Annotated in this window: 111 protein-coding genes, 2 tRNA genes and 1 riboswitch (2 of these 114 only partly in view); of the genes, 35 read left to right on the forward strand and 78 right to left on the reverse strand. The window is 61.2% G+C overall.

Translation table 11 applies throughout. The annotated features are described in order from the left end of the window. From JOE27_RS13690 to JOE27_RS13725, 8 genes are all read left to right on the forward strand, one after another. On the forward strand, positions 1 to 1296 hold the 3' portion of the coding sequence (locus JOE27_RS13690; RefSeq protein WP_204918986.1) for a PepSY domain-containing protein. The gene continues 69 nt to the left of window position 1, outside the view; the window shows 1296 of its 1365 coding nt (coding positions 70–1365); its start codon lies beyond the left edge, outside the window; its stop codon occupies positions 1294 to 1296. A 198-nt stretch (positions 1297 to 1494) separates the two neighbouring features. Continuing rightward, on the forward strand, positions 1495 to 2901 hold the full coding sequence (gene cycA, locus JOE27_RS13695) for a D-serine/D-alanine/glycine transporter (protein ID WP_012316431.1): 1407 nt from the start codon (positions 1495 to 1497) through the stop codon (positions 2899 to 2901). A gap of 186 nt (positions 2902 to 3087) precedes the next feature. Continuing rightward, positions 3088 to 4353 (forward strand): urea ABC transporter substrate-binding protein, encoded by a 1266-nt coding sequence (gene urtA / locus JOE27_RS13700; protein WP_012316432.1) that lies wholly within the window; start codon positions 3088 to 3090, stop codon positions 4351 to 4353. Between the two features lie 128 nt (positions 4354 to 4481). Beyond that, on the forward strand, positions 4482 to 5969 hold the full coding sequence (gene urtB / locus JOE27_RS13705) for an urea ABC transporter permease subunit UrtB (protein ID WP_204918988.1): 1488 nt from the start codon (positions 4482 to 4484) through the stop codon (positions 5967 to 5969). Then, positions 5969 to 7048 (forward strand): urea ABC transporter permease subunit UrtC, encoded by a 1080-nt coding sequence (gene urtC / locus JOE27_RS13710; protein WP_115273785.1) that lies wholly within the window; start codon positions 5969 to 5971, stop codon positions 7046 to 7048. The genes urtB and urtC overlap by 1 nt, the downstream gene beginning before the upstream one ends. Continuing rightward, complete coding sequence (gene urtD, locus JOE27_RS13715) at positions 7045 to 7902, forward strand: urea ABC transporter ATP-binding protein UrtD (RefSeq protein ID WP_069974045.1); 858 nt, start codon at positions 7045 to 7047, stop codon at positions 7900 to 7902. The genes urtC and urtD overlap by 4 nt, the downstream gene beginning before the upstream one ends. 102 nt (positions 7903 to 8004) lie before the next feature. Then, entirely contained in the window at positions 8005 to 8703 is a 699-nt protein-coding gene (urtE, locus tag JOE27_RS13720) for an urea ABC transporter ATP-binding subunit UrtE (RefSeq protein WP_115275485.1), read from the forward strand. Between the two features lie 31 nt (positions 8704 to 8734). Continuing rightward, complete coding sequence (locus tag JOE27_RS13725; protein ID WP_125924584.1) at positions 8735 to 9250, forward strand: GNAT family N-acetyltransferase; 516 nt, start codon at positions 8735 to 8737, stop codon at positions 9248 to 9250. A 64-nt stretch (positions 9251 to 9314) separates the two neighbouring features. Here JOE27_RS13725 and JOE27_RS13730 read toward each other — a convergent pair whose 3' ends face one another. Then, positions 9315 to 9620: a chaperone modulator CbpM gene (locus JOE27_RS13730; RefSeq protein ID WP_012316438.1), complete on the reverse strand. Its 306-nt coding sequence runs from the start codon at positions 9618 to 9620 to the stop codon at positions 9315 to 9317. 2 nt (positions 9621 to 9622) lie between these two features. Continuing rightward, positions 9623 to 10576 (reverse strand): curved DNA-binding protein, encoded by a 954-nt coding sequence (gene cbpA, locus JOE27_RS13735; RefSeq protein ID WP_012316439.1) that lies wholly within the window; start codon positions 10574 to 10576, stop codon positions 9623 to 9625. 164 nt (positions 10577 to 10740) lie between these two features. On the opposite strand from cbpA, the gene JOE27_RS13740 reads away from it, so the two are divergent. Further along, positions 10741 to 12006, forward strand: a complete 1266-nt coding sequence (locus JOE27_RS13740) for an Hsp70 family protein (RefSeq protein ID WP_204918991.1) — start codon at positions 10741 to 10743, stop codon at positions 12004 to 12006. Positions 12007 to 12090: 84 nt separating this feature from the next. Here JOE27_RS13740 and JOE27_RS13745 read toward each other — a convergent pair whose 3' ends face one another. The 3 genes from JOE27_RS13745 to JOE27_RS13755 form a co-directional block, all read right to left on the reverse strand. Then, positions 12091 to 13098, reverse strand: coding sequence for a membrane protein (locus JOE27_RS13745; protein WP_012316441.1), 1008 nt, complete (start codon positions 13096 to 13098; stop codon positions 12091 to 12093). Positions 13099 to 13169: 71 nt separating this feature from the next. After that, positions 13170 to 13454: a PsiF family protein gene (locus JOE27_RS13750; protein ID WP_012316442.1), complete on the reverse strand. Its 285-nt coding sequence runs from the start codon at positions 13452 to 13454 to the stop codon at positions 13170 to 13172. 64 nt (positions 13455 to 13518) lie between these two features. Continuing rightward, complete coding sequence (locus tag JOE27_RS13755) at positions 13519 to 14307, reverse strand: helix-turn-helix transcriptional regulator (RefSeq protein WP_119687835.1); 789 nt, start codon at positions 14305 to 14307, stop codon at positions 13519 to 13521. A 143-nt stretch (positions 14308 to 14450) separates the two neighbouring features. On the opposite strand from JOE27_RS13755, the gene JOE27_RS13760 reads away from it, so the two are divergent. Further along, on the forward strand, positions 14451 to 15344 hold the full coding sequence (locus JOE27_RS13760) for a DMT family transporter (protein ID WP_204918993.1): 894 nt from the start codon (positions 14451 to 14453) through the stop codon (positions 15342 to 15344). On the opposite strand, the gene JOE27_RS13765 is transcribed toward JOE27_RS13760, so the two are convergent. Continuing rightward, a complete protein-coding gene (locus tag JOE27_RS13765) occupies positions 15325 to 16215 on the reverse strand; it encodes a triacylglycerol lipase (protein WP_204918995.1) in 891 nt (296 codons plus the stop codon). The two genes, JOE27_RS13760 and JOE27_RS13765, sit on opposite strands and share 20 nt — an antisense overlap. 125 nt (positions 16216 to 16340) lie before the next feature. On the opposite strand from JOE27_RS13765, the gene osmE reads away from it, so the two are divergent. Together osmE and JOE27_RS13775 are read left to right on the forward strand one after the other, a co-directional pair. After that, positions 16341 to 16682: an osmotically-inducible lipoprotein OsmE gene (gene osmE, locus JOE27_RS13770; RefSeq protein WP_039603804.1), complete on the forward strand. Its 342-nt coding sequence runs from the start codon at positions 16341 to 16343 to the stop codon at positions 16680 to 16682. Between the two features lie 48 nt (positions 16683 to 16730). Further along, complete coding sequence (locus JOE27_RS13775; RefSeq protein ID WP_012316447.1) at positions 16731 to 17261, forward strand: ferritin-like domain-containing protein; 531 nt, start codon at positions 16731 to 16733, stop codon at positions 17259 to 17261. Between the two features lie 32 nt (positions 17262 to 17293). Here the strand turns inward: JOE27_RS13775 and JOE27_RS13780 are convergent, their stop codons facing one another. Beyond that, positions 17294 to 19360 carry an AsmA family protein gene (locus JOE27_RS13780; protein WP_204918998.1) on the reverse strand — a complete coding sequence of 689 codons (2067 nt, stop codon included), beginning with the start codon at positions 19358 to 19360 and terminating at the stop codon, positions 17294 to 17296. 295 nt (positions 19361 to 19655) lie between these two features. On the opposite strand from JOE27_RS13780, the gene JOE27_RS13785 reads away from it, so the two are divergent. From JOE27_RS13785 to JOE27_RS13800, 4 genes are all read left to right on the forward strand, one after another. Continuing rightward, entirely contained in the window at positions 19656 to 20063 is a 408-nt protein-coding gene (locus JOE27_RS13785) for a phage infection protein (RefSeq protein WP_115273779.1), read from the forward strand. A gap of 175 nt (positions 20064 to 20238) precedes the next feature. Continuing rightward, a complete protein-coding gene (locus JOE27_RS13790; protein WP_115273778.1) occupies positions 20239 to 21936 on the forward strand; it encodes a hypothetical protein in 1698 nt (565 codons plus the stop codon). A 67-nt stretch (positions 21937 to 22003) separates the two neighbouring features. Continuing rightward, complete coding sequence (locus JOE27_RS13795) at positions 22004 to 22636, forward strand: TetR family transcriptional regulator (RefSeq protein WP_115273777.1); 633 nt, start codon at positions 22004 to 22006, stop codon at positions 22634 to 22636. A 49-nt stretch (positions 22637 to 22685) separates the two neighbouring features. Continuing rightward, positions 22686 to 23783 carry an AGE family epimerase/isomerase gene (locus JOE27_RS13800; protein WP_204919000.1) on the forward strand — a complete coding sequence of 366 codons (1098 nt, stop codon included), beginning with the start codon at positions 22686 to 22688 and terminating at the stop codon, positions 23781 to 23783. A gap of 101 nt (positions 23784 to 23884) precedes the next feature. On the opposite strand, the gene JOE27_RS13805 is transcribed toward JOE27_RS13800, so the two are convergent. The 6 genes from JOE27_RS13805 to JOE27_RS13830 all read right to left on the reverse strand — a co-directional run bounded on the left by JOE27_RS13805 (position 23885) and on the right by JOE27_RS13830 (position 30354). Further along, the gene (locus JOE27_RS13805) at positions 23885 to 24652 is read right to left on the reverse strand and encodes an SDR family oxidoreductase (protein WP_204919002.1); all 768 of its coding nucleotides are present in this window, start codon (positions 24650 to 24652) and stop codon (positions 23885 to 23887) included. A gap of 607 nt (positions 24653 to 25259) precedes the next feature. Then, entirely contained in the window at positions 25260 to 25976 is a 717-nt protein-coding gene (locus JOE27_RS13810) for an ABC transporter ATP-binding protein (protein WP_012316454.1), read from the reverse strand. Further along, positions 25973 to 26848 carry an ATP-binding cassette domain-containing protein gene (locus JOE27_RS13815; RefSeq protein WP_012316455.1) on the reverse strand — a complete coding sequence of 292 codons (876 nt, stop codon included), beginning with the start codon at positions 26846 to 26848 and terminating at the stop codon, positions 25973 to 25975. Before JOE27_RS13815 ends, JOE27_RS13810 begins: the two co-directional genes overlap by 4 nt. Beyond that, a complete protein-coding gene (gene livM / locus JOE27_RS13820; RefSeq protein WP_046787813.1) occupies positions 26845 to 28146 on the reverse strand; it encodes a high-affinity branched-chain amino acid ABC transporter permease LivM in 1302 nt (433 codons plus the stop codon). Before livM ends, JOE27_RS13815 begins: the two co-directional genes overlap by 4 nt. 2 nt (positions 28147 to 28148) lie before the next feature. Then, positions 28149 to 29063: a branched-chain amino acid ABC transporter permease gene (locus JOE27_RS13825; RefSeq protein WP_012316457.1), complete on the reverse strand. Its 915-nt coding sequence runs from the start codon at positions 29061 to 29063 to the stop codon at positions 28149 to 28151. 154 nt (positions 29064 to 29217) lie between these two features. Continuing rightward, entirely contained in the window at positions 29218 to 30354 is a 1137-nt protein-coding gene (locus JOE27_RS13830; RefSeq protein WP_012316458.1) for a branched-chain amino acid ABC transporter substrate-binding protein, read from the reverse strand. 468 nt (positions 30355 to 30822) lie between these two features. Here JOE27_RS13830 and pncB point away from each other — a divergent pair, with 468 nt between their 5' ends. Continuing rightward, entirely contained in the window at positions 30823 to 32028 is a 1206-nt protein-coding gene (pncB, locus tag JOE27_RS13835; protein WP_046787811.1) for a nicotinate phosphoribosyltransferase, read from the forward strand. A 3-nt stretch (positions 32029 to 32031) separates the two neighbouring features. Further along, positions 32032 to 32859 carry an ammonia-dependent NAD(+) synthetase gene (gene nadE / locus JOE27_RS13840; protein WP_012316460.1) on the forward strand — a complete coding sequence of 276 codons (828 nt, stop codon included), beginning with the start codon at positions 32032 to 32034 and terminating at the stop codon, positions 32857 to 32859. Between the two features lie 114 nt (positions 32860 to 32973). On the opposite strand, the gene azu is transcribed toward nadE, so the two are convergent. Together azu and JOE27_RS13850 are read right to left on the reverse strand one after the other, a co-directional pair. Continuing rightward, positions 32974 to 33417: an azurin gene (gene azu, locus JOE27_RS13845; RefSeq protein WP_204920637.1), complete on the reverse strand. Its 444-nt coding sequence runs from the start codon at positions 33415 to 33417 to the stop codon at positions 32974 to 32976. Between the two features lie 544 nt (positions 33418 to 33961). After that, a complete protein-coding gene (locus JOE27_RS13850) occupies positions 33962 to 36265 on the reverse strand; it encodes a YgiQ family radical SAM protein (protein WP_042111780.1) in 2304 nt (767 codons plus the stop codon). A 534-nt stretch (positions 36266 to 36799) separates the two neighbouring features. On the opposite strand from JOE27_RS13850, the gene JOE27_RS13855 reads away from it, so the two are divergent. Genes JOE27_RS13855 through JOE27_RS13865 form a run of 3 tightly spaced genes read left to right on the forward strand, consistent with a single transcriptional unit; the run spans position 36800 to position 39772 of the window. Then, positions 36800 to 36898: an alginate O-acetyltransferase gene (locus JOE27_RS13855; protein WP_115273771.1), complete on the forward strand. Its 99-nt coding sequence runs from the start codon at positions 36800 to 36802 to the stop codon at positions 36896 to 36898. A 50-nt stretch (positions 36899 to 36948) separates the two neighbouring features. Continuing rightward, positions 36949 to 38103, forward strand: a complete 1155-nt coding sequence (locus JOE27_RS13860) for a YcaO-like family protein (protein WP_115273770.1) — start codon at positions 36949 to 36951, stop codon at positions 38101 to 38103. Position 38104: 1 nt separating this feature from the next. Next, a complete protein-coding gene (locus JOE27_RS13865) occupies positions 38105 to 39772 on the forward strand; it encodes an ATP-binding cassette domain-containing protein (protein ID WP_115273769.1) in 1668 nt (555 codons plus the stop codon). Positions 39773 to 39887: 115 nt separating this feature from the next. On the opposite strand, the gene dnaB is transcribed toward JOE27_RS13865, so the two are convergent. The 7 genes from dnaB to rnr form a co-directional block, all read right to left on the reverse strand. Continuing rightward, positions 39888 to 41285: a replicative DNA helicase gene (gene dnaB / locus JOE27_RS13870; protein WP_046787808.1), complete on the reverse strand. Its 1398-nt coding sequence runs from the start codon at positions 41283 to 41285 to the stop codon at positions 39888 to 39890. A 113-nt stretch (positions 41286 to 41398) separates the two neighbouring features. After that, complete coding sequence (gene rplI, locus JOE27_RS13875; protein ID WP_012316464.1) at positions 41399 to 41845, reverse strand: 50S ribosomal protein L9; 447 nt, start codon at positions 41843 to 41845, stop codon at positions 41399 to 41401. Between the two features lie 20 nt (positions 41846 to 41865). Continuing rightward, positions 41866 to 42729 (reverse strand): hypothetical protein, encoded by an 864-nt coding sequence (locus JOE27_RS13880; protein WP_115273768.1) that lies wholly within the window; start codon positions 42727 to 42729, stop codon positions 41866 to 41868. Positions 42730 to 42762: 33 nt separating this feature from the next. Then, positions 42763 to 42993 carry a 30S ribosomal protein S18 gene (rpsR, locus tag JOE27_RS13885; protein WP_003249563.1) on the reverse strand — a complete coding sequence of 77 codons (231 nt, stop codon included), beginning with the start codon at positions 42991 to 42993 and terminating at the stop codon, positions 42763 to 42765. 28 nt (positions 42994 to 43021) lie between these two features. Next, positions 43022 to 43447 carry a 30S ribosomal protein S6 gene (gene rpsF, locus JOE27_RS13890; protein WP_003249557.1) on the reverse strand — a complete coding sequence of 142 codons (426 nt, stop codon included), beginning with the start codon at positions 43445 to 43447 and terminating at the stop codon, positions 43022 to 43024. A gap of 308 nt (positions 43448 to 43755) precedes the next feature. Continuing rightward, on the reverse strand, positions 43756 to 44502 hold the full coding sequence (rlmB, locus tag JOE27_RS13895; protein WP_012316466.1) for a 23S rRNA (guanosine(2251)-2'-O)-methyltransferase RlmB: 747 nt from the start codon (positions 44500 to 44502) through the stop codon (positions 43756 to 43758). Continuing rightward, positions 44499 to 47078: a ribonuclease R gene (gene rnr, locus JOE27_RS13900; protein ID WP_115273767.1), complete on the reverse strand. Its 2580-nt coding sequence runs from the start codon at positions 47076 to 47078 to the stop codon at positions 44499 to 44501. The genes rlmB and rnr overlap by 4 nt, the downstream gene beginning before the upstream one ends. Positions 47079 to 47349: 271 nt before the next feature. Here rnr and JOE27_RS13905 point away from each other — a divergent pair. The 4 genes from JOE27_RS13905 (at position 47350) to JOE27_RS13920 (ending at position 50373) form a co-directional block, all read left to right on the forward strand. Further along, positions 47350 to 47436: transfer RNA gene (locus JOE27_RS13905), tRNA-Leu, on the forward strand. An 87-nt stretch (positions 47437 to 47523) separates the two neighbouring features. Continuing rightward, positions 47524 to 47610 (forward strand) — tRNA-Leu (locus tag JOE27_RS13910). A 184-nt stretch (positions 47611 to 47794) separates the two neighbouring features. After that, positions 47795 to 48808, forward strand: a complete 1014-nt coding sequence (locus JOE27_RS13915; protein WP_012316468.1) for an extracellular solute-binding protein — start codon at positions 47795 to 47797, stop codon at positions 48806 to 48808. Further along, entirely contained in the window at positions 48808 to 50373 is a 1566-nt protein-coding gene (locus JOE27_RS13920; protein ID WP_119687843.1) for an iron ABC transporter permease, read from the forward strand. The genes JOE27_RS13915 and JOE27_RS13920 overlap by 1 nt, the downstream gene beginning before the upstream one ends. Positions 50374 to 50568: 195 nt before the next feature. Here JOE27_RS13920 and JOE27_RS13925 read toward each other — a convergent pair whose 3' ends face one another. The 12 genes from JOE27_RS13925 to JOE27_RS13980 all read right to left on the reverse strand — a co-directional run bounded on the left by JOE27_RS13925 (position 50569) and on the right by JOE27_RS13980 (position 64973). Beyond that, on the reverse strand, positions 50569 to 52503 hold the full coding sequence (locus tag JOE27_RS13925) for a methyl-accepting chemotaxis protein (protein ID WP_204919004.1): 1935 nt from the start codon (positions 52501 to 52503) through the stop codon (positions 50569 to 50571). 189 nt (positions 52504 to 52692) lie between these two features. Continuing rightward, complete coding sequence (locus JOE27_RS13930; RefSeq protein WP_012316474.1) at positions 52693 to 53985, reverse strand: adenylosuccinate synthase; 1293 nt, start codon at positions 53983 to 53985, stop codon at positions 52693 to 52695. Between the two features lie 56 nt (positions 53986 to 54041). Next, a complete protein-coding gene (locus JOE27_RS13935; RefSeq protein WP_012316475.1) occupies positions 54042 to 55229 on the reverse strand; it encodes an ATP phosphoribosyltransferase regulatory subunit in 1188 nt (395 codons plus the stop codon). 290 nt (positions 55230 to 55519) lie between these two features. Next, the gene (hflC, locus tag JOE27_RS13940; RefSeq protein ID WP_046788095.1) at positions 55520 to 56389 is read right to left on the reverse strand and encodes a protease modulator HflC; all 870 of its coding nucleotides are present in this window, start codon (positions 56387 to 56389) and stop codon (positions 55520 to 55522) included. Next, a complete protein-coding gene (gene hflK / locus JOE27_RS13945) occupies positions 56389 to 57570 on the reverse strand; it encodes an FtsH protease activity modulator HflK (RefSeq protein ID WP_046788096.1) in 1182 nt (393 codons plus the stop codon). The genes hflC and hflK overlap by 1 nt, the downstream gene beginning before the upstream one ends. Positions 57571 to 57666: 96 nt before the next feature. Next, positions 57667 to 58968 (reverse strand): ribosome rescue GTPase HflX, encoded by a 1302-nt coding sequence (hflX, locus tag JOE27_RS13950; protein WP_012316478.1) that lies wholly within the window; start codon positions 58966 to 58968, stop codon positions 57667 to 57669. A gap of 12 nt (positions 58969 to 58980) precedes the next feature. Then, positions 58981 to 59241 carry an RNA chaperone Hfq gene (hfq, locus tag JOE27_RS13955; protein ID WP_003258160.1) on the reverse strand — a complete coding sequence of 87 codons (261 nt, stop codon included), beginning with the start codon at positions 59239 to 59241 and terminating at the stop codon, positions 58981 to 58983. A 94-nt stretch (positions 59242 to 59335) separates the two neighbouring features. After that, positions 59336 to 60307, reverse strand: a complete 972-nt coding sequence (miaA, locus tag JOE27_RS13960; protein ID WP_115273763.1) for a tRNA (adenosine(37)-N6)-dimethylallyltransferase MiaA — start codon at positions 60305 to 60307, stop codon at positions 59336 to 59338. 1 nt (position 60308) lies between these two features. Continuing rightward, the gene (gene mutL / locus JOE27_RS13965) at positions 60309 to 62210 is read right to left on the reverse strand and encodes a DNA mismatch repair endonuclease MutL (protein WP_115273762.1); all 1902 of its coding nucleotides are present in this window, start codon (positions 62208 to 62210) and stop codon (positions 60309 to 60311) included. Further along, complete coding sequence (locus tag JOE27_RS13970) at positions 62207 to 63640, reverse strand: N-acetylmuramoyl-L-alanine amidase (RefSeq protein WP_046788099.1); 1434 nt, start codon at positions 63638 to 63640, stop codon at positions 62207 to 62209. The genes mutL and JOE27_RS13970 overlap by 4 nt, the downstream gene beginning before the upstream one ends. Positions 63641 to 63651: 11 nt before the next feature. Next, positions 63652 to 64125 carry a tRNA (adenosine(37)-N6)-threonylcarbamoyltransferase complex ATPase subunit type 1 TsaE gene (gene tsaE / locus JOE27_RS13975; RefSeq protein WP_046788100.1) on the reverse strand — a complete coding sequence of 158 codons (474 nt, stop codon included), beginning with the start codon at positions 64123 to 64125 and terminating at the stop codon, positions 63652 to 63654. After that, a complete protein-coding gene (locus JOE27_RS13980; protein WP_204919006.1) occupies positions 64113 to 64973 on the reverse strand; it encodes an NAD(P)H-hydrate dehydratase in 861 nt (286 codons plus the stop codon). Before JOE27_RS13980 ends, tsaE begins: the two co-directional genes overlap by 13 nt. Positions 64974 to 65038: 65 nt before the next feature. Here JOE27_RS13980 and queG point away from each other — a divergent pair, with 65 nt between their 5' ends. Then, on the forward strand, positions 65039 to 66103 hold the full coding sequence (gene queG / locus JOE27_RS13985) for a tRNA epoxyqueuosine(34) reductase QueG (protein WP_115273761.1): 1065 nt from the start codon (positions 65039 to 65041) through the stop codon (positions 66101 to 66103). Positions 66104 to 66131: 28 nt separating this feature from the next. Here the strand turns inward: queG and JOE27_RS13990 are convergent, their stop codons facing one another. Then, positions 66132 to 66743 carry a trimeric intracellular cation channel family protein gene (locus JOE27_RS13990; protein ID WP_003249516.1) on the reverse strand — a complete coding sequence of 204 codons (612 nt, stop codon included), beginning with the start codon at positions 66741 to 66743 and terminating at the stop codon, positions 66132 to 66134. Positions 66744 to 66836: 93 nt separating this feature from the next. After that, entirely contained in the window at positions 66837 to 67379 is a 543-nt protein-coding gene (gene orn, locus JOE27_RS13995) for an oligoribonuclease (RefSeq protein WP_046788103.1), read from the reverse strand. A 160-nt stretch (positions 67380 to 67539) separates the two neighbouring features. On the opposite strand from orn, the gene rsgA reads away from it, so the two are divergent. Continuing rightward, positions 67540 to 68571, forward strand: a complete 1032-nt coding sequence (gene rsgA / locus JOE27_RS14000) for a small ribosomal subunit biogenesis GTPase RsgA (RefSeq protein ID WP_046788104.1) — start codon at positions 67540 to 67542, stop codon at positions 68569 to 68571. Between the two features lie 114 nt (positions 68572 to 68685). Beyond that, the gene (locus tag JOE27_RS14005) at positions 68686 to 69165 is read left to right on the forward strand and encodes a molecular chaperone Tir (RefSeq protein ID WP_115273760.1); all 480 of its coding nucleotides are present in this window, start codon (positions 68686 to 68688) and stop codon (positions 69163 to 69165) included. Between the two features lie 29 nt (positions 69166 to 69194). On the opposite strand, the gene motB is transcribed toward JOE27_RS14005, so the two are convergent. Then, positions 69195 to 70214 carry a flagellar motor protein MotB gene (gene motB, locus JOE27_RS14010; protein ID WP_115273759.1) on the reverse strand — a complete coding sequence of 340 codons (1020 nt, stop codon included), beginning with the start codon at positions 70212 to 70214 and terminating at the stop codon, positions 69195 to 69197. A 3-nt stretch (positions 70215 to 70217) separates the two neighbouring features. Further along, the gene (motA, locus tag JOE27_RS14015; RefSeq protein ID WP_046788106.1) at positions 70218 to 71069 is read right to left on the reverse strand and encodes a flagellar motor stator protein MotA; all 852 of its coding nucleotides are present in this window, start codon (positions 71067 to 71069) and stop codon (positions 70218 to 70220) included. Positions 71070 to 71199: 130 nt separating this feature from the next. Here motA and JOE27_RS14020 point away from each other — a divergent pair, with 130 nt between their 5' ends. The 3 genes from JOE27_RS14020 to asd are packed head-to-tail and all read left to right on the forward strand — an operon-like array spanning position 71200 to position 74462. After that, entirely contained in the window at positions 71200 to 72735 is a 1536-nt protein-coding gene (locus JOE27_RS14020; RefSeq protein ID WP_119687848.1) for an HDOD domain-containing protein, read from the forward strand. A gap of 44 nt (positions 72736 to 72779) precedes the next feature. Next, entirely contained in the window at positions 72780 to 73589 is an 810-nt protein-coding gene (locus JOE27_RS14025) for a rhodanese-like domain-containing protein (protein ID WP_046788108.1), read from the forward strand. Positions 73590 to 73598: 9 nt separating this feature from the next. Further along, positions 73599 to 74462 carry an archaetidylserine decarboxylase gene (gene asd, locus JOE27_RS14030; RefSeq protein ID WP_046788109.1) on the forward strand — a complete coding sequence of 288 codons (864 nt, stop codon included), beginning with the start codon at positions 73599 to 73601 and terminating at the stop codon, positions 74460 to 74462. 70 nt (positions 74463 to 74532) lie between these two features. Here the strand turns inward: asd and serB are convergent, their stop codons facing one another. Then, complete coding sequence (gene serB / locus JOE27_RS14035; RefSeq protein WP_046788110.1) at positions 74533 to 75747, reverse strand: phosphoserine phosphatase SerB; 1215 nt, start codon at positions 75745 to 75747, stop codon at positions 74533 to 74535. Positions 75748 to 75881: 134 nt separating this feature from the next. Between serB and JOE27_RS14040 the strand changes: the two genes are divergently transcribed. Further along, positions 75882 to 77348 (forward strand): AhpA/YtjB family protein, encoded by a 1467-nt coding sequence (locus tag JOE27_RS14040; protein WP_115273757.1) that lies wholly within the window; start codon positions 75882 to 75884, stop codon positions 77346 to 77348. Between the two features lie 73 nt (positions 77349 to 77421). On the opposite strand, the gene JOE27_RS14045 is transcribed toward JOE27_RS14040, so the two are convergent. From JOE27_RS14045 to JOE27_RS14085, 9 genes are all read right to left on the reverse strand, one after another. Then, positions 77422 to 78132, reverse strand: coding sequence for an ABC-type transport auxiliary lipoprotein family protein (locus JOE27_RS14045; RefSeq protein WP_046788112.1), 711 nt, complete (start codon positions 78130 to 78132; stop codon positions 77422 to 77424). A gap of 175 nt (positions 78133 to 78307) precedes the next feature. Then, entirely contained in the window at positions 78308 to 80566 is a 2259-nt protein-coding gene (gene parC / locus JOE27_RS14050) for a DNA topoisomerase IV subunit A (protein WP_046788113.1), read from the reverse strand. A gap of 10 nt (positions 80567 to 80576) precedes the next feature. Next, positions 80577 to 81095 (reverse strand): TIGR02281 family clan AA aspartic protease, encoded by a 519-nt coding sequence (locus tag JOE27_RS14055; RefSeq protein WP_115273756.1) that lies wholly within the window; start codon positions 81093 to 81095, stop codon positions 80577 to 80579. Next, positions 81092 to 82078: an esterase-like activity of phytase family protein gene (locus JOE27_RS14060; protein ID WP_115273755.1), complete on the reverse strand. Its 987-nt coding sequence runs from the start codon at positions 82076 to 82078 to the stop codon at positions 81092 to 81094. The genes JOE27_RS14055 and JOE27_RS14060 overlap by 4 nt, the downstream gene beginning before the upstream one ends. Beyond that, complete coding sequence (gene parE / locus JOE27_RS14065; protein ID WP_012316499.1) at positions 82075 to 83979, reverse strand: DNA topoisomerase IV subunit B; 1905 nt, start codon at positions 83977 to 83979, stop codon at positions 82075 to 82077. The genes JOE27_RS14060 and parE overlap by 4 nt, the downstream gene beginning before the upstream one ends. Before the next feature lie 35 nt (positions 83980 to 84014). Beyond that, positions 84015 to 84623 carry a YqiA/YcfP family alpha/beta fold hydrolase gene (locus JOE27_RS14070; RefSeq protein ID WP_196997108.1) on the reverse strand — a complete coding sequence of 203 codons (609 nt, stop codon included), beginning with the start codon at positions 84621 to 84623 and terminating at the stop codon, positions 84015 to 84017. Between the two features lie 133 nt (positions 84624 to 84756). Beyond that, entirely contained in the window at positions 84757 to 85560 is an 804-nt protein-coding gene (cpdA, locus tag JOE27_RS14075) for a 3',5'-cyclic-AMP phosphodiesterase (protein ID WP_196997109.1), read from the reverse strand. Between the two features lie 84 nt (positions 85561 to 85644). Next, the gene (locus JOE27_RS14080) at positions 85645 to 86097 is read right to left on the reverse strand and encodes a DUF1249 domain-containing protein (RefSeq protein WP_042111790.1); all 453 of its coding nucleotides are present in this window, start codon (positions 86095 to 86097) and stop codon (positions 85645 to 85647) included. After that, positions 86088 to 86705: an NUDIX domain-containing protein gene (locus JOE27_RS14085; protein WP_012316503.1), complete on the reverse strand. Its 618-nt coding sequence runs from the start codon at positions 86703 to 86705 to the stop codon at positions 86088 to 86090. The genes JOE27_RS14080 and JOE27_RS14085 overlap by 10 nt, the downstream gene beginning before the upstream one ends. 185 nt (positions 86706 to 86890) lie before the next feature. Between JOE27_RS14085 and JOE27_RS14090 the strand changes: the two genes are divergently transcribed. Beyond that, the gene (locus tag JOE27_RS14090) at positions 86891 to 87637 is read left to right on the forward strand and encodes an RsiV family protein (protein ID WP_115273752.1); all 747 of its coding nucleotides are present in this window, start codon (positions 86891 to 86893) and stop codon (positions 87635 to 87637) included. Here the strand turns inward: JOE27_RS14090 and cytX are convergent. After that, positions 87606 to 88889: a putative hydroxymethylpyrimidine transporter CytX gene (gene cytX, locus JOE27_RS14095; protein ID WP_046788120.1), complete on the reverse strand. Its 1284-nt coding sequence runs from the start codon at positions 88887 to 88889 to the stop codon at positions 87606 to 87608. The two genes, JOE27_RS14090 and cytX, sit on opposite strands and share 32 nt — an antisense overlap. A gap of 93 nt (positions 88890 to 88982) precedes the next feature. Then, entirely contained in the window at positions 88983 to 90869 is a 1887-nt protein-coding gene (gene thiC, locus JOE27_RS14100) for a phosphomethylpyrimidine synthase ThiC (protein WP_046788121.1), read from the reverse strand. Between the two features lie 156 nt (positions 90870 to 91025). Next, positions 91026 to 91132, reverse strand: a riboswitch (TPP riboswitch). Positions 91133 to 91293: 161 nt separating this feature from the next. Here thiC and JOE27_RS14105 point away from each other — a divergent pair. Next, positions 91294 to 92727, forward strand: coding sequence for a TolC family outer membrane protein (locus tag JOE27_RS14105; RefSeq protein WP_115273751.1), 1434 nt, complete (start codon positions 91294 to 91296; stop codon positions 92725 to 92727). 343 nt (positions 92728 to 93070) lie between these two features. Here the strand turns inward: JOE27_RS14105 and JOE27_RS14110 are convergent, their stop codons facing one another. Together JOE27_RS14110 and JOE27_RS14115 are read right to left on the reverse strand one after the other, a co-directional pair. After that, the gene (locus JOE27_RS14110) at positions 93071 to 93622 is read right to left on the reverse strand and encodes a single-stranded DNA-binding protein (protein ID WP_012316509.1); all 552 of its coding nucleotides are present in this window, start codon (positions 93620 to 93622) and stop codon (positions 93071 to 93073) included. 9 nt (positions 93623 to 93631) lie between these two features. Continuing rightward, a complete protein-coding gene (locus JOE27_RS14115; protein ID WP_046788131.1) occupies positions 93632 to 95026 on the reverse strand; it encodes an MFS transporter in 1395 nt (464 codons plus the stop codon). Between the two features lie 129 nt (positions 95027 to 95155). Between JOE27_RS14115 and uvrA the strand changes: the two genes are divergently transcribed. Then, entirely contained in the window at positions 95156 to 97990 is a 2835-nt protein-coding gene (gene uvrA, locus JOE27_RS14120) for an excinuclease ABC subunit UvrA (RefSeq protein WP_177433171.1), read from the forward strand. A gap of 70 nt (positions 97991 to 98060) precedes the next feature. Here the strand turns inward: uvrA and bfr are convergent, their stop codons facing one another. From bfr to rplB, 26 genes are all read right to left on the reverse strand, one after another. Beyond that, entirely contained in the window at positions 98061 to 98525 is a 465-nt protein-coding gene (bfr, locus tag JOE27_RS14125; protein ID WP_012316512.1) for a bacterioferritin, read from the reverse strand. A 164-nt stretch (positions 98526 to 98689) separates the two neighbouring features. Further along, complete coding sequence (locus tag JOE27_RS14130) at positions 98690 to 100129, reverse strand: catalase (RefSeq protein WP_204919008.1); 1440 nt, start codon at positions 100127 to 100129, stop codon at positions 98690 to 98692. A 172-nt stretch (positions 100130 to 100301) separates the two neighbouring features. Continuing rightward, a complete protein-coding gene (gene rplQ, locus JOE27_RS14135; RefSeq protein WP_003255451.1) occupies positions 100302 to 100688 on the reverse strand; it encodes a 50S ribosomal protein L17 in 387 nt (128 codons plus the stop codon). 42 nt (positions 100689 to 100730) lie between these two features. Beyond that, positions 100731 to 101732 (reverse strand): DNA-directed RNA polymerase subunit alpha, encoded by a 1002-nt coding sequence (gene rpoA, locus JOE27_RS14140; RefSeq protein ID WP_003255452.1) that lies wholly within the window; start codon positions 101730 to 101732, stop codon positions 100731 to 100733. A gap of 22 nt (positions 101733 to 101754) precedes the next feature. Next, positions 101755 to 102375, reverse strand: coding sequence for a 30S ribosomal protein S4 (gene rpsD / locus JOE27_RS14145; RefSeq protein WP_012316514.1), 621 nt, complete (start codon positions 102373 to 102375; stop codon positions 101755 to 101757). Positions 102376 to 102390: 15 nt separating this feature from the next. Next, positions 102391 to 102780, reverse strand: coding sequence for a 30S ribosomal protein S11 (gene rpsK / locus JOE27_RS14150; protein ID WP_003255454.1), 390 nt, complete (start codon positions 102778 to 102780; stop codon positions 102391 to 102393). An 18-nt stretch (positions 102781 to 102798) separates the two neighbouring features. Then, the gene (gene rpsM / locus JOE27_RS14155; protein ID WP_012316515.1) at positions 102799 to 103155 is read right to left on the reverse strand and encodes a 30S ribosomal protein S13; all 357 of its coding nucleotides are present in this window, start codon (positions 103153 to 103155) and stop codon (positions 102799 to 102801) included. Between the two features lie 131 nt (positions 103156 to 103286). After that, positions 103287 to 103403, reverse strand: coding sequence for a 50S ribosomal protein L36 (gene rpmJ, locus JOE27_RS14160; RefSeq protein WP_046788135.1), 117 nt, complete (start codon positions 103401 to 103403; stop codon positions 103287 to 103289). A gap of 28 nt (positions 103404 to 103431) precedes the next feature. After that, on the reverse strand, positions 103432 to 104763 hold the full coding sequence (gene secY / locus JOE27_RS14165; protein ID WP_003255459.1) for a preprotein translocase subunit SecY: 1332 nt from the start codon (positions 104761 to 104763) through the stop codon (positions 103432 to 103434). Beyond that, positions 104764 to 105198: a 50S ribosomal protein L15 gene (gene rplO / locus JOE27_RS14170; protein WP_003255461.1), complete on the reverse strand. Its 435-nt coding sequence runs from the start codon at positions 105196 to 105198 to the stop codon at positions 104764 to 104766. Between the two features lie 3 nt (positions 105199 to 105201). Beyond that, complete coding sequence (rpmD, locus tag JOE27_RS14175) at positions 105202 to 105378, reverse strand: 50S ribosomal protein L30 (RefSeq protein ID WP_008089798.1); 177 nt, start codon at positions 105376 to 105378, stop codon at positions 105202 to 105204. A gap of 2 nt (positions 105379 to 105380) precedes the next feature. After that, complete coding sequence (rpsE, locus tag JOE27_RS14180) at positions 105381 to 105881, reverse strand: 30S ribosomal protein S5 (RefSeq protein ID WP_003255465.1); 501 nt, start codon at positions 105879 to 105881, stop codon at positions 105381 to 105383. 3 nt (positions 105882 to 105884) lie between these two features. Continuing rightward, the gene (gene rplR / locus JOE27_RS14185; protein ID WP_008089801.1) at positions 105885 to 106235 is read right to left on the reverse strand and encodes a 50S ribosomal protein L18; all 351 of its coding nucleotides are present in this window, start codon (positions 106233 to 106235) and stop codon (positions 105885 to 105887) included. A gap of 10 nt (positions 106236 to 106245) precedes the next feature. Further along, the gene (gene rplF, locus JOE27_RS14190) at positions 106246 to 106779 is read right to left on the reverse strand and encodes a 50S ribosomal protein L6 (RefSeq protein WP_009681972.1); all 534 of its coding nucleotides are present in this window, start codon (positions 106777 to 106779) and stop codon (positions 106246 to 106248) included. Positions 106780 to 106791: 12 nt separating this feature from the next. After that, positions 106792 to 107184, reverse strand: coding sequence for a 30S ribosomal protein S8 (rpsH, locus tag JOE27_RS14195; RefSeq protein ID WP_008089805.1), 393 nt, complete (start codon positions 107182 to 107184; stop codon positions 106792 to 106794). 208 nt (positions 107185 to 107392) lie between these two features. Further along, positions 107393 to 107698 (reverse strand): 30S ribosomal protein S14, encoded by a 306-nt coding sequence (rpsN, locus tag JOE27_RS14200; RefSeq protein WP_012316516.1) that lies wholly within the window; start codon positions 107696 to 107698, stop codon positions 107393 to 107395. Between the two features lie 13 nt (positions 107699 to 107711). Then, a complete protein-coding gene (gene rplE / locus JOE27_RS14205; protein ID WP_012316517.1) occupies positions 107712 to 108251 on the reverse strand; it encodes a 50S ribosomal protein L5 in 540 nt (179 codons plus the stop codon). A 20-nt stretch (positions 108252 to 108271) separates the two neighbouring features. After that, positions 108272 to 108586 carry a 50S ribosomal protein L24 gene (rplX, locus tag JOE27_RS14210; RefSeq protein WP_003255476.1) on the reverse strand — a complete coding sequence of 105 codons (315 nt, stop codon included), beginning with the start codon at positions 108584 to 108586 and terminating at the stop codon, positions 108272 to 108274. An 11-nt stretch (positions 108587 to 108597) separates the two neighbouring features. Further along, positions 108598 to 108966 (reverse strand): 50S ribosomal protein L14, encoded by a 369-nt coding sequence (gene rplN / locus JOE27_RS14215; RefSeq protein WP_008089810.1) that lies wholly within the window; start codon positions 108964 to 108966, stop codon positions 108598 to 108600. Between the two features lie 23 nt (positions 108967 to 108989). Next, positions 108990 to 109256 carry a 30S ribosomal protein S17 gene (rpsQ, locus tag JOE27_RS14220; RefSeq protein ID WP_008089812.1) on the reverse strand — a complete coding sequence of 89 codons (267 nt, stop codon included), beginning with the start codon at positions 109254 to 109256 and terminating at the stop codon, positions 108990 to 108992. A gap of 2 nt (positions 109257 to 109258) precedes the next feature. After that, on the reverse strand, positions 109259 to 109450 hold the full coding sequence (gene rpmC / locus JOE27_RS14225) for a 50S ribosomal protein L29 (RefSeq protein WP_002555481.1): 192 nt from the start codon (positions 109448 to 109450) through the stop codon (positions 109259 to 109261). Continuing rightward, positions 109450 to 109863: a 50S ribosomal protein L16 gene (rplP, locus tag JOE27_RS14230; RefSeq protein ID WP_003255479.1), complete on the reverse strand. Its 414-nt coding sequence runs from the start codon at positions 109861 to 109863 to the stop codon at positions 109450 to 109452. The genes rpmC and rplP overlap by 1 nt, the downstream gene beginning before the upstream one ends. 12 nt (positions 109864 to 109875) lie before the next feature. After that, the gene (gene rpsC, locus JOE27_RS14235) at positions 109876 to 110562 is read right to left on the reverse strand and encodes a 30S ribosomal protein S3 (protein ID WP_003255481.1); all 687 of its coding nucleotides are present in this window, start codon (positions 110560 to 110562) and stop codon (positions 109876 to 109878) included. A gap of 13 nt (positions 110563 to 110575) precedes the next feature. Then, positions 110576 to 110908 carry a 50S ribosomal protein L22 gene (rplV, locus tag JOE27_RS14240; RefSeq protein ID WP_003103908.1) on the reverse strand — a complete coding sequence of 111 codons (333 nt, stop codon included), beginning with the start codon at positions 110906 to 110908 and terminating at the stop codon, positions 110576 to 110578. Between the two features lie 11 nt (positions 110909 to 110919). Next, a complete protein-coding gene (rpsS, locus tag JOE27_RS14245) occupies positions 110920 to 111195 on the reverse strand; it encodes a 30S ribosomal protein S19 (RefSeq protein WP_003255482.1) in 276 nt (91 codons plus the stop codon). A 16-nt stretch (positions 111196 to 111211) separates the two neighbouring features. Then, positions 111212 to 112006, reverse strand: the 3' portion of a protein-coding gene (rplB, locus tag JOE27_RS14250) for a 50S ribosomal protein L2 (RefSeq protein WP_012316518.1). Its footprint extends 30 nt past the window's final position; the window shows 795 of its 825 coding nt (coding positions 31–825); its start codon lies off the right edge, out of view; it ends in the stop codon at positions 111212 to 111214.

Genomic DNA, 112006 nt, shown 5'->3' on the forward strand with positions numbered 1-112006 from the left:
GCCCCGTTCATGATCCTGCTGGCGATTACCGGGATCATCTACCTGTTCAAACCGCAGCTGGACCCACTGCTGTACCGTGACCTGATGGTGGTCGAGGCCAGCCATCACCGCCAGGGCGCCGACGTGATGCTGGCCGAAGTGCGCCAGGCCTACCCCAAAGGCCATGTGGGCCAATATCTGCCACCCATCGATGCCGAGCGCAGCGCGCAGTTCGTGGTGCATGACGGTGGGCGCGAACTGAATGTGTTCGTCAACCCGTATAGCGGCAAGATCCTGGGCGAACAGGATGCCAAGCAGAACCTGCAGGCGGTCGCCCGCGCCCTGCATGGCGAGCTGATGGTCGGTACGCTTGGTGACCGACTGGTGGAACTGGCAGCCGGCTGGGGCATCGTGCTGGTGGTGTCCGGCCTGTACCTGTGGTGGCCGCGCGGGCGCGCCGGCAGTGGCGTGCTGTGGCCACGGCTGTCGGCGCGTGGCCGGCTGCTCTGGCGCGACCTGCACGCGGTCAGCGGCTTCTGGGGCTCGGCCCTGCTGCTGCTGATGCTGCTCAGCGGCATGACCTGGACCGGCCTGTGGGGCAAACAGTACGCCGACCTGTGGAACCGCTTCCCGGCGGCCATGTGGAATGACGTGCCCAAGTCCGATCAACAGGCCGGTGAACTGAACAGCGCCCACCGCCAGACGGTGCCCTGGGCCATGGAAAACACGCCGATGCCGCAGTCCGGTGCGCATGCCGAACATGCCGGGCACCACATGATGTCGAACAGGCCAGCGGCCCCTCAGGTGAGCCTGCAGCAGGTACAGGACCTCGCCACCGCGCGCGAGGTGGAACCCGGCTACAGCATCACCGTGCCGACCACTGCCGATGGCGTATTCACCATCGCCGTGTTCGCCGACGACCCGCGCAACGATGCCACCCTGCATGTCGATCAGTACACCGGCAAGGTGCTGGCCGACGTGCGCTGGCAGGACTACAGCCCGGTGGCCCGGGCGACCGAGCTGGGCGTCATGCTGCACGAGGGCAAGATGTTCGGCGTGCTGAACCAGATCATCATTCTGCTGGTGTGCCTGATGATTTTGCTGGGTTCGGTGAGCGGGCTGGTGATGTGGTGGAAACGCCGGCCGGCCGGTGGCCTTGGGGTACCGGCACTGCGCCATGACCTGCCGCGCTGGAAGGCGGCGGTGGGGGTGATGCTGGTGCTAGGGGTGATCTTCCCGCTGGTGGGGGTGTCGATGGTGGTGATGTGGGTGGTGGACAGCCTGGTGGTAAGGCGCAGGGTGTTGGCCAGCATTTGAGGCCACTGGGGCTGCTGTGCAGCCCTTTCGCGACACAAGGCCGCTCCTACAGCCGCGTTGGCCTTGTGTCGCGAAAGGGCCGCACAGCGGCCATCTGCTACTGAAAAGTCGAGTCGATCTGTCGCGCCCCGATTTGGGACGCGCGTGTTAGCCTACGCGGCTTTCACAAAAAGACTGACCCTCAATGGAATGCAGCCAATGACCCGGACCTCTTCCCCTCCTGCTCAAGCGCAGCACCTGCAGCGTAACCTGACCAACCGCCACATCCAGCTGATCGCCATCGGTGGCGCCATCGGCACCGGCCTGTTCATGGGCTCGGGCAAGACCATCAGCCTGGCGGGGCCGTCGATCATCTTCGTCTACATGATCATCGGCTTCATGCTGTTCTTCGTCATGCGCGCCATGGGCGAACTACTGCTGTCGAACCTCAACTACAAGTCGTTCATCGATTTCTCGGCCGACCTGCTCGGCCCCTGGGCCGGCTACTTCACCGGCTGGACCTACTGGTTCTGCTGGGTGGTCACCGGCATTGCCGACGTGGTTGCCATTGCCGCCTACACGCAGTTCTGGTTCCCGGACCTGCCACAGTGGATACCCGCCCTGACCTGCGTTGCAGTACTGCTGTCGCTTAACCTGGTTACCGTGAAGATGTTCGGCGAGATGGAGTTCTGGTTCGCCCTGATCAAGATCGTCGCCATCCTCGGCCTGGTCGCCACCGGCCTGTACATGGTCATCACCGGTTTCGAGTCGCCGAGCGGGCGCACCGCGCAGCTGGCCAACCTGTGGAACGACGGCGGCATGTTCCCCAACGGCCTGATGGGCTTTTTCGCCGGCTTCCAGATTGCCGTGTTCGCCTTCGTCGGCATCGAGCTGGTCGGCACCACCGCCGCCGAAGCCAAGAACCCTGAACGCACCCTGCCAAGGGCGATCAACTCGATCCCGATCCGTATCATCGTGTTCTACGTGCTGGCACTGATCGCGATCATGGCTGTGACCCCATGGCGCGATGTGGTGCCGGGCAAGAGCCCGTTCGTCGAGCTGTTCGTGCTGGCCGGCCTGCCAGCGGCGGCGAGCATCATCAACTTCGTGGTGCTGACCTCGGCGGCCTCGTCGGCCAACAGCGGCGTGTTTTCCACCAGCCGCATGCTCTTCGGCCTGGCCCAGGAAGGCGACGCACCGCGCGCATTCGAAAAACTGTCGAGCCGCGCCGTACCGGCCAACGGCCTGTACTTCTCGTGCACCTGCCTGCTGCTTGGCGCGGTGCTGATCTACATGGTGCCGAACGTGATCGAAGCATTCACCCTGGTCACCACGGTTTCGGCAGTGCTGTTCATGTTTGTCTGGACGCTGATCCTGCTGTCGTACCTGAAGTACCGCAAAACCCGTGCGGCGCTGCACCAGGCATCGACCTACAAGATGCCGGGCGGGCGCTTCATGTGCTACGTGTGCCTGGCGTTCTTCGCCTTTATCCTGGTGCTGCTGAGCCTGGAAGCGGACACCCGCTCTGCGCTGATCGTCACGCCGATCTGGTTCGTGTTGCTGGCCGTCACCTACCAGGGTGTGCGTAGCAAGCGCCATCCGCGGACAGCTGTACGCAACAGCTGATGCACTCCGGGGCTGCCTTGCAGCCCCAATCCTGTGCACACAAACATCTCAGGCACCAACCTGGACCTTGCAAACGCCCCAACACCTCGCACAGCCCTTCTATTACGCACCTTTTGCCGTTCGGCACACCCCTTGCAACAGCCCCCTCCGCTTGGCCAACACAAAAAAACTCAGCGGAGAGAGCACATGAAGCGTCGCAGTCTGATCAAGGCCTTTACCCTCAGCGCATCGATTGCGGCGATGGGCCTTAGCTGGAGCATCCAGGCCGCCGAGACCATCAAGGTCGGCATCCTGCATTCGCTGTCCGGGACCATGGCGATTTCCGAAACATCGCTCAAGGACATGGCGCTGATGACCATCGACGAGATCAACGCCAAGGGCGGGGTCAACGGCAAGATGCTCGAACCGGTGGTGGTCGACCCTGCATCCAACTGGCCACTGTTCGCCGAAAAGAGCCGCCAGTTGCTGACCCAGGACAAGGTCGCGGTGGTGTTCGGCTGCTGGACCTCGGTGTCACGCAAGTCGGTGCTGCCCGTGTTCGAAGAGCTCAACGGCTTGCTGTTCTACCCGGTGCAGTACGAAGGTGAAGAGATGTCGCCGAACGTCTTCTACACCGGCGCCGCGCCCAACCAGCAAGCGATCCCGGCCGTGGAATACCTGATGAGCGAAGACGGCGGCAGCGCCAAGCGTTTCTTCCTGCTCGGCACCGACTACGTCTACCCGCGCACCACCAACAAGATCCTGCGCGCCTTCCTGCACAGCAAAGGCGTGGCCGACAAGGATATCGAAGAGGTCTACACGCCGTTCGGCCACGCCGATTACCAGACCATCGTCGCCAACATCAAGAAGTTCTCGGCAGGCGGCAAAACCGCCGTTATCTCCACCGTCAATGGCGACTCCAACGTACCGTTCTACAAGGAGCTGGCCAACCAGGGCCTGAAAGCCACCGACGTACCGGTGGTGGCGTTCTCGGTGGGTGAAGAGGAACTGCGCGGCATCGACACCAAGCCGCTGGTAGGCCACCTCGCCGCCTGGAACTACTTCGAATCGGTGGATAACCCGGTCAACCAGAAGTTCGTCGCCGACTGGAAGGCCTACGCCAAAGCCAAGAACCTGCCGGGTGCCGACAAGGCCGTGACCAACGACCCGATGGAAGCCACTTACGTGGGCATCCACATGTGGGCGCAAGCGGCGGAAAAAGCCAAGTCCACCGATGTCGACAAGGTACGCGAAGCCCTGGGTGGGCAAACCTTCAAGGCACCGTCCGGCTTCACCCTGACCATGGACAAGACCAACCACCACCTGCACAAGCCGGTGATGATCGGCGAAATCCAGGATGACGGGCAGTTCAGCGTGGTCTGGGAAACCGAACAGCCGCTGCGCGCGCAGCCGTGGAGCCCGTTCATTCCGGGCAACGACAAGCGCCCTGACTATGCAGTGAAAGGCAACTGAGTGCACTGGGGCTGCGCTGCAGCCCCTTCGTTGGCAAGCCAGCTTCCACAGGGCCCTGAGAACAGCACCACCCTGTGGGAGCCGGCTTGCCGGCGATGAATCCACCGCCGATTTCCAGGATTGCCCGCATGCTCAGACTCCTCCTCACCCTGCTGCTCCTGCTGCCCCTGGCAACCCAGGCCAGCGAGGGCGAATTCTTCCTCACCGCCAAGCCCGCCGAGCAGGCTCGCCTGCTCGAAGGCTGGGCGGCGCAACCCGACGCCGCGCGCCTGCCGCTGCTGGAAAACCTGCGCCAGGGCCGCATCGCAGCCGATGACACCCGCAAAGTGCGCCTTAACAACCGCCTGCGCGGCCTGATCGATAACGCCCTGGCCAGCCACCAGTTGCTCAGCGACAACAGCGACACTCGCCTGGCCGCCGCCCAGCAACTGCAAAAAAGTGCACAACCGGCGCAAATGGCATTCCTCGACCGGCGCTTTGCCAGCGAACCCGACACTACCGTGCACGCAGCGCTTGGCCTGGCACTGGCCAACCTGCAACTGGGCGCCAGCGAGCCAGCCGTGCGCCTGGCGGCGGTACGCCTGCTCGGCGAAACCGGCGACCCGCTGGCCCGCGCCCGCCTGGAGGCCTTGCTGCAACCCGATGTGGAAACCGACGCAGGCGTGCGCACTGCCGCTGAAACAAGCCTGGCGCAGGTCAAACGCAAGCTGCTGTTCGGTGAGCTGCTCGGCCAGGCTTTCAGCGGCCTGTCGCTGGGTTCGATCCTGCTGCTGGCGGCCCTTGGCCTGGCGATCACCTTCGGGCTGCTGGGCGTGATCAACATGGCCCACGGTGAGATGCTCATGCTCGGTGCTTACAGCACCTACATGGTCCAGGTGCTGCTGCAGCGCTACGCGCCAGGCGCAATCGAGTTCTACCCGCTGATTGCCCTGCCAGTGGCCTTCGCCGTCAGCGCCGGGGTGGGCATGGCCCTGGAGCGCACGGTGATCCGCCACCTCTACGGCCGCCCGCTGGAAACCCTGCTGGCGACCTGGGGCATCAGCCTGATGCTGATCCAGGCCATCCGCCTGCTGTTCGGCGCGCAGAACGTCGAGGTCAGCAACCCGGCCTGGCTGTCTGGTGGCATCCAGCTGTTGCCTAACCTGGTGCTGCCCTACAACCGCCTGGTGATCATTGCCTTCGCCCTGGCGGTGGTACTGCTGACCTGGCTGCTGCTCAACCGCACGCGGCTGGGCCTGAACGTACGTGCGGTCACCCAGAATCGCAACATGGCTGCCTGCTGTGGTGTGTCCACCGGGCGGGTGGACATGCTCGCCTTCGGCCTGGGCTCGGGCATCGCCGGGCTTGGTGGTGTAGCGCTGAGCCAGGTCGGCAACGTCGGCCCGGACCTTGGCCAGAGCTACATCATCGACTCGTTCCTGGTAGTGGTGCTCGGCGGTGTCGGGCAACTGGCCGGTAGCCTCTGGGCCGCCTTCGGCCTAGGGATAGCCAACAAGCTGCTGGAGCCGCAAATCGGCGCGGTGCTTGGCAAGATCCTCATCCTTGCGTTGATCATTCTGTTCATCCAGAAGCGCCCGCAAGGCCTGTTCGCCCTCAAGGGACGGGTAATCGACTGATGAACCAGCCACTGCTTGTCACCGCTTCGCAAAAAGCCGGGCCGCGCCTGTCGCTGGCCATCGGTACTGTCGTCGTCCTGCTGTTGCTGGCCATGGCGCTGCTGTCGTTGCTGCCGCCCGACCATGCCTTGCAGGTCTCGGCCTACACACTCACCCTGGTCGGCAAGATCCTCTGCTACGCCATCGTCGCCCTTGCCCTGGACCTGGTCTGGGGCTACGCAGGGCTGCTGTCGCTCGGCCACGGGCTGTTCTTCGCCCTCGGTGGCTACGCCATGGGCATGTACCTGATGCGCCAGGCCGCCGGTGACGGCCTGCCGGGGTTCATGACATTCCTGTCGTGGAGCGAACTGCCGTGGTACTGGGCCGGTACCCAGCACTTTGCCTGGGCGCTGTGCCTGGTGGTGCTGGCACCGGGCCTGCTGGCACTGGTGTTTGGCTTCTTCGCCTTCCGCTCGCGGATCAAGGGCGTGTATTTCTCGATCATGACCCAGGCCCTGACCTTCGCCGGCATGCTGCTGTTCTTCCGCAACGAGACAGGGTTTGGCGGCAACAACGGTTTCACCAGTTTCCGCACGATTCTGGGCTTCGACATTGCCTCCCAAGGCACCCGCGCCGTGCTGTTCCTGCTGACCGTAGGTTTGCTGCTGGCAAGCCTGTACCTGTGCTGGCGCCTGACCCAGAGCAAGTTCGGCCGCCTGCTCACCGCCGTACGCGATGCAGAAAACCGCATGATGTTCTGTGGCTATGACCCACGGGGCTTCAAGCTGCTGGTGTGGGTACTGAGCGCCGTGCTGTGCGGCCTGGCGGGTGCGCTGTATGTGCCACAGGTGGGCATCATCAACCCCAGCGAGATGTCGCCGACCAACTCCATCGAGGCTGCTGTCTGGGTAGCCTTGGGCGGGCGCGGCACACTGATCGGCCCGCTGCTGGGCGCGGGCCTGGTCAACGGCATGAAAAGCTGGTTCACCGTGGCCTTCCCCGAGTTCTGGCTGTTCTTCCTCGGCGCATTGTTCATCCTCGTCACCCTGTACCTGCCCAAGGGCGTGGTCGGCCTGCTGAAGAAAAGGAGCCAGCCATGAAAGGCGTGCCCCCAGTGCATCCGGAATTCATGCTCGAACCGGTATTCGACAACCTTGGCAGCGGCCGTGACGCCATCGGCCTGGGCAGCCGCCGTGAAGCGGGGCTGGATACCCGTCACGGCACGGTGCTGAGCCTGGAAGGCATCAGCGTCAGCTTCGATGGTTTCAAGGCACTCAATGCCCTGAACCTGTACATCGGTGTGGGGGAGTTGCGCTGCATCATCGGCCCCAACGGTGCCGGCAAGACCACCATGATGGACGTGATTACCGGCAAGACGCGCCCCGACACCGGCAGTGCCTTCTTCGGCGATACCCTGGACCTGACCCGCATGAGCGAATACCAGATCGCCCAGGCCGGCATTGGCCGCAAGTTCCAGAAGCCCACGGTGTTCGAAGCACTGACCGTGTTCGAGAACCTTGAGCTGGCACTGAAAACCGATAAGTCAGTCTGGGCCTGCCTGACGGCACGCTTGAGCGGTGAGCAACAGCAACGCATCGAAGAGGTGCTGACCACCTTGCGCCTGCTACCCCTGGCCCAGCGCCAGGCAGGCCTGCTGTCACATGGGCAGAAACAGTTCCTCGAGATCGGCATGTTGCTGGTACAGGAGCCGCAACTGCTACTGCTCGACGAGCCGGTGGCCGGCATGACCGATGCCGAAACCGAGTTCACCGCTGAGCTGTTCAAAGGCCTGGCCGGCAAGCATTCGCTGATGGTGGTGGAGCACGACATGGGGTTTGTCGGCAGCATTGCCGACCATGTGACCGTGCTGCACCAGGGCAGCGTACTGGCAGAGGGGTCGCTGGAGCAGGTGCAAGCGGATGAGCGGGTGGTCGAGGTTTATCTAGGGCGCTGACGCGCCTCAAGTGGCATGCCTCAAGCCGCAAGCAGTAGCCGTGCGCTCCATCTTGCCGCTTGAAGCTTGAAGCTTGTAGCTGACAAGAACGAGGAATTGAAAGTGCTTGAAGTCAGTGAATTGCACCAGTACTACGGCGGCAGCCACATCCTGCGCGGCCTGTCCTTCGAAGCCAAGGTCGGGGAAGTCACCTGCCTGCTCGGGCGCAACGGCGTGGGCAAGACCACCCTGCTGCGCTGCCTGATGGGCCTGGTGCCGCCACGCGAAGGCCGCGTCGATTGGGAAGGCAAGCCGATCACCACGCTCAAGCCACAGCAACGGGTACACGCAGGCATCGCCTATGTGCCCCAGGGGCGTGAGATATTCGCGCGGCTCAGCGTCGAGGAAAACCTGCTGATGGGCCTGTCGCGCTTCCCGGCGCGCGAGGCCCGTGAGGTGCCTGCGTTCATCTACGAACTGTTCCCGGTGCTGGAACAGATGAAGCAACGCCGCGGCGGTGACCTGTCCGGCGGCCAGCAGCAACAGCTGGCCATCGGCCGCGCCCTGGCCAGCCGGCCACGCCTGCTGATCCTCGACGAACCCACCGAAGGCATTCAGCCATCGGTCATCAAGGAGATCGGTGCGGTCATCCGCCGCCTGGCAGAGCGTGGCGACATGGCCATCCTGCTGGTGGAGCAGTTCTATGACTTTGCCGAGGAGCTGGCCGACCAGTATCTGGTCATGGCCCGTGGCGAAATCATCCAGCGCGGGCGCGGTGAAAACATGCAGGCCGAAGGTGTGCGTGGGCTGGTAACCATTTAATCTGCAGCCCTAGACCTTGTGAGACGCAGCAATGAGCCACGAAATTCGCGATGCCCTGCCCGCCGACGTGCCGGGCATCCTCGACATTTATAACGACGCGGTGCGCAACACCACGGCGATCTGGAACGATACGCCGGTGGACCTGGGCAACCGAGAGGCCTGGTTCGAGGCCCGGGCACAGCAGGGCTATCCGATTCTGGTGGCAGTGGATCACAGCGGTGTGCTGGGCTATGCGTCTTTTGGCGATTGGCGGCCGTTCGAGGGTTTTCGCAATACCGTGGAGCATTCGGTGTATATCCGTGGCGATCAGCGCGGCAAGGGCCTGGGGCCGCAATTGATGGCAGCACTGATCGCGCGCGCGCGGGGGTGTGGCAAGCATGTGATGGTCGCGGCCATCGAGAGTGGCAATGCCGCGTCGGTCCGCCTGCATGAGCGTCTGGGCTTCGTGGTGACAGGGCAGATGCCCCAGGTGGGGGTGAAGTTCGGGCGGTGGCTGGATTTGACTTTCATGCAGCTGGTGCTCGACCCGGGGGCAGAGCCAGCCTGAGTTTTTTGCTGATTGCAGTGGCCCCATCGCCAGCAAGCCGGCGCTGGGGCCACTGCAATCGACATCACATCTGGGTAAACCTGCCCAGCCGCTGTTTCAGCATGCTGTTCTCGCTGCGCAACTGCTGCACTTCCTGCAACAGCTCCAGCGCCAGCGCCACCCCTTCCCACTCCAGTTCCAGCTCCTGGTGCAGCTTTGCCGCACGCCTGGCCAGCAGCGGCGCCTGATCATCGAACAACCATTCCTCCGGCGTTCGCCCCGAAGGTTCAACGATGCCGTGCTCGACGATCTCGACCACGTAGTCGGCCGTGATATCGGCCTCCTGGCAAAGCGTGCGCATGTCCAGTTGAACGATCAGGGTGCTGCTCATGATCACTTACTCCATTGTGTCCTCGGATTGAACGCCGCCTTCTCGGAAAGCTGGGTCCACAATTGGCGGGTAGAGGCGTCGGATGCCGGCGGCATGACTACCTTGAGCTGGGCGTAGAGGTTGCCGCGCTCACCCTGCTTGTTCGCCAGGCCTTTGCCAGGCACACGCAGGCGCTGGCCACTCTGGCTGTCGGGGCGGATGGTCAGGTTGATCTTGCCGTCCAGGGTCGGCACCGCCACCTTGGTGCCCAATGCCGCCTCCCACGGTGCCAGTGGCACAGTGATGATCAGGTCCTGGCCCTCGACATCGAACAGCGGGTGCGGTGCCATGCGGATGGTCAGGAACAGGTCGCCGTTGGCGCCGCCAGCGCTGCCCGGCGCTCCTTGGCCCTTGAGGCGGATGCGCTCACCGTCGCTCACGCCGGCCGGGATCTTCACGTTCAGGGTCTTGGTCGTGAACCCGGTACGCTGGCCGGCGGCGTTGGTCTGCGGCACCTGGAAGCTGATCTGCTTGGACTCCTTGCTCAGGGTTTCCTCAAGGAAGATCGCCAGTTCCAGTTCCACATCCTGCCCTCGCCTGCCGGCACTGCGTTGTTGCCGAGCGCCGCCAAAGGGGTTGCCGCCCCGTGCGCCGAAGATCGAGCTGAAGAAGTCGGAGAAATCACCGCCCTCGAAACCACCGCCCGCACCGCCACGGTTCTCCCAGCCCGGTGGGGCCTGGAATGGACGACCATGCTGGCCGCCGTACTTGCGGATCTCGTCGAACTCGGCGCGTTTCTGGGCGTCGCCAAGCACCTCGTAGGCCTCATTGGCCTCCTTGAATTTCTCCTCGGCGTCGCGCTCCTTGCTGACGTCAGGGTGATACTTGCGCGCCAGCTTGCGGTACGCGGCCTTGATCGCCTTCTCGTCCGCCGTGGGCTCTACGCCGAGTATCTTGTAGTAGTCTTTGAAGTCCATCTATGGATCACCAATGTGAATTTTCGTGTTGCATCTGAAGATAAGGGTCAAGCATAGCCTTTCAAGGTGCGCTTGGCTTTGCTTCAAGGCAGACGACCGGTCTTGATTCTCTGGCCAAGTGGCATAAACTGCGCGGCCGTTTTGCCTCCGGAAGCCCTTTTCCCATGTCTGACGTATCCCCGGCCCGTGCCCTTGGCATCGACTTCGGCACCTCCAACTCCACGGTCGGCTGGCACCGCCCCGGGGTCGAGTCGCTGATAGCCCTGGAAGACGGCAAGATCACCCTGCCCTCGGTGGTTTTCTTCAATATCGAAGAGCGCCGCCCTGTGTATGGCCGGCTGGCACTGCACGAGTACCTGGAAGGCTACGAAGGCCGCCTGATGCGCTCGCTCAAGAGCCTGCTGGGCTCCAAGCTGATCAAGCACGACACCAGCGTGCTGGGCAGCGCCTTGCCATTCAAGGACCTGCTGGGCATGTTCATCGGCGAACTGAAAAAGCGTGCCGAAACCGCCGCCGACCGCAGCTTCGATCAGGTGGTACTGGGCCGCCCGGTGTTTTTCGTCGACGAGGACCCGGCTGCCGACCAGGAGGCCGAAGATACCCTGGCCGAGGTGGCCCGCAAGATCGGCTTCAAGGACGTGTCGTTCCAGTACGAACCGATTGCCGCCGCGTTCGACTACGAGTCAGGTATCAGCCGTGAAGAGCTGGTACTGATCGTGGATATCGGCGGGGGTACCTCGGACTTTACCCTGATACGCCTGTCACCCGAGCGTCACCAAGTGGCCGAGCGCCAGAGCGACATCCTCGCCACTGGCGGCGTGCACATCGGCGGTACCGACTTCGACAAGCAGTTGAGCCTGCAGGGCGTGATGCCGCTGTTCGGTTACGGCAGCCGGATGAAGAGCGGTGCGCTGATGCCTACCAGCTACCACCTCAACCTGGCCACCTGGCACACCATCAACGCCCTGTACTCGCAGAAGTCGCAACTGGCGTTGGGCAGCATGCGCTATGACATCGAGGACACCCTGGGCATCGACCGTCTGTTCAAGCTGATCGAGCAACGGGCCGGGCACTGGCTGGCGATGGAGGTCGAGGCCAGCAAGATTGAGCTGACCGACCACGAAAGCCGCCGTATCGACCTCGGCCGCGTGGAGCGCGAATTGGGCGTGGACCTGACCCGTGCGGTGTTCGAAGGCGCGATCGAAGGGCTGCTGGAGCGGGTGCGTGGCAGCGTCACCGAGCTGCTGGCCAAGGCCGGTGTAAGCGAAGGTCAGGTGGACACGGTGTTCTTCACCGGTGGTTCCAGCGGCATTCCGGCGCTGCGCAACAGTGTGGCGGCGATGCTGCCGAATGCGCGGCATGTGGAGGGCAATATCTTCGGCAGCATCGGCAGCGGGCTGGCAATCGAGGCGCGCAAGCGTTACGGGTGAGCTGCGAGCTACAAGCTGCGAGCTACAAGCCGATTGGCGATGGAAGGCCCACCGCGTTCGGCTTTATCTTGCAGCTTGCAGCTCTCAAACCAGCTCAGCCCGCTTCAGCTCGCTCTTCATGTACGCATAGTACACCGGCCCCGCTACCACTCCCGGCAACCCGAACGCCGCCTCGAACACCAGCATCGCCAGCAAAAGCTCCCAGGCCTTGGCACTGATCTGCCCCCCCACGATCCGCGCGTTGAGGAAGTACTCGACCTTGTGGATAACGATCAGATACCCCAGCGCGGCCGCAGCCACCCAGATCGACAGCGACATGCCAACAATCGTGATCAGCGTGTTGGACATCAGGTTGCCGATCACCGGCAACAGCCCGAGCAGGAAGGTCAGCACGATCAGCGTCTTGGTCAGCGGCAGGTGCACACCGAACAGTGGCAGCACCACGGCAAGGAAAATACCGGTGAACACGGTGTTGAGCAGCGAGATCTTGATCTGCGCGAAGACGATGTTGCGAAACGCCTGCACCAGCAGGCTCAGGCGCTCGAACAAGGCGGCAGCCAGCGGTTTGCGCCGCGAGATGTCGGGGATGCGCTGCAGGGCAATGATAGCGCCGAGTATCATGCCGATCAGCAGCGTCACGAACATGTGCGCCATGCCCTTGCCTACAAGCTGCAGGTCGCTGAGGTGGCTCTTGATCCACTCACCGATGGCCACTTTGAACTCCGCGGCACTGGCCGGCAGGTAGCCCTCGATGAACGGCGGCAACTGGCCACGGGCACGCTCGAACAGGGCCATGAACTTGTCCAGCGATGCGCCGGGGTTCTCTGCCTCGTGCAGCAGGAAGCTGAACGCGCCGGCGATCAGCAAGGTCAGGGTACTGACCACCAAGGTACCCAGCAGCGCCACCGCCAGCCAGCGTGCGCGTTGCCCGGCAATGATCGGCTGCAGGCGTGGCGTGAGCATGTTGACCAGCTCGAACACCAGCAGCCCGGCCAGCAGGCTGGGTAACAATTTCAGGGGGAGCGCCAGCAGCAGGCCGGCAAATACGATGATCCAGCTGGCCAGGGTGACCTGGCGGGGGGTGAAAGTCATACAGCCTCAACGGCAGACAACGGAAAAGAACCGCAGTCTGCCAGCCTTCGTCCTACAGGCATAGGCGCAGGTCATTTCTTCTTCAGGCAGTCACTCATGTAGGCCTTGCGCTCGTCGCCCTTGAGGGCCTGGGCGCTGGCGTCAGCGTTGCAGATCTTCATCTTTTCCTGCTGGGTCGGCGGTACGCTTTTCTTCAGGCAGTTGCTCATGAAGGCTTTGCGCTCATCGCCCTTGAGCGCCTTGGCAGAAGCGTCGGCATTGCACGAGGTCATCTTTTCCTGTTGCGCGGTGGCAGCGAATCCCTGCGCACTGAACATAACGGCCAACGCCAGCAATGGCATGTGCAGCATCTTCATGGAGTGGTCTCCTTGTCTCCCGCGCCCGATGCACGGTGTCGCAGGTGAGTGTAGACAACAAATTTTACACACCCGTCCGCGCTTGCCGCCGGTACTGCTCCGGCGTGCAATGGGCCTGACGCTGGAACATGGCGATGAATGCCGAGGCGCTGCTGTAGCCCAGGTCGAAGGCGATGGCCTGTATCGGCAAGCCGGCCTCCAGCGCCTCGATGGCCCGCAAGAACCTCAGGCGCAGGCGCCACTCACCAAAGCTGATGCCCAGTTCGCGCAGAAATTGCCGCGCCAGGGTGCGCTCGCTGACATGCACCTGCGCCGCCCAGTCCGCCAGCGGGCGGTTGTCACCAGGTTCAGCGCCGAGGGCATCGAGCACCTGGCGCAGGCCCTCGCTCTGAGCAAAGGGCAGGTAGCAGGTCTGGGTGGGTGCCAGCAGCAACTGATCGAGCAGCACCTGCACCAGACGCTGGTCGCGTTCGTCCTTGGCCACCTTGACGTCCCGGCGGGCGAAGTCGCCGAGGATGGCCTTGAGGATATCGCTGATCACCAGGCTGCACGGCTGCTGCGGCAGGCCGGCGCACAGGCTGCGGTCGAGATAGACCGAGCGGTAAACGATGGCCTGAGGGTTGTAGCAACCATGTTCGGTATCCGGCGGCACCCAGACCGCGTAATGCGGGGGTGACAGAAAACGCTGGCCATTGACATCCAGGTGCATGACGCCGTGGGCGGTGTAGTTGAGCTGGCCCCAGGTGTGGCGATGGGGCGGGCTGTGAGTGTCGGCGCCAAATTCGTCGTGGCGCAGGTAGACGGGCGCGGGAAGCTGGTCGAACTGCGGGATATCGAGGTATTTGCGGCGCATGCTGTCTGCTTCAAGGGGCAGGTTGTCTGGATAGGAGTATAGGCTTGCTGACAGACAAACGATAATACGGGGCCATCATACAACCTCTGTGAAAGCGGGCACGCTCCCACGGAGGCTTATGAGCATCCAAGAGCCTTTGCGTCATGAATTATCTGTACCCCCTCACCGCCATCCTCATTTGGGCCGGCAACACTGTAGTCACCAAGCTGTCCGCAGGTGCCATTCACCCTGCCGAGATCGGCTTCTACCGCTGGCTGCTCGCAGGGCTGCTGTTCACCCCGTTCCTGCTGCCGGCCGTGTGGCGCAACCGCCTGGCCATCCGTCCGCACCTGCCCAGAATCTTCGTCCTTGGCGTGCTCGGCATGGCCCTGTACCAAAGCCTCGCCTACTTCGCGGCCAGCATCACCAGCGCTACCAACATGGGCATCATTCTCTCGCTGATGCCCTTGATGTCGCTGGCCCTGTCCATCGCATGGCTCGGCCAGCGGCTGAGCTACGGTGCCCTGACGGGCGCGGCGGTGTCCTTCATCGGTGTGCTGGAAGTCGTCTCCGCCGGCCATCCCAGTATCCTGCTGGAGCAAGGCCTGAACCGCGGTGACCTGCTGATGCTGGTGGCCACCCTGGCCTACGCGCTGTACAGCTTCCTGCTGAAGAAATGGCAGCTGCGCCTGCCGCCCTTGCAGCTGCTGTACCTGCAGGTGCTGGTGGCAATCATTGTCTTGCTGCCACTGTTCCTGCTTTCGGACAAGACCGGCCTGAACGTGCATAACGTGGGCCTGGTGCTGTACGCCTGTGTGCTGGCCTCGATGGTCGCGCCGCTGGTGTGGATGCAGGCCGTGCACCGCCTGGGGCCAAGCCGCACCACGCTGTTCTTCAACCTGCTGCCGCTGGTGACCGCGCTGATCGCAGCCGCAGTGCTCGACGAGCAACTGGCCAGCTACCACCTGATCGGCGGCTTGCTGACCCTGGCCGGGGTGGTCCTCGCCGAACGCTGGACCACCCCCGTGCGCCGCAGCGCTACAGCCCCGCAGCCTTGAGGCGGGCGGCGTGCTCGGTGAACAGCCGCACCGGCTCGGCGCCCTTGCCCACGGCGCCGAGCGACTGGTTGACGATGTCCAGGTGATCGAGCGGGTAGTCATCACCGATCACCTGCCCCAAGTGTGAACTGAAGCGCCCGACCATACCGTCACACTGGCCCTTTTCCTTGACGAAACTGCGGGCGAACAGGCGGCAGAAGCGGTTGCTGCCGTCAAAGCGGTTACGCCCCTGGTCGGTGATACCCGGCTGCAAGGTGCCTGACCACGAATAGTAAAGCACGCCGTTGACCTCTCCCGCGCCCTCACCGCCCCAGGTGTCGGGCAGGCCCTGTGGATAAGCCTGGTTGAACAGCGCTACGCCGGCGCTGGTCAGCGATTGGTGCGAGGCATGCACGTCGATAGGCAATGAGTCGCGGCGCCAGCCGGTTTCCAACCACCCCAGCAGCACCGCCAGGCCATGCAAAACAGCCCTGAGGATGCGCCCTTGGGGTGAATCGCCCGGCGCTGTGCGAGCCAAGTGGTCGGCCAGTTCCGAGCCGTGGTTAGGCCCGGCCACCGAAGTCACTGATGCCACCCGGTCAGGCCGCTTGGCTGCGGCATAACGCGCGCTCAGGGCGCCTTGGCTATGGCCGATCAGGTTGACCTTGTCAGCGCCGGTACGCTGGCAGATGTCTTCGATGATTGCCAGCAACTGCTCACCGCGCACTTCGCTGGAGTGCAAGGGCGATACCTGCACGGGGAACACCTGCGCCCCGCCCTTGCGCAAGGCCGGCACGATGCCGAACCAATAGGGATAGAGCAATGCCCTGACAAAGCCGAGCATGCCCGGTACCAGCACCAACGGGTAGCGCGTAGCCAATTCCTGCTGCATGGGCCCAACCCCTTTGCGTGGACGACCGGCCAACACTACAGCGGCCTGAATGACCATCGCAATCGAACTCCTGACGCGCCGCGCGGTTCCAAACCAGAACAGACCCTTGAGCAAGGAGCGGGACCATGTACAAACAGACCCTGGCAATCCTTCTGGCAAGCGCGACCCTGGCCGCCTGTGGCAGCCGCCCGGAAAACCCGGTGGACTACGTCACCTACCGCGACGAGCCGCTGGTCAAGCAAGTCGAAAACGGCATGACCATGCAGAAAGTCATCGCCATCGGCGGCAGCCCATCGAATGCGACCGACCTGCCGCACGGAGGCACTTGCAACGACTACATCCTCAACCGCGATGGCCATCAACAGCCTTACTACGTGCGCTTCGATGCCACCGGCCATGTCGATGCCAAGGGTTTCAAGACTTGCAAACAACGAGAGGAGGACAGCGAAGCCGTACACGGCGCCTGAGCCTGCGCAACATCCTGACCACCCGTCCTGATTTGTCTGGAGATAACCATGAGCAACGTTGAACTGACCGATGTGCAAACCCTGCGCAAGCGTGCCCGTGAGCACGTCGAGCAAGGTGCGGTGACCGAGGGTTACCACGCCGACCGCCAGGAAATCCTGCGCCTGCTCAATGAGTCGCTGGCCACCGAGCTTGTCTGCGTACTGCGCTACAAGCGTCATTACTTCATGGCCAGCGGGATCAAGGCGAGCGTGGCTGCCGAGGAGTTTCTCGAGCATGCCAACCAGGAAGCCGAGCACGCCGACAAACTGGCCGAGCGCATCGTGCAGCTGGGCGGCGAGCCGGACTTCAATCCGGACAACCTGACCAAGAATTCCCATGCCCAATACGTAGCAGGCAATTCGTTGAAGGAGATGGTGCTGGAGGACTTGGTGGCCGAACGCATCGCGATCGACAGCTACCGCGAGATCATTCAGTACATTGGCGACAAAGACCCGACTACGCGTCGCATCTTCGAGGACATCCTGGCTCAGGAAGAAGAACACGCAGACGACATGTCCGATCTGCTGCAAGGCTTGTAATCGCCAGGGGCCGCTTTGCGGCCCCGGTTCACTTATTGCTTGCCCTTCACCTCAGCCGGCGCCTTGCCGGCTTTCATCTGCTGCAGCAACGGCGTGCACTGGTTGGGCTCATCGCCACTGCTTGGCGCCACCAGCGCCAGCAGCCCCGCCGCAGGCCCTGCAACTACCCCCAGTGCCACCATGCCCACGCCGCGCAATGCCAGCGGCACCGCCTGCACGCCCGCACCGGGCTTGGCGAACGGCCCGCGGACATACAGCGGCGAACGCAGCGAGAACAGCCGCAAGCCTTTCGATTCAGGAGTGATCTCAAGGTCCAGCTGCTCGCTGGCGAAGTTGGCCGTGCCGTTGACGTAGATGATCGCGTTCTCGGTATCGAATATGAACAGGCGCGTGCTCGCCAGCCCGTCCTTGATACCAACATCAGCTGCTGCGCAGTTGATCTGCACATCCTCATCGCCAAACAGCTTGCCGATCACGTAGTTGCCCACGTTCAACCCTGCAATCTCCATCAGGCTGCGGCTGATCGCACCATCGTTGATCAGCATGCGCAGGTCACCATTGGCCGTGCCCAGCAGGGCTGCCACCGAGTTGCCGCGGCCGCTGATATCGGCATCGCCGTTGAGCTCACCGAAGCTGGTCTGCATCGGCGCAAAGGTGGGGAACAGCTGCTTGAGCTTGAAGCCACGTGCGGTCAGCCGAGCGCGCCCCTGCAGCGGTACGCTGCGGCCATCCAGGCGTATCCTGGAGGCCAGGTTGCCACCGGCCACCCCAAAGCGCAGCGGCTCCAGGCGCAGCAGGCCGTCCTCGAGGATTACATGGGCAGAGAGGTCTTTGAACGGCAATTGCTCACTGTGGACGATTCGTTTGCCGGCAAACTCGACGTCGGCGTCCATGGTGCGCCAGCGATCAGTGCGGAACTCCTCCACCGGCAGCACCTTGCCGGCAGGCTGCTTGCTGGCGCCCCCGCGGGCTTTCTGCTCGGCGTTGGAGTCGGCACCGATCAGCGGTGCCAAGTCTTTGAACAACAACTGGTTGGAGACCAGCTTGCCAGATAGCTTAGGCCGCGGCTGGCTGGCGACGAACGCCAGGTCGCCGTGGATGTCACTGTTGCCGATCTTGCCGTTGAATCCTTCGTAGTTGAACGTCGCACCTTCGGCCGCCTGCAGGTTGGCCTTCAGGTGACCATCGGTTTCGTAGGCTGGTGTGTCTGGCAGGGTCACCCCCGTCAGCGGATAAAGGTTACCCAAACTGGCGCCAGACAAGCGCAGGCGAAGATCCAGCGCCCCCAGGTTGCGTGGGTCGGTCAGGGTGCCTGCGAGCACTACGTGGGTATCGGCAACGCGCACGTCGGCCTGCAACGGAAATGGCTGGCTGGCGTCCTGCAGCGCCAGCAGGCCACCAATCTTGCCAGTACCGGAGACTGGCTGCCCCTTGTAACGGCCCTGGGCCTTGAGCCCGAAGGCATAGTCCTGAGCGCCGCCGGCCTTGTCGGCACTTGCCTTACCCACGATCTCGCTGAACGGTATGGGTTTGCCCAGCGGATCTATCTGTACCTTCATGCTGGTTTTCAGGGTCTGGTCGTCGAAGCTGACATTACCTTGGTCAAAACCGATGGCACCGATATCCAGCTGCCACTTGGAGGGCTGCGCATTCTCATCCTTGGGGCCGAAGTCGAAGGTCCAGTTGGCGCGGCCATCGGCCAGGCGAGTAAGGCTGGCGGTGGGTTTGACCAGGTCGATGCGCGGGATGACGATCTGCTGGAATACCAGCGGCAGCGGCGCCAGTCGAAATTCCACACGCTCCAGGCCGACCATCTTCGGCTCCTTCAGCCACTCGGGATTGCCTAGGGCCAGGTCCTCGGCAATGAAGTGCGGCCACGGTACCCAGGCGCGCCACCCGCCTTCTTCCGACTCAGTGCGCCAGTGCACCGCCAGGTTACCGTTGATCGCGAACGGCCGGTGCAACGCTTCGGAGACTTTCTCGTTAAGCAATGGCTTGACCCGGTTCCAGTCGAAGGTGGCGATCACCACCACCAGTATCGCCAGCAAGGTCAGCAGGCTGGTAAGGGTCCAGACGAGGATTCTGGCGGGACGCGTCATTGCGTTATTCTCCTGACGGCTTGGGGCAAAACGGGCGCAACGATCGCACTCAATATCTCCGACTGATGAAAGCCCCCAGGGTTTTATCCATGAAGCCCATGACGGTGAAGTTTTCTTGCCTACCTGCTCAGCTTTTTATCACATGATGCCTTGAAACACCTGCGTTAGAGCCTTGACACCGCGCTATCAATACCATCGATTGTTACCATTACCCGTATGAACTTCTCTCTGGCGTTGCCGAGCGTAGCATTGGCTTCGTACCCACTTTCCAGCCCCCGAGAGGAGCACCGAAATCATGAAACGCCAATTGCTGACCCTGACGCTGTCCATCCTTGCTGCCAACGCCTTCGCCGTTCCAGCTGCCGATCAGCACCTGACCGCCGAATCGCGCTCCAGCGCTGTTGAAATGGCCCAACCGCTGAAAACCGTTGCCGAAGGTGGTGCCGAGCGTCTGATCGAACGCAGTGGCCGTGTTGCCGAAGGCGGTTCGGATCGCCTGATCGAGCGCACTGGCCGTGTTGCCGAAGGCGGTTCGGATCGCCTGATCGAGCGCACTGGCCGTGTTGCCGAGGGTGGTTCGGATCGTCTGATCGAGCGCACCGGCCGCGTTGCCGAGGGTGGTTCGGATCGTCTGATCGAGCGCACCGGCCGCGTTGCCGAAGGCGGTTCGGATCGCCTGATCGAAATCAGCCGTGTGAGCTGATCTCCATGGCCGAAAACAACAACCTGCATCAAAGTGCCTACCCACCTCCCAGCCCGGTCAATTGACCGGGCTTTGTTTTCAGGTAACACCGCCCCGCGCAACTGGTAATTCTGCTAGTTCCACATCGCCCATCGCCATTGCTAGGTTACTGAAGGTATGGCTACGGAGCGTTCAAATGAGAAACCCGGCAACCGATCTGATAGCACTCAGGCCTGACTGGCTGGACGAAAGACTGCTGGCGCTCATCGCCCGGCCGATCGAGAACAGCGAAGAGGCCAAACGAACCTTCATTGAACTGTTGGCGCAGCCAAGCCTGCAGGGCGATGCATTGCTTGCCGATCTGCCTAAGTTGCTTCGGTTTCATACAACCTGTGCCATGCATGACGGTGCTCTGGCATCGATGATCTCGATTCACTACAACTTGTGCATGGGCTCGATCAAATCGATGGGCAATGACAGTGACTATGTGCGCAGCCTGTACAAACAGTTGAACGAAGGCACGGCAATCGGTGTATACCTCGCCACGGAACTGGGGTATGGCAGCAATCTTTTCTCACTGGAAACAGAAGCACGCTATTGCCCCGAGCGACAGATATTCGTGCTTGATTCGCCCAGCCGCCAATCCTACAAGTTCATGCCAAACAGCACGCATAGCCCCTTGCCCAAGATTGCAGTGGTGATGGCGCGCCTGATGGTCAATGACAAGTTCATCGGTATCTTGCCGTTTCTTGTGCCACTGCATGCGGGCGACACGGCCTTCCCCGGTGTTCGTATTACTGCACTGGGCCACAAACCAGGGATGCACCTGGACAATGCCATGACCTCGTTCGAAAACGTTGAACTCCCTTACGAGGCGCTCTTGCAGCGAGGCACCATCGAACTGGACCGCGATGGGCAACTGCGCACGCTGGCCACTACACGCAGCCAACGCTTCATGCGCTCCATCGAACGTGTCCAGTCCGGCAAGCTGTGCATGGCCAGTTGCGCCCTGGCGGTGGCGATGGCCGGCTTGCATATCAATTACACCTACGCGCAGAAACGTCAGACTTTCAGCCCGGGCGGTCCGGTCAATTTGCTTGCCCATCCCACCTATCGCCACCCACTGGCCATTGATGTCGTGACCAACCTAATTCATGCCGCGTGGCTTGAACAGATCGTCGCCGGGCACGGCAAAGATGCGCTCAAGCCTTTAGCGCCTGACGTACTCAACGAAGTGGCAATTCTCAAGGCAGTTTCAACCTGGGCCAGCCAGGACATTCTGGTGCGCTGCCGTGAACGTTGTGGCGCACAAGGCATGTTCGCTGCGAACAAGATCATCGGTTACCTGTTGAACAATAACGGCGCGATCACTGCCGAAGGCGAAAATCTGGTGATCATGCTCAAGGCCGCTGCCTACTTCATGAAACACGCGGCCCCAGCCAGCGCGCACGCAGTGAAGGGCAAAAAGCGCCAGCGTCTGCTCGAACACCTCGACACCTGTATCGACCTCATCCGCTCAGGCATTGCCGACAAGCGTGACCGGTTCTTGCAAAGCGAGGACATGCTGCTGCTGGCCAAGCTGCTGGGGGTACGCATGGCCAGTGTGCGCTACCTGGCCCATATCGATGAAAGCCCACTGGATGGCGTTATCCTCGATGTGTTTCTGCTCAGCCAGTTAGAGCAACACGCTGTGGCGCTGGTACGGACCCAGGCAGCATCCTCCAGGCAGATCAGGAGCTGGGCAAACCGCAAACAGGCACTGCTGGTGCAGCATGCACCCTTGATTCTGGAGCGGTTGAAACGCATGGACATGAGAATGTTGGAGGTGCCGATCAGCAGCGACAGCTACATCGAGCATTACGCGTCCCGCCACCACGACGGGCAGGCAGCGTGAAACCTTTTTTTGACTTTTGTCCATGAGCCAATAAAGTGCAGGTTTCCTTCGCGATCAATGGCCTGACATGCTGCCGCGCGCCGAACAGAAGCTACAGACTCGCCAGGCCCTGCTCGACGCGGCCTGCCAGCTCATGGAAAGTGGCCGTGGTTTCGGCAGCATCAGCCTGCGCGAAGTGGCCAAGGCCGCCGGCATCGTGCCCACCGGGTTCTATCGGCACTTCACCGACATGGACGCCCTGGGCCTGGCCCTGGTGGCCGAGGTCGATGACACCTTCCGCCAGACCATCCGCCTGGTGCGGCAGAACGAGTTCGAACTGGGCGGTATCACCGACGCCTCGGTACGCATCTTCCTCGACGTGGTAGCCGCCCACCGGGCCCAGTTCCTGTTCCTGGCCCGCGAGCAGTACGGCGGCTCGCAGGCAGTGCGCCATGCCATCGGCCGCTTGCGCCAAGGTATCAGCAACGACCTGGCCACCGACCTTGCGCGAATGAAACGCTGGCAGCACCTGAACGGAGCAGCGCTGGCGGTGATTGCCGACCTGGTGGTGAAGACCGTGTTCGCCACCCTGCCGGAACTGATCGACAACCCTGAACAAGGTTATCCACAGGCGCTGAGTGCACGGGACAAGATCACCCAGCAGTTGCGCTTCATCTTCGTCGGTGCGCGGCATTGGCAGGGTTTGGGTAATCCGGGCTGAAGCGCACTTCTGCTACCATGGCGCACTGCCGATTGTGACGAGCGCATTCATGTCCGACCCCCGCCCCACTCCAGCCGAACTGGCCCGCTTCAACCAGCACTTCGCCGAACGCATCGTGCCAGTGTGGCTGGGCTCCGGCTGGAATCCCGAAATGGCCCTGCCCTACGAGGCCCTGGATGCTACGCACCGCCCGCTGCCAGTGCAGCGCTACCGGGCGATGGCCTGCGCGCGTCAGTTGTACCTGTTCAGCAGCCGTATCGAGCAACCGGGAGCGGCAGAGCGGGCCGCAGCCCTGTTTCGCTCGCTGCAGCGGCATTTCCACGACGCCGAACATGGTGGCTGGTTCTACAGCATCGATGCCCAAGGCAAGCCGCTGGACCGGCGCAAAGACCTCTACACCCACGCATTCATCGTGTTTGCCTGCGCTCATTACTGGGGAAAAGTCCGCGAAAGCCTGGTGGAATCGGCGCTCAATGCTGCCCTCGAGATCGTCAGCGAGCAGTTTGCCCGCGATGACGGCCTTTACGAAGCGAGCCTCGGTGAAGACTGGTCCGACCTCGGCAGCGGCCCGCTGCAAAACCCACAGATGCACCTGGCCGAAGCCTTCCTGCAGGTTCTCGCCGTGCGTGCAGATCAAGGTGTGCAACAGGCACTGCTGCAACTGTGCCAAGCCCTGCAGACGCACTTCATCGAACCGCAACATGGCCTGATGCTGGAAAAACCCCGCGGTGCTGTGGATAACTGGTTCGAGCCGGGGCACCAGTTCGAGTGGTTCTACCTGCTGCATACCTCGGCACTGCTGCGCGGTACGCCGCTGCATGCGTCCATCGACCGCGCATTCGCTTACGCCGAGCAGTGCGGAGTGAAGGATGCTGCCGTGCTGGCGATGCTGGCTGTGGATGGCCAGGTGATCGATGCGACCCAGCGGATCTGGGCACAGGCTGAGTATCTGCGGGCGCTTGCACTGCGGCCAGGGAGTGGAGTGAAGCTGGCTGAGCAGTTGCAGGCAATGCACCAGCGCTTCCTGCACGATGGAGGCTGGTATGAGTGCCGCGATGGTGAAGGTGCGGTCAGCAGGCATGACATGCCTTCGACTACGCCCTATCACCTGGCGACTTGCCTGGAAGGCTTGCAGCGCCTGAACTGACGCAATTGCCGGCAAGCTGGTTTTTCCACAGGGCAAGCGGGGCCGCAACACCTGTGGCAGCCGGCCTGCCGGCGATTGGGCAGCGAAGCAACCCTACTGCATCAGCCCTTCACCGAACGATCAATCGATAACCCAGCCCAGTCCTGGCTCACTGGCATAAGCTCCAGGCTGTTGATGTTGATGTGGGCCGGCTGGTTGAGGATCCAGAAGATGGTCTCGGCGATATCCTGCGGCTGAATAGGCTCGGCACCGGCGTAGGTGGCATCATACTTGGCCTGGTCCCCACCGAACCGCACCAGCGAAAACTCACTTTCACACAGCCCTGGCTCAAGGTTGCTGACACGCACACCCGTGCCACGCAGGTCACAACGCAAGCTGAGCGAGAACTGGCCGACGAACGCCTTGGTACCGCCATAGACGTTGCTGCCAGGGTACGGATAGTTGCCCGCCACCGACCCCACGTTGAGGATCGACGCCCCCCGGCCGTGGGCGATCAGGCGTGGCAGCAGCAAGCGGGTGGTGTACATCAGGCCCTTGATGTTGGTATCGACCATGGTTTCCCAGTCGTCCAGGCTGCAGTTCTGCGCCGCATCGACGCCCAGCGCAAGGCCTGCGTTATTGACCAGCCCGCGCAGCTTGTCAAAGCCCGCTGGCAGGTTGGCTATGGCGTGTTCCATGGCCTTGCGGTCACGTACATCGAGCACCAGGCCGTGCACTTCGGTCTTGGCCGACAGTTCGGCGCACAGGGCATCCAGGCGATCCTTGCGCCGGCCGGTGAGGATCAGCTTCCAGCCGGCGTCGGCGAAGAGGCGAGCCGTGGCCTCGCCAAAACCGGAAGTCGCGCCAGTGATGAATACGGTGGACGTCATGCTCTGTTCCTCGCTGTGGATTATTTTCGGCAAGCTTTGCAGCATGCCCGCGACGGGTGTCGGCAGCAAGCCATAGAAGCACTTGGTCATTTTTTGTACATTACCCGCAAAGCCTCATGATAGAGGGTCCAGCGCGAGCTATGCGCATGTTATCCACAAGGCTTTCCCCATGGATTGGGGGCAACTTGATCATCAGGCGGAACCCTTTCAGCGAACTATGGTCACCCTCAACGTTGCGGGGATGGCGCAACGCTTTCAAACATGCCGCTTACAGCACTCTGTCCAAGGGTTTCGCACAGAGTTATCCACAGCGCATCGCGTATGGCTGCGCACTTCATTGCGCTAGTGGAAACACGCACCGAATCATCCACAAACGCCGACTGATCAAAATATGAACAGAACCGCGCAAGCCTTGATTTCAAAGGCTTGCAGCTAGATGCCACCATGTTTTCCACAGGCGGTTCCACATTATCCGTGGACAACAATGAGCCTGTGGAAACAAAGGCTTGCGCAGGGATTGTGGCGTGGCTCAAGAAAGATATGCGACAAGTTGTCCACATTCGCCAGGTGATGCCGATCGGGGCCGCACAGCAGCCCCGGATTCAGCTTAGTGCCCGCCAAGATAGGCGCTGCGAACCTCTTCGTTGACCAACAACTCCTGACCGGTGCCGGTCATGCGAATCTCGCCGTTCACCATGACATAGGCCCGGTCGGACAACTTCAAGGCATGGTTGGCGTTCTGCTCCACCAGAAAGATGGTCATCCCGGTCTTGGCCAGTTCGCGCAGGGTCGAAAAGATCTGCTTGACCACGATCGGCGCCAGCCCCAGCGACGGCTCGTCGAGCAACAGCAATTTGGGCCGACTCATCAGCGCACGGGCAATGGCCAGCATCTGCTGCTCTCCACCGGACATGGTCATCGCACGCTGGTTGCGCCGCTCCTTCAACCGAGGGAACAGCTCGAACATGCGTTGCATGTCCTCACTGGCATATTTGTCACCGATAGGGATGGTACCCATCATCAGGTTTTCCTCGACGCTCATGTCGGGGAACACCCGGCGCCCTTCCGGCGACTGGGCGATGCCATTGGATGCGATGTAGTGCGACGACTTGCGGGTAATGTCGGTGCCACGGTAGACAATCTGCCCCGAGGCTGCGCGCGGCTGGCCGAAGATGGACATCAGCAGGGTCGACTTGCCGGCACCGTTGGCGCCGATCAGGCTCACGGTCTCACCTTCATCGATGTGCATCGAGACCTTTTTCAACGCCTGGATCGGCCCGTAGAACACGTCCAGGTCCTTCAGTTCCAGAATGGGTGCACTCATACCAGCTCCTCTTCGTCGGCACCCAGGTAGGCGGCGATCACCGTCGGGTTGTGGCGGATATCCTGCGGCGCGCCTTCGGCGATCACGTTGCCGTGGTCGAGCACGACGATATGGTCGGAAATGCTCATGACCATGCCCATGTCGTGTTCGATCAGCACCACGGTGATGTCGTGCTCGTCACGCAGCACGCGGATCATACGGCTAAGTGCTTCGGTCTCCTGCGGGTTGAGGCCGGCCGCCGGTTCGTCCAGGCAGATGATCTTCGGCCGCGTGCACATGGCCCGGGCGATTTCCAGGCGGCGTTGCTGGCCATACGACAGCTCCCCGGCCAGGCGGTTGGCACAGTCGACCAGATCGACTACCTCCAGCCAGTAGAATGCGTGGTCCAGGGCATCACTCTCGGCCTTGCGGTAGGCCTTGGTGTTGAGCACGCCGGCCAGCAGGTTGCGGTTGACCCACATGTGCTGGGCGACCAGCAGGTTTTCCACCACCGACATTTCCTTGAACAGGCGAATGTTCTGGAAGGTGCGCGCCAGCCCCGCGCGGTTGACCAGGTGGGTGCCACCGAACATCTTGTAGTACAGGCGCGAACCAAAACGTGCCGGCGAAACGAAGTCCGCCGCCTGGAAGCGCTCACCAAGCAACTGGATGACGTTGGTATGGCTGCCGCGCACGTTCAGCTCGATGCGCCCGCCGCTGGCCTTGTAAAAACCGGTCAGGCAGTTGAACACCGTGGTCTTGCCGGCGCCGTTGGGGCCGATCAGGGCGAAGATCTGGTTACGCTTGACCTTGAGGCTGACGTCGCTGAGCGCCTTGATGCCACCGAACTGCATCATCAGGTTGTCGACCGAGAGAATGATTTCGTCGCTCATGGCGCCACTCCTTTACGCGGGACCACACCGGCGCGGCTGATGCGGATCAGCCCACGCGGTCGCCAGATCATCATCAGCACCATCAGCACACCGAACAGCAGCACCCGGTATTCGGAGAAGCTGCGCAGCAGCTCCGGCGCTACGGTCAGTACGAACGCAGCGATCACCACGCCCACGGTCGAGCCCATGCCGCCCAGTACGACAATGGCCAGAATCAGCGCCGACTCGAAGAAGGTGAACGAGGACGGGTTGACGAAGCCTTGGTAGGTGGCGAAGAACACCCCGGCGAGGCCCGCAGTGGAGGCCCCCAGGGTGAAGGCCGAAAGCTTGACCAGCACATGGTTCAGGCCCATCGAGCGGCAGGCGATTTCGTCCTCACGCAGCGCTTCCCAAGCGCGGCCAACCGGCATGCGGGTCAGCCGATGCTTGATGTACAGCACCGCCAGCACGACCAGGAACAGCACGGCATAGATGAACACGAACTTCAGATTGGCGTTGTAATCGAAGCCGAAGTACTCGTGGATCGGCACCCCGCCATCCTTGGCTCGACGGCCGAACTCCAGGCCAAAGAAAGTCGGCGCCGGGGCCGGCATGCCGTTCGGGCCACCGGTGAACGACAGCCAGTTGTTCAGCACCAGGCGGATGATCTCGCCAAAGCCCAGGGTCACGATCGCCAGGTAGTCACCGTGCATGCGCAACACCGGAAAGCCCAGTATGCACCCTGCCAACGCCGCGGCGATGGCCGCCAGTGGCAGCACACTCCAGAACCCCAGCCCCAGGTACTGATAGCCCAGCGCCAGGCCATAGGCGCCAATGGCGTAGAACGCCACGTAGCCCAGGTCGAGCAGGCCCGCCAGGCCTACCACGATGTTCAGGCCAAGGCCCAGCAGCACGTAGATCAGGCCCAGGATGACCACGGTCAGCAGGTACTTGTTGGCGAAGATGGGGAAGACGATGGCGATCACGATCAGCGCCGGAATGATGTAACGCAGACGCGACTTGTAGTTCGGTGCATTGACGTGCACCCCCGAGCCGCCGCTGTCGAAGCCTTGCAACATGCGTTTGCCTGCGGCGGTCTGCAGGTACAGGCTGAGCAGGAAGCGCCCGGCCATCACGCCACCGACCAGCCAGGCCACGCGGCGGGGTTCGGCATTGAAGCTATAGCCGTCGAGCACCACGCCGACGACCGGACCAAAGACAATGAGCGCGAGCAGGCCGGCGACGATGGTCTCGAGCAAGCTGCGTTTGAGATCGAAACCTTGGGTTTCGGAAACGGAGGCAGTTTTGGCAGTGGACATGTTCACACCTTAGCCACGAGCGGGCGACCCAACAGGCCTTGTGGGCGGAAGATAAGGATCAGCACCAGCAGCGAGAAGCTGAACACGTCCTTGTAGTCGGAGTTGATCAGGCCAGAGAACAACGACTCGGAAATACCCAGGATAATCCCGCCCAACATGGCGCCGGGCAGCGAGCCGATGCCGCCGAGCACCGCAGCGGTGAATGCCTTGATGCCGATGATGAAGCCGGCGTAGAAGTCGAAGGTGCCGTAGTTCATGGTGATCAGCACACCGGCAAGCGCAGCCATCACCGCGCCGATGACGAACACATAGGAGATCACCCGGTCGGTGTTGATGCCAAGGATCGAGGCCATCTTGCGGTCTTGCTGGGTAGCGCGGCACATGCGGCCGAGCTTGGTGTACTTGATCACATAGGTGAGCAGCCCCATGCCGACGAATGCGGCAATCAGGATGAAGATCTTGGTGTAGGTCAGTTGCACGAAGCCAGTGCCCACTTCGACGCGCCAGGCGCCTTCGAGCAGGGTCGGCACGCCTTGCTGGCGGGCGCCCTGGCTGATCTGCGCATAGTTTTGCAGGATCAGCGAGATGCCGATGGCACTGATCAGCGGTGCCAGGCGGGTAGAGTTGCGCAGGGGTTTGTAGGCGATGCGTTCAATGGTGAAGCCATACACACCCGTGACGACGATGGTGAACAACAAGGTGCCCAACATCAGCAGGGGGAACGACTCGATACCGAAATAAGCCAGCAATGCCAGGCTGATTGCCGCGAGGTACGCGGAAATCATATACACCTCGCCGTGCGCGAAGTTGATCATGCCGATGATGCCATAGACCATTGTGTAGCCGATGGCGATCAGGCCATAGACCGACCCGAGGGTCAGGCCGTTGACCAGTTGCTGCAGGAAAATACCATCCATAACGCAATCTCACCTGAGCGAGACTGCACAAGCGCCGAGCACGCCAGGCCACGGATAAAGCGGCCCTCGCAGCGCAGAACCGTGCAGGTCTCCGAATAAAGACAGGTACCGCAGGGGCATCGGCCCGGGCGCAGGCCCGGGCTGGCTGCCGTTGTTATTTTTGTTTTTCCAGCTGGTGGTACTTGCCGTCCTTGTCCCACTGGTAGACCACGTAGTCAGAGACAGTCAGGTCGCCTTTGCTGTCCCACTTCTTCTCGCCCATGACGGTCTGCACCGGGTTGGCCTTGAGCCACTTGGCAGCGTCTTCGCCCTTGTTCGACTTGGCGCCGTTGAAGGCAGCGGCCAGGGCTTGCAGCGAAGCGTAGGCGTAGAGGGTGTAGCCTTCAGGCTCGGTGCCGGCTTTGCGGAATTCTTCCACCACCGCCTTGCTGTCTGGCAGCATGCGCGGGTCGGCACCGAAGGTCATGTACACGCCGTCCACGTACTGGGCGCCGCCCGCGGTTGCGACCAGTTCGTCGGTGACGATACCGTCATCGGACATGAACTTGACGTCCTTCAGGCCTTGCTCGCGCAGCTGACGCACCAGCGGACCGGCTTCGGGGTGAAGGCCGCCAAAGTAGACCACATCGGCACCGGTGGAACGGATCTTGGTCACCACGGCGCTGAAGTCTTTCTCGCCACGGGTCAGGCCTTCATACAGCACCGGCTTGACGCCACGCTTCTCCAGCTGCGCCTTGGTTGCATCGGCCAGGCCCTGGCCGTAGGTGTCCTTGTCGTGCAGCACCGCCACCTTCTTGCCCTTGAGCACATCGACGATGTAGTCACCGGCAACGATGCCCTGCTGGTCGTCACGGCCGCACATGCGGAACATGGCGCTCAGCCCGCGCTCGGTGACTTGTGGGTTGGTAGAGCCAGGGGTGATGGCGATCACGCCTGCTTCGTCATACACCTCGGAAGCTGGAATGGTGTTGGAGGAGCAGAAGTGGCCCACCACACCGATTACCTTGTCCTGATCGACCAGACGGTTGGCAACCGATACAGCCTGTTTCGGCTCACAGGCGTCATCGCCTTTGACCAGGATGATTTTTTCGCCGTTGACGCCACCGGCAGCGTTGATCTTGTCAGCTGCCGCCTGGGCACCTTTCATGTATTGCTCGCCAAACGCTGCGTTAGCCCCGGTCATCGGGCCCGCGACACCGATCTTGACGTCGGCCTGAACATACGAAGAAACACCCAGTGCCGTAGCCACGGCCAGTGCCAGGAAACCTTTCTTGTAAAACGTCTGCGACATGAGGTGGTGCTCCTAGAGTTTTTTTTGGTTGGCACTACAACTTCTCAGCCCTGTGCTCAGAGCAAGGGCCGTGCCATCGGTTTTGTCTTCCGGGAAATCACACTGTTGGGGCCGCGTCGAGGCGACCGACGGCCTTTTCTTTACTGAGTGTGCAACCGTCTGCCACGCGACAAGCGCCACCATGCGCGCAAACAAGGAGCAACCACCGAGTGCCATCATTGCAACCCTGACAAGTGTTTACGTGCAACCACCCTGTAACAGCAGACGTCACCGAACTGCACACCACTGGTGCGCAACTGCTACAGGCGGCACCGTTTCAAGGCTAGCTGGTGCACGGAAAAACACCTGATTTGTCTGTTTCGGCCTCTTCACACACGCACCCGCTCCCGCCGGTAACGCGTTGCCGGCAAGTTCGGCGCGTTTCCTGTGGCACAATGACCGCCATTCGCCGCTTTGGAGCCCACCCTGATGAGCGAGAGCGCATTCGCTGAGCGCATCGTGCACAACCTGCTCGACACCGACTTCTACAAGCTCACCATGATGCAGGGCGTGCTGCACAACTACCCGGATGCCGACGTGGAGTGGGAATTCCGCTGCCGCAATGGCGAAGACTTGCGCCCCTATCTGGGCGAGATCCGCAACCAGCTCGAACGGCTGAGCGAACTTACCCTCGATGATGGCCAGCTGGCCTTCCTCGAACGCATCAGCTTCCTCAAGCCCGATTTCCTGCGCTTTCTGCGCCTGTTCCGTTTCAACCTGCGCTATGTGCAGGTTGGTATCGAGGGCGACCAGCTGTACCTGCGCCTCAAAGGGCCCTGGCTGCATGTGATCCTCTTCGAAGTCCCGCTGCTGGCCATCATCAGCGAAGTGCGCAACCGCCACCTGCACCCACGCATGCGCCTGGCCGAGGCCCGTGACCAACTTTACCGCAAGTTCGACTGGCTACAGGCGCATGCCAGCGCCGACGAACTGGCCGAACTGCAAGTGGCCGACTTCGGCACCCGCCGGCGTTTTTCCAGCCGCGTGCAGGAGGAGGTGGTGCGGGTACTGCGCGATGACTTCCCGGCCCGCTTCGTCGGTACCAGCAACGTCGATTTGGCATGGAAACTGGATATCAAGCCGCTGGGCACCATGGCCCACGAATGGATCATGGCCCACCAGCAGCTCGGCCCGCGGCTGATCGACAGCCAGATCGCCGCCCTGGACTGCTGGGTCCGGGAGTACCGCGGCCTGCTCGGCATCGCCCTGACCGACTGCATCACCATGGATGCCTTCCTCAGCGATTTCGACCTGTACTTCGCCAAGCTGTTCGACGGCCTGCGCCACGACTCGGGTGAGCCGGTGGCCTGGGCGGAAAAGGCCATCGCCCATTACCAGAGGTTGGGGATCGACCCGATGACCAAGACCCTGGTGTTCTCCGACGGCCTCAACCTGACCCGCGCGCTGCAGATCTTCCGTGCCCTGCGCGGGCGCATCAACGTCAGTTTCGGCATCGGCACCAACCTGACCTGCGACATCCCCGGCGTGGCGCCGATGAATATCGTGCTTAAAATGACCGACTGCAACGGCTCGCCGGTGGCGAAGATCTCTGACGAGGCCGCCAAGACCCAGTGCCGCGACGAGAACTTCGTCGCCTACATGCGTCACGTGTTCAAAATCCCCAGCAAGGAGTAACCCATGCAAGCCGTTCAGCAAGAGATTGCCCAGGCGCTCAACGTGCAGCCGCCGTTCGCAGACGCCGCTGCGCTCGAGGCCGAAGTCGCCCGGCGCGTGGCGTTCATCAAGGATTGCCTGGCCAACGCCCGCCTCAAGACCCTGGTACTGGGCATCAGCGGGGGCGTCGATTCGCTGACTGCCGCCCTGCTCGCCCAACGCGCCATCAACGAGTTGCGCGCCGAAAGCAGCGACCCGGCCTACCGCTTCATTGCCGTGCGCCTGCCGTACCAGGTACAGCATGACGAGCACGACGCCCAGGCGTGCCTGGAAGTGATCAACGCCGATGAAGTGCACACCGTTGATATTGCACCTGCCGTGCGTGCACTGGCCGCAGAGGTGCAAGCATTGAAAGACGGCTCGCCGTCACTGGTGGACTTCGTCGTGGGCAACGTCAAGGCGCGTACGCGCATGGTCGCGCAGTACACCATCGCTGGCGCCCGCGCTGGCCTGGTGATCGGCACCGACCACGCCGCCGAGGCAGTGATGGGCTTCTTTACCAAGTTTGGTGACGGTGCCTGCGACCTGGCCCCGTTGAGCGGCCTGGTTAAGAACCAGGTGCGGGCCATTGCGCGCAGCTTTGGGGCGCCGGAATCGCTGGTGGAGAAGGTGCCTACTGCGGACCTGGAAGACCTGGAACCAGGCAAGCCTGACGAGGCGTCGCATGGCGTGACCTACCAACAGATCGATGCCTTCCTGCATGGGCTGCCGGTTGAGCAGGAAGCGTTCGACATCATCGTCGCCACCTACCGCAAGACCCAGCACAAGCGCGAACTGCCGTTCGCACCGTGAGACCTCTGGGGCCGCTTTGCGGCCCTTTCGCGACACAAGGCCGCTCCTACAGGACTGTAGGAGCGGCCTTGTGTCGCGAAGGAGGGCAAAGCCCTCCCCTGCTTCAAAGTGTCATTACTTGACGACTACCGTGCCTTTCATCATCGAGATATGGCCTGGGAATGAGCAGAAGAAGCCGTAGTCTGTACCAACCAGCTTGGACACATCAAAGGTCACCGCGTCTTTTTCGCCCGCCCCAATGATCTTGGTGTGAGCGATGACACGCTCATCACCTTCTTTCAGATAGGACTTCTCGATACCGGCGCTCAGACCATCGGTCGCGATCGGCTGCATGTCAGCTGCCTTACTGATGACAATGTTGTGACCCATGACATTCTTTGGCAATTTGCCCGAATGTTCCAGGTTCACGGTGAATTGCTTGCAGCTCTTGTCGATGACGATTTCCTTGGTATTGAAGGACATCTGGTCAGTCGAGTCGACAGTTACCGAGCACTCGGCGGCGAAGACGGAGGCGCTGGCGAGGGTCAGCAGGGATACCGCTACAGCTTTCGCAAACATCATGAATCTCCTTGGCAGGGTTTTATCAATTGCGAGACTGCCTGAAACCGTTCAGCCCCTTGCTGACATGCATCAAAGGGTGTCAAGTGGCCAGCCAGTTGAATTGTTCAATGGATTGTATACAACCAATCTAAGGGCACATCATGCCCTTTTAATGGACGATGGGACAACCTCTCATTCAGGAGCAACTGCAATGGCCCTCTCAAGTTTCATGAACAGCCTGCTCGCCGCCTACGCCCACGGGGCCAGCGGTGCGATCTGTGAATTCTCCCGCCCGGAGTGACAACTGCCTTCGAACATTAAGGCCAGGCTTGTTTGATGCGGATGGACTCAACGAGAAGTCGCGTGGTTTTCTCGGCCTTGGCGGCGAAGTGGGTCGACAAGAAGCCTGATTGACCCAGAGGCTTTGGGGACCGCTTTGCGGTCCTTTCGCGGCACAAGGCCGCTCCAACATCGACCGCGCTGCCAAATGAATTGTGCTTGCGCGGACATTGCAGGAGCGGCCTTGTGTCGTGATGGGCTGCAAAGCAGCCCCAAGAATCAATCAGCGCGGAATGACAGGCTGGCGCGGCTTCTTGTTGCCTTTGCCACCACCTTTTGCCGCTTCCTTGCGCTCCTTGGCCGCCTGCTGATTGCGGGCGAACGCTTCAGCCTTGGCCTTCTCACGCTTGTCCCACGGCTTGCTGCCGTCACTGCCACGCGGCGGCAAACCGGTGTGCTGGGTGAGGATCTTCTGATCCTTGCCCACCTTGTGGCTGCCGGCCGGCGTCGAGTTCTTGCGCCGTGCACTCTGGTAGGTGTCGGTCTGCGGCTGGTGCAGCGGGATCAACTGATGCTTGCCCGGGCCAATGAGGTCGGCACGGCCCATACGCTCCAGGGCCTCACGCAGCATCGGCCAGCCCTTCGGGTCGTGATAACGCAGGAACGCCTTGTGCAAGCGGCGCTGCTCGTCGCTCTTGACGATCTCCACGCCTTCACTCTTGTAAGTGACCTTGCGCAGCGGGTTCTTGCCCGAGTGGTACATGGCTGTGGCCGAGGCCATGGGCGACGGGTAGAACGCCTGCACCTGGTCGGCGCGGAAGCCGTTGCCCTTGAGCCACAGGGCGAGGTTCATCATGTCTTCGTCGGTGGTGCCTGGGTGCGCAGCGATGAAGTACGGGATCAGGTACTGCTCTTTGCCCGCCTCTTTCGAGTACTTCTCGAACATGCGCTTGAAGCGGTCGTAGGAGCCGATGCCCGGCTTCATCATCTTGTCCAGCGGGCCACGCTCGGTGTGCTCCGGGGCAATCTTCAGGTAACCGCCCACGTGGTGGGTGACCAGCTCCTTGACGTACTCCGGCGATTCCACTGCCAGGTCATAGCGCAGGCCCGACGCAATCAGGATCTTCTTCACACCCGGCAGGGCGCGTGCCTTGCGATACAGCTCGATCAGCGAGCTGTGGTCGGTGTTGAGGTTTTCGCAGATGCCCGGGAACACGCACGACGGCTTGCGGCAGTGCTTCTCGATCTCCGGGCTCTTGCAGGCGATGCGGTACATGTTGGCCGTCGGCCCGCCAAGGTCGGAGACCACGCCGGTGAAGCCAGGCACCTTGTCACGCATCTCCTCGATTTCATGCAGGATCGACTCGTGGGAGCGGTTCTGGATGATCCGGCCTTCGTGCTCGGTGATCGAGCAGAAGGTACAGCCGCCGAAGCAGCCACGCATGATGTTCACCGAGAAGCGGATCATCTCGTAGGCCGGGATGCGCTCCTTGCCGTAGGCCGGGTGCGGAATACGGGCATAGGGCATGCCGAACACGTAGTCCATTTCCTCGGTGGTCATTGGAATGGGTGGCGGGTTGAACCACACATCCACTTCGCCGTGCTTCTGCACCAGCGCACGAGCGTTGCCCGGGTTGGTCTCCAGGTGCAACACACGGTTGGCGTGGGCGTAGAGCACCGGGTCGTTACGCACCTTCTCGAACGATGGCAGGCGGATCACCGACTTGTCGCGGGTCATGCGCGGGCTGTCGAGGATCTGCACGACCTTGGCTTCGTTCGGGTCTTCCTGGTCGCCCTTGGCCTGCTCGATGGCGCAGGCCTGGGTGTCCTGGGTATTGACGTACGGGTTGATGATCTTGTCGACGCGGCCAGGGCGGTCGATGCGGGTCGAGTCGATCTCGTACCAGCCCTCGGGCGTGTCACGACGCACGAATGCGGTACCGCGCACATCGGTGATGCTTTCGATGCTCTGGCCACTGGACAGGCGCTGGGCGACCTCGACGATCGCCCGCTCGGCGTTGCCGTACAGCAGGATATCCGCGCTGGCGTCGATCAGGATCGAATGGCGAACCTTGTCCTGCCAGTAGTCATAGTGGGCGATGCGGCGCAGCGATGCCTCGATGCCACCGAGCACGATCGGCACGTGCTTGTAGGCTTCCTTGCAGCGCTGGCTGTACACCAGGCTGGCGCGGTCAGGGCGCTTGCCGGCCATGCCGCCCGGGGTATAGGCATCGTCAGAGCGGATTTTCTTGTCTGCGGTGTAGCGGTTGATCATCGAGTCCATGTTGCCCGCCGCGACGCCGAAGAACAGGTTCGGCTCACCAAGCTTCATGAAGTCGTCTTTGGACTGCCAGTTCGGCTGGGCAATGATGCCCACGCGAAAGCCCTGGGCTTCTAGCAGGCGGCCGATGATGGCCATGCCGAATGACGGATGATCGACGTAGGCATCACCGGTCACGATGATGATGTCGCAGGAATCCCAGCCGAGCAGATCCATCTCCTCCCTGCTCATCGGCAGGAAAGGTGCTGGCCCGAAGCATTCGGCCCAGTACTTGGGATAGTCGTAGAGTGGTTTGGCTGCTTGCATGTCAGTGACCGGTTCTGTTGTGCAGGGAAATCGCGGGCGCGGAATATAGCACAAAATTTGACCAAATCCGACTGCCTTCGTGGGGATTGGCGGGTGGGGCGACGGTTGGGGCGGGAAGCGCCACGTGGCTGGCTTGGGGGTTTGTGGTTGGGTCGCCAGTATTTACCAAAACAGTTTCGGCGCCGATGAGATCGGGACGGGCCCAAGGATCAGAGCGACTGCCCGCAGGAAACCCGTACCCGCTCAGCTCTATGATGATCGCACCTCCTCTTTGAGGAGCGACCGTAATCCTTCCAGATTTTTTACAGAATATTTAGCCCCTCTAACCCTCAGCAAACGCTAACTTGTTAATTGTTAGAACGTTTTCTTTGCCTCTTAAAAAATTGTAGGAATCGAACTTCAAACACCGGGAAGAAATCCTACGATAACTTTCCGCCACGAATCCCGACCAGTTCTTGAACCCGCAAAAAAATAAGTGATACAACACTCATGCGCGGAAAGCGCACTCAAACCAACTCTGAAGGAGTACTAACCATGGGACGTCGTCGTTCTGAAATCAACACGCTGCAGATCCCTCGCGTGATGAACTACACATTCATCGAATCCGAGATTGACTTCCTCAACCTCCTGTAAGCGATAAGCCAGAAGGGGCTACCCCTTCTGGCACTACCAAGGAGTCATAGATGATTACCGAGCGCGAGCTGAACATAGACGAAGCCTACGATCGCCTGACCAGGCTGCATCAGCACTTGGGACTTAATTCAAGAACAACATTAGCAAGAACCAACAAACTGGTCGCCACCTGCCACTTGTACGACAGCGCCTACAAAGAGGTCTCTTGCGGAGCAGGAAAGGGCGAGTACTGCGAACTTGGAGCGCTTGCCGAAAGCCTGGAGCATTACTTCGTCGACGATATAACTTCTACCATCATCGACAGCGACCAAATATTGAAGTCGATAGAACCATTTGACGACTGGTTGCTCAACTCACTACCGCCTGGTTGCCAGGTACCTTATCTCAGACTTCAAGGCCTGGACAGCTACGACGAAATAAAAATACCTGCAATAATAATAGCACCATCAACCAGAAACATTGATGACATAGAAAAAACGGCAGCGGGCTTTCTTTCCAAATATGCCACCAACTCTGGCACAGCTCTTGGTTGCACAGAGAACGAGGCTCTGCTACACGCCATTAATGAAGCGATCGAACGCCACGCCCTCTCGGTTTACTACCTGTCACTCTGCGGACTGGCCTCACCGCCAGAACTCTACCGCCCCTCTACTTCATTCTTGGAAGAGACCTTCGCTCATGATGCCGAGCTTCTTCGTCACGCAAAGAAACTGAAAATATTCTTGACCCACGATTTCTATGAGGTGCCATTTTGCATCGCTGTTTCTCCCGATAAAACAGAAGGCTCACTCAGTAGCGTAGGCTCCGGTAGTTCACTCGACCCATACACTGCAATGTATCGTGCCGTAACCGAGCACCTTCAGTGCAAACAACTTTATGGCCCAAGAGAAAAACAAGAAGACCTCTCTGCTGAAAAAATGCTTGCCCACTCAGCCCGGCTGGCTTCACTTATAAATCCCTGCCCCACGTACGCCGTGCCCACGCTTCACCCTCCGCACACCGAGCTCAGCGTGCGCGGGCAAATCAAGCGCATACACATCAATCTGAAAAAACAAAATAAGGCCGTATTTTATCGCACACTTTATGAACACCCGAATCTCGCCACGGTTCTGCAGGTTTTCATACCCGGACTGGAGCGATTCCACCTGATCAGATCAGGTATTCCAGTCGCGCCGCAGAGCGCATTCAAAGGCATTAGGGAATGACATGCATATCTATCGAGGAATCATCGCCGCCTTGAGCGCGACATTGGTCCTGAAAGTCGCGACCGTCGTACCCGCCCTGATACTGGCCGACATCATTGACAACATATCCAGCTCAGCCGCGCCTACCCAGCTTCTACTCGGAGCCTTCATATGCCTTATCGCATTACAAGCCTCAATGACCCCTTTGCAAGCCTGGTGTCTTGCACGGCTCTGCCAGGATCGCGTGAAACAGCTCTCCATCCGCTGGTGCCGAGCGTTGTTGGACAAACGCTTCGAGGCCTATGGACAACTCCATGGCGGAACACTGGTAAAGGTGCTGGATAGGGGAATTACGGCACAGGAGCGCTGGCTAGGCTTTCTGATTGGTTCAGCTTGGCCGGTACTAGCTGAAGCTACAGTGCTGATAACGCTCTTCGCATATCTGGGGGCTACCTCGGTATTGATCGGTCTCATCCCCTTGAGTCTGGCGTATCTATGGGCAAATGATCGACTGGTGCGCTGGCGCCGACCACATATAGAGGCAGTGAACTCGCGAGAGGATGAACTGGCGGAACAATGGGTGGATACCTTCGCGAGCGCGGCGACGGTCAAACTGGAAAAGGCGGAGCATGCGGCGATGCTCCCGGTCAACCATACACTCTCGGCCTATGCCGACTCAGCGGTGAGGGTAGCCCACAGCGGGGGCTGGGTTCAGGGCTTGCGCACTTTGTTCATTGGCCTGGGCAGTGGCGGTCTGCTCATGTGGGGCATCCAGGATCAGGCTCTGACAACACCGCAATTGAGCTTGGGCGAACTCGTTGCTCTTTTCACCTTGGTGAGCGGATTGCTGGCAGGGGTTGCGCAACTGGCTGAGGCCTGGCGACTACTAGACCAGTTCAGGCTCGACAAACAAAAACTTGAACACTGGCTCCGACTCCCGCCGTTCGGTCCGACATGCTCTGCTGAGTCGAAATCACATGATAATAACGCAGGGCTGCGCATCGCCCCGTGCCTGCTAAGCGCTCGGAACAGTGTGCAACTGGAAATCGAAGAACCCTTGGTGCTGCACAAAGGAGAACGGGTCGCGCTGATAGGGTCCAGCGGGTGTGGCAAATCGACGCTTCTGCATGCGCTGGCTGGAACGGTATTCCAGTTGCGCGAGCATGTTCAATTGTACGGCAGGTGCCTGGCTGAGCTCGATGCTTGCGCGCAGTTCAGTCGCTTAAGACTCTGCCCTCAGGATGCGCACTTTCTACCCGGCCCACTGCCCCGTGCAGTACTGTTCGAGCATGATCATGATCGCGCTCAAATCGAACGATGGCTTGAGCGGCTGGGCTTGGATAAAGACTGGTACGAACTTGACCTGGATGCACGCGCAGAATCCATTTCGGGCGGCGAAGCACGAAGGCTGACGCTGCTACGCGTTCTCAATCAGCCAGGCGAATTCAATTTCTTTGACGAACCCACAGCTGGGCTCGATGCCGGATCGGCCGAGCGTACCTGGGATCTGTTGTTCGAAGCGTTCCAAGGGAGAGGGCTGATTTGCGTGACGCATGATCAAAGCGCGCTGTCACGATTTGACCGAGTGATCACACTGAGCGAGGGGCGGATAGTTAGCCAGGTGCAAGCGAAAATTGCTCAGAACCCTGAGCTAGCCGGCGCGTCGCACACCTTGCGGGACCGGCTTTAGCCCCGAACAACGGCGCAGCCGGTGCGACCCGCCGCACTGAATTCTTCACGGCTGAAGCCGCTTCGAACGGGCCTTGCAAACTCAGTGAGTTATGCGCAACTGCATGAAAGCAGATTTATTCGTCGTCGTCGAAGTTGTACATGCCCGGTGCGAGGTTCTCGAAGCGGGTGTACTTACCGATGAACGCCAGGCGGACGAAGCCGATGGGGCCGTTACGCTGTTTGCCGATGATGATTTCGGCAACGCCTTTGTGCTCTGTCTCCGGGTGGTACACCTCATCCCGGTACACGAACATGATCACGTCGGCGTCCTGCTCGATTGCACCCGATTCACGCAAGTCGGAGTTCACTGGGCGTTTGTTCGGGCGCTGTTCCAGGGAGCGGTTGAGCTGCGAAAGGGCGATGACCGGGCAGTTGAATTCCTTGGCCAAGGCCTTTAGCGAGCGGGAAATCTCGGAAATTTCGTTGGTCCGGTTGTCACCGGCCGAGCCCGGGATCTGCATCAGCTGCAGGTAGTCGACCATGATCATGGCGATCTCGCCGTGCTCACGCGCCAGGCGGCGGGTACGCGCCCGCATCTCCGAGGGGCTGATGCCGGCGGTATCGTCGATGAACAGCTTGCGGTCGTTGAGCAGGTTGACCGCCGACGTCAGGCGCGGCCAGTCGTCATCGTCCAACTGACCGGAACGCACCTTGGTCTGGTCGATGCGGCCAAGGGACGAGAGCATACGCATGATCAGCGATTCACCTGGCATCTCGAGGGAGAACACCAACACCGCCTTGTCGGTACGCAACACGGCATTTTCCACAAGGTTCATGGCGAAGGTGGTCTTACCCATCGACGGACGGCCGGCCACGATGACCAGGTCGGCAGCCTGCAGGCCGCTGGTTTTCGCGTCCAGGTCGGTGAAGCCGGTGGAAACGCCGGTGATGTCGCTGTCGGAGTTGAACAGCGTGTCGATCCGGTCGATAGCCAGGGTCAACAGTTCGTTGACGCCCACCGGGCCGCCGGTCTTGGGCCGTGCCTCGGCGATCTGGAAGATCTGCCGTTCGGCATCATCGAGGATTTCTGCGGCATTGCGCCCTTGCGGGTTGAAGGCGTTGTCGGCGATGTCGGTACTAATGCTGATCAGTTGGCGCAACGTTGCCCGCTCGCGAATGATCGCGGCGTAGGCCTTGATGTTGGCAACCGACGGGGTGTTCTTGGCAAGTTCTGCCAGGTACGCCAGGCCGCCAACCTGGGTCGACAAGCCTTCCTTGTCCAGTTGCTCGTGCAGGGTGACGACGTCGAATGGCTGGTTGGCGTCGGCCAGCTTGTGCACGGCACGGAAGATCAGGCGGTGGTCATGCCGATAGAAATCGCCATCCGAAACCTGATCCAGCACCCGCTCCCAGGCGTTGTTGTCCAGCATCAGGCCACCGAGCACGGCCTGTTCGGCCTCGATGGAATGCGGCGGCACCTTGAGGGCAGCGGTTTGCAGGTCTAGCTGTTCGGGATTGGTGATCTCGTTCATGGCCACGAAAGAATTCTGGAGGATGAAAAAGACAAAGGGCACGGCCTGTTCAGAGACAGGACGTGCCCGATGTTAACCGGGCAGCCCGCGAGGAGCTACCCAGTCAGCGCAGCTTAGGCAGCTACGACGACCACACGTACGGTGGCTTCAACGTCGCTGTGCAGGTGCACGGCTACGTCGTATTCGCCAACCTGACGGATGGTGCCGTTCGGCAGACGAACTTCAGCCTTGGCCACTTCAACGCCGGAGGCGGTCAGGGCGTCAGCGATGTCGTGGGTGCCGATCGAACCGAACAGCTTGCCTTCGTCGCCAGCGGTGGCAGTGATGGTCACTTCCAGCTCGGCCAGTTGGGCAGCGCGGCTTTCAGCCGACGATTTACGGTCAGCAGCTGCTTTTTCCAGCTCGGCGCGACGCTCTTCGAACGCAGCCAGGTTGGCGGCGTTGGCAACGGTGGCCTTGCCGAATGGCAGCAGGAAGTTACGGCCGTAACCAGCCTTAACCTTAACTTTGTCGCCCAGGTTGCCCAGGTTAGCGACTTTTTCCAGCAGGATCAGTTCCATTTGGTAAAACCTCTTAACTTTTAACCTTCACCGTTCGCGGAGTCATTCCCCTCAGGGGACTTGCGACCGCGAAAATCAATCAGGCTGTCGACAATGGCCAGAACCACGAGCAACGGATAAATCAGCTGCATTATCAGCGGCAGTGTCACGTACATGCCGACCAGCCAGAAACCGGCCAGCCGACCCTGTGCCACCAGCCCATGCATCAAGGCGATGCCGGCCAGGACGAGCACCAGGCTGGACGCGGAAGCCAGGACGATGAACTGCGGGCCGATGAACGGACCCAACACCATCGCGGCAACCAGAGCCAGCATGACTGCCCGCGGCAACTTCAGGGCGCGAAACTCGCGACCGAAGCCTCCAGGGTTGTACAACGCTGCTTGCCAATAACGCGCCAGCATCAAAGCCAGCACGCTGAACAACTGCAGCATCACCGCTGTGGAAGCGACCAGCACAGGGCCGATCAGCTCACCGGGAATGACTGGCTTGCCTTCGATTTGCGGCAACGCTTCGGAAAGCGCCTTGGCCAACACTTCGAAGGTTTCGCGCAGTACCGCGTCCAGGATGAGGCTGTAGACCAACCCCAACACAACACTGGACAACAACACCCGGCTCCAGGAATGCCCGGCACGCAACAAGGCGGCCAGCCCCAGTGTTCCCAACAGCACCAGCAAGGTGCTTGGATCACCGAAGGCCCAAATGGCCACCGCCGGCAAAAGGCCGAAAGCGATGACCGTTGAAGCGTCCTTGAACCCGCGCCGCAGCAGCACAAGGCTCCCGGCAGCGGCACTCAACCAGAACAGCAGCGGTAATACCGCACTCACGACCACCACCAAGGTGGCCTGCACACGACCGCGCATGATGAAATCAGCCAACGCTCGCATGCTTATCCCTTACTACTTGTCGACAACCCGGTCTCAGCGGCCGTGGCTGTCGGTGTAGGGCAGCAGGGCCAGGAAGCGGGCGCGCTTGATAGCGGTAGCCAGCTGACGCTGATAACGAGCTTTGGTACCGGTGATACGGCTTGGAACGATTTTGCCGGTTTCGGATACGTAAGCTTTCAGGGTGTTGAGATCTTTGAAGTCGATCTCTTTCACGTCTTCAGCAGTGAAGCGGCAGAATTTACGACGACGGAAGAAACGTGCCATGTAATAGGCTCCTCAAAAGGTCCGTGGATTACTCGTCAGCGTTATCGCTGGAGTCGCTGTCATTGCTGTCGTCGCCTTCGGCGGAGTCAGCATGCTCAGGACGCTCACGACGCTCACGGCGCTCGCTGCGGTTCTCTTCGGCCTTCAGCATCTCGGACTGACCGGTTACGGCTTCGTCGCGACGGATGACGAGGTTACGGATCACGGCATCGTTGTAGCGGAAGTTGTCTTCCAGCTCGGCCAGGGCCTTGCCGGTGCACTCAACGTTCAGCATCACGTAGTGAGCCTTGTGAACATTGTTGATTGCGTAGGCCAGTTGACGACGGCCCCAGTCTTCCAGGCGGTGGATCTTGCCACCATCTTCTTCGATCAGCTTGGTGTAACGCTCAACCATGCCGCCGACTTGCTCGCTCTGGTCCGGGTGAACCAGGAAGATGATTTCGTAATGACGCATGAATGCTCCTTACGGGTTAGTAGTCTGCCAGCGTATCTGGTCAGACAAGGAGTGAATGACACTGTATGTCTTGCCATGGAGGGGAGGCACATGCGCGCCTGCCAGCTCGGCAAGGGGCGCAATTGTAGAGAAGGCGGTGCGCACAAGCAAGGTGATTGGCGATTATTTGAACAGCCGGAAACACTTTACCTTGGGCGAGCCCTACCGCCAGCTCGCCGGCTTGCAGCGAAGCACCACAGCCATTGAACCTGGCGTGGTGCTTTTGGGAGCCGGCTTACCGGCGATAGGGCCGCTACAGTGTCGACAGATCAGCGCTTGGCCTGGCGCTGGCGCACTGCCTCGAACAGGCAGACGCCCGTAGCCACTGAAACGTTCAGACTGCTCACGCTGCCCGACATTGGCAACTTGACCAGGAAATCGCAGTGTTCACGGGTCAGCCGGCGCATGCCCTTGCCTTCCGCGCCCATGATCATCACCAATGGGCCGGTCAGGTCCTGCTGATAGATCTCCTGCTCGGCCTCACCGGCTGTACCCACCACCCACAGGCCACGCTGCTGAAGCTTCTCCAGGGTACGCGCCAGGTTGGTCACCGCCACCAGCGGAATCACTTCCGCTGCGCCGCAGGCCACCTTGCGCACCACCGGTGTCAGCGTCGCCGATTTATCCTTGGGCACCACCACTGCCGTAGCCCCGGCAGCATCGGCGGTGCGCAGGCAGGCGCCGAGGTTGTGCGGGTCAGTGACGCCGTCCAGTACCAGGATCAGCGGTGGCGTTTCGGTGCGCTCGAGCAACTCCTCGAGCATCAATTCGCCCCACACCTGGCTTGGGCTGACCTCGGCAACAACGCCCTGGTGCACGCCCTCGACCCAGGCATCGAGCTCACGGCGCTCGGCCTGGCCAACCTGCACACGGTTTTCTGCGGCCAGCGCCAGCAACGCCTGGATGCGTGGCTCGCTGCGCCCTTCCGACAGCCAGATCTGCTTGACCCGCTTCGGATGGTGCTGCAGCAGCGCCTGCACGGCATGCACACCGTAGATTTTTTCCAGCTGACTCATGACTTGTTCTTGCTCTTGCGTGGCGCGCCGGATTTCGGCGGGCCTTTACGGTGCTTGGTGGGCTTGCCGGAGGGCTTGCCGCCTTTGTCCGACTTGCTGCCGGCGTTGCCACCAGTGCGCGCGTCGGTCATCAGCGCCTTCTTCATTTCGCGACTTTTGCGCACTTCAGCATTACGCTGCACGGCATCTTTCGGGAAGTAAGCCTCGGCGGTCTCGCTCTTGCGGCTGCGCGGTTTCGGTGTGGCCTTGGCCTCCACCACTGGCTGCTGCTCGGCCTTTTCTGCAGCCGGTGCGGCGCCACGGCCCTTGCGCCCTATCGGCGCAGCGAGCTGCTGATCGGACACTTCGAAGTCGATCTTGCGCTCGTCTAGGTCAACGCGCATGACCTTGACCTCGATGGTGTCGCCCAGACGGAAGCTACGCCCGGTGCGCTCACCCGACAAGCGGTGATGCACGGGGTCGAAGTGGTAGTAGTCACCCGGCAGCGCACTGACGTGCACCAGGCCTTCGACGTAGATATCGGTAAGCTCGACAAACAGCCCAAAACCGGTGACCGCAGTGATCACACCCGGGAAGGTCTCGCCCACACGGTCCTTCATGAACTCGCACTTGAGCCAGTTGACCACGTCACGGGTGGCTTCGTCGGCGCGGCGCTCGGTCATGGAGCACTGCTCGCCGAGCTGGTCGAGGGTGTTCACGTCGTACGGATAGATACGCGCTTTGGGAATGCTCATGGCGCCGGCACGCTTGACGTGCGGAGTATCGACCTTGGAACGGATGATGCTGCGGATGGCGCGGTGCACCAGCAGGTCCGGGTAACGACGGATCGGCGAGGTAAAGTGCGTGTACGCCTCGTAGTTCAAACCGAAGTGGCCGTTGTTGTCGGTGCTGTATACCGCCTGGCTCAGCGAACGCAGCATCACCGTCTGGATCAGGTGGAAGTCCGGGCGCCCGGCAATGCTTGCAAGCAGTGCCTGGTAGTCCTTGGGCGAAGGGTCCTTGCCTTTGTGCAAGCTAAGGCCCAGCTCGCCGAGGAAGGCACGCAGCTTTTCAAGGCGCTCCGGTGGCGGGCCATCGTGCACGCGGTACAGCGCCGGCACGCCATGCTTGTTGAGGAACTCGGCCGTGGCGACGTTGGCCGCCAGCATGCATTCCTCGATCAGCTTGTGGGCATCGTTGCGCACGGTCGGGCGGATTTCCGCGATCTTGCGCTCTTCACCGAAGATGATGCGGGTTTCCTGGGTTTCGAAGTCGATGGCGCCGCGGGCGTGACGGGCATCGAGCAGCACCTTGTACAGGTTGTACAGGTTCTTCAGGTCCGGCAGGACCTCCTGGTACTCCTCGCGCAGCGCCTTGCCCTCGCGGGTACGGGCATGCTCGAGCATGCTGCTGACCTTGTTGTAGGTCAGGCGGGCATGAGAATGGATCACACCTTCGTAGAACTGGTAGTCGACCATCTGGCCGGCCTTGTTCATGGTCATTTCGCAGACCATGGCCAGGCGATCGACGTGCGGGTTCAGCGAGCACAGGCCGTTGGACAGCTCCTCGGGGAGCATCGGGACAACACGCTCGGGGAAGTACACCGAGTTGCCACGCTGCTGCGCCTCGACATCCAGGGCTGAGCCCAGACGCACGTAGCTGGACACGTCAGCGATGGCCACATAGAGGCGCCAGCCACCAGAGAACAGCCGCAGCTTGCCAAGCGGCTCACAATAAACAGCGTCGTCGAAGTCGCGGGCATCTTCGCCGTCGATGGTGACGAAGGGCAAGTGGCGCAGGTCGATACGCTTTTCCTTGTCCTTCTCTTCGACATCGGAGCGGAACTTGCGCGCTTCCTTGATCACGTCCTGGGGCCAGACGTGCGGGATGTCATAGCTGCGCAGGGCAACATCGATTTCCATGCCCGGCGCCATGTAGTTGCCGATCACTTCGACCACATCGCCTTGTGGCTGGAACCGCGGGGTTGGCCAGTGGGTGATCTTGATCTCGACGAACTGGCCGATCTTGGCGCCACCGTTACGACCCGCGGTCACCAGCACTTCCTGCTGGATCTTCGGGTTGTCCGGCGTCACGTAACCGATGCCGCCTTCTTCGAAGTAGCGGCCGACCACACTTTCGTGGCCGCGGGAAATGACTTCTACCAGCACACCTTCACGGCGGCCACGGCGGTCGAGCCCCGAGACACGCGCCAAGGCACGGTCGCCATCGAATACCAGGCGCATTTGCGACGGGCTGAGGAACAGGTCGTCGCTGCCATCGTCAGGGATAAGGAAGCCGAAACCGTCGCGGTGGCCGGAGATACGGCCGCAGATCAGGTCCAGTTTGTCTACCGGGGCATAGGTGCCGCGCCGGGTATAGATAAGCTGGCCGTCACGCTCCATGGCGCGCAGACGACGGCGCAAAGCTTCGATCTGGTCTTCTTCGTAAAGACCGAACTCGGCCGCCAGCTCCTCGCGCGCGGCCGGTTCGCCACGGTCGGCAAGGCGCTGCAGGATCAGCTCACGGCTGGGGATAGGGTTGTCGTATTTTTCCGCTTCGCGAGCGGCCTCGGGATCGAGGGATTGCCAATCGGCCATCAGAAGGGGTTCACCTTGGGGTATATAGATATGAATTCTGGCATAGGCCTATTGAAACCGGAAATGTCGGGCTTGGACAGCCCCAGCAGCATGTCCGCAGTGCGGCAATAGGCGTGTGGAATCAACAAGTTGAATTTTTTGAAATTTTTTTTGATCAAGGGCTTTACAGCCCCTGGGAGCGTCCGTATAGTGCGCACCACAACGACGGACAACCCCGAAGTTGTAGTAGAGATGAACGGCGCTGTAAAGCATCTTTTTATCTCGAATGTGTGCCCAGGTGGCGGAATTGGTAGACGCGCTGGTTTCAGGTATCAGTGACCGCAAGGTCGTGGAAGTTCGAGTCTTCTCCTGGGCACCAAGTATTTCAAGTAACAGATGACCAAGGATCTGTTACTACTGTGTGAAAGCGAACGATAGTCGCCTTCATCAGACGATGTAAAGCTTTGCCCAGGTGGCGGAATTGGTAGACGCGCTGGTTTCAGGTATCAGTGACTTAACGGTCGTGGAAGTTCGAGTCTTCTCCTGGGCACCATTCAAAAAACCCACTAGCTTGCTAGTGGGTTTTTTCTTGCCTGCGATTTTTGTGTCACCCTCCCCTGCATGGCCAGCCATCCGACGATGGGCTAACCATGAATTTCTCGTCACACGGCCACTTGAGAAACGATTTCGTTTACCATTGTTTCCAAATATGTAGCCGTAAGCGAGGAAGTACCCGCATGACGATCCGTCCGCAACCGCTGATGCGCACCCTGGCCGCCGCTGTCCTTAGCCTGGTGATGGGCGCTCCGGCCGCCATGGCAGACGACCCGGTCACTCTGACCATGTACAACGGTCAACACAAGGAAATCGGCGAAGCCATCGCCAAGGCCTACGAGGCCAAGACCGGCATCCATATCAATATCCGCAAAGGCAGCAGCAATCAGCTGGCCAGCCAGATCATCGAGGAAGGCGACCGCTCGCCGGCCGACATCATCTACACCGAAGAATCGCCACCACTGAACAACCTGGGCGAACTGGGCTTGCTGGCGAAGATCGATGACGCCACGCTGAACATGCTGCCCAAGGAATACGTTGCCGCCAACGGCTCCTGGATGGGCGTGACCGCCCGCACCCGCGTGGTGGTGTTCAACCCGAAGAAGATCGACGAGAAAGACTTGCCGCAATCGGTAATGGATTTCGCCAACCCCGAGTGGGACGGCAAGGTCGGTTTCGTACCGACCAGCGGTGCATTCCAGGAACAGGCCGTGGCCATCCTCAAGATGCACGGGCGTGACGCTGCCGAAGAGTGGCTGACCGGCCTGAAAGCCTTCGGCAAGACCTACACCAACAACATGGTCGCACTCAAGGCCGTGGAAAAAGGCGAAGTCGCCGCCGTGCTGGTGAACAACTACTACTGGTACGCCCTGGAGCGCGAGCGCGGCAAGCTCGATTCGAAGCTGTATTACCTGGCCGACGGCGATGCCGGTGGCCTGGTGACCATCTCCGGCGCCGCAGCGGTCAAGGCCAGCAAGCACCCGAAAGAAGCGCAGGCCCTGCTCAACTGGATGGCCAGCGAAGAAGGTCAGCGTGTGATCACCCAGACCACCGCTGAATACCCGCTGCACAAAGGCATGGTCTCCGACCGTGGCCTGAAGCCGTTCGAAGACCTGCGCCCGCCGAAAATCTCGCCGGCCGACCTGGGCAATGCCGAGGAAGCGCTGGAGCTTGAACGCGAGGTCGGCCTGCTCTGATGACCGCCGCCCTGTCCGAGCCGGTGCCGGTACGCTTCGTACCGCGCCGCAAGCGCCCCTCCATCTGGGTGGTGCTGCCTGTACTGTTTCTGGTGGCGATGAGCTTGCTGCCATTGCTGTACGTCGCGATGAAAGCCTGGGAAGCCGGCTGGCGAGAAGCCTTGCACCTGCTCTGGCGCCCGTTCGTCTGGGGCCTGATGCGCAACACCCTGATGCTGATGGTCGGGGTGACGCTGGCGTGCATGGTGGTTGGCCTGGCGCTGGCGTGGCTGCTCGAACGCAGCAACCTGCCGGGCCGTCGGCTGTGGGGCGTAGTGCTATGCCTGCCATTCGCCGTACCTTCGTTCGTCAGCAGCTTTACCTGGGTGTCGCTGAGCTCGGACTTCGAGGGGCTGGGCGGAGCTATCCTGGTCATGGCCCTGTCCAAGTACCCGCTGATATTCCTGCCGGTGGCCGCCACCCTGCGCAACCTCGACACTTCGCTTGAGGAGTCGGCGCGTACGCTGGGCTGCAGCCGCTGGGGCGTTTTCACCAAGGTCACCCTGCCGCTGCTGTGGCCGTCGATGCTCGGCGGCGCATTGCTGATCGCCCTGCACATGCTGGTGGAGTTTGGCGCGTTGTCGATCCTGGGCCTGCAGACCTTCACCACGGCGATCTACCAACAGTTCGAGCTGGAGTTCAGCAACGCCAACGCCGCCATGCTCTCGGCGGTACTGCTGGCACTGTGCCTGGTGATGCTCTGGCTGGAACTGAAGGTGCGCGGCAAGGCCCGCCACGTACGCATCGGTCAGGGCGTGGCACGCCGCGCGCAGCCGGTACGCCTGGGTAGCTGGGCGCCGCTGGCGCAGCTGTTCTGCCTGGGCCTGGCGATACTGGGCAGCGGTATTCCACTGGCCATGCTCGGTTACTGGCTGAGCGTGGGGTCTTCGGCGGCGTTCCCGGTGGCGGAGATTTCTAAGGCGCTGCTGACCTCCCTGTCGGTGTCACTGGGCGGCGCCGGCTTCTGCGTGCTGCTGGCGTTGCCGGTAAGCTTCCTGGTGGTGCGCTACAAAGGCCGCCTGGCGCTCTGGGCCGAGCGTCTGCCCTACCTGCTGCATGCCCTGCCCGGCCTGGTGATCGCCCTGACGCTGGTAGTGTTTTCCCTGCACTACGTGCCGGCGCTGTACCAGACCACTGCGTTGCTGTTGCTGGCCTATGCGCTGTTGTTCCTGCCTTTGGCGCAGGCCCCGGTGCGCACTGCGTTGAACAAGGCATCGCCAACCCTGGAAGAAGCGGCCCGCACCCTGGGTGCCAGCAGTTTCGCGGCGTTCTGCCGGGTAACCCTGCCGATCATTTTCCCGGCGCTGGCAGCTGCGTTCGCCTTGGTGTTCCTTGATGCCATGAAGGAGCTGACCGCTACCCTGCTACTCAGCCCGACCGGCATGACTACCCTGGCCACTGAGGTCTGGGCGCATACTGCAAACGTCGAGTTCGCGGCAGCGGCCCCTTATGCGGCGTTGTTGATTGTGGTTTCGGGGTTGCCGGTGTATTTGCTGACTACGCGGATGTATCTGAACAAGGCGTGAGAACCTGTCAAATTTGACGATAAGGGCGCTTGATCGGGGTGGAAGATGTTTAGTGAGTCATGTGGAGAGCGTATCAGGGCGAGCAGGTGCTCGCCTCGACATCTCTAGCGCCTAGCAGACCGAGCGCCGCGCGGGCGACGTTCGGTCCCACAGGCGCAGAAAACCCAAAGGCGAACAACCCGAGCCCACCTCGACTCAAGCCCTGAACTGCCCCAGGCTCGCCCGCAGCTGCGCCGCCAAGTCATCCAGCACCTTGCTGCTTGCTGTGGTCTGCATCACCACTTCTGCCGAACGCTCTGCCTGGGCATGAATATTCTCAACCCGTCCACGCACCGCCTGGGCGCCATGTGCCTGCTGTTCTGCCGCCCGAGTCGCCAGGCCGATCGCCGCATGCACCTGCTCCACCGCCGCCTGCACCGACTGCTGCCGGCGCTCGTTATCGCGCAGCACTCGCAGGCCTTCGCTGGCCTTCAAGCCGGCCTGGCCGATGGTTGTCACGGCCTCCTTGGCGCCCTTCTGCAGCGCCGCGATATGCGCCTGGATGTCGCCGGTAGAGCTTTGCGTCTTGCTCGCCAATGCCCTCACCTCATCGGCCACCACCGCAAACCCGCGCCCGGTCTCACCGGCTCTTGCGGCTTCAATGGCTGCGTTGAGCGCCAGCAGGTTGGTCTGCTCGGCGATACCGTGGATCACGGTCAGCACCACTTCGATCTGCTCGCTCTGCTTGGCCAGCCGCTCGATTACCTGCGAGCCGGTTTCGACCTGACCTGCCAGGTTCTCGATCATGCCGGCAAGTTGCGTCGAAGCGCGGCTGTTCTCATCGGTCGCCTGGCGGATATCAACCACCTGCTGCAGCGCCGCCTGCATGGCCTGGCTTTCAGCCTGAGCCTCATCAGCCATGCTCGACAGATCGCGCAAGCTGGCGGCCACTTCGTCGCGTTGCAGCGCTGCGGCAGCATCGGCGCCTGCGTTGCGCTGCGTCATGCTGCCGATCTCGATCCCTGTACGCTGTGCCACCTCGCCCGCCTCGCGGACAATGGGCTGCAACTTGTCGACGAAGCGATTGACCGCCGAGGCCATGTCGCCTATCTCGTCGCGACTGTCGAGGTTGACGCGCTTGGTCAGGTCACCTTCGCCTGCAGCCAAATCGTTGAGCGCAGTAATCAGCAGGCGCAGCTTGCTGAGCACGCGGCGACCTAGCACCAGGGCCACTACCAGCAACACGCCAACCCCCACCACCACAAGGCCCAGCCCGATGCGCCAACGCAGCTCTGCCGCAGCGTCGCGCACGGTTTGTGCGGTATTGGCCTGCATCGCTGTAGCACTGCCCTGTGCGGTTTCCAGGCGCTCGCGCAAGGCCTTGCCACTGTCAGCTGCGGCAGCACCGAGGCTGTCGCCCACCAGTTGTTCACCGCTGGTGATCAAGGCAGCGAAGCGCTGGTCCAGGGCTTTGAGTTCCTGATCGACACCGGCAGTCGATACCCCCATCAGCACCTTGCCGATTTCCGCGCCGTTGGGGCTGATCGAGGCCTCGACGAAGTACACCGAAGGGTCGCGGCGAGCGGCATCCAGTACCTTGTCCAATGCCCGTTCACCCTGGCCCTTTTCCATCAAGGCCTGGTTGATCGGGTTCTGCCGGTTCAGGTAGCGGGTCAGGTGCTGACCCTGGGCGTCGTCATAGATCACGAACAGTACGTTGGGGTTGCGCTGGGCCCGACGTGCGAAATCGGACAGCACTGGCACATCGTTGTCCCAGATAGCCCGCGGCGCGACCGATGCCAGCAGTTGGGCCATGTCGTTGGCCGAGTCCTTGAGGTTCTTTTCCAGCGTAGTGCGCAGTTGCTGCTGCTCGCTTTGCAGGCGCTCGGACAGCCCGGCGCTAAGGCGCTGTCGTGTACTGCTGGAGAGGCTGTCCAGACCGGCGCGTACGTCCTGCCCAGCTTGTTCAAGTTCGCTGGCGAGCTTACGGCTATCGCTGCCCAGGCGCTCGCCCAGGTCGGCTTCAAGGGCGGTGACAGTGCTTCGGGTCAGCGCAACGGCAACCACTACCTGCACCAAAAGAGCGATACCAAGGGCAACAAACACAGGCCGCAAGAGGCGGCTTCGTAACAGTGAGAGGATGGCAGACACGGTGAAACCCTCGTGCTTTCTGGCGCCACTATTTTGATGGCATCTACAGAAACTTCTTACAGCAAGGGTTGTGCCGGACACAGCAGGGATAAACGCCAACGTTAAGCAGTGCCATTGTCAGCACCGAGCAGATGCAAAAACGCCGCGCTCCCTTTCAAGAGCGCGGCGTCAGATCAGCCAGGTGGCAGATCAGGCGAACGGATGACGCAGCACGATGGTCTCGTTGCGGTCCGGGCCGGTGGAGATGATATCGATCGGCGCGCCGGTCAGCTCCTCGATGCGCTTGATGTAAGCGCGGGCAGCCGCTGGCAGCTCTTCCAGAGTCTTGGCACCCAGAGTCGACTCGCTCCAGCCTGGCATCTCTTCATACACCGGCTCCAGGCCGATGTAGCTGTCAGCGTCGGACGGTGCGTCGATGACCGCGCCGTTCTCGTTCTTGTAGCCGACACAGATGTTGATGGTTTCCAGGCCGTCCAGTACGTCCAGCTTGGTCAGGCAGATGCCCGAGATGCTGTTCACGTCGATGGCGCGACGCAGAATGACGGCATCGAACCAACCGCAACGACGGGCACGGCCGGTGGTCGAACCGAACTCGTGGCCACGCTTGGCCAGGGTGGCGCCAGTCTCGTCGAACAGTTCGGTCGGGAACGGACCGGAACCGACGCGAGTGGTGTAGGCCTTGGTGATGCCGAGGATGTAGTCCAGGTACATCGGGCCAACGCCAGAACCGGTGGAGATACCGCCAGCAGTGGTGTTGGAGCTGGTGACGTACGGGTAGGTACCGTGGTCGATGTCCAGCAGCGAGCCCTGGGCACCTTCGAACATGATGTCCTTGCCAGCGCGACGCAGGTTGTGCAGTTCGGCGGTGACATCGAGCATCATCGGCTTGAGCTGCTCGGCGTAAGCCATGCACTCGTCCAGGGTCTGCTGGAAGTCGATGGCCGGCTCTTTGTAGTAGTTCACCAGCTGGAAGTTGTGATAATCCAGCAGCTCACCCAGCTTGGCGGCGAAACGCTCACGGTGGAACAGGTCGCCAACGCGCAGGCCGCGACGGGCAACCTTGTCTTCGTAGGCTGGGCCGATACCACGGCCGGTGGTGCCGATCTTGGCTTCGCCACGGGCTTTCTCGCGGGCCTGGTCCAGGGCCACGTGGTACGACAGGATCAGCGGAGCAGCCGGGCTGATGCGCAGGCGCTCGCGCACTGGTACGCCCTTCTCTTCCAGCTTGGTGATTTCACGCATCAGGGCATCGGGCGCAACGACCACGCCGTTGCCGATCAGGCACTGCACGCCTTCGCGCAGGATGCCGGACGGGATCAGGTGCAAAACGGTTTTTTCACCGTTGATCACCAGCGTGTGGCCCGCGTTGTGGCCACCCTGGTAGCGCACTACGGCGGCAGCATGTTCGGTCAGCAGATCGACGATCTTGCCTTTGCCCTCATCACCCCACTGGGTGCCCAGGACGACGACATTCTTACCCATTACATTGGTCCTCATTCACGCAAACTTGGTTGCCGGCCTACTGCCGACGCAGAAACTCAATGGGTCAGCGGCAGAACCTGCCAGCGCCCGTCTTGCTGAATCAATTGCCGATCACAATCCGCCTCGAGAGCAGCACTCAACGGCTGGCCAGGCAGAGCCTGGACCACACGCTGGCCCTCGTTGCGCAACTGGCAGACCTGCTGCCAGAGGGCCGCGTCACCGCTGTCGGGCATCCAGATGCCGCCAGCTGGCAATACGACCTCCGCTCGCCCCAGTGTGACCAGGGTCTTCAAATCCGTGGAGAAACCGGTGGCCGGGCGTGCCCGACCGAAATCGGCGCCGATGTCGTCGTAGCGCCCGCCCTGGGCGATCGATTGACCTTCGCCAGGCACGAACACGGCGAACACCACACCGGTGTGGTAGTTGTAGCCACGCAACTCGCCAAGGTCGAAGTACAGCGGCAGCTCCGGGTAGCGCGACGCCAGGCGATCAGCGATCGCCAACAGGTCGTCAAGCGCCGCCAGCACGCTGGCCGGGGCACGACCCAAGCGCACACGGGCTTCGGCCAGCACTTCGCGGCCACCGCACAGCTCGACCAGAGCGCGCAGCATGTTGCCCAGGTCCTTCGGCAAGTCGGCAGTCAGTGCCTGCACTTCATCGACCGACTTGCGCTGCAGGGCATCGAACAGCTGCTGTTCGACTGCGCCGGACAAACCGGCGGCGCGCGCCAGGCCACGGTAGATGCCGACATGGCCGAGGTCCATGTGCACATCCGCGACGTCGGTCAGCTGCAGCGTGGCGAGCATCAGGCTGATGACTTCGACATCACTGGTAGGGCTGGCATCGCCGTACAGCTCGGCACCCAGCTGGATCGGACTGCGCGAGGTGGACAGCGCACGCGGCTGGGCGTGCAGCACACTGCCGGCATAGCACAGACGGCTCGGGCCTTCGCGGCGCAAGGTGTGGGCGTCGATGCGCGCCACCTGCGGGGTAAAGTCGGCACGGAAGCCCATCAGGCGACCGGACTGCGGGTCCACCACCTTGAAGGTACGCTGATCCAGGTCCTGGCCGGCGCCGGTTAGCAGCGACTCCAGGTACTCGATATGCGGGGTGACGACCAGTTCGTAGCCCCAACTCTGGAACAGGTCCAACACCTGACGACGCGCGATCTCGATACGCGCAGCCTCAGGTGGCAGTACTTCCTCGATGCCATCTGGCAGTAGCCAGCGGTCTACCGTTGCCATTACGCCATTTCCCCTCTGGTCCGGGCGGCTTGCCTGCAGGCGAGCCGTCAGTGAAGCAGGCATTGGCGCACAGCAGCAGGCAGCACTGATCCCAGCGCCGCCACCGTACCCAATACCCTCGAATTGCCTTGCGAACTGACCAAACCGTCAACTGGCGCTTTGCCAATCAACCTTGCAGACGCAAAAAAGCCGGGAAATTTCCCGGCTGCCTCATCATACACCCCTTTTTAATCAGGATGCACCCCGCCTGGTGTTTTAGCTGCCAGGCGGGGCATTTCCCGATCAGAGCATCAGGGCCTGCTCTTGTCCAGGAAGCGGAAGAACTCGTTCTTCGGATCCAGGACCAGGACATCGCTCTTGCTGGAGAAGCTCTCGCGGTATGCCTGAAGGCTACGGTAGAACGCATAGAACTCAGCGTCCTGGGTGTAAGCCTTGGCATAGATGGCGGCCGACTGGGCATCACCATCACCGCGGGTTTCTTCCGCTTCACGATAGGCTTCGGCCAGCAGTACGCGGCGCTGACGGTCGGCATCCGCACGGATACCCTCTGCCAGCTCGTTACCCTTGGCACGATGCTCGCGGGCTTCGCGCTCACGCTCGGTGCTCATACGGTCGAACACACTGCGGTTGACTTCCTTCGGCAGGTCGATGGCCTTGACGCGCACATCCACCACCTCGATACCCAGCTCCTTACTGGCCATGCGATTCAGTGATGCCGTGATGTCAGCCATCAGCGCGTCACGTTCACCGGAAACCACTTCGTGCAGGGTACGCTTACCGAACTGGTCACGCAGGCCGCTTTCCAGGCGACGAGACAGACGTTCATCGGCGATCTGCTTGAGGCCGGAAGTCGCGGTATAGAAACGCTCGGCATCCTGAACGCGCCACTTGGCGTAGGCGTCGACCATCACCGCTTTTTTCTCCAGGGTCAGGAACCGCTGGGTCGGGGCGTCGAGGGTCATCAGGCGGGCGTCGAACCTGCGCACCTGGTTCACATAAGGAATCTTCACATGCAGGCCAGGCTGGACATCCGCCTGGACCACACGGCCGAATTGCAGCAGTACCGCACGTTCGGTCTGGGCCACGATGTAGAAGCTGTTCCAGGCCACGACGGCCAGCACCACAGCTGCGATCAGGGCGATCAGCGATTTATTGCTCATCAGCGGCTCTCCCTAGTGCGCATCTGCTGCTGTTGCTGTTGCAGGTCCTGCGCCGCACGTGCGGCAGCATCATTGGCCGACGGCGACACACTGGCAGCCGGCGCGGACGTGTTGCGGCCGCCTTCGACCATCTTGTCCAGCGGCAGGTAGAGCAGGTTGTTCTGCCCGTCCTTGGTTGCCACCATGACCTTGCTGGTATTGCTGTAAACCTTTTGCATGGTCTCCAGATACAGACGCTGACGGGTCACGTCCGGTGCCTTACGGTACTCGGCGAGCAGCTTGGTGAAGCGGTCCGCCTCACCCTTGGCGCGGGCGATGACTTCGTCGCGGTAACCGTTGGCGTCCTCGATGATGCGCTGGGCCTGACCACGGGCTTCCGGCACCACGCCATTGGCGTAGGATTCGGCCTGGTTACGGGCACGCTGCTCGTCTTCGCGGGCACGGATCACGTCGTCGAAGGCTTCCTGCACTTCACGCGGGGCTGCCGCGCTCTGTACGTTGACCTGGGTAACCGTGATACCGGTACGGTAGTTGTCGAGGAAGCGCTGCAGGCGTTCGCGGATATCCACGGCCATCTGTTCACGACCCTCGGTCAACACCTGGTCCATCGAGGTGGAACCCACCACGTGGCGCAGGGCGCTTTCGGTGGCATGCTGCAGGCTGACCTCGGGCTGGTCGACGTTGAGCACGAAGTCCTGCAGGTTGGTGATCTTGTACTGGACGGTCAGTGGCACCTCGACGATGTTCTCGTCTTCGGTGAGCATCTGGCCCTGCTTGGTATAGGCACGCTCGCGCGTGACGTTTTCCATGTACTTGCGATCGATCGGCGGGAAGTAGATGTTCAGGCCGGGACCGACCGTTTCATAGTACTTGCCGAAGCGCAGCACAACGGCCTGCTCCTGCTCGTCGACCACGTACACGGCGCTGTACAGCCAGATGGCAGCCAGTACCGCCAGGCCGATGCCCAGCAGGCCGTAGCCACCGCCCTTGCCGACATTGCGGTCACCGCCGCCACGTTTCTTGCCGCTGCCGAACATGCCGTTAAGGCTGTCCTGCAGTTTGCGGAAGGCCTCGTCCAGATCCGGCGGGCCTTTTTTATCGCCACCACCGCCACCACCACCGCGGCGGCCGCCCCAGGGATCCTGATTGTTCGAGTTGCCACCCGGCTCGTTCCAAGCCATAGCGCTCTCCATCTGATAAAGCAAAGACGCGCCCACGGCGCGCCGTCCAATGCTACAGAATGCCTGCCACTGCTGCCCGACGACCTCGGCGGGCATTTATTGCAAAGTGTGTTGCTCGACAAACACTTGCGGCTCCATGCCTTCGCGGCTGACCAGGCGATTCAACTCGACCCTGGGCAATCGCACACTCAGCAGGCTGCGCCCTTCTTCGTCATGCTCTTCACTCTGCACCGCACCCAAGTCAAAGAATTGCGCGCGCAAGCGGGCAAAACGCTGCTCCAGGCACAGGGTACCGACAAAAAGATCATCCCCCAGCAACTCGGCAATGGCCTGACCAACCAACTCCAAGCCACGGCCATCTCGAGCCGATACCCAGACCCGCTCCGGCTTGCCATCGGCATTGCGCTGGATCTGCGGCTCGACATCTTCAAGCAGGTCGAGTTTGTTATAGACCTCGAGGATCGGCAAGCCTTCGGCACCGATCTCGCCCAATACTGCCAGCACCTGCTCGATCTGCTCCATGCGCTCAGGCTCATGGGCGTCGATCACATGCAGCAGCAGGTCGGAGTTGCTCGACTCTTCGAGCGTAGCCCGAAATGCCTCGACCAGCTTGTGCGGAAGGTGGCGAATGAAGCCCACGGTGTCAGCCAGCACGATAGGCCCAAGGTCGTCGAGCTGGAGCCGGCGCAGGGTCGGGTCGAGGGTGGCGAACAATTGGTCGGCGGCGTACACGTCGGATTCGGTCAGCGCGTTGAACAACGTGGACTTGCCAGCGTTGGTGTAACCCACCAGCGATACCGACGGGATATCCGCGCGGCGACGACCTCGGCGAGCCTGCTCACGCTGGCTGCGAACCTTTTCCAGGCGCGACTTGATCTGCCGCAGGCGCACCCGCAACAGGCGCCGGTCGGTTTCCAGCTGGGTTTCACCCGGGCCGCGCATACCGATACCACCCTTCTGACGCTCGAGGTGGGTCCAGCCGCGCACCAGCCGCGTGCTCATGTGCTCGAGCTGGGCCAGTTCGACCTGCAGCTTGCCTTCATGGGTACGCGCCCGTTGGGCGAAGATGTCGAGAATCAGCCCGGTACGATCAAGCACGCGACACTCGAAGACTCGTTCGAGGTTGCGCTCCTGACTGGGCGTGAGGGTGTGATTGAAAATCACCAGGTCAACCTGTTCGGCTTTGACCAGGTCGCGCAATTCCTCGACCTTGCCGCTGCCAATCAGGTATTTGGCGGTAGGCTGATGCCTTGCCACTGTGACCAGCGAGACGATGTCGGCTCCGGCCGACAATGCCAGTTCCTGAAACTCCTGCGGGTCTTCGCGCGCCTCAGGGTTCTGACCTTCCAAGTGAACGAGCAGCGCCCGCTCACCACCACCGTGGCGCTCAAAGAACAATGCAGGCTCCTATCAGGCGTTGCCTGGTTCGCTGTCGCCGTGTTCGGAATCGGACGGGCTTGGCAGGCGAACCGGACGGGCTGGAACCACGGTCGAAATCGCGTGCTTGTAGACCATCTGGCTGACGGTGTTCTTCAGCAGCACCACGAACTGGTCGAACGATTCGATCGAGCCCTGCAGCTTGATCCCGTTGACCAGATAGATCGAAACCGGGACCTTTTCTTTTCTCAAGGTGTTCAAGTAAGGGTCTTGTAGCGAATGCCCTTTTGACATATGCCGCACTCCTGTAAGGATAAATAGTAGAAAATCAAAAAAATCGATAAGTTAGGCCGCCCCTTCGGAAGAATAGACGGCAATCAGCAGGGACTCAGCTCAATATGGAGATGGCCCCAAGGTATTTCAAGGTGCGGGACAGATTGTCGCAGGCCAGGCTGTCGAGCCAGTGCACGTCGGACCAACCGCGCAACCAGGTGAACTGACGCTTGGCCAGCTGGCGAGTAGCAATGATACCGCGTTCGCGCATCTCATTCTCAGTCAGCTTGCCGTCGAGGTAGTCCCAGACCTGCCGATATCCCACTGCCCGTATAGACGGCAGCCCGGCGTGCAAGTCACTTCTGGCTCGCAGCGATCGGACCTCGTCGACGAAGCCCTGTTCCAGCATCTGCGAAAATCGTAACGCAATTCGCTGATGCAGAATGTGACGATCTGTAGGAGCAATCGCCAAACTCGCGACAGTATAGGGCAAATGCCCGCCAGCGCCTGCGTCTGCGCCGCTACTTTCCGCGAATTGACGCTGGCGATGGGCTGTCATGCTCTCGCCACTCACATGATAGACCTCCAACGCACGGATCAGGCGCTGCGGGTCGTTGGGGTGGATGCGTGCGGCCGACTCCGGGTCCACTTCGGCGAGCTGGCGGTGCAACTCGGCCAAACCCAGCGCCTGCGCCCGGGCCTCGAGCTCGGCACGCACCGCAGCGTCGGCCGGCGGCATGTCCGCCAGGCCATCGATCAATGCCTTGTAGTAGAGCATGGTGCCACCGACCAGCAGCGGGACTTTGCCGCGCGCGGTGATTTCGGCCATGGCCTGAAGGGCATCGGTGCGAAACTGCGCAGCCGAGTAGCTCTCGGCAGGGTCGCGAATATCGATAAGACGATGTGGATGGGCAGCCAATACCTCCTTGGAGGGCTTGGCGCTGCCGATGTCCATGCCGCGGTAGACGAGGGCCGAGTCGACGCTGATCAGCTCGCAGGGCAGGACCTTGGTCAGCTCGATGGCAAGGTCGGTCTTGCCGGCCGCCGTCGGGCCCATGAGGAATATTGCTGGGGGCTTGCCGCTCATGTCATCGACCGCGCAGGAAAAGTTTGTCCAGGTCGTCCAGGCCCATCTGGGTCCAGGTCGGTCGGCCATGGTTGCACTGGCCGCTACGCTCGGTGTTTTCCATGTCGCGCAACAGGGCGTTCATTTCAGGAATCGCCAGGCGCCGGTTGGCACGTACGGCGCCGTGACAGGCCATGGTACCGAGCAGTTCGTTGAGGTGCGCCTGAATGCGATCGCTGGTGCCGTACTCCATAAGGTCGGCAAGCACGTCCTGGACCAGGCGGTTGGCCTCGGCCTGCTTGAGCAGGGCAGGAATCTGGCGGATCGCCAGCGTCTCGGGGCCCAGGCGCTGCAACTCAAAGCCCAGGCGCTGGAACCACTGGGCATGCTCCTCGGCGCAATCGGCCTCGCGCTGGCTCAGCGCCAGTGACTCGGGCACCAGCAGCGGCTGGCCACTCAGGCCCTCGCTGGCCATCGCCACCTTGAGCCGTTCATACATGATCCGCTCGTGGGCTGCATGCATGTCGACCAGCACCAGGCCGGCAGCATTCTCGGCGAGAATGTAGATGCCTTTGAGCTGGGCCAGAGCGTACCCCAAGGGCGGGATGTCGCCCTGGCTCTGCGGCAACGTCGCAGGCCCGGCAGCGTCATCGTTCAGCGGCTTGTAGAACTCGCGGTAGACCGCCTGGGCCTCGGCAGCGGGCAACGGCTGTGATGGCCGGGGGGTGTACTGGTACTGGTAACCTGCGCCACTGCCGCCGTTGGAAATCGAATGCTGGGCCACCTGGGGCTGTTCGAGCACCGGCGAGGCCAGGCGCATCTCGCCTTGCGGGCCGAATTCGCCCGCCTGTTGCCCCGTCGGGCGGACGACCTCGGCAGCGGCGGCAGGCGCCGACGCCAGATGGTCTTCCGGGCGCACGTCGGCCAAGGCACGGTGCAGCGTGCCGTAGAGAAAATCGTGAACCGAACGCCCCTCACGGAAACGCACTTCGTGCTTGGTCGGGTGCACGTTGACGTCGACGCCGTTGGGCTCAAGCTCAAGGAACAGCACGAACGTGGGGTGACGGCCATTGAACAGCACATCACGGTAAGCCTGGCGCACCGCATGGGCTACCAGCTTGTCGCGCACCGCACGGCCGTTGACGAAGAAGTACTGAAGGTCTGCCTGGCTGCGCGAGAAAGTCGGCAGGCCGACCCAGCCCCACAGGCGCAGGCCGTTACGCTCGACATCGATCGGCAGCGCCTGCTCCATGAAGCCCCCGCCACAAATGGCGCCGACCCGCCGCGCACGGGCCGCTTCATCATGCGCCTCGTGCAGGCTGAGGATGCTCTTGCCGTTGTGCCGCAGGTGGAAGGCCACATCGAAGCGGGCCAGGGCCAGGCGCCGGATGACTTCCTGCAGGTGATCGAATTCGGTCTTTTCGGCCTTGAGAAACTTGCGACGGGCCGGGGTATTGAAGAACAGGTCACGCACTTCCACCGAGGTGCCGACAGGGTGTGCGGCAGGCTGCACACGCGGAGTCATGTCGCGACCTTCGGTCTCGACCTGCCAGGCTTCGCTTGCACTGGCGGTGCGCGACGTCAGGGTCAGGCGCGCCACCGAGCTGATGGAGGCCAGGGCCTCGCCACGAAAGCCCAGGCTCAGCACACCTTCGAGGTCTTCCAGCTCACGGATCTTGCTGGTGGCGTGCCGGGCCAGAGCCAATGGCAGGTCGTCAGCGGAAATACCGCTGCCGTCGTCACGTACCCGCAACAACTTGACGCCGCCCTGCTCCACTTCGACATCGATGCGTCGGGCACCGGAGTCCAGACTGTTCTCCAGCAACTCCTTGGCCACCGAAGCCGGGCGTTCGACCACCTCACCGGCGGCAATCTGGTTGGCCAGCCGCGGGCTGAGCAGCTGGATGCGCGACCCCCCACTCATTGCTGCGAGGCCAGGGTCGTCGAGGGAATATTGAGGTGCTGACCGACCTTCAGCTCATCGCTCTTGAGGCTGTTGGTGTTGCGCAGGCTAGCCACGCTGACCTGGTAGCGCACGGCAAGCATCGCCAGGGTCTCGCCCGGACGTACCGTGTGCTCACGTGGCCCCTGCGCGATCTTGCCGCTGTCGCGCATCCAGGCGATGTAGGTACCAGGCGGCGGGTTCTGCTGGAAGTACTGGCGCACACCGGTATGGATCGAGCGGGCCAGTGCCTGCTGATGGCTGCGCGTGGCCAGCTTGGCGGCTTCGTTGTTGTTGGAGATGAACCCGGTTTCGACCAGGATCGACGGAATGTCCGGCGACTTCAGCACCATGAAACCTGCTTGCTCGACACGCTGCTTGTGCAGCGAGGTGATGCGCCCCATGTTGCCCAGCACTTTTTGCCCGACGTTGAGGCTGGAACTGAGCGTCGCGGTCATCGACAGGTCGAGCAGCACGCCTGCAAGCATGCGGTCTTTGTCGTCGAGGCTGACGTTACCAGCGCCACCGATCAGGTCGGAGCGGTTTTCCGCATCGGCGAGCCAGCGGGCGGTCTCGGACGTGGCGCCACGGTCCGACAGGGCGAACACCGAGGCGCCAAAAGCGGCCCGCGACGGTGCAGCGTCGGCGTGGATCGAGATGAACAGGTCGGCGCCTTTCTTGCGGGCGATCTCGGTACGTTTGCGCAGCGGAATGAAGTAGTCACCAGTGCGGGTCAGTTCGGCACGGTAGCCCTTCTCGGTATTGATCTGGCGCTGCAGTTCCTTGGCGATCTGCAGCACGATGTCTTTCTCATGCTGGCCACGCGATCCCGAAGCACCCGGGTCCTCACCGCCATGACCGGCGTCGATGGCGACCACGATGTCGCGCTTGCCGCTGGGCACAGGCGGCAGCTTGATCGCCGGCTGGGCCGGGCTTACCGGCACCGCCGGCGTGGTCGCCGGGGTTCGCACAGGCGTTGGCGGTGCAGCAGGCGCCGTGGCGGCGATGGCATCGGCTTCCTGGTCATAGAGGTCGACCACCAGGCGGTTGCCGTATTGAGCATTGGGCGCCAGGGTGAAACTCTTGGGCGTGACCGACTTTTTCAGGTCGACCACCACCCGCAGGTCAGTCGCCGTACGCTGCGCCGAGCGCACGTTGCTGATGGGTGTATTCGAGGTGGACACGTTCAGTGGCGCGGCCAGGGTCGCCCCGTTGATATCGATTACCAGGCGATCCGGTGCGCTGAGGGTGAAGACGCTATGCTGCACGGGGCCAGACAGGTCGAAGACCAGCCGCGTGTTGTCCGGCGCGCGCCACAGGCGCATGCTCTTGACTTGAGTGACGGCCAGAGCGTCAACAGTCACCGCTGTCAGCAGCAGACCAACGACAGCGACCAGTGCGCGTATGCGCATACCTACCCCACTTACTGTTTATAGTGTTTGGCCAGCGCAATGCACCAGGCCTCGCCGCGAGCCCCCTGCGGCGCAAGGATCAGCGAGCGTCCGCCCGCTTGGGGGCTTATGGTAATGGTCAGGTCAGGCTTTGGCAAAACGCCCGCACCCTTTTCTGGCCACTCGAACAGACACAGCGGATCTCCCTCGAAATAGTCGCGAATGCCCATGAACTCCAGTTCCTCCGGATCGACCAGGCGATACAGGTCGAAATGGTAGGCGCGCACCTCACCGATCTCGTAGGGTTCAACCACGGTGAAGGTCGGGCTTTTCACTGCACCAGTATGGCCCAAGCCGCGAATAAGGCCACGGGACAGCGTAGTCTTGCCCGCGCCCAGGTCGCCCTCGAGAAAGATGATGCCGCGACCGCCGGTCACCTCGGCCAGTGATGCACCGAATTTGACCGTGGCCTCTTCATCGGCCAGAAACAGGGTTATGCCAGACACGCAGAATGCTCCTCCAACAACTCACGAATGACCGGCGCCAGATCACTGGCCGCCAGGCCTCTACCTTTCACACCCAACCGCTCGCCGGCACACGCGTGCAACCACACTCCAAGACTCGCGGCCTGCCAGGCGTCCAGCCCTTGAGCCAATAACGCCGCCAGTACACCGGTGAGCACGTCACCCAAGCCTGCCCCTGCCATTGCCGGATGCCCGCGCTGGCACAGCGCCAACTGCCCCGACGGGTCCGCCACCAACGTACCGGCGCCCTTGAGCACGCAGACACTGGCATAGCGGCGCGCCAGCTTGCGAGCAGCGCCCGGCCGGTCGCCCTGTACCGCCTCGGTGGAAATGCCCAGCAGCCGCGCGGCCTCCCCCGGGTGCGGAGTGAGGATACTGCCACTGGGTAATGCCAGGGGCGTGCGCGCCAGCAGGTTGAGTGCATCGGCATCCCACACTTGCGGCCGCTCGGCATTGGCGATAGCCGACAGCAGGCTGCGCCCCCAGGCGGCCTGGCCCAGGCCAGGGCCGACCACCAGTACCGAAGCGCGCTCCAATACCCCCATCAGCTGGTTGGCCGAATCGACCCCCAGGCACATGGTTTCGGGCAAGCGGGCAAGGCTTGCGGCCACGTGATCGGGGCGAGTCGCCACGCTGACCATCCCGGCGCCGCAGCGCAGCGCGGCTTCGGCGCTCAGCAGCACTGCGCCACCGGTACCGAGGTCGCCACCCACCACCAGCACGTGGCCGAAGTCACCTTTATGGGCGTGCGGATGCCTGGCGGGCAGGCGCGTGACGGTCACGCTGCTTAGCAGGAGCGGGGCATGGCTTGGGTGTTTGGTCTGCGGCATGGGGTCAAAGGCTCCAATGTCTGGCAGAATTATACGCACCTGAGCCCGTATTGCCTTGCCCATCCATGTCCGCTTGCACACTTGACCTCGCCGCCCTGGCCCAATCGATCAAAAATTGGGGCCGAGAACTCGGTTTTGCCCACGTCGGCATCGCCGGTGTGGACCTTGGCGAGCACGAACAGCACCTGCAGCGCTGGCTCGACGCCGGCTACCAGGGCGAAATGGAATACCTGGCCGCCCACGATGGCAAACGCGCCCACCCCGACCAGTTGATCCCTGGCACCGTGAGGGTGGTTTCGCTGCGTATGGACTACTTGCCCGGCGATACACAGATGGCTCAACGCCTGGCCCAGGCGGAAAAAGCCTACGTATCGCGCTATGCCCTTGGCCGCGATTACCACAAGCTGGTGCGCAAACGCGTGCAGCACCTGGCCGATCGCATCCAGGAAGACATCGGTCCGTTCGGTTACCGGGCGTTCGTCGACAGTGCCCCGGTGCTGGAAAAGGCCATTGCCGAACAGGCGGGGCTAGGCTGGATCGGCAAGAACACGCTGCTGCTCAATCGCAAGGCCGGCAGCTATTTCTTCCTGGCCGAACTGTTCGTCGACCTGCCACTGCCGGTAGACGAGGCGCATGCCAGCGAGCATTGCGGACGCTGCCAGGCGTGCCTGGACATCTGCCCGACCAAGGCCTTTGTCGGGCCCTATGTGCTGGATGCCAGGCGCTGCATTTCTTACCTGACCATCGAGTTGAAGGGCGCCATCCCCGTGGAATTGCGCTCGATGATGGGCAATCGGGTGTTCGGTTGCGATGACTGCCAGATCGTCTGCCCGTGGAATCGTTTTGCACGTCCAACCCAGGAAAACGACTTCAAGCCCAGGCATGGCCTGGAGAATGCCGAGCTGGCCGAGATGTTCCTGTGGGATGAAAAGACTTTTCTACGCAAGACCGAGGGCGGGCCTTTGCGGCGCGCCGGGTATGAGCGCTGGCTACGCAATCTGGCGGTGGGCCTGGGCAATGCGCCGTCGACGATTCCGGTGCTGGAAGCCTTGAAGGCGCGCCGGGAAGACCCGTCGGAGCTGGTGCGTGAGCATGTGGAGTGGGCGCTGGCGCGGCATGGCATTACATAGCCGGGGCCGCCAAGCAGCCCCTGAGGTTTCACTGCTGGTCGTTGTAGTGAAACTTCGGCATTTCCCAATGGAAGCGGATCGCCAATAGCCGAACCAGGAACCCACCAAACAAGGTCAGCAGCATGGCCTGCTCTGCCGGCACCTTGAAATACACACAGCCCAGGTAAAACCACGCCGCGGCAAAAGACACGCTGGCATACAGTTCACGCCGGAACACCAGTGGGATGTCGTTACAGAAAATATCCCGAAGGATCCCACCGAACACCCCTGTAATGACCCCGCTGATCGACGCCACCAGCATGCCCTGCCCCATCTCCAGCGCAGTCATGCAGCCAATCAGGGTAAAGGCCACCAGCCCCAAGGCATCCAGCACCAGGAACAGTGACCGCAGGCGGCGCATCATCGGTGCGATGAAAATCGTCAGCAGCGCGGCAAAGCTGGTCAGCACCAGGTATTCCGGATGCTTCACCCAAGTCAGTGGGTAGTGCCCGAGCAGCACATCACGCACCGAGCCACCACCCAGGGCAGTCACACAGGCGATCAGTACCACGCCAAACCAGTCCATGCCACGCCGCCCGGCAGACAGGGCGCCGGTCATGGCTTCGGCGGTGATGGCAATAAGGTAGAGCATCAACAACATGGCGCGGGTCCGTGCGGGAAAGGCGCGCAGTCTAACCAGTTGCCCAAGGCACCAAAAGAGGGCGCGCGCACATTCTATGCGCCCTTTTTCGACTCACACCTTGATGAAGTGCGTGCGGTAGTGGCGCAGTTCGGCAATCGACTCGCGGATATCGTCCAGCGCCAGGTGGGTGCTGCCCTTCTTGAAGCTGTCCCGCACGTCCGGTGCCCAGCGCGCAGCCAGCTCCTTCACGGTGGAGACATCGAGGTTGCGGTAGTGGAAGTAGTTTTCCAGGCTGCGCATATGGCGATAGAGAAAGCGGCGATCCTGGCAGATGCTGTTGCCACAGATCGGCGACTTGCCTTTGGGAACCCATTGTTCCAGGAAGGCGATGGTCTGCGCTTCGGCCTCGGCCATGCCGACCTTGCTTTCGCGTACACGCTGGGTCAGCCCCGAGCCGCCATGGGTGCGGGTATTCCACTCGTCCATGCGCGCCAGCACTTCGTCACTGTGGTGGATGGCGATCACCGGCCCTTCGGCCAGCGTGTTCAGCTCGCTGTCGGTGACGATGGTGGCCATCTCGATGATGACGTCGTTGTCCGGATCCAGGCCGGTCATTTCCAGATCGATCCAGATCAGGTTCTGTGGGTTCTGCATGAAGGGCTCCTCGTATAGGCCGTCATATTAGCCTAGCGGCATAGCCCCGCGCATTCCCGGCGCAAAGGTAACCAGAATGGTCCGCCGCCCGTCGTGCTAAACTGCCTGCCGTTTTCAATGCCCCACCACGGCTCTCTCACGCAACTCGCACGGAACACTAATGGCCAAACGCCAGCTCAATCGCCGCCAAAACTGGCGTATCGAAAAGATCCAGAACGAACGCGCCGCTCGCGCTGCCAAACGCGAGCAGCATGCGCTGCAGGAGCTTGAAGGGGGCGACCTGGGGCCGGAGCAACTGGGCCTGGTGATCGCTCACTTTGGCGTGCAGGTCGAGGTGGAGGCCAAGGACGGCGAGTCTGCAGGCCAGGTATTCCGCTGCCACCTGCGCGCAAACCTGCCGGCGCTGGTCACCGGTGACCGCGTGGTCTGGCGTGCCGGCAACCAGGGCATTGGCGTAATCGTCGCGCAGATGCCGCGCAGCACCGAGCTGTGCCGGCCGAACAACCACGGTCAGCTCAAGCCGGTTGCCGCCAACGTCGACCTCATCGTGATCGTCTTCGCGCCAGCGCCCGAACCGCACCCGAACCTGATCGACCGTTACCTGGTCGCTGCCGAGCACGCGGGTATCCGCCCACTGCTGCTGCTGAACAAGGCCGACCTGATCAACGACGAGAACGGCCCGGCCCTGCATGCCTTGCTCGAGGTGTACCGCGACCTCGGCTACCCGCTGCTGGAGGTTTCCGCCCACCATGGCGACGGCATGCAGCGCCTGCAGCAAATGCTGGACGGCCATATCAGCGTGTTCGTCGGCCAGTCGGGTGTGGGCAAGTCTTCTCTGGTCAACAGCCTGCTGCCGGCTGCCGACACCCGGGTCGGTGACCTGTCCGAATGGTCGGGCCAAGGCACCCACACCACCACCACCGCGCGCCTTTACCACTTCCCCAATGGCGGCGACCTGATCGACTCGCCAGGCATCCGGGAGTTCGGCCTTGGCCATGTCAGCCGCGACGATGTGGAAGATGGCTTCATCGAGTTCCGCGACCTGTTCGGCACCTGCCGCTTTCGCGACTGCAAGCATGATCGCGAGCCAGGCTGCGCGCTGCTCACGGCACTGGAAGACGGCCGTATCAAGCAGCAGCGCATGAACAGCTACCGCTCGATCATTGCCAGCCTGCCGGAAGACAGCTACTGATTCGTAGGAAATATTACCGGGGCGCGTAGGGCTATTCCGGTTTTGCCGTCATCTATTGCCCCGCCTGCAGCTTTCCCTGATGGTCATGACTTCCTATCAGGGAGGGCAACCGCGATGCCGGTTTTAATCACTTACCGCCACGAAGAGCGGCTTGACGCCTTTATCCTCAATGAACGCTTGCTGCTCGAAAGCATTCCCGCGCAGCTGGTCCTGTTCGACTGCCAAGGGCAGACCCGCGAAGATCTGTATTGCAGCTTCTGTCGATACATGAGCGATGCAACCCACTGGATTGGGCTTTTGTCCGAATGGGCCGCCGCAGACTGGTGGACACCCTGGCTGCTGGGGGCTGCAGTCATGAGCAGTCGGCGTGTCAGCTTTTATCAAAGAAACGGCGGCGCTCTGCCTGAGTGCTTTGGCAAATGGCCGGTAATGCGCGAGCGCAGGCACATCGACCTGTTTGTGCGGGCCTATCACGATGAGTGCACGTTCACCCGCGCCATGACGTTGCCGCCGGGGCGCGGAAGCTGCGCCGACAGGGACAATGCTGACTTCTTTCATGCGGATCTGAAGGCCAAGATCCGGCGGGGGTTCTGATGCATAGGGGCCGCTGGGCGGCCCCTGCGTCACTGGTCGTTGGGCTCGTCCATCCTCAAGGTGCCTTCCTCGAAGATGTTCAGCTTCTGGCGCAGTTCACGCGGCTGCATCGGTGCATCCTGCGCAGCAGGTGCCGCCGAAGCATCAGGCGCAGCGCCGGCAGGCGGCGCTGGCTGGCTTGGCTGTGCAGGCGACGTACCCTGCTCACCCTCAATGTTGCGCTGGGCCTTCTTGGTCAGGACGATGATGTCGATACGGCGGTTTACCGGGTTGAACGGGTCTTTGCGGTCGAACAGCGAAGACGACGCATAACCCACCACCCGCGCGACCTGGTCATCCGGATAGCCACCGGCAACCAGCGCACGCCGTGCAGCATTGGCGCGATTGGCCGACAGCTCCCAGTTGCCGAACTCGCCGCTGTCCGAATAAGGCTTGGCATCGGTGTGACCACTGACGCTGATCTTGTTCGGCACCGCCTTGATGGTGTCGGCCATGGCCAGCAGAATGTCCTCGAAATACGGCTGCAGGCGGGCGCTGCCGATGTCGAACATCGGCCGGTTCTCGGCATCCATGATCTGGATGCGCAGGCCGTCCTGAGTGATCTCGAAGAGAATCTGGTCCTTGAACTTCTGCAGCTGGGGGTTTTCCTCGACCTTGTTCTGCAGCTCCTGCAACAGCAGTTCGAGGCGTTCTCGCTCAACCTGTTCAGCCAAGGTCTCGACCTGGTCCTTGTCCAGCTGAATGCTGGTATCGGGCGTAGGCTCGGACTTCTCCTCCGGGTTGATGGTCTTTTCCGGCGCCAGCTGGGGCGAGCCGCCAAGGTCGATCACGTAGGGCGTACCGCTTTCGGAGAAACCGATCGGGTCCTTGAAGTAGCCGGCAATGGCGATCTTCTGCTCCGGCGTTGCGGTGGACAGCAGCCACAGCACCAGAAAGAACGCCATCATCGCCGTGGCGAAGTCAGCGAAAGCGATCTTCCAGGCGCCGCCATGGTGGCCACCACCGTAGCGCTTGACGCGCTTGATGATTATCGGCTGATTGTTTTCCATGGCTCAGCGACCGCGAACTGCTTGTTCCAGCTCGACAAAGCTCGGGCGATGCTTCGGATACAGCACCTTGCGCCCGAATTCAACGGCCAGCGAAGGTGGCATGCCAGAGGCCGAAGCGACCAGCGAAGCCTTGATCGACTCATAGAGGTTGAGCTCTTCCTTGGCATCGTGCTCCAGGCACTTGGCCAGCGGGCCGAAGAAACCATAGGCTGCAAGGATACCGAAGAAGGTACCGACCAGCGCGGCGCCGACGTGCAGGCCGATGGAGGCCTGGTCGCCCTCGCCCAGAGACGCCATGGTCACCACGATACCCAGTACTGCCGCGACGATACCGAAACCGGGCATGCCGTCGGCAATGCCGTTGACCGCATGCGACGGGTGCTCGAGCTCTTCCTTCATGCTCAACAGTTCCATGTCGAACAAGCCTTCGAGCTCGTGGGGGGCCATGTTGCCGGTGGACATGATGCGCAGGTAGTCGCAGATGAAGGCAGTCATGCGTTCATCACCCAGCACCGCTGGGTATTTGGCAAAGATCGGGCTGGCCGCGGCGTCCTCGATATCGCCCTCGATCGCCATCATGCCTTCGCGACGGCTCTTGTTGAGGATTTCGTACACCAGGCCCAGCACTTCCAGGTAGAAAGTATGGGTGAAGCGCGTGCCGAACATCTTCAGCGACTTCTTGATTACATGCATGGTCATGTAACCGGGGTTGGCCTGCATGAAGGCGCCAAAGGCTGCACCGCCGATGATCAGCACTTCGAACGGCTGGATCAGTGCCGCGATCTTGCCGTGGGAGAGCACATATCCGCCGAGCACGCTCGCGAATACGACGATGATGCCGATAATTTTAGCCATAGGTTCAAAGCACTTGCTGTCGTGGTCAGGATGAGGGACGGGAGCTTTAAAACTCTTCTTCTACTTATCGGCAGAACTGCGCCAGACTATAGCCACTCAAAGCGAAAAGCCAGTTCGGACTGATGTCAAAATGCCAATGGAATCCAAGGTGCCCACTCAGAATCCGCGTACGCTAGAGGCCTGGGTAAAGCTGCTCGACGGTATTCGTGTTCCGGTACCGAAGCAGAGTTACGACCGGGTCATGGGCGCTATCAACGATAGCCGCCGTTCGCTTCGCGATATCGCCGAACTGATGCAGGACAGCCCGGCCCTGGTGCTGTCGGTGATGCGCGAGGCCAATCATCCCGCCAACGCCAGCCAGGCAGAACCCGCCGAAAGCCTGGAAATCGCCCTTAACAGGCTGGGCCTGGCGCGCAGCAGGGAATTGCTTACCCGCCTGCCAGCGCTGCCGGACGACGACATACCGCCGGTACTGCGGCAGTTCCTGCTGATCAGCCAGCATGCTTCGCAGCAAGCCAGCGGCCTGTTCGCCAGCCGCCTGGCGCGGCTGTGGCAGGAAATTCACTGGGGTAGCCTGCTGTTCCTCTCGCCCCTATGGCCGATGGCCCTGGCCTACCCCAAGCTGCTGGATGCGTGGGAACTGCGGGTTATCCACAAGGGCGAAGAGGCGCAAGAGGTCGAGCTCGAGTTGTTTGGCGTGCGCATCCTGGCACTGTGCCAAGCCATGGCTGAACACTGGCGCCTGTCGCAATGGGTAACCCAGGGTTACCGCATGCTGCTCGAAGAGCGTGAGCAGTTGGGGCAGATACTGAGCATCGCCCGCGACGAAGACATGCTCAGCCAACAGCACCGCCTGGACGAGGCGCCGGCACTGAGCCGCTGGTTCAACCAGCCGGCCAATACCGTGCTGCTGGCCAACAACCTGGCCCTGGCGGCACAGGTAGGCTGGGACAACCCGCACCTGCTGCGCTGGCAATTGCTCACCGCGCTGTACCTGCAGACCACACTGGAGGACGTGCAACAGCAAGTTCACCAACAGGCCGCCGCCAGTGCCCGCCGGCACGCCAGGCATGCCTTGTTCCACCCTGCCGAGGCCTTGATCTGGCCCTGGGAACAGCGTCGCCCGCATCCGGACATGCTGACGCCACCACCGCCTTCCAGCGAGGCGCTCGGCCATTGGCGCAAGCTGTGCCAGGAGCTGCTGGCACAACCCAGCCCGTTCACCAATACCGTGCATCTGGCCACCCAGGCCCGTGAAGCACTGTTGGCCTGCGGCATGCAGCGCATCATGCTGCTGACCCTGGACAAGGCCAGTGATTACCTGCGCGTGCAGCAAACTGCCGGCTTGCCCAAGGAGGCTGCAGCCATCGCCTTGCCTGTCACGCAGAGCAAGCTTTTGCAGAAACTGGTCGGGCAGGCCGCACAGCTGCGCCTGTCACCAGACAACCATGCCCAGTTCGCGGCCCTGCTGCCGGCCCCATTGCGTGCGTTCTTCCGTAGCGAACACCTGTTGCTGCGCTCGCTGGCAGTCAACAACCAGGTACTGATGCTGGCGGTGGCCGACCAAGGCGGCAAACCGCTGGCCGATGTCAGTGTCCAGGCGTTCGGCAAAACCGCGCAATGTATCGAGCGCGCCCTTGCGGTGTTTGCCAACCGCAATGCCTGACCCTTGCGCTACAATCGCCCCTCTTTCCACACTGGAGACCGTGGATGACTGATTTTGCCGGACTACCGCTGGTGATCGAGCCCGCGGATCTGCTTGCGCGCCTGGCTTCCCCCCAGCTGATCCTGGTCGACCTGAGCAGCGCCAACCGCTATGTCAGCGGTCATATCCCGGGCGCCCGCTTCGTCGAAGGCAAACGCACCCAGCTGGGCATGCCGCCCGCGCCGGGGCTTTTGCCGGCCATTGGCGACCTGGAAAAACTGTTCAGCGAACTCGGCCACCGGGATGATGCGGTCTACGTGGTGTACGACGATGAGGGCGGCGGCTGGGCCGGGCGCTTCATCTGGCTGCTCGACGTCATCGGCCACAAGGCCTGCCATTACCTCAATGGCGGCATCCAGGCCTGGCCGGCGGACAAGCTCTCGACGGAGGCACCCGCGCCCGCCACCGCACCGGTACGCCTGCAATTGCACAGCGAACCGACTGCCACTCGCGAATACCTGCAAAGCCGCCTGGGCGCCGATGACCTGGTGATCTGGGATGCCCGCGCCCCGCAAGAATTCTCTGGTGAAAAGGTCCTGGCAGCCAGGGGTGGCCATATACCCGGCGCGGTCAACTTTGAATGGACGGCCGGCATGGACCTCAACGACCATCTGCGCATCCGCAAGGACATCGCCGAAGTCCTCCAGCAACTGGGCATCACCCCCGACAAGGAGGTGATCACCCATTGCCAGTCCCACCGCCGCTCCGGTTTTACCTACCTGGTGGCCAAAGCCCTCGGCTATCCACGCGTCAAGGCCTATGCCGGCTCGTGGAGCGAATGGGGCAACCACCCGGACACGCCTGTAGAAGTTTAAGGAACCTGCATGAAATCCCGTCTGTTCATCATCAGCCAGTACCTGCTGCCGCACCATCTTCTGTCGCGGCTTGCCGGCTGCGTCGCCGAGTGCCGCTCACGCTGGTTCAAGAATGCCTTCACCGCCTGGTTCGCCAAGCGCTACCAGGTGAACATGAACGAGGCACTGGTCGAAGACCTCACCGCCTACGAGCACTTCAATGCCTTCTTCACCCGCGCCCTCAAGCCGGGTGCACGCCCGCTGGATGAAACCCCGGGGGCAATCCTGTGCCCGGCCGATGGCGCTGTGAGCCAGCTGGGCCCGATCGAGCACGGTCGCATCTTCCAGGCCAAGGGCCACAGCTTCAGCGCTCTGGAGCTGCTCGGCGGCGACCCGGCGCTGGCCGCCCCGTTCATGGGTGGTGAATTCGCTACCATCTACCTGTCACCGAAGGACTACCACCGCGTGCACATGCCGCTGGCCGGTACCCTGCGCGAAATGGTCTATGTGCCGGGTCGCCTGTTCTCGGTTAACCAGACCACCGCAGAAAACGTCCCCGAGCTGTTTGCCCGCAACGAGCGTGTGGTGTGCCTGTTCGACACTGAGCGCGGGCCGATGGCCGTCGTGCTGGTGGGGGCGATGATCGTTGCCTCGATCGAGACCGTGTGGGCCGGCCTGGTCACTCCACCCAAGCGCGAACTTAAAACCTTCCGCTATGACGAAGGCAGCCGTGCGCCGATCCATCTGGAGAAGGGTGCGGAACTGGGCCGCTTCAAGCTGGGCTCTACGGCTATCGTGCTGTTTGGGCCGGAGCAGGTGAAGTGGGCTGAAACCCTGGGTGCCGGTTCGGCAACGCGCATGGGTGAGCTGTTGGCGGTTCCCGCGCAGGCTTGATTCTGGCAAAAAATGAAAAGGCCCTGCATGACTGAAGTCATGCAGGGCCTTTTTGTCAGCGAGGCTTGTGTCAGCCCCGCGCGTCGCGGTCGCGCAGCCCCAGCAGATACAGCACGCCGTCCAGCCCCAGAGTCGAGATGGCCTGCTTGGCCGATTGACGTACCAGTGGCTTGGCGCGGAAGGCGACGCCCAGGCCGGCCAGCGACAGCATCGGCAGGTCGTTGGCACCGTCACCTACGGCAATGGTCTGCTCCAGTTGCAGGCCCTCTTCGCTCGCCAAATGCTGCAGCAGTTCTGCCTTGCGCTGGGCATCGACGATGGGCTCGACGGCCACGCCGGTCACCTTGCCATCGACCACTTCCAGCTCGTTGGCGAACACGTAATCGATGCCCAGGCGTGCCTGCACCTGCTTGGCAAAGTAGGTGAAGCCACCCGAAAGGATTGCAGTCTTGTAGCCCATGCGCTTGAGCTCGGCGAACAGGTTCTCGGCACCTTCGGTGAGGCGCAGCGAAGCACCGATCTGGTCCAGCACACCAACATCCAGGCCTTTGAGCAGCGCCATGCGCTCCTTGAAGCTGGCGCGAAAGTCCAGTTCGCCGCGCATTGCACGTTCGGTAATCGCCGCCACCTGCTCGCCGACACCTGCAGCCTTGGCCAGTTCGTCGATGACTTCGGCTTCGATCAGGGTCGAATCCATGTCAAACACGGCCAGGCGGCGGTTGCGACGGAACAGGTCGTCCTTCTGGAAGGCGATGTCGATGTTCAGCGCTTCGGACAATGCAAAGAAGTCGGCGCGCAGCGCCTGGGCATCGCTTGGCTCACCGCGGACGGAAATTTCCAGGGCAGCCTTGCCTTTCTCGCGCTGCGCGCCCAGGGCAACACGTGCAGACAGGCGCTCGATCCGCTCGATGGTCAGGCCATATTGGCTGATGACCGCGCTGACACTCTGCAGTTGCTCCGGGGTGATCTTGCGGCTGAGGACGGTAGCGATATAGCGAGCCTCGCCCTGACCATCGGCCCAGTGCTGGTAATCGGACTCGGAAATCGGCGTGTAGCGGGCCTGCAGATTCAGCTCATGGGCCTTGGACTGCACGCTTTGCAACAGGCTGGTGGCCACTTCGTTGTCCGGTATATCGACCAGAATGCCGAACGACAGGGTGCCGTGCATGACAGCCAGGCCGATGTCGAGAATGTTCACACCGCCCTGGAGCAGGACGCCGGTGATGGCGGCAGTGAGACCCGGACGGTCCTCACCGGTGATGTTGATCAGAACGATTTCGCGCACAACCTGGCTCCGACTTCGATGAAAAATGCGCATTCTACCGATTTTCCGTGACCATCGGGCGCCAACGATACTTTGCCGACAAAACTCGGGTCGCTATACTGCGCGCACTTTCATGCCATTAAGAGCCGCGCTCTGTGAACCGGCCCACGCCCGTCAAACCAGACAACTTCTTCCTCATGATCTTCCGTGCCCTGCGCCAACGTCGCGTTCCCCTGGCACTGCGCATCGCCAGCACCAACATTTTCTTGGTGGCGCTGGCGCTGGTGATCTATGCCTGCGTGATGGGTCTGCAGTTCAAGCAGGCCATGCACGAGCAGGCTGACGCCCTTGGCCAGAGCCTGACCACCCAGACAGCCACATCGGCGACCGAGCTGCTGGTGTCCAACGACATCCTCAGCCTCAACGTGCTGTTGGGCAACCTGGTGAAGAACCCGCTGGTGGCCCATGCGGCTATATATAGCGTGGATAGCCGCATCCTGGCCGAGGCCGGGCAGCGCCCACGCAACAGCCTGCTGGGTGAGGCCGAAGGCCTGTACCAGACCAAGATCACCTTCCAGGACGTGACCGCCGGGCAACTGCGCATCAGCCTGGACATGAGCCAGTTCCAGCAGCCGATGCTGATCAGCCTGCAGAGCATGGGCATCCTGGCCGCGATCCTGCTGGCCCTGGCGCTGAGCCTGAGCCTGCGCCAAGGCCGCCACATCACCCTGCCGCTGCTGCAACTGCGCGTATGGTTGCGCGACCCGCACCCCTACACCCCGGCAATCGATCGTCAGGATGAGATCGGCGATATTGCCCGCCAGCTGCATGCCCGCCTGGCCCCGCCGCCACCTCCGGAACCTGAGCCGGAGGAGTACGAAGACGAAGACGACTTCGACGACCTGCACGATACCCCTGCGCCGGTCAAAGCCGCGCCACGGGCCAAGGTTGCCGCCCAGGTAGACGACGAAGACGACGATGAAGCCTTTGCCGGCCTGCTGGACCACGAAGAAAGCGCGCCGAAGGCCGCCGTAGTCGACTCCGACGAGCCGCAGAGCACTGCGGTGCTGGCCGTTCAGCTAGGCTCGCAGGAGCAACTGCGCCGGCTGCCACGCACCCGCCTGACCGAGCTGCTGGAACGCTACCGCGACTGCCTGGAGCAGGCCGCGTCGCTGTACGATGGCGAGACCCACACGCTCAACGACGGCAGCACTCTGGTGCTGTTCCACAGCCGCGACTGCGGCGAGGATTACCTGACCAACGCAATCTGCTGCGGCGAGCTGCTGCGCGCCCTCGGCCACGCCCTGCAGATCGAGGTAGCCGACAGCGGCATCACCTTGCAACTGCAACTGGGCCTGGCCTTGGGCGATGACCTGCATGGGCTGGAACAGGTAGACCTGCTGATGACCGAAAAAGCCCAGGACGCCCTGGCTCTTTCCCAGCACAGCCGCAACCTACTGCTGGTGGAGCGGCAGATCAGTGATGACTCGCTGATTCGCCAGCGTGCGCGGATTCGGCCGATTGCCAGCCCTGAAGGCGCCTGCTGTGTCGAGCGCTTGATGGAGCCTTACCCCTCGATGCTGGAGCGACAGTTGGCGCGGATGCACGAGCGCAGGGTCTGATATCGAGCCCCCTGCTCTGACACCCACAAAAAAGCCCGCACATGTGCGGGCTTTTCTGTATCTGGGGCAAACATCAGAACCGATAAACTTCCATATCGGTCCGGATAGGGGAAGCCATGGGGATCTTCGACTTCTCCGGTGTTTTCTTGACCTGAACCGGTGCTGCAGGTTTTTTGCGCGACTCTTCGGCAATCGCTGGCTGGTTGGCCAAGGGTTTGACTGCAGCGCTCAACTGCTCTGCCAGCTTCTGCAACAACTGCCCCTGAGCCTGCACCTGCGACGACTCGCTGCCTTCGTGCGGCTGCTCGAGGTGAACGATACGGTTGTCGCGCACATTGCCGCGACGGTCCAGCAAACGCCATTGCGCGTCGAGGATGGCCGGCTGGTTCTTGCCCGAGTCCAGGCGGGTGATCGACAGCAATACCTGCACGTCAGGCGAGAAGCCACTGCTGGCCGGCGCCAGAACCACCCGTTGGCTGTCCAGGCGCCAGGCCAGCTGACGCACCAACAGTTGATCGATGTCTGCCGACAGGCTACCGGCCCAACGACCGTCCGTCGCCGAACTCAGGCTGCCATCAGCCTGGCGCTGCAAAAAGGTTTCACGCTGCAGGTAATCGGCAACCGATACCGGGCCGAGCACCACGGCCATGCCCGCACTCTGCGAGGGCTGGCCAGGATCACCGCTGTCGAGCTGATACAGGGCAACCGGCTGATGCATGCTGCATCCGCTCAGCCCCAGCAGGCCCGTCATCAATAGCGCAAATGGAAGGCGCAGAAATTTCATTCATCCCATCCAGGCGGTCGCCACCAGGCTAACCGCATTGATACTGATATAGATTCAATCGGGCACACGGCCACGCCGGCACCACAAGGGCACTATCATCCGCGAAATGTCGGTCCGACTCCAGCATTTCTGCCTGGAACGGCGCTGAAATTGCCGCCCCAGACATTTCTACCGGTTACGCCGGAACTTCCACCTGCAAACCGTCAACGCGCTGGAACCCGCGCGGCAGCTTGCTACCCCGCCGTCCACGCTCGCCCTTGTAATGCTCAAGGTCGTCCGGCTTCAAAGACAGGGTACGCTTGCCAGCTTGCAATACAAGGGTCGCGCCCTCGGGGATCACCGCCAGATCTGTAACATATTCTTCACGGCTGGCGACCCGATCACCGGGCACACCGATGATCTTGTTGCCCTTGCCTTTGCCCAGTTGTGGCAGGTCAGCGACCTTGAACACCAGCAAGCGGCCTTCGGTGGTCACTGCCGCCAGCCAGTCCTGCTCACGGTTGGCCACCGGGCGCGGACCGATGACCTTGGCACCGTTAGGCAGGCTGAGCAGCCCCTTGCCGGCCTTGTTCTTGGCCTGCAGGTCCTCACCTTTGACCACAAAGCCGTAACCGGCATCCGATGCCACCACGTACAGCGCATCATCGTCCGGCAACAGCACGCACTCGAAGGTAGCCCCCGGCGGCGGCGTCAGGCGACCGGTCAGCGGCTCGCCCTGGCCACGCGCCGATGGCAAGGTATGCGCCGCCACAGAGTAGCTGCGCCCGGTGGAGTCGATGAGCACGGCAAACTGGTTGGAACGCCCCGCCGCTGCAGCCTTGAAGCCATCCCCGGCCTTGTACGACAGGCCGGTTGCATCGATATCGTGGCCTTTGGCGCAACGCACCCAGCCTTTTTCCGACAGCACGACCGTGACTGGCTCCGTCGGCATCAGCTCGTTTTCCGACAGCGCCTTGGCTTCGGCGCGCGCGACGATCGGCGACCGGCGGTCGTCGCCGTAAGTTTCCGCATCCTTGATCAGTTCGCTGCGCACCAGCTTGCGTAGCTTGGCATCGCTGCCGAGCAGGGCCAGCAGCTTGGCCTGTTCCTTGAGCAGTTCGTCCTGCTCACCGCGGATTTTCATCTCCTCCAGACGGGCCAGCTGGCGCAGGCGCGTCTCGAGGATGTAGTCGGCCTGGATTTCGGTGAGGTCGAAACGAGCGATCAATGCCTGCTTGGGATGCTCCTCGGTACGGATGATGTGGATGACTTCATCGAGGTTGAGGAATGCAGTGAGCAAGCCTTCCAACAGGTGCAGGCGCCTCTCGACCTTCTCCAGGCGATGCTGCAGGCGGCGACGGACGGTACCGATACGGTACTGCAGCCACTCCAGGAGCAAGGCACGCAGGTTCTTGAGCTGCGGCCGGCCATCCAGGCCGATGATGTTGACGTTGACCCGATAGCTGCTTTCCAGCTCGGTAGTGGCGAACAGGTGCTGCATCAGTTCATCGGCATCCACGCGGTTGGAGCGTGGGATGATCACGATACGGCAGGGGTTTTCATGGTCCGACTCGTCACGCAGGTCAGCGACCATCGGCAGCTTCTTCGCCTGCATCTGCGCGGCGATCTGCTCCAGCACCTTGGCCCCGGAGACCTGGTGCGGCAACGCAGTGACGACAATGTCGCCGTCCTCGACCCGGTATACGGCGCGCATACGGATCGAACCGCGGCCGCTTTCGTAGATCTTGAGGATCTCGGCACGCGGCGTGATGATTTCGGCTTCGGTCGGGTAGTCCGGCCCCTGGATGTGTTCACACAGTTGCTCAAGGGTGGCCTTGGGCTCGTCGAGCAGGCGCACACAGGCACTGGCCACTTCGCGCAGGTTATGTGGCGGCACGTCGGTGGCCATGCCGACGGCAATACCGGTGGTGCCGTTTAGCAGGATGTTCGGCAGCCGTGCCGGCAATACTGCAGGCTCCTGCAGGGTACCGTCGAAGTTGGGCACCCAGTCCACGGTACCCTGGCCCAGCTCACCGAGCAGCACCTCGGAGTAGCGCGACAGGCGCGCTTCGGTGTAACGCATCGCCGCGAACGACTTCGGATCGTCCGGCGCACCCCAGTTACCCTGGCCATCGACCAGCGTGTAGCGGTAGCTGAACGGCTGCGCCATCAGCACCATGGCTTCGTAGCAGGCCGAATCGCCGTGGGGGTGGAATTTACCGAGCACGTCGCCGACGGTACGCGCCGACTTCTTGTGCTTGGCATCGGCATCGAGCCCCAACTCGCTCATGGCATAGACGATGCGTCGTTGCACAGGCTTGAGGCCGTCGCCGATGTGCGGCAAGGCCCGATCCATGATCACGTACATGGAATAGTTGAGGTAGGCCTGTTCGGTGAAGTCAGCCAGCGAACGGCGTTCGACGCCGTCGAGGCTGAGTTCCAGTGAGTCGCTCATGCGGGCCTCGTCATTTCAGGTTCTGGCGCAGCAGCATGGTGCCGCCGCGCTGGGTAAATTCAAGTTGTTTCAGAGCGCTCATGCCGAGCAGCACCGTCTGCCCATCCAACCCCGGCACCACCAGGGCGCGCACGCCCTGCAGGCGGATATCCCCCAGTTGCAGGCTGTCCAGACGCGTGCGGTACCCTTCGGTGCGACCGTTAGCGGTGCTGAGGATGACCGGGCTGCCACGTTGCAGGCTCAGGCCACGGGCCAGCGCCTCGGGGATCGCCACGTCGGTGGCCCCGGTATCGAGCATGAAATGCACAGCCTTGCCGTTGATCGCGCCATCTGCCACGAAATGGCCCTGGCCATTGCCCAGCAGGCGCACTTCGATGAAGCCTTCGCCGTGCTCGGACTGCACCTGGGTATTGGGGTTGCGCTCGCGCGCCTCCCATTCACCGAAAAAGCGCGTAGCCAGGAACATCGCCGCCGCCCAGGCGACGATCATCAGTACCCTGCCCGCACGCTTGCCCGGTGGCTGGCTCATGGTGTGGTGCTCCAACCGCCCTGCGGCGCGGCGAAGCGCCAGACGACCGGCCGGCTTTCACCATCGGCGCGGTCAGCGTTGTTGTTGTCAAGACCGATCCATGCGCCCTTGGTATCGATGACCAGCGCTTCGGCCAGGCCGAACGGCTGATCATAGCGTCGCTCGGGTACCAGAGCATCGGCTGCGAACGACCAGCAGCGCTCGACCTCACCGCTGTCGGCATGGCGTCGGCACACACGGTATGCATTACGTTCGAGGGTGAACAGCTTGCCCTCGAACCAGGCCAGGTCGGCGAAATCACGCGAAAGCGCACGGGCATTGGGCATTTGAGGCGGTTGCATCTCGACCCCGGCTTCACTGAGCAGTACGCAAGTGCGTCCGCACGTCCATACCGACTGCTGGCGCTCTATCTTTACCAAGCCGCGGCGCTCACGCTCGGCCGCAAGCCACAGGCGGTCACCGGCAGGGTTGATCGCCAGGCCTTCGAACAGGGCATTGAAGTTCAGCAGCATGCCAGTGGCCCTGGCCTGGCGCATCATCGCCGGGTCAACCCTGAGCCAGGCAGGCGCGCCTACGACCGGCAGTTGCAACACGGCCACATGCGCTTCGCTGACCAGGTAGATATTACCGGCCTGATCGCAAGTGATACCTTCGTAATCAAACTGGCCACCACGAATGTACGACACCGCCCAGTTGCGCGACTTCAGCCCCCAGGGCAACCCGCTCTCCGGTACCGGGGGCGGGGAAAAAGTCAAAGGCTGGGCGCGCCACACCTCATTGTGCTGGTCGAAGCGGTAGATACGGTCATCATCACGGTCTGAAACACCCCACAGCGCACCCCGGCAAAAAGCCAGCCCGGACAGATTGCCGCCGCGCATGCCGTCAATCGGATGCTCGGATGCCAGCTTCAGCTCCGGCCAGTCGGCTGCCAGGCTCGGCAGAGTAACCAGCGTCAATAAAACCGCGACAAACAGACGAATCAAACCAGAACCTCGGCCAGATTGCCTTTGGTCTCCAGCCAGTTCTTGCGATCGCCCGCGCGTTTCTTGGCCAGCAGCATATCCATGATTTCGGTAGTACCCTGCAGGTCATCCAGTGTCAGCTGGACCAGGCGCCGGGTGTTCGGGTCCATGGTGGTTTCGCGCAATTGCGGCGGGTTCATCTCGCCCAGCCCCTTGAAGCGGGTGACCTGTGGCTTGCCACGCTTTTTCTCGGCCACCAGGCGGTCGAGAATGCCGTCGCGTTCAGCCTCGTCGAGGGCGTAGTAGATTTCCTTGCCAAGGTCGATACGGTACAGCGGCGGCATGGCGACATAGACGTGGCCTGCTTCGACCAACGGACGGAAGTGCTGGACGAACAGCGCACACAGCAGGGTCGCGATGTGCAGGCCGTCGGAGTCGGCGTCGGCGAGGATGCAGATCTTGCCGTAGCGCAGTTGCGACAGGTCGGCAGCGCCCGGGTCGACACCGATGGCCACGGCGATGTTGTGCACTTCCTGGCTGGCTAGTACCTCGCCACCGTCCACTTCCCAGGTATTGAGGATTTTGCCGCGCAGCGGCAGGATCGCCTGGAATTCCTTGTCACGTGCCTGCTTGGCAGAGCCACCGGCCGAATCACCCTCGACCAGGAACAGCTCGGCCCGCATTGGGTCCTGGCCTGCGCAGTCGGCCAGCTTGCCCGGCAGCGCAGGGCCCTGAGTGACGCGCTTGCGCTCGACTTTCTTGCTGGCCTTGAGGCGGCGGCCGGCGTTGCTGATGGCCAGTTCCGCCAGTTGCATGCCTAGCTCGGGGTGTGCATTGAGCCACAGGCTGAAGGCATCCTTGACCACGCCCGAAACGAATGCCGCAGCCTCGCGGGACGACAGGCGCTCTTTGGTCTGCCCAGAGAACTGTGGCTCCTGCATTTTCATCGAGAGCACGAAAGTGATGCGTTCCCAGACGTCTTCGGGCGCCAGCTTGACCCCACGCGGCAGCAGGTTGCGGAACTCGCAGAACTCGCGCATGGCATCGAGCAGCCCCTGACGCAGGCCATTGACGTGGGTACCGCCCTGGGCGGTGGGGATCAGGTTGACGTAGCTTTCCTGAACACTGTCACCACCTTCTGGCAGCCACAGCAAGGCCCAGTCCACGGCTTCCTTGTTACCGGCCAGGCTGCCGCAGAAGGGCTCGTCCGGCAGGCGCTGGAACTCGCTGACCGAGTCGACCAGGTAGGAACGCAGGCCATCCTCGTAGTGCCATTCGACCTTCTCGCCGCTGGCCTTGTCCTCGAAGCTGACCAACAGGCCCGGGCACAATACGGCCTTGGCCTTGAGCACGTGCTTGAGGCGGCTGATGGAAAACTTGGGTGAATCGAAATACTTCGGGTCGGGGCTGAAGTACACACTGGTACCGGTGTTGCGCTTGCCGACCGTACCGACCACTTCCAGCTCGCTGGCCTTGAAGCCATCGGCGAAGGTCATCTGGTATTCATTGCCGTCCCGCTTGACGCGCACGCGCACCTGGGTCGACAGGGCGTTGACCACCGAGATGCCGACGCCGTGCAGGCCCCCGGAGAACTGGTAGTTCTTGTTGGAGAACTTGCCGCCGGCGTGCAGCTTGGTGAGGATCAGCTCGACCCCCGATACACCCTCTTCCGGATGGATATCCACCGGCATGCCGCGGCCATCGTCGCTGACCTCCAGCGAGTGGTCGGCATGCAGGATGACCTGCACCGAACGGGCGTGGCCAGCCAGGGCTTCGTCGACACTGTTGTCGATGACTTCCTGGGCCAGGTGGTTCGGCCGGCTGGTATCGGTGTACATGCCCGGCCGTTTACGGACCGGGTCAAGGCCCGAGAGGACTTCGATGGCGTCTGCGTTATAGGCGCTAGCGCTGGGATTGGCCATGGGTTCTCGTCGTCAGTCTGGTGAATGCGAAAAAATCAAAATACAGAAAAATCGAGCGCCGCATACTGCCCCCGGGCAACTCCGGCGAAGGCAAGCAGGGCTGGTATCTGCTCGGCAAAACCCTGGTAGCCATGGTTGCCACCGGCCTGGATACGCAACGCGCACGCCCGGTAATAACGCTCGGCGTGACGATAGTCCAGGGTTTCATCGGCGGTCTGCAACCACACTTGATAGCGGCTGGCGTCCGCTGGGGCCGGCACTTCCAGTTCAGCGAGGGCCTGGACATGATCGTGGGTCAGTTCCCAGGTTTCGCCGCTGTAGTGGTTGCGCTGGGTGCCCAGGTAGCCGTCGAACAGTTTGTGCGGGGTGACCGCCGGGTTGATCAGCAGGGCGTTGAGGCCATGGCGCTCGGCCAGATGGGTGGCATAGTAGCCGCCGAGCGAACTGCCGACCAGCAGGGGCGCCCCCAGTTCGGCGATGGCGGCTTCGAGCTGTGCAATGGCCTGGCGCGGGTGATGGTGCAAGGCGGGTACGCGCAACTGGCCTGACAGGCCTAGCTGCTGCATCACAGCCTGGAGCTGACGCGCCTTGGTGGAGAGCGGTGAGCTGTTCAAGCCATGGATATAGAGGATGGAACCCGACATGCTGCCCCCGGAATCTTTGGCTTCGCGCCCGATGGTGGAGGCGCAGGGATGCGCAGTGTAGCGTGTTCGCCGTGTTTTGGCGCTGCGGCGGGTTTTTCGCAACAATTTTTGGGCCGCACGGCGGCCCCTGGTTTCAATAGCCCGGGCTATCAAAATCGAGCTTCACCTCAAAGTCCGTGGCCCGCTGCACCCCGGTCTCCAGCCGCCCGTCGGCATGCAGGCGCAACCACCGGTAACCCGGCTGCTCCTCGCTCACCTTGAAGTCTTCGCTACGAGCGGCGAACTGTATGCAGGTCGATGGCGTGGCCAGCAGGCGCAAACCGCCACGCAGCTCATCCCACTCCTGATGAATATGCCCCCAAAGCAGCGCCTTCACCTGTGGATAACCCTCAAGCCGGCGCAACAATTCGTCAGCATTGCGCAAACCGATCGGTGCGATCCAGGCGCAGCCGATATCCACAGGTTGATGGTGACAGCAGACCAGGCAATGGCGCCCCCCTGCCGACACCAGCGCATCATCGAGCAGCGACAGCTGTGCCGGCTCAAGCAGCCCATGGGTCGCACCTTGCACCGCCGAATTGAGCATGATGATACGCCAGGCGCCGATATCGGTTACCGCCTGCACCAGCTCCGGCGCCACCTCGGCCATGACCCTGGCTTCATCATGATTACCCGGCAACCAGCGCGCCGGTACGGCGAAGTCACCCGTCAGATCACGGAACGCCTGATACGAGGCAGCACTGCCATCCTGCGAAAGATCACCGGTGCACAGCAGCAAATCGATACACGGCTGTTCGCGGCGCACCTGGGCGATCACATGGCGCAGGCTGTCGCGCGTGCGCAGCCCCAGCAGCGTGCCCGCAGGGTCGGCGAACAGGTGAGCGTCAGTCAATTGCACCACGCATACGGGTGCCTGAGAGGGGTCTGGGTGCGGCACCGGCCGTCTCCTCGGGGAATTCAGCACGAATTATGGCGGGGGATTGGTTGCGAGCAAATAGTCGAAACCGACCGGCATCACATTTCAGCGCACACTTGCCAGCTCGTGACCACAGGCCAGGCAGTGGCTCAGCCATTCCCCGAGAAACAGATTGAGCTGGGCCTTTTCATCCGGCTGGTGCATGGACTGGTTGGGATACGGGTAGATGCTGCGCAGGCGCCGGGTATGCTCGGCGCTGACCACTTCGGCCATGCGCGCATCGTGGTACACCTGCACCTCCAGGTGGGGCACCGGCAGCCAAGGCAGGCTGTGCTCCTGGCGCACCCGCAGGGTGGTGGTGTAGGGGCAGGCCAGCACCACATCGAGCACCAGCACGCCGAGCATCTGGTCGCCCTGGGTCATGCCGATGCGGCGCGAACTCTGCGTGGTACGCATGTCGGGAAGCAGGCGCATGAGCCGGGCGTAGTTGGCCTCACAGGCTGCCTGCAGCCCGGCCAGATCGACCCGATAACGCTCACGCAGCAGGTTCACTTCCACATACCTCGTACTTCATCTCTGTTGAGCGCCAGCCATTGCAGGCCAATGATCGTCGCCGCATTGCAGATGCGCCCGTCGCGCACGGCCTGCAAGGCATCTTCGAACGACCAGACCCGCACGCGGATATCCTCGCCCTCTTCTTCCAGGCCGTGCAGCCCCCCGGCGCCTTCGCTGCTGCAGCGGCCAAGGAACAGGTGCACGTATTCATCACTGCCGCCGGGCGATGGGAAATAACGGGTCATCGGCCACAGGGCGCTGAAGGTCAGACCGGCTTCTTCTTCGGCTTCACGATGAGCGACCTCTTCAGGCTGTTCGTCCTTGTCGATCAGGCCGGCGACCATCTCGATCAGCCAGGGATTGTCGACTTTATCCAGCGCGCCGACGCGAAACTGCTCGATCAACACCACTTCATCACGCAGTGGATCGTAAGGCAGCACGCAGACGGCATCATGGCGCACGAACAGTTCGCGGCTGATCTCGCGGCCCATGCCCCCGGCAAACAGCTCATGGCGCAGGCGAAGCTTGTCGAGCTTGTAGAAGCCCTGGAAGCAATTGGCCCGTTCGATGATGTCGAAGCCCTTGGGCACTGAATTCAACGCGTCTGACATGGAAATCCTCATTACCTCAAATACTGCTTCGCGCCATCCTACTCTGCACGCCTGCCTGTTTCACCCCTTTCCGGTAACCGTTCGCGCAGTCGGGACAGCGGCTCTTCTCTCTGTTAGCTTAGTGGCGAACTGAAGGCCGCGCAGGCGGTCAAAGGCCGACTTTTCCCTGTATTGCAAGGATCATCATGACACTTGTCAAACTGACTGCCGTGGCTGTGCTGGCCTTGGCCCTCGGTGCCTGCCAGAGCCTGTTCGCGCCGAATTACCGTGCCCCACTGGAGGTAAAGCGCGACGCCTGGGAGCACGTAAAGCCAGGTTGCAGCGAGAGTGACTGCCCACTGGTGAACATTGACACCATTCACTTCCCGGACCTGCCCAAGCTCGACGGCATCGTCGAAAAACGCCTGCTGCAACTGACCGAAGACAACCAGCATGGCACCGCACCAAGCACTTTGCAGGCGTATGAGCAGCAATACCTGGCCACCGCCGACAAACGCAACAGCAGCTACCTGCAAGCCAAGGTACGTGAACAGCATGACGGGCTGGTGATCATCGAGCTGTCCAGCTACCTCGACAGCGGCGGCGCCCATGGCATGCCAGGCCGGGGCTTCATCAACTATTCGCGCAAGCTGGACAAGGTGCTGACCCTGCAAGACATGCTGGTGCCGGGCCAGGAAGATACCTTCTGGAAAACGGTAGAAGAATCGCACCGCGCCTGGTTGATCAGCGTGGGCATGGACAAGGATGCCGAGTTCGTCAAAACCTGGCCATTCAAGAAGTCGCCGCACATCGCCCTGACGTACGGCGCAGTGGTGGTCAAATATGAGGTCTATACCATCGCGCCCTACTCCATGGGCCACGTGGAGTTGAAAATCCCCTACCCACGCCTGAACGGCGTGCTCAAGCCCGAACTGTTCCCCGGCCGCGGCTGAGACTCAGTAGCGCATGCAGCCCACCCGCCAGCAACAATGCCGGCAGGGTAGCGCCGAACTCTGGCGCTTGCGCAGCGATGCTGTGATAGGCCACCACACCCACCGCCCAGGCCAGCAGCGCCTGCCAGTGCAAACCATCAATTTGTGCTGGAAGGCGGCGGCGGCGGATCACGAAGTGGTCCGTCAGCACCACACCGAACAGCGGCGCGAACACCGAGCCGATCAGCAGCAGGAAGTTTTCGTACTGGGCAAGCGGCGCCAGCAGGGCAATCAGGGTGCATAGCACACCGATGCCCAACGCCAGGTACTCGACCTTCAGGCGTACCAGCAGACTGGTCGATACCGCAGCCGAGTGGATATCGGCAAAGGCCTTCTCCGACTCGTCCAGCAAAATCAGCAGCAACGGAATACCCAGCCCGGCACCGGCCAGGGCCAGCAGCAGCGCATTGGCCTCACCGCTCGGCGCAAAGGCCAGGGTGTAGGCCACGCCAAGGCTCATCAACCAGGTATTGCCAATGAAGTAACCGAGCACGGTCCCGCCGAACACTCGCTTGGCGCTGCGGGCAAAACGTGAGTAGTCGGCGATCAATGGCAACCAGGACAGCGGCATGGCGATGACGATGTCGAAGCCCACAGCCAGCGACATCGACCCATCTGCGCTGCGCCGCCACAGCTCGCCCAGGTCAGCCTTGGCGAACAGGTTCCAGGTCAGCCACAGGCAAGCGCCCAACAACAGCCAGATCCCCCATTTGCGCAGCACCTTGCGCACGAATGCCAGCGGCCCGCTGACCGCGAGCAGCGTAGCCAGGCCACCGAAGCAGAGGGTCCAGAACATCGGGCTGTTCCATAGACTGCCTTCACCGAAGGTGCGCGCGCCGAGCAGGCTGGCGGCGTCACGCATGACAATGATCTCGAACGCGCCCCAACCGACCAGTTGCAGCAGGTTGAGCAGCGCTGGCAGGCGCACGCCTTGGCTGCCCAGGCTCAGGCGCAGGGTGGCCATGGCGCAAAGGCCCGTATCGCTGCCAATCACGCCTGCCGCCCCAAGCAGCAGCACGCCCACGCCGGTGCCCAGGGCGATGGCCAGCACCGCGCCGGCCAGGCCCAGGCCTGGAGCGAGCATCGCGCCGACCTGCAGGACCATCAGGCCGATACCGAGGGAAAACCAGAGCGAGAACAGGTCGCGACCACCGAACGGGCGTTGGCTGGTGGGGACAGGGTGGTCGGGGGAAAAATGGCTGGGAGTTGTCATTGTTGTTACTCGACAAAAGAAAACAAATCGACACGGTCGTTGCAGGAGCGGCGCACCGGCAAGGCCGCTCCTGCAACAGATCAGCGCTGCGGCTTACACCTTGTGGTACAGCTGGCTGCCTTCCTGGCGGAACCGTTCGGCCTGCTCGCGCATCCCCTCCTCAACCGATACATCCACCGCATCGATGCGCAGGTTGGCGGCGTATTCCCGTACTTCCTGGGTGATTTTCATCGAGCAGAACTTCGGCCCGCACATCGAGCAGAAGTGCGCGACCTTGGCCGATTCCTTCGGCAGGGTTTCATCGTGGAAGGCACGTGCGGTGTCAGGGTCCAGGCCCAGGTTGAACTGGTCCTCCCAGCGGAACTCGAAACGCGCCTTGGACAGGGCATTGTCACGGATCTGCGCGCCCGGGTGGCCCTTGGCAAGGTCGGCTGCATGCGCGGCGATCTTGTAAGTGATGATGCCGGTCTTGACGTCATCCTTGTTCGGCAGGCCCAGGTGCTCCTTGGGGGTGACGTAGCACAGCATGGCGCAGCCGAACCAGCCGATCATGGCCGCACCGATGCCCGAGGTGATGTGGTCGTAACCAGGCGCAATGTCGGTGGTCAAAGGGCCGAGGGTGTAGAACGGCGCTTCGTCGCAGCACTCCAGCTGCTTGTCCATATTCTCTTTGATGAGCTGCATCGGCACATGGCCAGGGCCTTCGATCATGCACTGCACGTCGTGCTTCCAGGCGATCTTGGTCAGCTCGCCAAGGGTTTCCAGCTCACCGAACTGCGCAGCGTCGTTGGCATCGGCAATCGAGCCTGGGCGTAGCCCGTCACCGAGCGAGAAGCTCACGTCGTAAGCCTTCATGATTTCGCAGATCTCATCGAAATGCGTGTACAGGAAATTCTCCTGGTGATGCGCCAGGCACCACTTGGCCATGATCGAACCGCCGCGGCTGACGATACCGGTGACCCGCTTGGCGGTCAGTGGCACGTAGCGCAGCAGCACGCCAGCATGGATGGTGAAGTAGTCCACGCCCTGCTCGGCCTGCTCGATCAGCGTGTCGCGGAACAGCTCCCAGGTCAGGTCCTCGGCAACCCCACCGACCTTCTCCAGGGCCTGGTAGATCGGTACGGTACCGATGGGTACCGGCGAGTTGCGGATGATCCACTCGCGGGTTTCATGGATGTGCTTGCCGGTCGACAGGTCCATGACCGTGTCCGAGCCCCAGCGAATACCCCAGGTCAGCTTGGCTACTTCCTCCTCGATCGAGGAACCCAGGGCGCTGTTGCCGATGTTGCCGTTGATCTTCACCAGGAAGTTGCGGCCGATGATCATCGGCTCCAGTTCCGTGTGGTTGATGTTGGCCGGGATGATCGCGCGACCGCGGGCGATTTCCTCGCGCACGAATTCGGCGGTGATCTCTTTGGGGATGTTGGCGCCGAAGCTGTGGCCGGCGTGCTGCTGCTTGAGCAAGCCAGCAGCGCGGGCCTCCTGCAGCTTCATGTTCTCGCGGATGGCGACGTATTCCATCTCGGCGGTGATGATGCCCTGGCGGGCGTAGTGCATCTGCGAGACGTTGGCGCCAGCCTTGGCGCGGCGCGGGTTGCGCACATGGTTGAAGCGCAGCTTGGCCAGTTCGGCGTCGTTCAGCCGCTGCTGGCCGAAGTTCGAGCTCAGCCCACCCAGGCGCTCGGTATCGCCACGGGCGTCGATCCAGGCCGAACGCACATCGGCCAGGCCTTTGCGCACATCGATGATGACGTCGGGATCGGTGTAGGGGCCGGAAGTGTCATAGACCATCACCGGCGCGTTGGCTTCGCCGCCAAAGTCGGTGGGGGTGTCGTGCAGGCTGATTTCGCGCATCGGCACGCGTATGTCCGGGCGCGAGCCCTCGACATAGACCTTGCGCGAACGCGGGAAGGGTTGCACGGACTGCTGATCGACTTGCGCCGACTCGCTGAGGTTGATCGTTTTTTCTTGTTTGCTCATCACAGGCTCCAGACAGCTTCCTAGCGGTGGAATGTCGGGGAGAACCTGAAAGACGCGGACGCACCCCTTGGCGGGCATGCAGTGCCGGATACATGGAGTGCCTTGAGCTGCTTGCAGCTGCGACATTCCCGGACCTGGCACAAGAGGCTCCCCGGGAAGGCGAGCAATCTTGTTCCCTACGCAGGCGCTAACCTGATCAGGTTCAACGGGATCCGCACCTATGCGATCTCAGCCTTTGCTTCAAGGCACCCCGACAAGAACGTGCGCAGTCTAGACTGGAGTGGCCGGCAAAGCCAAGCGTGTAAAACGGGGGGATGATGAAAGGCACAGCCAACGATTGTTGCCAGTTGCGCATGGCACTACACTGCCCCAACGCTCGATACTCAACAGTTCAGTAATTAAATTTCGTACAAGGATTGCCTCTATGCTGCGCAAACTTTCACTGGCGATTGCCGTGTCTTGTGCGTCCAACGGAGTGGCCTGGGCAGCGGATGTGCCCATGACGGTCAAGACTGACCTGGTCAGCGTCTACCAGGAAGCGGTCGACAACAACGCCGATCTTGCCGCCGCCCGCGCCGATTATGGCGCGCGCCGCGAAGTGGTGCCCCAGGCCCGCGCCGGCCTGCTGCCCAACCTGTCGGCAGGTGCCGAAATGATGAACACCCGCACCAAGCTCGACGAACCCTCGATCACCTCCAACCGCAGCGGCAACGCCTGGAGCGCCACCCTGGCGCAACCTGTCTTCCGCGCCGACCGCTGGTTCCAGTTGCAGGCCGCCGAAGCTGTCAATGAGCAGGCAGCGCTGGAGTTGTCTGCCACCGAACAGAATCTGATCCTGCAGACCGCGCAAAGCTACTTTGCCGTGCTGCGAGCCCAGGACAACCTTGCAGCCACCAAGGCCGAAGAATCGGCTTTCAAGCGCCAACTCGACCAGTCCAACGAACGTTTCGATGTCGGCCTGTCCGACAAGACCGACGTACTGCAATCCCAGGCCAGCTATGACACCGCCCGGGCCAACCGGATCATCGCCGAACGCCAGGTGCAGGATGCCTTCGAGGCATTGGTGACCCTCACCAACCGCGAATACACGTCGATCCAGGGCGTTGTCCACACCTTGCCCATACAGGTGCCCACGCCCAACGATGCCAAGGCCTGGGTCGAGACTGCCGGGCGGCAGAACCTCAACCTGCTGGCAACCAACTACGCAGTCGATGCCGCCGAAGAAACCCTGCGCCAGCGCAAGGCCGGCCACGCCCCGACACTGGATGCGGTAGCCAAGTACCAGAAAGGCGACAACGACAGCCTGGGCTTCACCAACCCTTCGCAACTGGGCGTGCGCTATAGCGGTGACGTGGAGCAGACCAGCATCGGCCTGCAACTGAACATTCCGATCTACAGCGGCGGCCTGACCAGCTCGCAGGTACGCGAGGCATACCAGCGCCTGAGCCAGAGCGAGCAACAACGCGAGAGCCTGCGCCGCCAGGTGGTGGAGAACACACGCAACCTGCACCGTGCCGTGAATACCGATGTGGAACAGGTGCAAGCGCGCAAGCAGTCGATCATTTCCAACCAGAGCGCGCTGGAAGCCACCGAGATCGGTTACCAGGTCGGTACCCGCAACATCGTCGACGTGCTCGATGCCCAGCGCCAGCTGTACACCTCGGTTCGCGACTACAACAACAGCCGGTACGACTACATTCTCGACAACCTGAGCCTGAAGCAGGCGGCCGGCACCTTGAGCCCACAGGACCTGGTGGACCTCAAGCGGTACCTGAAGGCGGACTACAACCCGGACAAGGACTTCCTGCCACCGGACCTGGCGGCGGCAGCGGCGAAGAACTTCGAACGCAGGCCTTGAGGCAGGTGCTGGCTTCTTCGCGGGTAAACCTGCACCCACAGGGCTTGCGCCAGTGTTTCAACAATGCGCCTACCCTGTGGCCGGCTTGCCGGCGTGCCCGTCAGGCAGTCACTGCAATCGTCGAATCAAAGCGTTGGATGGGCGCATCCGAAAACCCACTACTCGCAGGCTCGGGGGCAAACGCAGGCCGGCCCTGGGATCAACGATCTCAGGGGCGCAGTGAAAAGCCCTTGGCATATACTTCCCGATCTTCCCGGCCATCCGTGAAGCCTCCCAAAAAAAACCCAGGGCAAATGCCCTGGGTTTTCGATGAAGCGGGACGTCTTACCGGCCTGGGGTTGCTCTAGAACGGAATATCGTCATCAAAGCTGTCAAAGTCAGCAGCCGGCTGCGGCGCGGGCTGTTGCGGCGCTGGGCGCTGCTGGGCCTGTTGCGGGCGCGGGGCCTGCTGACGCGGTGGGGCCTGGTTGTACTGTTGCTGCTGGCCACCCTGGTTGTAGTTGTTACCACCACCCTGGTTGTACTGGTCACCGCCACCTTGCTGGTTCTGCGGACGGCCACCAAGCAGCTGCATGGTGCCCTGCATGTCGACGATGATTTCGGTGGTGTAACGCTTGATGCCGTCTTTTTCCCACTCGCGGGTCTGCAGCTTGCCTTCGATGTACACTTGCGAACCCTTGCGCAGGTATTCGCCAGCGATTTCAGCAACCTTGCCGAACATCGACACACGGTGCCACTCGGTACGCTCGACCTTTTGGCCCGACTGCTTGTCGGTCCACTGCTCGCTGGTAGCCAGGCTCAGGTTGGTCACGGCGTTACCGTTGGGCAGGTAGCGGACTTCGGGATCCTGGCCACAGGTGCCGACCAGAATGACTTTGTTAACCCCACGGGCCATAACGTTCTCCTAGGCTTCGCACGCCGATGAGGCTGGGTTCACCAGACGCTCGAGGGTCGCACGGTCCAAAATTTTCGTATCCAGTTTGATATAGATGGCAGCTTCTTCTGCCACCACAACGGCGTCGGTCACACCCGGCACGGCCATCAGGCGCTCGGTCAGGCCGGCTTCCCGGACTGCCTCAGGCGTCAGTGGCATGCGCAGGCTGGTCACATAAGGCGGCTCGTTCATGCGCAACGCGACCACCAGCCATACGGCACACAGCACCGCGCAACCGAGGAACACCGTGTTCAGCCCACCGTGCTGGAACAGCCAGCCACCAAGGATTCCACCCAGCGCTGCGCCAAGGAACTGGCTGGTGGAATACACCCCCATCGCCGTCCCCTTGCCGCCAGCAGGCGACACCTTGCTAACCAGCGACGGCAGCGATGCCTCCAGCAGGTTGAATGCAGTAAAGAATACCACGGTGCCAATCACCAGTCCGCGCAAGTTGTCAGCCCACTGCCAGAAGAACACCTCCACCAGCAGCAACACACTGACCGCTCCAGCCAATACGCGTTTCATCTTGCGCTTTTTTTCGCCGTAGATGATGAACGGGACCATTGCAAAAAATGAGATGAACAGCGCGGTCAGGTATACCCACCAATGCTCTTCCTTGGGCAAGCCGCCGCGCTCGACGAAGGCCAGAGGCAGCGCGACGAAGCTCGCCATGAGGATCGCGTGGAGGATGAAGATACCGGTGTCCAGGCGCAGAAGGTCCGGATGGCGCAGGGTTGGGCCGAGTGCCTGGCGCGCCACACCCGACTCGCGGTGCTGCAAAGTGCTGTGGGTGTTGGGCACGACAAAAGCGATCAGCAAAATGCCGACCAGGGCAAGTCCTGCCGTGGCGAGGAACAATCCTGACAGGCCGAAGGCGCTGGTGAGAAGCGGGCCGACGACCATCGCCACGGCGAACGACAGGCCGATGCTCATGCCGATCATGGCCATGGCCTTGGTACGGTGCTGCTCGCGGGTCAGGTCGGACAGCAGCGCCATGACTGCAGCAGAAATTGCCCCGGCGCCTTGCAGAATGCGCCCGGCAATCACGCCCCAGATGGAGTCGGCTTGAGCCGCCAGCACACTGCCCAGGGCGAAGATCACCAGGCCCAGATAGATCACCGGACGTCGCCCGATGCGGTCGGAAATCATCCCGAACGGGATCTGAAAAAACGCCTGGGTCAGGCCATAGGCACCGATGGCCAGGCCGATCAGCGCGGGCGTGGCGCCGGCCATGTCCATGCCGTAAGTGGCCAGCACCGGCAGGACCATGAACATGCCCAGCATACGAAAGGCAAAGACCAGGGCCAGGCCGCCAGCGGCGCGCGTTTCGCTGCCACTCATGCGCTCGTTGTGGGTGTCGTGCATGGATTAACCTCGTGTGAACCGGCGGCGATTCTATCAGTCCGACAGCTTGACGGCATCTACGCGACGCTTTGCCGCGTACTGGCAGCGCGCCGTATACTTCCTTGTTTATGCCCGCCAAGCGAGGCCGCAGTGGACAAGATCCTGATTCGTGGGGCACGTACCCACAACCTGAAGAACATCGACCTGACCCTGCCGCGGGACAAGCTGATCGTGATCACCGGCTTGTCCGGGTCGGGGAAGTCTTCCCTGGCATTCGATACCTTGTACGCCGAGGGTCAGCGCCGCTATGTGGAATCGCTGTCGGCCTACGCCCGGCAATTCCTGTCGATGATGGAAAAGCCTGACGTCGACACCATCGAAGGCCTGTCGCCCGCCATCTCCATCGAGCAGAAGTCGACTTCGCACAACCCGCGTTCGACGGTAGGTACCATCACCGAAATCTACGACTACCTACGCCTGCTTTATGCTCGCGTGGGTACGCCGCGCTGCCCGGACCACGACATTCCGCTGGAGGCGCAGACCATCAGCCAGATGGTCGACCTGGTGCTGGAGCGCCCGGAAGGCAGCAAGCTGATGCTGCTGGCACCGGTGATCCGCGAGCGCAAGGGTGAGCACCTGGCCGTGTTCGACGAATTGCGTGCCCAGGGCTTCGTTCGGGCACGCGTCAACGGCAAGCTCTACGAACTCGACGAACTGCCCAAGCTGGACAAGCAGAAGAAGCACAGCATCGATGTGGTAGTGGACCGCTTCAAGGTCCGCGCCGACCTGCAACAACGCCTTGCCGAGTCATTCGAGACCGCTCTCAAGCTGGCCGACGGCATCGCCCTGGTTGCACCGATGGACGATGAGGAAGGCGAAGAGACGATCTTCTCCGCCCGCTTCGCCTGCCCGGTCTGCGGCCATGCGATCAGCGAGCTGGAGCCCAAGCTGTTCTCCTTCAACAACCCGGCCGGCGCCTGCCCGACCTGCGACGGCCTGGGGGTGAAGCAATTTTTCGATATCAAGCGTCTGGTCAACAGCGAGCTGACATTGGCCGAGGGTGCTATCCGCGGCTGGGATCGGCGCAACGTCTATTACTTCCAGATGCTTGGCTCGCTGGCAGCGCATTACGGCTTCAGCCTGGAGGAGCCGTTCGGCGAGCTGTCGGCCGAACACCAGAAAGTGATCCTGCAAGGCAGCGGCAAGCAGAGCGTCGACTTCAAGTACCTGAACGACCGTGGCGATATCGTCAAGCGTTCGCACCCGTTCGAAGGGATCGTGCCCAACCTGGAGCGGCGTTACCGCGAGACCGAGTCGGCCACGGTGCGCGAGGAGCTGGCCAAGTTCCTCGGCACCCAGCCCTGCCCCGACTGCCGCGGCACCCGCCTGCGCCGGGAAGCCCGTCATGTCTGGGTAGGCGAAAAAACCCTGCCGGCGGTGACCAACCTGCCTATCGGTGAAGCCAGCAGCTACTTCGGCGAGCTGACCTTGACCGGGCGTCGCGGTGAAATCGCTGCAAAGATCCTCAAGGAAATCTGCGAACGCCTACAGTTTCTGGTCAACGTCGGCCTGGACTACCTCACTCTGGATCGCAGTGCCGACACCCTGTCCGGCGGCGAAGCGCAGCGGATCCGCCTTGCCAGCCAGATTGGCGCAGGGCTGGTCGGGGTGATGTATATCCTTGATGAGCCGTCCATCGGTCTTCATCAACGCGACAACGACCGCCTGCTCGCCACCCTGAACCACCTGCGCGATCTGGGTAATACCGTGATCGTGGTCGAGCACGACGAAGACGCCATTCGCCTGGCTGACTACGTGGTGGACATCGGCCCGGGTGCCGGCGTACACGGTGGCCAGATCGTTGCCGAAGGCACGCCTCAGGAAGTCATGGCACATCCCGACTCGCTGACCGGGAAGTACCTGTCTGGGCGCAAGAAAATCGCTGTACCGGCCAAACGCACCCCCCGCGACAAAAAGCTATCCCTCAAGCTCAAGGGTGCGCGTGGCAACAACCTACAGAACGTTGATCTGGAAATCCCGATCGGTCTGCTGACCTGCGTGACTGGCGTATCCGGCTCGGGCAAGTCGACGTTGATCAACAACACGCTGTATCCCCTGGCCGCTACAGCCCTCAATGGTGCGAGCAGCCTGGAAGCCGCCCCGCACAGCAACATGGATGGCCTGCAGCACCTGGACAAGGTTGTCGATATCGACCAGAGCCCGATCGGCCGCACACCGCGTTCGAACCCGGCGACCTATACCGGCATCTTTACCCCGATTCGCGAGCTGTTTTCCGGCGTGCCGGAATCGCGCTCGCGCGGCTACGGCCCAGGGCGTTTCTCGTTCAACGTCAAGGGCGGGCGTTGCGAGGCGTGCCAAGGCGATGGGCTGATCAAGGTGGAGATGCACTTCCTGCCAGATATCTACGTGCCGTGCGACGTGTGCAAGAGCAAGCGCTACAACCGCGAAACCCTGGAGATCAAATACAAGGGCAAGAACATCCACGAGGTGCTGGAAATGACCATCGAGGATGCTCGCGAATTCTTCGATGCGGTGCCGGCCCTGGCGCGCAAGCTGCAAACCCTGATGGATGTGGGGCTGTCTTACATCAAACTGGGGCAGTCGGCGACCACGCTGTCGGGCGGTGAAGCGCAAAGGGTCAAGCTCTCACGCGAACTGTCCAAGCGCGATACTGGCAAGACGTTGTACATCCTTGACGAGCCGACCACCGGCCTGCACTTCGCCGATATCCAGCAGTTGCTGGATGTGTTGCATCGCCTGCGCGACCACGGCAACACCGTGGTGGTTATCGAACATAACCTCGATGTGATCAAGACCGCGGACTGGTTGGTTGACCTGGGCCCGGAGGGTGGTTCAAAGGGTGGGCAAATTATTGCCAGCGGTACACCGGAAGAGCTGGCAAAGATGAAGCAGTCGTACACAGGGCACTATCTCAAACCGCTTCTGGAGCGTGACCGGGCCTGATCTGCCTGTGCATGAAAAAGCCCCTGGTTACCGATGGTGCCAGGGGCTCTTTTTTTAGTCTGTGGATAACTTACATCTGCGACTGCAGGTAGTTTTCCAGGCCGATGGCCTTGATCAGGCCCTGCTGCTTCTCAAGCCAATAGGTGTGATCTTCTTCGGTATCGGCCAGCTGGGCACGCAGGATATCGCGACTGATGTAGTCCTTGTGCAGCTCGCACAGCTCGATGCCCTTGCACAGGGCGGCACGAACCTTGTACTCAAGCTTGAGGTCCGCTTCGATCATTTCGGGCACGGTACTGCCCACTTCCAGGTCATCCGCGCGCATATCGGGGGTGCCTTCGAGCATGAGGATACGCCGCATCAGCGCATCGGCGTGCTGGGTTTCCTCTTCCATCTCATGGTTGATGCGTTCGTAGAGCTTGGACAGGCCCCAGTCTTCGTACATGCGCGAGTGAATGAAGTACTGATCGCGTGCGGCCAGTTCGCCCTTCAGCAACGTGACGAGATAATTGATTACGTCCGGGTGACCTTGCATCGCCCTGATTCTCCGTGTGGATACGTCTAATGAAACATAGTTTGAACCAGGAATTGCTTGCGGTCACTGAAAACTGCGCAATCAGGGGCAAAAAATCGGGTAAACAGTAGTGATATTCATTGAAAAACCGCCCAAATGAGGGCGGTTCTTCTTATCACTTCGAGTTAGGCGAGACTCACGCCCAATGCCTTGGCGATGCCTTCACCGTAGGCTGGGTCAGCCCTGAAGAAGTACTGCAACTGACGCTGGATGACATCTTCACTGACGCCCGCCATGGTTCCAGCGATATTGCTGATCAGCAGTGCCTTTTGCTCATCGCTCATCAAGCGGAACAGTGCACCGGCGTGGCTGTAATAGTCGTTGTCTTCACGGTGATCGTAGCGATCAGCTGCTCCATTGAGGGCCAATACTGGTTCGCCATGGTCAGGCGACTGCTTAGGCGCGTCGCGATAGCTGTTGGGCTCGTAATTGGGCGCACCGCCATAACTACCAAAAGCCATCGAACCATCACGCTGGTAGCTATTGACCGGGCAGCGTGGCGCGTTGACGGGCAACTGCTGATGGTTGGTGCCCACGCGGTAGCGATGCGCATCGGCATAGGCGAACACGCGGCCCTGCAGCATGCGATCTGGCGAAAGCCCCACGCCCGGCACCATGTTGCTCGGGCCAAACGCTGCCTGCTCGACTTCGGCGAAATAGTTGAGCGGGTTGCGGTTAAGTTCCAGCACACCTACCTCGATCAACGGATAGTCCTTCTGCGACCAGGTCTTGGTCACATCGAACGGATTTTCATCGCGACTGGCCGCCTCCTCTTCAGTCATGACCTGAATGCACACGGTCCAACGCGGGTAGTCTGCGCGTTCGATGGCCTCGAACAGGTCGCGCTGGGCGTAGTCAGGGTCTGTACCGGCCAGGCGCGCAGCATCGGCGGGCGTAAGGTTCTTGATGCCTTGTTGGGTCTTGAAGTGCCATTTGACCCAGGTACGCTCGCCAGCAGCGCTGATCAGGCTATAGGTGTGGCTGCCGAAGCCGTGCATGTGGCGGTAGCCGTCCGGGATGCCACGATCAGAGAACAGGATGGTGACCTGGTGCAACGCCTCCGGCGAATGCGACCAGAAGTCCCACATCATCTGGGCGTTCTTCAGGTTGGTTTGTGGGTGGCGCTTCTGGGTGTGAATAAAGTCCGGGAATTTGAGCGGGTCACGAATGAAGAAAACCGGGGTGTTGTTACCCACGATGTCCCAGTTGCCTTCCTCGGTGTAAAACTTTACTGCAAAGCCACGAGGATCACGCTCGGTATCTGCCGAACCGCGCTCGCCACCGACGGTAGAAAAACGCAGGAAGGTTTCAGTCTGCTTACCAATCGTGTCGAACAGCTTGGCCTTGGTATATCGAGTGATGTCCTGGGTGACTGTAAAGGTGCCATAGGCTCCGGAGCCCTTGGCGTGTACACGCCGTTCAGGGATGTTCTCTCGGTTGAAGTGAGCGAGTTTCTCGATCAGGTGGAAATCGTCGAGCAGCAGCGGGCCGCGCGGGCCAGCAGAGCGGGAATTCTGGTTGTCAGCTACGGGGGCACCGCTGGCGGTGGTGAGAATCTTGCTCATGGGCTCTCCATATCGGTCTTGGACTGCCGGCGAATCGGCTTGGATAGGAGTATCGACGAGCGGTTGTTTCAAAACAAATTCATTACATGTCTTGTATCAATAGAAATAAACAATACCTGCAGAAACAAAAAACCGGGCACTAGGCCCGGTTTTTTGTAGCAGACAGAACGTCTTACTCGGCAGCTTCTACAGCACCACCGACTGGACGATCAACCAGCTCGACGTACGCCATAGGCGCGTTGTCGCCAGCGCGGAAACCGCACTTCAGGATGCGCAGGTAGCCGCCCTGACGGGTGGCGTAACGCTTGCCCAGATCGTTGAACAGTTTGCCAACAGCCGACTTCGAACGGGTACGGTCGAAGGCCAGACGGCGGTTAGCAACGCTGTCTTCCTTGGCCAGGGTGATCAGCGGCTCGGCAACGCGGCGCAGTTCCTTGGCTTTCGGCAGGGTGGTTTTGATCAGCTCGTGCTCGATCAGCGACACAGCCATGTTCTGGAACATAGCTTTGCGGTGAGAGCTGGTACGGCTCAGGTGACGTCCACTTTTACGATGACGCATGATTCATTCCTTACCAAACACTACGTTCGGTGATTACGACGATCAGGCGGTCGCCTTGTCGTCTTTCTTAAGACTTGCAGGCGGCCAGTTGTCGAGGCGCATGCCGAGAGACAGACCACGAGAGGCCAGCACGTCCTTGATTTCAGTCAGGGACTTCTTGCCCAGGTTAGGAGTCTTCAACAACTCTACTTCGGTACGCTGAATCAGGTCGCCGATGTAGTAGATGTTCTCCGCCTTGAGGCAGTTGGCCGAACGTACAGTCAGTTCCAGGTCGTCAACCGGACGCAGCAGGATCGGATCGATCTCGTCTTCCTGCTCGACTACGACAGGCTCGCTGTCACCTTTGAGGTCGACGAACGCGGCCAACTGCTGTTGCAGGATGGTCGCAGCGCGGCGGATAGCCTCTTCAGGATCCAGGGTGCCGTTGGTTTCCAGATCAATGACCAGCTTGTCCAGGTTGGTACGCTGTTCAACACGGGCGTTCTCGACCACATAGGCGATACGACGCACCGGGCTGAACGAAGCGTCCAGCTGCAGACGGCCAATGCTACGGCTTTCGTCTTCGTCGGTTTGACGGGAGTCAGCCGGCTCGTAACCGCGACCACGAGCTACAGTGAGCTTCATGTTCAGGGCGCCGTTGGACGCCAGGTTCGCGATTACGTGATCGGGGTTGACGATCTCGACATCGTGATCCAGCTGAATATCGGCAGCGGTAACCACCCCCGAACCCTTTTTCGACAAGGTCAGCGTAACTTCGTCACGACCGTGCAGTTTGATAGCCAGGCCTTTAAGGTTCAACAGGATTTCAATTACGTCTTCCTGTACACCTTCGATCGCGGAGTACTCATGGAGTACGCCATCGATCTCGGCCTCGACTACTGCACAGCCAGGCATGGAGGACAACAGGATGCGGCGCAGCGCGTTGCCCAGGGTATGGCCGAAGCCACGCTCGAGAGGCTCGAGCGTGATCTTGGCGCGGGTCGGACTGACTACCTGCACATCAATATGGCGGGGAGTCAGGAACTCATTTACCGAAATCTGCATGGATGCACCTATTTTCTAGCCCTTACTTGGAGTAGAGCTCGACAATCAGGTTTTCGTTGATGTCGGCAGACAGGTCGCCGCGAGCAGGAACGTTCTTGAAAACGCCCGACTTCTTAGCGGAATCTACGTCTACCCACTCAACGCGGCCACGCTGGGCGCACAGTTCAAGGGCTTGAACAATGCGCAGCTGGTTCGACGACTTCTCGCGAACCGCGACCACGTCACCCGGACGAACTTGGTAGGATGGAATGTTTACAGTCTTACCGTTGACGCTGATCGCTTTGTGCGAAACCAGCTGACGGGACTCGGAACGAGTCGAGCCGAAGCCCATACGGTAGACGACGTTATCCAGACGGCACTCGAGCAGTTGCAGCAGGTTCTCACCGGTTGCGCCTTTTTTCGAGGCAGCAGCCTGGTAGTAACCGCGGAACTGACGCTCCAGAACACCGTAGATACGACGGACTTTTTGTTTCTCGCGCAGCTGGGTACCGTAGTCGGACTGACGGCCACGGCGCTGGCCGTGGATACCTGGGGCTGCTTCGATGTTGCACTTCGATTCCAGAGCGCGAACGCCGCTCTTCAGGAACAGGTCGGTGCCTTCACGACGAGACAGTTTGCATTTTGGACCAATGTAACGTGCCATTCTTCTGTCTCCTGATTACACGCGGCGCTTCTTCGGCGGACGGCACCCGTTGTGCGGGATTGGCGTCACGTCGGTGATGCTGGCGATCTTGTAGCCGCAGCTGTTCAATGCACGAACGGCGGACTCACGACCTGGACCTGGACCCTTGACGTTTACGTCGAGGTTCTTAAGACCGTATTCCAGCGCAGCTTGACCAGCACGCTCAGCAGCGATCTGAGCTGCGAACGGGGTGGATTTGCGCGAACCACGGAAACCCGAACCACCGGAGGTCGCCCAGGACAAAGCATTGCCCTGACGGTCGGTGATGGTCACGATGGTGTTGTTGAAAGACGCATGGATGTGGGCGATGCCATCAACCACTGTCTTTTTGACTTTCTTACGAGGACGAGCAGCAGGTTTTGCCATGTCTATATTCCTGGGCGATTACTTGCGGATCGGCTTACGCGGGCCCTTACGGGTGCGTGCGTTGGTCTTGGTGCGCTGACCGCGAACCGGCAGACCTTTACGATGACGCAGGCCGCGGTAGCAACCCAGGTCCATCAAGCGCTTGATCTTCATGTTGACGTCACGACGCAGGTCACCTTCGGTGGTGAACTTCGCAACTTCGCCACGCAGGGTTTCGATTTGCTCGTCGCTCAGATCCTTGATCTTAGCGGCTGGATTTACACCAGCATCTGCACAGATCTTCTGTGCAGTTGTGCGACCGACACCATAGATGTAGGTCAGCGAGATAACAGTATGCTTGTTATCTGGAATGTTGACGCCTGCAATACGGGCCATTCAGTGGGACTCCAATTGACAGCTACCTACGCCCCGGAAGCCAAGAAATAGGGCGCGAGATAATATCGCTGTAGAAACGAATAATCAACCCAGCAGCACACTAGCTGCTGGGTTTGAAACGCAGATCACACTCAGCCTTGGCGCTGTTTGTGACGCGGTTCCGAGCTGCAGATCACTCGTACGACGCCTTCGCGACGGATGATCTTGCAGTTGCGGCACAGCTTTTTCACCGATGCACGAACTTTCATTACCGACTCCTCGAACCTTAGGGGCGTATCAGCGCAGCAAACCGCTGCCACCGTAGCCTTTCAGGTTGGCTTTCTTCATCAGGGATTCGTACTGGTGCGAAACGAGGTGCGATTGTACTTGGGACATGAAGTCCATCACAACCACTACCACAATCAGCAACGAGGTCCCGCCAAGGTAGAACGGCACATTTGCTGCCACCACCAGGAACTGGGGCAGAAGGCAGACGGCCATCATGTAAAGAGCACCGAACATGGTCAAACGAGTCAGAACGCCATCAATGTAGCGCGCCGACTGCTCACCAGGACGGATACCCGGAATAAAGGCACCGGACTTCTTCAGGTTTTCCGCTACGTCTTTCGGGTTGAACATCAACGCTGTGTAGAAGAAGCAGAAGAAAATGATCCCTGCACTAAACAGCAGAATGTTCAACGGCTGACCAGGAGCGATCGACTGCGAGATGTCCTGCAGCCAGCCCATACCTTCGGACTGACCGAACCAGGCACCCAGCGAAGCCGGGAACAGCAGAATGCTGCTCGCGAAAATGGCCGGGATAACCCCCGCCATGTTCACTTTAAGCGGCAAGTGGCTGGTCTGCGCTGCAAAGACCTTGCGGCCCTGCTGACGCTTGGCGTAGTGAACGGCGATACGACGCTGACCACGCTCAATGAACACCACGAAACCGATAATCGCTACTGCCAGCAAACCGATAGCGACCAGGGCGAAAATGTTGATATCGCCTGTGCGCGCAGACTCGAAAGACTGCCCGATTGCTCTCGGAAGACCGGCAACGATACCTGCGAAGATCAACATCGAGATACCGTTGCCCACACCGCGCTCGGTGATCTGCTCACCCAGCCACATCATGAACATCGCGCCTGCCACAAACGTGGAAACCGCGACGACATGGAAGCCAAGGCCCGCAGAAAACGCCACGCCCTGGTTGGCCAAGCCAATGGACATGCCAATGGCTTGAACCAGCGCCAGAATAACGGTGCCGTAGCGGGTGTACTGGCTGATCTTGCGACGGCCAGCTTCACCTTCCTTCTTCAACTGCTCCAGTTGCGGGCTGACCGCGGTCATCAGCTGCATGATGATCGATGCCGAGATGTACGGCATGATCCCCAATGCAAAGATGCTCATGCGCTCAAGCGCGCCACCGGAAAACATGTTGAACAAGCTAAGAATGGTCCCCTCATTCTGCCGAAACAGATCCGCCAGACGGTCCGGATTGATGCCTGGAACCGGGATATGCGCACCTATCCGATAGACGATGATCGCCATGAACAGAAAGCGCAGACGAGCCCAGAGTTCCGACATCCCGCCCTTACCGAGCGAAGAGAGAGCACCTTGCTTAGCCATTTATTCCTCGAATTTGCCGCCAGCTGCTTCGATAGCCGCACGCGCACCCTTGGTGGCTGCGATACCCTTGATGGTGACTGCGCGAGTAACTTCGCCAGACAGCATGATTTTCACACGCTGAATGTGCTGGTTGATCACGTTGGCATCCTTCAGGGATTGCACGGAGATCACGTCGCCTTCCACTTTGGCCAGCTCGGACAGACGCACTTCTGCGCGGTCCATGGCCTTCAGGGAAACGAAGCCGAACTTCGGCAGGCGACGGTGCAGCGGCTGTTGACCGCCTTCGAAGCCCGGAGCGATCGAACCACCCGAACGGGAGGTCTGACCTTTGTGGCCACGGCCGCCGGTCTTGCCCAGACCGCTACCGATACCACGACCCGGACGATGCTTTTCGCGACGGGAACCCGGCGCTGGACTCAGATCATTGAGTTTCATCGATTAACCCTCGACGCGCAGCATGTAGTAAGCCTTGTTGATCATCCCGCGGTTCTCGGGAGTATCCTGGACTTCTACAGTGTGACCGATGCGACGCAGACCCAGACCTTTAACGCACAGTTTGTGGTTAGGGATACGGCCCGAGACGCTCTTGATCAGCGTTACTTTTACGGTTGCCATGATCAGAAGATCTCCTCAACGCTCTTGCCGCGCTTGGCAGCAATGGACTCAGGAGATTGCATGGCTTTCAGACCCTTGAAGGTGGCGTAAACCACGTTCACTGGGTTGGTCGAACCGTAGCACTTGGCCAGGACGTTCTGAACACCAGCAACTTCCAGGACAGCACGCATGGCGCCGCCGGCGATGATACCGGTACCTTCCGAAGCAGGCTGCATGTAAACCTTCGAGGCGCCGTGGGCGGCCTTGGTGGCGTACTGCAGGGTGGTGCCCTTCAGGTCAACCTGGATCATGTTGCGACGAGCAGCTTCCATGGCTTTCTGAATCGCGGCAGGTACTTCGCGCGATTTGCCACGGCCGAAGCCGACGCGACCTTTACCATCACCAACCACGGTCAGCGCGGTGAAGGTGAAGATACGGCCGCCTTTAACGGTTTTAGCTACGCGGTTAACTTGAACCAGCTTCTCGATGTAGCCTTCGTCGCGCTTTTGATCGTTATTTGCCATAACTTAGAACTCCAGCCCGCCTTCACGAGCAGCATCAGCCAGCGCTTTGACGCGGCCATGGTACTTGAAGCCGGAACGGTCAAAGGCAACTTGAGATACACCGGCGGCTTTCGCACGCTCAGCTACCAGCTTGCCAACCTTAGTGGCCGCGTCGATGTTGCCAGTGGCGCCATCACGCAGGTCTTTGTCCAAGGTCGAGGCGCTTGCCAAAACCTTGCTGCCGTCGGCCGAAATGACCTGGGCGTAGATGTGCTGCGAGGAGCGGAACACGCACAGGCGCACGACTTCGAGTTCGTGCATCTTGAGACGTGCTTTGCGAGCGCGACGCAGTCGAGTAACTTTTTTGTCGGTCATTTGCTAGGCCCTACTTCTTCTTGGCTTCTTTACGACGGACTACTTCGTCCGCGTAACGCACACCCTTGCCTTTGTAAGGCTCTGGCGGACGGAAGTCGCGGATTTCAGCGGCCACCTGACCTACCAGCTGCTTGTCGATACCCTTGATCAGGATGTCGGTTTGGCTGGGAGTTTCAGCAGTGATACCGGCTGGCAGTTCGTAGTCCACTGGATGCGAGAAGCCCAGAGCCAGGTTCAGGACGGTGCCTTTAGCCTGTGCCTTGTAACCAACACCGACCAGCTGGAGCTTGCGCTCAAAGCCTTGGCTTACGCCCTGGACCATGTTGTTGACCAGAGCACGGGTAGTACCGGCCATGGCGCGAGCTTGCTGATCACCGTTGCGAGCGACGAAACGCAGTTCGCCGGACTCTTCGGTAACTTCAACAGACGAGTGAACGTTCAGTTCGAGAGTGCCTTTGGCACCCTTCACCGAAAGCTGCTGACCGGCGAATTTGACTTCGACACCAGCTGGCAGCTTAACGGGGTTCTTAGCGACGCGAGACATGCCTATCTCCCCTTAGAACACTGTGCACAGAACTTCGCCGCCGACACCGGCAGCGCGCGCAGCGCGGTCAGTCATCACACCTTTGTTGGTGGAGACGATAGACACGCCCAGGCCGCCACGAACTTTCGGCAGGTCTGTGACGGACTTGTACTGGCGCAGGCCAGGACGGCTGGAACGCTTCAGTTCCTCGATGACCGGACGGCCTTCGAAGTACTTGAGTTCGATCGACAGGGACGGCTTGGCCTCACCAGTAACCTGGTAGCCAGCGATGTAACCTTCGTCTTTCAGAACTTTGGCAACCGCGACCTTCAGAGTGGAGGAAGGCATGCTTACGACGGACTTTTCAGCCATCTGGGCATTACGGATGCGAGTTAGCATGTCCGCTAACGGGTCCTGCATACTCATGGGCTAGATGCTCCTGATACAAGAATTATTAGCCTTGCGGCTATCACAACCACCCAAGCAGGCAGGGTAAAAACCCGGGCTCAGGTGAGCCGGTCATTCTAGACACAAGACAGAAACGAAACAAGCCCCATGAAGGGGCTTGTTTGTTGGCGAGAACACCGGCGGTCGGAAGATTACCCCCCTTCCGCCAGGGTCACACCTGCAGCGATTACCAGGAGGCCTTGACCAGACCTGGTACGTCACCGCGCATTGCGGCTTGACGCAGCATGTTACGGCCCAGGCCGAACTTACGGTATACACCGTGAGGACGACCGGTCAGGCGGCAACGGTTGCGCAGACGCGCAGCGCTGGCATCACGTGGCTGCTTCTGCAGAGCGACAACGGCAGCGAAACGCTCTTCAGGAGAGGCGTTCAGGTTGACGATGGTCGCTTTCAGCTCAGCACGCTTTTTGGCGAACTTGGCTACCGTGAGCTGACGCTTCAGCTCGCGGTTTTTCATGCTCTTCTTGGCCATTTTCCTACTCCAATCAGTTGCGGAACGGGAATTTGAATGCACGCAGCAGAGCGCGGCCTTCGTCATCCGAACGAGCAGTGGTGGTCAGGGTGATGTCCAAACCGCGCAGAGCATCGATCTTGTCGTAATCGATTTCCGGGAAGATGATCTGCTCTTTCACGCCCATGCTGTAGTTGCCACGGCCATCGAAGGACTTGGCATTCAGGCCGCGGAAGTCGCGGACCCGAGGCAGGGAGATCGCCAGCAGGCGGTCCAGGAATTCGTACATCTTTTCGCGACGCAGGGTCACCTTGACACCGATCGGCCATCCTTCACGGACTTTGAAGCCCGCGATGGATTTACGAGCGAAAGTCACAACCGGCTTTTGACCGGTGATCTTTTCCAGGTCGGCAACAGCGTGCTCGATGACTTTCTTGTCGCCGATCGCTTCGCCCAGGCCCATGTTCAGGGTGATCTTGGTAACGCGCGGAACTTCCATCACGTTCGACAGCTTAAGTTCTTCCTTAAGCTTAGGAGCGATTTCGTTCCGGTAAATCTCTTTCAGTCGTGCCATGGTCTTCTACCTAGCAGTGTTCAAGCATCAACCGCTTTTTGGGTCGACTTGAAGACACGAATTTTCTTACCGTCTTCTACTTTGAAACCAACGCGGTCAGCCTTGTTGGTTTCGCCATTGAAGATGGCAACGTTGGAAGCGTGCAGAGGCGCTTCTTTTTCGACGATACCGCCCTGAACGCCCGCCATCGGGTTAGGCTTGGTATGACGCTTGACCAGGTTCACACCACCGATGACCAGACGGTCGTCAGCGAGAACCTTCAGCACCTTACCGCGCTTACCTTTGTCTTTGCCGGCGATCACGATGATCTCGTCGTCACGACGAATCTTTTGCATGTCGGATCTCCTTACAGCACTTCAGGGGCGAGCGAGACGATCTTCATGAACTTCTCAGTACGAAGTTCACGGGTCACTGGCCCGAAGATGCGAGTGCCGATCGGCTCTTGCTTGGTGTTCAGCAGAACAGCAGCGTTGCCGTCGAAACGAATGATGGAACCGTCAGCGCGACGTACACCGTGACGGGTACGGACGACAACAGCGGTCATCACCTGGCCTTTTTTGACCTTACCGCGCGGAATTGCTTCCTTGACGGTTACTTTGATGATGTCACCGATGCCGGCGTAACGGCGGTGCGAACCGCCGAGCACCTTGATGCACATGACGCGACGAGCGCCGCTGTTATCGGCCACATCGAGCATGGATTGAGTCTGAATCATAAAATTTCTCCGACCCCTAGCCCTTAGACTTCAACAGCGCGTTCGAGGACTTCAACCAGTGCCCAGGACTTGGTCTTGGCCAGCGGACGGGTTTCACGGATGGAAACCTTGTCGCCGATTTTGCACTGGTTGGATTCGTCGTGCGCGTGCAGCTTAGTCGAACGCTTAACGTATTTACCGTAGATCGGGTGCTTGACGCGACGCTCGATCAGAACGGTGATGGTCTTGTCCATTTTGTCGCTGACGACACGGCCAGTCAGCGTACGGACGGTTTTTTCAGCTTCAGCCATGATCACTTACCTGCCTGCTGGTTAAGCACAGTTTTCACGCGAGCGATGTCACGCTTAACTTGCGAGAGCAGGTGCGACTGCCCCAACTGGCCAGTTGCCTTCTGCATACGCAGATTGAACTGGTCGCGCAGCAAGCCGAGCAGTTGCTCATTCAGTTGCTGTGCAGATTTTTCACGAAGTTCATTCGCTTTCATCACATCACCGTCCGCTTAACAAAGGAGGTGGCGAGAGGCAGCTTTGCAGCAGCCAGGGCGAAAGCTTCGCGCGCCAGCTCTTCAGAAACACCCTCGATCTCGTACAGGACTTTGCCTGGCTGGATCTGGGCAACCCAGTATTCCACGGAACCCTTACCTTTACCCATACGAACCTCGAGAGGCTTCTTGGAGATCGGCTTGTCCGGGAAAACACGGATCCAGATCTTGCCGCCACGCTTAACGTGACGGGTCAGAGCACGACGTGCCGACTCGATCTGGCGGGCGGTGAGGCGACCGCGAGCAACAGCTTTCAGGGCGAATTCGCCGAAGCTGACTTTGCTACCGCGCAGTGCCAGACCACGGTTGTGGCCGGTCATCTGCTTGCGGAATTTTGTACGCTTTGGTTGCAACATTTGGCGTACCCCTTACTTAGCAGCTTTTTTACGAGGCGCTGGTGCTTGTGGTTTCAGTTCTTCTTGGCGACCACCAATAACTTCGCCTTTGAAGATCCAAACCTTCACACCGATCACACCGTAAGTGGTGTGAGCTTCGTAGGTGTTGTAGTCGATATCGGCACGCAGGGTGTGCAGAGGCACACGACCTTCGCGATACCACTCGGTACGAGCAATCTCAGCACCGCCGAGACGACCGCTCACCTGGATCTTGATGCCCTTGGCACCAATACGCATGGCGTTCTGTACGGCGCGCTTCATGGCGCGACGGAACATTACGCGGCGTTCCAGCTGCTGAGCTACGCTCTGCGCAACCAGCATAGCGTCGAGTTCCGGCTTGCGGATCTCTTCGATGTTGATGTGCACAGGCACACCCATCTGCTTGGTCAGGTCCTGACGCAGCTTCTCGACATCCTCACCTTTCTTACCGATAACGATACCGGGACGAGCGGTGTGGATGGTGATGCGTGCAGTTTGAGCCGGACGATGAATATCGATACGGCTTACGGACGCGCTTTTTAGTTTGTCTTGGAGGTACTCACGCGTTTTCAGATCCTTCAAGAGGTAATCTGCGTAAGTAGCACCGTCTGCGTACCAGACGGAGGTGTGCTCCTTGACGATTCCCAGGCGAATGCCAGTGGGATGTACTTTCTGACCCATCTGATCGACTCCGTTACTTGTCCGCAACCTTGACAGTGATATGGCAAGACCGCTTGACGATGCGATCAGCACGGCCTTTGGCACGTGGCATGATGCGCTTCAGCGAACGCCCTTCGTTGACGAAGACGGTGGAGACCTTCAGGTCATCAACGTCTGCGCCTTCGTTGTGTTCGGCGTTGGCAACGGCCGACTCGAGGACTTTCTTCATGATTTCAGCGGCTTTTTTGCTGCTGAAGGCCAACAGGTTGAGCGCTTCGCCCACCTTCTTCCCGCGGATCTGGTCGGCGACCAAGCGGGCTTTCTGGGCGGAGATGCGAGCGCCCGACAACTTAGCGGCTACTTCCATTTCCTTACCCCTTAACGCTTGGCTTTCTTGTCAGCCACGTGCCCGCGATAGGTGCGGGTACCGGCGAACTCGCCCAGTTTGTGGCCGACCATGTCTTCGTTCACGAGAACTGGAACATGCTGGCGACCGTTGTGAACCGCGATGGTCAGACCGACCATTTGTGGCAGGATCATCGAACGACGCGACCAGGTTTTAACTGGCTTGCGATCATTCTTCTCCACCGCCACTTCGACCTTCTTCAGCAGGTGAAGATCGATAAAAGGACCTTTTTTCAGAGAACGTGGCACTGTCGTATCCCTCTAGTTACTTGCGACGACGGACGATCATGTTGTCGGTACGCTTATTACCACGGGTTTTAGCACCCTTGGTTGGGAAGCCCCATGGCGATACCGGATGACGACCACCGGAGGTACGACCTTCACCACCACCATGTGGGTGGTCAACCGGGTTCATGGCAACACCACGAACGGTTGGGCGAACGCCGCGCCAGCGTTTGGCACCAGCTTTACCCAGCGAGCGCAGGCTGTGCTCGGAGTTCGAGACTTCGCCCAGGGTCGCACGGCACTCAGCCAGTACTTTACGCATCTCACCGGAACGCAGACGCAGAGTCACGTAGACGCCTTCACGAGCGATCAGCTGAGCCGAGGCACCAGCGGAACGAGCGATCTGAGCACCTTTACCCGGCTTCAGTTCGATGCCGTGAATGGTGCTACCTACTGGGATGTTGCGCAGCTGCAGGGAGTTACCGGCCTTGATTGGGGCCAGAGCACCTGCGATCAGCTGGTCGCCAGCACTCACGCCTTTAGGGGCGATGATGTAGCGACGCTCACCGTCTGCGTAGCACAGCAGGGCGATGTGAGCAGTACGGTTTGGATCGTATTCGATACGCTCGACAGTGGCTGGGATGCCATCTTTGTCGTTGCGACGGAAGTCGACCAGACGGTAATGCTGCTTATGACCACCACCAACGTGACGAGTGGTGATGCGGCCATTGTTGTTACGACCACCAGACTTCGATTTCTTCTCGAGCAGCGGTGCGTGAGGAGCGCCTTTATGCAGCTCCTGGTTGACCACCTTGACCACGAAACGGCGGCCAGG

This window comes from Pseudomonas sp. M5 (assembly GCF_016907075.1).
GTDB classification, from domain to species: domain Bacteria; phylum Pseudomonadota; class Gammaproteobacteria; order Pseudomonadales; family Pseudomonadaceae; genus Aquipseudomonas; species Aquipseudomonas putida_E.

Coding starts and splice junctions, on each gene's coding strand:
- cycA (WP_012316431.1), top strand. CDS start 1,495: ATGACCCGGACCTCTTCCCCTCCTGCTCAAGCGCAGCACCTGCAGCGT.
- urtA (WP_012316432.1), top strand. CDS start 3,088: ATGAAGCGTCGCAGTCTGATCAAGGCCTTTACCCTCAGCGCATCGATT.
- urtB (WP_204918988.1), top strand. CDS start 4,482: ATGCTCAGACTCCTCCTCACCCTGCTGCTCCTGCTGCCCCTGGCAACC.
- urtC (WP_115273785.1), top strand. CDS start 5,969: ATGAACCAGCCACTGCTTGTCACCGCTTCGCAAAAAGCCGGGCCGCGC.
- urtD (WP_069974045.1), top strand. CDS start 7,045: ATGAAAGGCGTGCCCCCAGTGCATCCGGAATTCATGCTCGAACCGGTA.
- JOE27_RS13725 (WP_125924584.1), top strand. CDS start 8,735: ATGAGCCACGAAATTCGCGATGCCCTGCCCGCCGACGTGCCGGGCATC.
- JOE27_RS13730 (WP_012316438.1), bottom strand. CDS start 9,620: ATGAGCAGCACCCTGATCGTTCAACTGGACATGCGCACGCTTTGCCAG.
- cbpA (WP_012316439.1), bottom strand. CDS start 10,576: ATGGACTTCAAAGACTACTACAAGATACTCGGCGTAGAGCCCACGGCG.
- JOE27_RS13740 (WP_204918991.1), top strand. CDS start 10,741: ATGTCTGACGTATCCCCGGCCCGTGCCCTTGGCATCGACTTCGGCACC.
- JOE27_RS13745 (WP_012316441.1), bottom strand. CDS start 13,098: ATGACTTTCACCCCCCGCCAGGTCACCCTGGCCAGCTGGATCATCGTA.
- JOE27_RS13750 (WP_012316442.1), bottom strand. CDS start 13,454: ATGAAGATGCTGCACATGCCATTGCTGGCGTTGGCCGTTATGTTCAGT.
- JOE27_RS13755 (WP_119687835.1), bottom strand. CDS start 14,307: ATGCGCCGCAAATACCTCGATATCCCGCAGTTCGACCAGCTTCCCGCG.
- JOE27_RS13760 (WP_204918993.1), top strand. CDS start 14,451: ATGAATTATCTGTACCCCCTCACCGCCATCCTCATTTGGGCCGGCAAC.
- JOE27_RS13765 (WP_204918995.1), bottom strand. CDS start 16,215: ATGCAGCAGGAATTGGCTACGCGCTACCCGTTGGTGCTGGTACCGGGC.
- osmE (WP_039603804.1), top strand. CDS start 16,341: ATGTACAAACAGACCCTGGCAATCCTTCTGGCAAGCGCGACCCTGGCC.
- JOE27_RS13775 (WP_012316447.1), top strand. CDS start 16,731: ATGAGCAACGTTGAACTGACCGATGTGCAAACCCTGCGCAAGCGTGCC.
- JOE27_RS13780 (WP_204918998.1), bottom strand. CDS start 19,360: ATGACGCGTCCCGCCAGAATCCTCGTCTGGACCCTTACCAGCCTGCTG.
- JOE27_RS13785 (WP_115273779.1), top strand. CDS start 19,656: ATGAAACGCCAATTGCTGACCCTGACGCTGTCCATCCTTGCTGCCAAC.
- JOE27_RS13790 (WP_115273778.1), top strand. CDS start 20,239: ATGAGAAACCCGGCAACCGATCTGATAGCACTCAGGCCTGACTGGCTG.
- JOE27_RS13795 (WP_115273777.1), top strand. CDS start 22,004: ATGCTGCCGCGCGCCGAACAGAAGCTACAGACTCGCCAGGCCCTGCTC.
- JOE27_RS13800 (WP_204919000.1), top strand. CDS start 22,686: ATGTCCGACCCCCGCCCCACTCCAGCCGAACTGGCCCGCTTCAACCAG.
- JOE27_RS13805 (WP_204919002.1), bottom strand. CDS start 24,652: ATGACGTCCACCGTATTCATCACTGGCGCGACTTCCGGTTTTGGCGAG.
- JOE27_RS13810 (WP_012316454.1), bottom strand. CDS start 25,976: ATGAGTGCACCCATTCTGGAACTGAAGGACCTGGACGTGTTCTACGGG.
- JOE27_RS13815 (WP_012316455.1), bottom strand. CDS start 26,848: ATGAGCGACGAAATCATTCTCTCGGTCGACAACCTGATGATGCAGTTC.
- livM (WP_046787813.1), bottom strand. CDS start 28,146: ATGTCCACTGCCAAAACTGCCTCCGTTTCCGAAACCCAAGGTTTCGAT.
- JOE27_RS13825 (WP_012316457.1), bottom strand. CDS start 29,063: ATGGATGGTATTTTCCTGCAGCAACTGGTCAACGGCCTGACCCTCGGG.
- JOE27_RS13830 (WP_012316458.1), bottom strand. CDS start 30,354: ATGTCGCAGACGTTTTACAAGAAAGGTTTCCTGGCACTGGCCGTGGCT.
- pncB (WP_046787811.1), top strand. CDS start 30,823: ATGAGCGAGAGCGCATTCGCTGAGCGCATCGTGCACAACCTGCTCGAC.
- nadE (WP_012316460.1), top strand. CDS start 32,032: ATGCAAGCCGTTCAGCAAGAGATTGCCCAGGCGCTCAACGTGCAGCCG.
- azu (WP_204920637.1), bottom strand. CDS start 33,417: ATGTTTGCGAAAGCTGTAGCGGTATCCCTGCTGACCCTCGCCAGCGCC.
- JOE27_RS13850 (WP_042111780.1), bottom strand. CDS start 36,265: ATGCAAGCAGCCAAACCACTCTACGACTATCCCAAGTACTGGGCCGAA.
- JOE27_RS13855 (WP_115273771.1), top strand. CDS start 36,800: ATGGGACGTCGTCGTTCTGAAATCAACACGCTGCAGATCCCTCGCGTG.
- JOE27_RS13860 (WP_115273770.1), top strand. CDS start 36,949: ATGATTACCGAGCGCGAGCTGAACATAGACGAAGCCTACGATCGCCTG.
- JOE27_RS13865 (WP_115273769.1), top strand. CDS start 38,105: ATGCATATCTATCGAGGAATCATCGCCGCCTTGAGCGCGACATTGGTC.
- dnaB (WP_046787808.1), bottom strand. CDS start 41,285: ATGAACGAGATCACCAATCCCGAACAGCTAGACCTGCAAACCGCTGCC.
- rplI (WP_012316464.1), bottom strand. CDS start 41,845: ATGGAACTGATCCTGCTGGAAAAAGTCGCTAACCTGGGCAACCTGGGC.
- JOE27_RS13880 (WP_115273768.1), bottom strand. CDS start 42,729: ATGCGAGCGTTGGCTGATTTCATCATGCGCGGTCGTGTGCAGGCCACC.
- rpsR (WP_003249563.1), bottom strand. CDS start 42,993: ATGGCACGTTTCTTCCGTCGTCGTAAATTCTGCCGCTTCACTGCTGAA.
- rpsF (WP_003249557.1), bottom strand. CDS start 43,447: ATGCGTCATTACGAAATCATCTTCCTGGTTCACCCGGACCAGAGCGAG.
- rlmB (WP_012316466.1), bottom strand. CDS start 44,502: ATGAGTCAGCTGGAAAAAATCTACGGTGTGCATGCCGTGCAGGCGCTG.
- rnr (WP_115273767.1), bottom strand. CDS start 47,078: ATGGCCGATTGGCAATCCCTCGATCCCGAGGCCGCTCGCGAAGCGGAA.
- JOE27_RS13915 (WP_012316468.1), top strand. CDS start 47,795: ATGACGATCCGTCCGCAACCGCTGATGCGCACCCTGGCCGCCGCTGTC.
- JOE27_RS13920 (WP_119687843.1), top strand. CDS start 48,808: ATGACCGCCGCCCTGTCCGAGCCGGTGCCGGTACGCTTCGTACCGCGC.
- JOE27_RS13930 (WP_012316474.1), bottom strand. CDS start 53,985: ATGGGTAAGAATGTCGTCGTCCTGGGCACCCAGTGGGGTGATGAGGGC.
- JOE27_RS13935 (WP_012316475.1), bottom strand. CDS start 55,229: ATGGCAACGGTAGACCGCTGGCTACTGCCAGATGGCATCGAGGAAGTA.
- hflC (WP_046788095.1), bottom strand. CDS start 56,389: ATGAGCAATAAATCGCTGATCGCCCTGATCGCAGCTGTGGTGCTGGCC.
- hflK (WP_046788096.1), bottom strand. CDS start 57,570: ATGGCTTGGAACGAGCCGGGTGGCAACTCGAACAATCAGGATCCCTGG.
- hfq (WP_003258160.1), bottom strand. CDS start 59,241: ATGTCAAAAGGGCATTCGCTACAAGACCCTTACTTGAACACCTTGAGA.
- miaA (WP_115273763.1), bottom strand. CDS start 60,307: ATGAGCGGCAAGCCCCCAGCAATATTCCTCATGGGCCCGACGGCGGCC.
- mutL (WP_115273762.1), bottom strand. CDS start 62,210: ATGAGTGGGGGGTCGCGCATCCAGCTGCTCAGCCCGCGGCTGGCCAAC.
- JOE27_RS13970 (WP_046788099.1), bottom strand. CDS start 63,640: ATGCGCATACGCGCACTGGTCGCTGTCGTTGGTCTGCTGCTGACAGCG.
- JOE27_RS13980 (WP_204919006.1), bottom strand. CDS start 64,973: ATGCCGCAGACCAAACACCCAAGCCATGCCCCGCTCCTGCTAAGCAGC.
- queG (WP_115273761.1), top strand. CDS start 65,039: ATGTCCGCTTGCACACTTGACCTCGCCGCCCTGGCCCAATCGATCAAA.
- JOE27_RS13990 (WP_003249516.1), bottom strand. CDS start 66,743: ATGTTGTTGATGCTCTACCTTATTGCCATCACCGCCGAAGCCATGACC.
- orn (WP_046788103.1), bottom strand. CDS start 67,379: ATGCAGAACCCACAGAACCTGATCTGGATCGATCTGGAAATGACCGGC.
- rsgA (WP_046788104.1), top strand. CDS start 67,540: ATGGCCAAACGCCAGCTCAATCGCCGCCAAAACTGGCGTATCGAAAAG.
- JOE27_RS14005 (WP_115273760.1), top strand. CDS start 68,686: ATGCCGGTTTTAATCACTTACCGCCACGAAGAGCGGCTTGACGCCTTT.
- motB (WP_115273759.1), bottom strand. CDS start 70,214: ATGGAAAACAATCAGCCGATAATCATCAAGCGCGTCAAGCGCTACGGT.
- motA (WP_046788106.1), bottom strand. CDS start 71,069: ATGGCTAAAATTATCGGCATCATCGTCGTATTCGCGAGCGTGCTCGGC.
- JOE27_RS14020 (WP_119687848.1), top strand. CDS start 71,200: ATGCCAATGGAATCCAAGGTGCCCACTCAGAATCCGCGTACGCTAGAG.
- JOE27_RS14025 (WP_046788108.1), top strand. CDS start 72,780: ATGACTGATTTTGCCGGACTACCGCTGGTGATCGAGCCCGCGGATCTG.
- asd (WP_046788109.1), top strand. CDS start 73,599: ATGAAATCCCGTCTGTTCATCATCAGCCAGTACCTGCTGCCGCACCAT.
- JOE27_RS14045 (WP_046788112.1), bottom strand. CDS start 78,132: ATGAAATTTCTGCGCCTTCCATTTGCGCTATTGATGACGGGCCTGCTG.
- parC (WP_046788113.1), bottom strand. CDS start 80,566: ATGAGCGACTCACTGGAACTCAGCCTCGACGGCGTCGAACGCCGTTCG.
- JOE27_RS14055 (WP_115273756.1), bottom strand. CDS start 81,095: ATGAGCCAGCCACCGGGCAAGCGTGCGGGCAGGGTACTGATGATCGTC.
- parE (WP_012316499.1), bottom strand. CDS start 83,979: ATGGCCAATCCCAGCGCTAGCGCCTATAACGCAGACGCCATCGAAGTC.
- JOE27_RS14070 (WP_196997108.1), bottom strand. CDS start 84,623: ATGTCGGGTTCCATCCTCTATATCCATGGCTTGAACAGCTCACCGCTC.
- JOE27_RS14085 (WP_012316503.1), bottom strand. CDS start 86,705: ATGTCAGACGCGTTGAATTCAGTGCCCAAGGGCTTCGACATCATCGAA.
- JOE27_RS14090 (WP_115273752.1), top strand. CDS start 86,891: ATGACACTTGTCAAACTGACTGCCGTGGCTGTGCTGGCCTTGGCCCTC.
- cytX (WP_046788120.1), bottom strand. CDS start 88,889: ATGACAACTCCCAGCCATTTTTCCCCCGACCACCCTGTCCCCACCAGC.
- thiC (WP_046788121.1), bottom strand. CDS start 90,869: ATGAGCAAACAAGAAAAAACGATCAACCTCAGCGAGTCGGCGCAAGTC.
- JOE27_RS14105 (WP_115273751.1), top strand. CDS start 91,294: ATGCTGCGCAAACTTTCACTGGCGATTGCCGTGTCTTGTGCGTCCAAC.
- JOE27_RS14110 (WP_012316509.1), bottom strand. CDS start 93,622: ATGGCCCGTGGGGTTAACAAAGTCATTCTGGTCGGCACCTGTGGCCAG.
- JOE27_RS14115 (WP_046788131.1), bottom strand. CDS start 95,026: ATGCACGACACCCACAACGAGCGCATGAGTGGCAGCGAAACGCGCGCC.
- bfr (WP_012316512.1), bottom strand. CDS start 98,525: ATGCAAGGTCACCCGGACGTAATCAATTATCTCGTCACGTTGCTGAAG.
- JOE27_RS14130 (WP_204919008.1), bottom strand. CDS start 100,129: ATGAGCAAGATTCTCACCACCGCCAGCGGTGCCCCCGTAGCTGACAAC.
- rplQ (WP_003255451.1), bottom strand. CDS start 100,688: ATGCGTCATCGTAAAAGTGGACGTCACCTGAGCCGTACCAGCTCTCAC.
- rpoA (WP_003255452.1), bottom strand. CDS start 101,732: ATGCAGATTTCGGTAAATGAGTTCCTGACTCCCCGCCATATTGATGTG.
- rpsD (WP_012316514.1), bottom strand. CDS start 102,375: ATGGCACGTTACATTGGTCCAAAATGCAAACTGTCTCGTCGTGAAGGC.
- rpsK (WP_003255454.1), bottom strand. CDS start 102,780: ATGGCAAAACCTGCTGCTCGTCCTCGTAAGAAAGTCAAAAAGACAGTG.
- rpsM (WP_012316515.1), bottom strand. CDS start 103,155: ATGGCCCGTATTGCAGGCGTCAACATTCCAGATAACAAGCATACTGTT.
- rpmJ (WP_046788135.1), bottom strand. CDS start 103,403: ATGAAAGTTCGTGCATCGGTGAAAAAGCTGTGCCGCAACTGCAAGATC.
- secY (WP_003255459.1), bottom strand. CDS start 104,763: ATGGCTAAGCAAGGTGCTCTCTCTTCGCTCGGTAAGGGCGGGATGTCG.
- rplO (WP_003255461.1), bottom strand. CDS start 105,198: ATGAAACTCAATGATCTGAGTCCAGCGCCGGGTTCCCGTCGCGAAAAG.
- rpmD (WP_008089798.1), bottom strand. CDS start 105,378: ATGGCAACCGTAAAAGTAACGCTGATCAAGAGCGTCTCGGGCCGTATC.
- rpsE (WP_003255465.1), bottom strand. CDS start 105,881: ATGGCAAATAACGATCAAAAGCGCGACGAAGGCTACATCGAGAAGCTG.
- rplR (WP_008089801.1), bottom strand. CDS start 106,235: ATGACCGACAAAAAAGTTACTCGACTGCGTCGCGCTCGCAAAGCACGT.
- rplF (WP_009681972.1), bottom strand. CDS start 106,779: ATGTCTCGCGTCGCTAAGAACCCCGTTAAGCTGCCAGCTGGTGTCGAA.
- rpsH (WP_008089805.1), bottom strand. CDS start 107,184: ATGAGTATGCAGGACCCGTTAGCGGACATGCTAACTCGCATCCGTAAT.
- rpsN (WP_012316516.1), bottom strand. CDS start 107,698: ATGGCCAAGAAGAGCATGAAAAACCGCGAGCTGAAGCGTCAGCTCACG.
- rplE (WP_012316517.1), bottom strand. CDS start 108,251: ATGGCACGACTGAAAGAGATTTACCGGAACGAAATCGCTCCTAAGCTT.
- rplX (WP_003255476.1), bottom strand. CDS start 108,586: ATGCAAAAGATTCGTCGTGACGACGAGATCATCGTGATCGCCGGCAAA.
- rplN (WP_008089810.1), bottom strand. CDS start 108,966: ATGATTCAGACTCAATCCATGCTCGATGTGGCCGATAACAGCGGCGCT.
- rpsQ (WP_008089812.1), bottom strand. CDS start 109,256: ATGGCTGAAGCTGAAAAAACCGTCCGTACGCTGACTGGCCGTGTCGTC.
- rpmC (WP_002555481.1), bottom strand. CDS start 109,450: ATGAAAGCGAATGAACTTCGTGAAAAATCTGCACAGCAACTGAATGAG.
- rplP (WP_003255479.1), bottom strand. CDS start 109,863: ATGTTGCAACCAAAGCGTACAAAATTCCGCAAGCAGATGACCGGCCAC.
- rpsC (WP_003255481.1), bottom strand. CDS start 110,562: ATGGGTCAGAAAGTACATCCCACTGGCATTCGCCTGGGAATCGTCAAG.
- rplV (WP_003103908.1), bottom strand. CDS start 110,908: ATGGAAGTAGCCGCTAAGTTGTCGGGCGCTCGCATCTCCGCCCAGAAA.